Genomic DNA, 115343 nt, shown 5'->3' with positions numbered 1-115343 from the left:
TCTCTTTACAAACAACACTCATCATTTTTCTGCCAGAGTCAAAAGGAACTTCTCGTACACGTTTCCAATCGGTTAGACCGTCCATCACACTTTTTTGCTTGGCGGCTAACGTCATAACCGCCCCCTCTGTCGGGTCTCCTTTAATGTCCCAGCCGTCTTCTGTTTCGTGAAGACTTGTGTTGTTACATAGCACACCGATGGTTAAAAGTTGCTCCAAGTCATGACAGCAAGTTTCCTCACCAGCTTCATCGACGATTTGCCCCTCTGGAATGTATCCATTCCCTGTGACATCATATGCTTTAGCGACTGTCGCTATCTTTGTCACCGTCATTTCATTCTTGGTGAGTGTTCCCGTTTTATCAGAACAAATCATCGTCGCACGCCCAAGCGTTTCTAAAGCAGACAGCTTGCGAACGACGGCGTTTTTATCGGCCATTCTCATAATTCCAGCCGTTAATGCAATAGTGATCGTTACTGGTAATCCTTCTGGTATCGCGGAAGCAGCGAGAGCAACAGACGTCGTCATAATTTCTGTGAGCGCCATACCTCTAAGAAGACCAACCGCAAACACGACGCCACCTGCTAGCAGTGCCACTTTCATAAATGTTTTACTAATGGAGGTGACTTGCTGCTGTAACGGTGTGACTTCCTCTTTATCATTCGTTAACAATGTAAGCAAATGACCCATCTCGGTGTAATTACCTGTGTTGACGACCATGAGTGTCGCTTTTCCACGCGTCACATGTGTACCCATATACGCCATATTCGTACGATCAGAAAGCGGTCGATCGCCTTCAATTAGCAAGGCATTTTTTTCTACTGGCAGGGATTCACCTGTTAGCGCAGCCTCGTTAATTTCTAAATTCCAGCTTTGTAAAATACGCATATCAGCCGGGACTCTATCACCAGCTTCTAATTCCACGATATCGCCTGGAACGAGATCATCCGCTGACACTTCCTGCACGATTCCATCTCTAATAACCCGGCAATTAGGCGGCACGAATTCGCTTAATGATTCTACCGTTTGCTCGGCTTTTCTTTCTTGAACAGTTCCGATTCCTGCATTCAGCAGCAAAATCGATCCCATAATCATGCCGTCAAATAAATGACCAGTAAATAAACTAATTAAGGCGGTCGAGCCTAAAATAATTGTCGTTAATTCTTTAAATTGTCCTAAATACGCACGTAACCAATGCGGCTTTGGTTTGCCGCTCATTCGATTTCTTCCATACGCTGATTGAGCCGCTTTCACTTGTTCAGCCGTTAACCCCTTCCAGCGGTCAGTACCGTAATGATCGTACAATTCAGCCGCCTGTAAACGATACCAGGAAGCCTGTTCTTGTATGTCGTGTTTACTATTTTTCATCACTGCTTTCGGCTTGGCCATTTTTCTTTCCGTCCACGTCTTCGTCCTTGACATAAAGGTTAGACAGAGGGAATCCGCGATCAAATTAATAATCGGAGCAAACAAGAATAATCGGCTGGCCATAAATGTGCCGAGTACGTTCCACACTTTTGTCACTTTCACATTTTGATTGACTATGTTATCGAGCTGCTTGGCATGGTCATACGTCTGTGCTACTGCCTTCAATTCATTCATTTTGATCGATGGATAAAAAGAAACAATATTGTTATTTGTCGTAGAAATACGATCCGTAACAAATAGCACTTCCTCTCTTCTTTGAGGAAGCTGCCCATCGGTGATATGACATAACTCTAATCCATACGTCGCTCGTAACGCTTCTTGCCATTCCGATAATGGAAGCTGACGTCTATTATTTAAATAGCGAATCGTCGTTCCTTGAGGTAGCTTTTCAAATAAAGCCTCACATTCCGGTCGTAAACGAGACTGATCCATTAACAAAGAAGCGTCATCAAATACGACCGCTTTCATTTGCGATAATTGATACATCGATCCGTTGAACGGGATTTTTTGATTATTTTCTTTCGCGATATGATTCGCTTGTTTCCAAGCATATTCGGTCGGTTGAAGAGCGGGACGCGGATTTGCTGCCAACAAGACAGCAAGTACTGATAGTGGATTGCGAGTCAAAAAGAAACTCGTTCCAGCGGCAGCAAAGCCAAACTTACTCATTTTCCGACTGTATGTTTCAATTTCCGGTGAAATGTATGGCTGGTCAAACAGTTCTTCATCTACACTCTTTTGTCTTTTCCAATTTAAATATTGCAATAAGCTAATACCAGCTAAGACAACAAGGTTCTCACGGATCAAAGCGAGAGCTAAAGAACTCGCTCCTAGTACAAGATCCATATTGAACTTCTTCTCTTGATTCAACTGTCGTAGTCCTCTACGAATAAATGGATAACCTGAACAAACAGCAACGAACCCACTTAAATAAAATGGGACAGGATGCCTTGCAAGCCCTGAAGATCCTTTCCATGCTTGCTTCACTCCTAATATCCCTAAGCCTGCTATTGAAAGCGATAAAGAGAATGGTACCTTTTCCTCACTAGCCTTCACAGTGGATACAGTTTGTAATCTTTCCGGTATTTGGTAGCTACCTTCTTGGCTATGGCTGGAGAAATAAGTGGGTTGCGCTTCACAAGTGGCCGCTACCTCTTGATATGGAGTGCTCGCTTCCGCTATTTCTTGCTCAAGTGCATGATGATATTCTTCTTTTTCCCCTTGATGGATTTTTTTAAAGAGGGCTTCTTCAAATTTCGTTATATAGAGACTGAGAACATCTAAAGATACGTCATCCATACTGTATGTGATTAATACATTCCCTGTATGAATGTTGGCATCCACTAGATCGACCCCATCGATCGTCGAAAAGATTTTCTCAAATTTCTCTTTCACCATTTCATTATGCTTTAACCCATAAAGCTCAAATCTCAGCCTCCCGGGCAACACACGAAATGATCTTTCTTTCCATGATGAAACCTCCATTGATTAGCCCCCTCTCTATAGAAAAAATTTGATAACAGGTATTTTAAACAATGGCTGCTCCTTTTATACATTGTTCAAATTGTATGGATTTCGATTATTTTTATAATTACTGGCAATAATAAAGGGAAAATGACAAATCGAGGTGACGAATGTGTTCAAAAGATTATTTTCGGTCAGTAATCCCATTACATGGATTTCAGCCGCTGCACTTATTTTAGCGGTCTCGCCTGAAGCTAGAAGAGGAACAAGGAAGGTATTAGTGAAAGGAACGGGGGCGGTCTTATCATTAACTGATTCTGTCAAAACATTAGCTTTAGGGTCTAGAGAACAATTGGGGAAGTTTCTTGAGGAAGCGAAAGTTGAAAAAGAACAGATGAACATTCCGGAGATAATTGAAACGGGCGGAGAAAGAATGAGACAAGGCTTGCAAGAAGCAATGGAAAAGTCGAAGCAAACTTTTGAGAGAACGAAAGAAACGATGGGCAACGCCTTTGAACAAACAACGGATGCTACTAACCTTGACACGAGTGCTTATAATGTCGTCAATGATGATGTCGTCAAGGCGAAATTAGATGAAATCGAACAGCAATTTCATTAAAAAACAGCGTGCAGTTAGCCGGCACGCTGTTCTTTTTTAACCAACTCGTTCCATTCCTTCTAACAGCAAGGGGTGGTTACCTAATAAAGCGGGATTATGGAAAACTATCTGTCCCGCTTGTCTACCGACATAAGAGCCGATGCGATCGCCAATCATCCCTCCAACTACCATCCCAAAAATGCTTCCAACGCCAGGAAGCAAGGAAGACCCTACCGCACCTCCATACTCAATGCCGGCTATAATGCCAACTGTACCAGTAATGTTTTGCGTTGTACATACGGCATAGTCTTTTCTGCTTAAATGACCTTGATTAAACGCTCGTGTATCTTGTATTTGTGATAACGTTCCTGATAATACTCCACCTATAATGCTTGTACGATGAAACAATAATAGATCCCCCTTTAAATGACTTATCTAGAAATACATTGATAATAATGTGAGCATTTAAAGAGAGAAATATACATGATCTAAACCTCAATAGGTATATACTAAATTATTGATGAACGACTCGACTTCGTCCGCTCCTTTTCGCCTCGTATAATGCTTGATCAGCCTTATCCAATAAACTTTGATGACCTGAGATTGACTCGTGCATATCCTCCATAGTTGAAGCGCCAATGCTGACCGTCACATATTTACTAACATGAGAAGTAGGATGAGAGAGCTGTAAATCCTTCACTTTTTGACATAAACGTCCTGCTAGTAAAAGCGCTTCCACCTTGCTCGTATGGGGAAGAAGCACACAAAACTCCTCTCCACCTACTCTACACACGGAATCAAACTTTCTTACATTTCGACGTAAACTATTAGCAACGGCTTTTAACGCTTCATCTCCTTGCTGATGACCATATGTATCGTTATATTGTTTGAAATAATCAATATCGATCATCAATAATGACAACGGAGCATTACATGTACGTAGTTTTTCATATTCCTCACTAAATTTCTTATTAAAGAAACGACGATTAAACAGGCCTGTCAGCTCATCAACGTAAATTTTATTTGTAAGAATCTGTTTCTCTATTTCTAATTCTTTCAATTTCAGCTGATGCATCGTCACATCGCGGGAAATACAAATAATTTCTTCTACTCCGTCATCAATCGATAATAGTTTTTGGGCTTTCGTTTCAAACCAAATATACTCTCCATTCTTGCGACGGATTCGATAGGAGAAAGTTTGAATTTCATTCTTCGATTGTATCAACGAATGGCTCGATGCAATCTGTCCAATATCATCAGGGTGAAAAAAATCGTAGGCTAATTTCCCTATCATCTCCTCAGGCTGATACCCTAACATATGATAGCAAATAGGTGAAACGTACGTATATACGCCATCTAATGAATGGACAGAAATAAAATCAGTCGAGTAATCTGTAATCATTCGATAACGCTGCTCGCTTTTTCGTAATTTCAATTCCGATAATTTACTCTCTGTCATATCGACACAAGAAATGACGACGCCACTTTCCTGCTCTCCAGATAATAGGAAAGGTGTGACTCTAAGGAGAAACCATTTCATCTCATGACCTAAATGACAAGGATACTCAAAAACAAAAGCCGATTGCTCTCCCTTCATCACTTGTCTAATCCCATGTGTTACTTCCTTTGGACATACGTGAAGGTAATTGGCTCCAATCCCAATGATAGATAAGTCTCCACCATTAGCTAAACAATGATCGACCCATGAAGCATTATTAGCAATAATATACCCCTCGTGATCCAAAATGGCTGTCGCATCTAGCAGTGAATCTAATAAAGATTGAGACCAATTTCTCATATGCCCCTCCTCCACTAACGCCTATACCCTTTATATGGTTATTTATTCGTTTTTTATTACTAGTTTAATAATAAAATATTGTTTGATTTTGTCAAAAAGAAAGTGCAAGAAAAAACCAACTTATTTACTATAAAAGATGTAAATCTGTCAAAAGGGTATTGAACTCAGTAAAAAAGGGTGTGTCTAGAAAGTCTGTAAAAACTGACTTTCTAGACACACCCTTTATTTGTCAACTGTCTTGAAATAACGATAGATTCTATCTAATTTTTCCCCCTGTTTTCCTTTTGGACTTTCCATATGACCAAATTCGAAAAATTTCACCTTTTTAATTCCTACAAAATTAAATACCGCTTTTTTCATTAAGGCTTTATGAGCGTTGTTCAATAAAAGCAATGGATAATTCGTAGGTCCTTTCATGGTAGAAATACACACGACTGATTTCCCTTTTAAGAGTCCCTCTGGCAATAGTTTTCCTTCTTCTCTATAAGCAAAATTTGACGAAAATATTTGATCGATATACCCCATCAACATCGCCGGTGGCCTTCCCCACCAGATAGGATAGACAAAGACGATCTTATCGGCCCACATGATTTGTTTTCTATACTTTTCAAAGTTAGGATCACTATGCATATCGCGTCTTCGTTTATTTTCGTTGAATACAAGCAGTGGATCAAAGACCTCTTCGTATAAATCTAATAATTGTAATTCCTTTATATTCTGGTTCTCACGACTTCCTTTGATCACTTCCTGCAAAAAAGCATAACTTAAACTTTGATGATTCGGATGTGTGTAAATAACCAATACTTTCATTTATCGCACCCCTTTTATTTATCAAATGATAACTAAAAGATAACACCCTTCTATATTAGTTGTCAAATGATAATTGTTTTTCGATAACATCTTTGTTACCTTTTCAATAAGAGGTGAGCATTTTGAACAAAGAGGATTTATTTAATAAATTTGTGACCTTTTCATCTTCCTTTCATCGTGTAACGCATGAATTAACGAAAGAGGCTAGATCTAATGCCATCACGCCCGTTCAATATAGTATTTTGGAGTACATCGCTGTTAGCAAGTCCGTTACTCCTAGTGACATTAGTGATTGTCAGCATATGTCTATGCCGAATACAAGCCGAGAGCTTAAAAAATTAACTGAAAAAAATTTAATCGAAAGAATCGCCGATACTGAAGATCGCAGAAAGCACTATATTCGTCTGTCCAAAGACGGTGAACTAATGATGAAAGAAGCTTTTCAATATATAGAAGCTAAGTTCCTTAATCGAATAAAAGATGCTTCTAGAGACGATATGGAAGAAATTGAACAGGCACTCGACCTTCTGCAAAGAAAGCTATTTTATTAAGACATAACAAAACACACTTCCAGATCGCTTGATCGGAAGTGTGTTCTACTTTATTCAAATAAACTCAAAAACTCTCCATAGCCTTCTTCAATAAGCTTACCTTTTGGCACAAATCGCAAGGCTGCTGAATTGATACAATAGCGAGCACCATCTGGACCAGGGCCGTCATCGAACACATGGCCAAGATGGGCATCGGATGTTTTCGTTCGAACCTCAATTCGTCTCATGCCGTGGGAAGTGTCTAATTTCTCAGCAATTTCCATGTGGCGCAACGGCTTTGTAAAGCTCGGCCAGCCACAGCCAGCGTCGTATTTATCGAGCGAGCTAAAGAGCGGCTCGCCAGAAATGATGTCTACATAAATGCCCTCTTCTGTATGATTCCAAAATTCATTGTGAAACGGCGGTTCTGTCGCATTATTTCTTGTGACTTCATATTGAAGCGGCGTTAATTCCTTCCGTAGCTGCTCATCGCTTTTTACTTTTTTCCAATGCTCGCGAATGAACGGCGCTCGACCAGAACCTTCTTTATACATATTGTAATGGAATGCGTTCTTTTTATAGTAGCCTTGATGCTTTTCTTCAGCTTGATAAAACGGGCTTGCTGGCAAAATTTCCGTCACGATCGGTTTTTGAAAGCGACCACTAGCGGCTAGTTCCACTTTAGAGGCTTCTGCTAGCTGCTTTTGCTCCTCATTATGATAAAAAATCGCCGTTCGATACGATAATCCGCGGTCATTAAATTGACCACCTGCATCGGTTGGATCAATTTGTTGCCAAAACAGCTCCAATAATTTTTCATATGAGAATACATTCGGATCAAACGTAATTTGGACCGCTTCATAATGTCCTGTAGTATCAGAACATACCTCTTCATACGTCGGATTGACTGTGTGACCTCCTGTATATCCAGAAATCACTTCTTTAATTCCCGGCTGCTCATCAAACGGGGCAACCATACACCAAAAACAGCCCCCTGCAAATGTCGCCAATTGTAATGATTCAGACATCACGCTTCCTCCCCTTTACATCGATTATTACGAAAATCACTAGTTTTAGTATAACAATGATTGCTTCCATAATAAATTTTGAGCACTTTGACGATGTGCGAACACTAACGACCTTTCACGTTCTTCATACATATCCTTTCCGACATTGGAAAAGATATGACGGATGAGGAAAAAGAGGAAAGGACGTAATAGGTTATGGATGATTTATTTATTGCCCGTTCCTTATTTGGAACGACGATGGCCTTCCATATTATTTTTGCTACGATTGGGGTCGGATTGCCATTAATGATTTTAGTAGCGGAATTGCTATATCAAAAAACGAAGGATTTAGATTATGTTGTCATGGCGAAGCGCTGGACGAAAACATTTGCGGTGTTATTAGGGGTCGGGATTCCAACTGGAACGATTGCCGGCGTGCAATTATCGCTTTTATGGCCTGGCTTCATGGAAGTGATTGGCCGCGTTATGCCCCTTCCATTTCAAATCGAAATTTATGCTTTTTTTGTCGAAGCGTTATTTATGTCTATTTATGTGTATGCCGCTGAACGAATCGCTCCGTGGATGAGAATCGTTAGCTTAATCTTCGTCGCGTTAGGAGCATTAGCATCTGCTGTCTTGATCACAAATGTTCACGCCTTTCAAGGAACACCCGCCGGTTTCCGTTATGAAAATGGGCAGTTCGTTGACATTGATCCTTGGGCAGCGTTTTTTAACCCTAGCTTCTTTGTCACCGCAGGTCATGTAGCCTTATCCGCTTACGTCGTTGGCGCATTTGTGGTCGCTTCTGTCGCCGCTTATAAAATGATGAAAAATAAACGGGAATCGAAAGTATACCTTTTTCACCAAAAAGCCTTAATGATTAGCCTCGTTGTTGGGGGAATCTTCTCTTTTTTAACAGCAATCAATGGGCATGAATCCGCCCAATATTTACACGAATATCAGCCGGAAAAACTAGCGGCAGCGGAAGGCTTATTCGAAACACAATCTCACGCCCCTTTAGCTATTGGTGGATTCACCGATCGCGAAACCGAAACGGTTAAAGGAGCAATTGAAATTCCGTGGTTGCTTAGCTTTTTATCAGGGAACAGCTTTGATACGGTCGTCGTTGGCTTAAACGATTTCCCAGAAGAATATTGGCCGCCCCTTTTTATCCATACATTATTTAATGCAATGGTCGGTATTGGCTCCCTTCTTATTCTTGTAGCCATTGTCGGGCTCCTCTGGAAAAAAATAAGTAAAAAAGGGCAGTTCCCGAAACCGTTGCTATGGATATTCGTATCGTGTGGACCACTTGCCGTTATTGCGATCGAATGCGGCTGGATTTTCGCTTGTACGGGCAGACAACCTTGGGTGATTTATCGTGTGCTACAAACCGCCGATTCCGTCACATCGGTCCCTAATTTAATGATTCTCTTTATTTTATTCTTGATCGTATATGTCATTTTAAGCATCGCCGTCGTTTCCGTGCTTCGATACTTCTTTAGAAAAAATACGGAATTAGATGATTTGAAAAAAGCAGAAGAAAAATACATAGGAGCTCATTAAAATGGATAGGAGAGAATGTCAATGACTGATGCGTTAATTGCCATTACCGTTCTTTGGGGATTTGTGTTTATTTATTCCGTCATGGCCACGATGGATTTCGGAGCTGGCTTTTGGTCAATGATTTATATTAATCGGGAACAAACGAGGGCCACTAATGTTGCTAACCGCTATTTATCCCCTACATGGGAGGTCACAAATACGTTTATTGTCGCTTTAGTCGTGGCCGTTTATAGCCTGTTTCCTACCGCTGCTTATGTGTTAGGAACGATCCTGCTCATTCCGGGAAGTGCCATTTTGCTGTTGCTTGCACTTAGAAGTAGCTTCCTCGTATTTTCAAATATCGCTACCGAGTACAAAAAGCCACTAACCTATGTGTCAGGGATCACCGGAATCCTCATCCCTGGTTTATTAATTAGTGTGCTACCCATCACTCATGGCGCATTTATTGATTACACGAACGGACTACCTTCGTTAAATTTACAAAAATTATTTACGAGCCCGAATGAATACGCCTTTATCGGCTTTGCAATCAGCAGTACGCTCTTTCTCTCTTCTTTATTACTAGCGGACTACTCGAAAGCTTCTCAAGAGAAAGAGGCGTATGAAACGTATGTACGTGATGCCCGTATTCTTGGACCGATTTCGTTAGCAATGGCCTTTCTCATTATGTGGACGTTAAAAACCGAAGCCCCTTGGCTTTACGACCGAATGATGAATGACCTTCCCCTATTATTTCTTTCGATCGGCTTCTTTTTGATTGGGGGCCTCGGTCTTTTCGTTCCATCGCTTCAAGATAAAAGCGTTCGTGGGATGCCGAGGCTCGCCGTTGTTGCCGTCGCGATTCAATACTTGATCGCTAGCTACGTCTATGGAAAAGCCCATTTGCCTTACATCGTTTATCCGAATGTGACAATTCAATCGGCTTTTACCGATCCAAATTCATTTAGAGCCGTATTTGTCACTTATATCGTTGGATTTGCGATCCTTTTTCCCGGCTTCTTCTACTTTTGGCGTTTATTTATGAATGATAAAAAATATTTACGACAAAAGGCCAGTGAATAAACGCTGGCTTTTTTATTGCTCTTGGCATTCGATAAGATTTTCCTATACAATTTAAGAAATAATTACAAATTGTGTGGTGAATCTGTTGTTTAAATTATTGTTAATTGAAGATGATGCTTCCTTATTTCATGAAATTAAAGATCGTTTATCGCAATGGTCGTATGATGTGTATGGAATTATTGACTTCGCTCAAGTGCTTCAAGAATTTACAGCAATCAAACCGGACTTAGTCATTATCGATATCCAATTGCCGAAATTTGATGGCTTTCATTGGTGTCGACTGATTCGCTCTCATTCTAATGTACCGATTATTTTCTTATCCTCTCGTGATCACCCGACCGATATGGTGATGTCGATGCAGCTTGGGGCTGATGACTTTGTTCAAAAACCGTTTCATTTCGATGTGCTTATCGCCAAAATTCAAGCGATTCTTCGTCGTGTATATAATTACAATACCGAACCGCTTGAGTTAAAAACATGGTGCGGGGCGACCGTCGATTATGAAAAAAATACCGTCACAAATGATGCAGGTTCGATCGAGCTAACGAAAAATGAAATCTTTATTTTAAAGCAGCTCATTGAACAAAAAAACAAAATTGTCAGCCGTGAAGCGTTGATTAATAGTTTATGGGACGACCAGCGCTTTGTTAGCGATAATACATTAACAGTTAACGTCAATCGTTTGCGCAAAAAGCTCGATGAACTTGCTCTAGGAAGCCACATCGTGACAAAGGTCGGTCAAGGGTATATGGCAAAGGAAGAGGACTCATTTCATGATTAAAACATACATACTCGAACGCCTTAGCTGGATCATCCTATTTTTATGTTTACAATTATTAATCGTTCTTGTCGTTTTTATCGATCCATCTATTCCGAGTGAGGCAGGTTTTTATATTGTCTTACTATCAATGCTCATTTTTTCGACCTTTTTGGTCATTCGCTACCATAAAGAAACGAAATTTTATCAAAGCTTGCAAGAACGCAAACATGACCTTGATATCACCAACCTTGCTGTACCAGAAAGTCCTTTTGAACAAATCATCGCTACGAGCATGACGAAGCAAACTACAGCATTGAAGCAGCAAGCGACCGAAAATCGTGTGCTACTTGAGCAGGAAAAGGATGAATTATTAGCTTGGGTGCATGAAGTGAAAACCCCGCTAACAGCGCTGCATTTAATGATTGACCGCCTAGAGGATGACAAATTGAAAGCCGCTATGACGTATGAATGGCTTCGAATTCACCTGTTATTGGATCAGCAGCTCCATCAAAAAAGACTTCCTTTTATGGAAAATGATTTATACATTGAAAAAACGAGTTTAGAAGAAATTATCTTTCAAGAAATAAAGACATTGCGCTCTTGGTGTATGCAAAAGCGGATCGGCTTTGACGTTGATTTAGAAGTAGAAAACGTCTTAAGTGATACAAAATGGCTCGCCTTTATCCTCCGACAACTGCTTACAAATGCGGTCAAATATAGCGAAGCATCCGATATTATCATTAAAAGTTATATCGAGAATGAACAAACGGTCCTTCAAGTGCAAGATTTCGGACGGGGAATTGACTCAAAGGACATCCCACGCCTCTTCGACAAAGGCTTTACGTCCACAACCGAGCATCAAAATAACGCGGCAACGGGCATGGGACTGTATTTAACGAAAAAAATCGCAAAGCCATTATTGATCGACATCACGGTTCAATCCGAACTTGGAGTAGGAACAACGGTTACACTCACCTTCCCTAAACGAAATGACTTCGTTCGTACGATAAGCATGTGACAACAATGTCACATGCTTTCCTTTTTTGTTCGGTCATTCGAAGGAGAAACGTATTTCATCCTTTTATAATAAAGAAGAACATAAGCAAACAATCTTTCAAAAGGAGCGTGTTCAAATGACAATTTTAGAAGCAACGAAAATTCATAAAAGCTATGGAAATAAATTCAATAAACAAGAAGTGTTAAAAGGTATTGATTTAAACATTGAAAAAGGCGAATTTGTTAGTATCATGGGGGCGTCTGGTTCAGGAAAAACGACTTTGCTGAACGTACTATCCTCAATCGATCAAGTGAGTCTAGGTAACATTAAAATTAACGGAAAAGAAATGACCAATATGAAAGAGAAGCAACTGGCGGAATTCCGTAAACACCATTTAGGCTTTATCTTTCAAGACTATAATTTACTAGACACATTAACCGTCAAAGAAAATATTCTCTTGCCGTTATCAATTATGAAAGTATCGAAGCAAGAAGCTGATCAAAGATTTCAGGCGCTAGCGATGGAATTAGGCATTCAAGATCTAAAAGATAAATATCCAAGTGAAATTTCTGGTGGTCAAAAACAGCGAACATCCGCAGCTAGAGCGTTCATTCATCACCCTAGCATTATTTTCGCCGATGAACCGACTGGCGCCCTTGATTCAAAATCTGCTTCCGATTTATTAAATAAACTAAGCGAACTGAATCAAAAGCGACAAGCCACGATCATTATGGTCACACATGATCCGGTCGCCGCTAGCTATTGTAGCCGAGTGATTTTTATTAAAGATGGACAAATCTACACCCAGTTAAATAAAGGAAATGAAGATCGACAAGTATTCTTTCAAGACATCATGAAAACACAAGGTGTATTAGGTGGGGTGCAGCATGAGCGTTAACCAACTCATCCTCCGCAATTTGAAGAAGAATATAAAGAACTACTATCTTTACATCTTCGCTTTAGTGTTTAGTGTCGCCCTTTACTTCGCCTTTGTGACGTTGCAATATGATCCGTCCATGGATGCAGCAAAAGGATCAATTAAGGGAGCCGCTGCTATTGGAACAGCGTCCATTTTACTTGTAGCGATCGTGTCGATTTTCCTGTTATATGCGAACAAAATTTTTATGAAGCGACGCAGTAAGGAAATTGGCTTATTTCAATTAATCGGGATGACAAAAAACGAAATTTTTCGCCTGCTAAGCGTGGAGAGCTTTATTCTTTATTTCAGTTCATTAATGATCGGAACATTGGTCGGGTTCTCTATTTCAAAGCTAGTGATGATGATTTTATTTAAAATATTAGGCATTGAAGAAATAGCCAGCCTGAACTTTTCTATGCAGGCATTCATTCAAACATTGATCGTGTTTGCGGTCATCTACCTCTTCATTTTACTAACGAATTACATCTTTATTAAAAGACAAACAATTTTATCTCTGTTTAAAGTGACATCAACAACAGAGGGTAAAGTGAAAAAGATTTCAATATTTGAAATCCTGCTTGGAATCATAGGAATTATCTCTATTATCGTCGGCTACTATACTTCATCGAAATTATTTGGCGGCGATTTTACTACAATGAAAGAATTGTTCATGGCAATGACCTTTATTCTTGCCACAGTCATTATCGGTACATACCTTTTCTATAAAGGTTCGGTCCGTTTCATCGCCAACATCATTCGAAAGAAGAAAAATGGTTACTTAAATATTAATGATGTATTGTCACTATCATCGATTATGTTTCGCATGAAATCAAACGCGATGCTATTAACGATCATTACAACCGTATCGGCGCTAGCGATTGGCTTACTATCACTTAGCTATATTTCCTATTACTCTGCGGAAAAAATGGCCGAAAACTATGTACCGCATGATTTTTCCATGACAAATGAACAACAAGCAGCACAATTCACAAAAGAATTAAAGGCTCAAAACATTTCATATAGCGAACACAAAATGGAGGTCATTCAAGCCAATGCAGACATCGCCCGAATATTAGCTTCAAAAGCAGATAATGAGAATATGGACCCTGAAAACTCACAGCTTCCAGTCATCAGTGACAAAGCCATAAAAGACATCGATCTATCGGCAGATGAAGCGATGTTCACTGGCTATAACGACTTATTTAAGAAGTTCATGCCTTTAAAAGACAACGGAAAGATCGGATTAAAAGGGAAAAACAATGTCATTACTCAAAATTATATCGGGTTAAATGAAGATTTTGTGGCATCCTTTTATTTCACTGCTGGTGGTTTACCTGTTCTGATCGTTGATGACACAATTTTTGAACGCTTAAAGAAGGATCTTGATCCAACCATCCAAAAAGAATCATCTATTTACATCGGCATTGATATTAAAGATAAAGCAAACATCAAGAAAGCAAACGATCTGTTCCAGACATTCTCTTCTAGCGAACAAGGAATCAATCATTCTCAACTAGAAATGGCCTCGAGCCAGAAATCAACTATGGGACTTGTTATGTTTATCGTTGGCTTCTTAGGACTTACGTTCCTCATCACATCTGGCTGTATTTTATACTTTAAGCAAATGGATGAGAGCGAAGAAGAGAGAGACAGTTACACAATCTTAAGAAAGATCGGCTACACACAAGGCGATCTATTAAAAGGAATCCAAATTAAGCAGCTCTTTAATTTTGGTATCCCATTAGTTGTTGGCTTACTACACAGCTATTTCGCCGTCCAATCCGGGTGGTTCCTATTCGGTACCGAAGTTTGGACACCGATGATCATCGTCATGGTCATCTACACTGGCCTATACTCCATCTTCGGTCTGTTATCCGTGCTTTACTACAAAAAAGTAATTAAAGAAGCATTGTAATAACAAATGCGGAAGGCGCTGGTTAGCAGCACCTGAAGCTAGACGACATACAAAAGCTCCAGTCTAATTGGCTGGAGCTTTTATGTTCATCACACTATCTAAGTACTAAAAATGATAATTATTGGACGAATTTCTTCCTTATAAATATGGAAAACTAAACTTGTAAAATTTTTTTCACAAAATAGACTAGAAAAAAATCCGGAAATGTGGTATTTTTTATGTCGGTTTCTGAAATGTTTCACCAATCTGATTTAATTGGAGGGAATTTTCTTTGGAAATGACATTAGGAAATAAAGTGGTGTTAATTGGAACAGGTGCTGTCGGCTCAAGTTATGCATTTGCTTTAATGAATCAAGGAATTAGTAGTGAGCTCGTTCTTATTGATTTAAACGAAGGAAAGACGAAAGGCGATGTCATGGATTTGGATCACGGAGTTGTGTATGCGCCTAGTCCAATGAGTATCACTTTTGGTTCGTATGAAGATTGTAAGGATGCTGCAATCGTCGTCATTTGTGCAGGAGCAGCGCAAAAGCCCGGGGAAACTAGATTAGATCTCGTCCATAAAAATGTAAAGATTTTTGAAACAATTGTTGGCCAAGTAATGGATTCTGGATTTAACGGCATCTTTTTAGTTGCTACTAACCCAGTAGACATTTTAGCTTACGCCACATGGAAATACTCTGGTCTACCGAAAGAGAGAGTTATTGGTTCAGGAACTGTATTGGATTCAGCACGCTTCCGCTCTTTATTAGGTCAAGAGTTCAATACTGCACCTACAAGTGTGCACGCCTATATTATCGGTGAGCATGGTGATTCACAGCTACCCGTTTGGAGCTCAGCCAATATTTCGAGTATCCCGATCGCACCAAAGTTAACAGATGAACGAAAAGAAGAAATTGCGATGCAAGTACGTGATGCAGCGTATAAAATTATTGAAGCAAAAGGTGCCACTTACTATGGAATTGCGATGGGATTAGCGAAAATAACGAAAGCCATCCTTCAAGATCATCAGATCACCTTACCAATAGGTTCACTTCTAGAGGGTGAATATGGACATCATGATGTATACATCGGGGTGCCTACGGTTTTAAATAGAACCGGTGCGAAAACCGTCTTAGAACTCTCGTTAAATGAACAGGAAAAGGCTCAATTCGATGGCTCCGTGAAAACATTGAAAGAGATTCAAGCACAGATTTGGACATAATTTGATTGACGAAGAGGAGTCTTAACTATGTTAGTAGAAACATTTGATCCATTTAATCATCTTGGCATCTCAGCACTTGTTGCTGCGGTGCCTATCATCTTGTTCCTTTTATGTTTAACCGTGTTTAAAATGAAAGGACTGCATGCAGCACTACTTAATTTAGCCGTTACCTTTGCGATTACATTTTTCATATTTAAATTGCCAGCAGGTGAATCAGTTGGTAGTGTGATTCAAGGGTTGATTCAAGGTATTTTCCCGATTGGGTATATCATCGTCATGGCTGTTTGGCTATACAAAATCTCAGTAGAATCCGGGCTATTTGACACTTTGCGCGGAAGCATTACTAGTGTTACTCAAGACCAACGTCTTCAGCTTTTATTAATCGGCTTTTGCTTAAGCGCCTTTCTTGAAGGAGCTGCTGGCTTCGGTGTTCCGATTGCCATTTGTGCCGTATTATTGATTTCATTAGGCTTTCAACCGTTACAAGCCGCGATGCTGTGCTTAATTGCTAATGCCGCTGCCGGTGCATTTGGAGCGATCGGTATCCCTGTAGGTATTATCGATACATTCGGTCTAGAAGGCGTCACTGCAATGGACGTATCTAAAATCAGTGCACTAACTTTACCGATTACAAACTTCATCATTCCGTTTGTATTAATTTGGGTTCTTGACGGATTCAAAGGAGTTAAAGAAGTTTTCCCAGCTCTTTTAGTAACATCAACGATTTATTCAGCTTCCCAAGCGTTCATGACTATTTTCGTTGGTCCAGAGTTAGCTGATATTATTCCATCACTAATTACACTGGGAGCATTAACTTTATTCCTTAAAAAATGGAAACCGAAAAATATCTTCTCACTTAACGAAAAAGAAATGAAGATTGAGACCTATTCTTTTGGTGAAGTTGTTAAAGCATGGTCACCATTCTTATTGTTAACGGTTTACGTATTAATTTGGAGCTCTACAACTTTTAAAGGTCTATTTGCTGAAGGAAACGTCCTTCACAATTCTATCGTTAAATTTGTGATTCCAGGGTCCTCTATCAATATGAGTTTAGATTTCATTGGCGCAACTGGAACTGCTTTATTGCTTGCTTGTATAACAACGATTGCTATAACGAAGACAATCAATTTTGCCGAAGGATTGGCGCTTCTAAAACGTACAATTATTGAATTCTGGACACCAATTATTATGATCTGTGCCATTATCGGTATTGCGAAATTAATGACTTACGGTGGATTAACGACAGCATTAGGAGAAGGTGTAGCAACAGCCGGAAAAATATTCCCGTTATTGTCTCCTATTTTAGGATGGATTGGCGTATTTATGACAGGCTCTGTTGTTAACAACAATACCTTGTTTGCTCCAATTCAAGCAACGGCTGGTCATATCATTGGAACAAATCCAGCTTTATTAGTAGCCGCAAACACGGTTGGAGGCGTTATGGCGAAAATCGTCTCTCCACAATCTGTTGCCATCGCAACCGCAGCGGTTGGTATGACTGGACAAGAATCCACGCTAACGAAAATGGCGATCAGATACAGCTTTGCCTTCCTATTTTTTGTATGTATTTGGACCTTTGTCTTATCACTCTTTTTATAATTTTTATCCTCAAAGGTCTGATGACCATATAGTATGATAAACAGTTGTTTTATTGATCATTAGCAAAAAACCTCCAGTCTCATCGACTGGAGGTTTTTCGTATGAACTATTCATTACACGCGATACTCATCTGCACGCCAATTCTTAATCGCTTTTTTGATCTCATTAGGAGCCATCTGCTTTTGAGCGGCCTTGTCTGCCAATGCAGGATACTCTTCATCTGAAGCAAAGCGAAGAGCAATCAATTGCGGAACCGTTAAGCGAGGATCTAGTCGCTTATTTGTTAAAATATAATAGCGAAACTGCTCTTCTGTACGAATAAGCCGATCTTGCAAAGCAAGACCATACATCCGTGCTAATATTCCAGCAATAGCACTCAATATCGCTAATGCTAATATGAGAAAAGTATTTAAAGAAAACTCCTCGTTTTTAACCGATGAAAAGGTATACACGCCAGCTGAAATTAGTGTAATAATAGCTAGTGGCAACCAGATAAAATGTTGCAATGGATTATAACGCGTATGATTTTCATAAGATTGCTTTTTCATAAAACTACCCACCTCCTTCATGAACATTTCATATACCTATATGAGTATTATATATTTTCTTTGCCCATAAAGGTATTAAAACGTATCCGAAGAACGATCAATCGCTTCACCTCTAGTTAAATCCTGTTTAAAAAGTTGGATGATTTGCTTAGATAGGAGAGCAAGCTGGTCGTTTCGTTTATTTAACCACCCAAAATAAACCTCTTGTTGAGGATAAGGCATAACCTCTAACGTAACCAATTCTCCACTAATAATTAGAGGGTGATTAACAAATGAGTAATCATGTCCAATTGTTATCGCCACATCTTCCGTCAATGCTTTTTCAATCGCATAACTATTATTTGTAGTGAATAGTATTTGAGGGTGTCCAAAACTTTTCGTTAACGCTTCCATAAATTGATCGACATAATCATCTTTATATAAGATAAATGTCTCGTTTATTAACTCTTGCGGATGAATCTTTCTTCTGTTAGAAAGGGAAGATTTTTTCCCTACACAAACAACCATTTTCCCTTTAATAATTGGTTCAAAATCCACTCCAATTTTTTCTTGTAGCATCTCTTGAGTCAAAGCAACAAACCCCATATCAACCTTATTCTGTTTGAAGTTTTCGATAATCTCAAATGAACCTTTTTCTGATATTTCGATGTTCAGACTAGGGTATTTCTTTTTCAAAAATGCCACTGCCCGCACTAAAGTAGGCATCACACCTGGTATGCCTTCAAAGCTTAAGTCTCCCGTTATCGTATGTGTTTGAAAATAAGCTTCTTCCTTTAGTTCTCGAATCTTATTCAACGCTTCTACTGACTTCTTAATAATCTCTTTTCCTGAATCTGTAGGAATAGCTCCTGCTCTAGAGCGGTAAAATATTTTTAAATCTAATTCCTTTTCTAAAGCTGTAATCGATAAGCTAAGCCCTGATTGGGTAATATGGAGTATTTCAGCTGCCCTAGATATAGACTGATATTTCGCAACCTCAACAATATGCTCAAGCTGTTCAATATTCATGAACATCACCTTTCCTTAAGTGAAACTTATGTATCCATTAATACTTTTAAATTTATTAAAACATAATGTGACAATATAATGAATATGTAAAGCCTTATATCAAATGTACTAAGGAGATGTAATATATGAAAGCAGCTGTATGGTATGGAAAACATGATGTGCGAGTAGAAAGTAAAGAAGAACCTATGATTCAACCTGGAAAGGTAAAAGTAAAAGTTGCTTTTGCTGGTATCTGTGGTAGTGACTTACATGCTTATCATGGTGCAGGTGTTCAACAAGACGTTCCTCATCCTGTTTCCGGAGAAATGGCTCCGCTTACATTAGGCCATGAATTTGCTGGAACAGTCAGTGAAGTTGGTGAAGGTGTAACTGATATCTCTGTCGGTGATCGCGTGACTATTGAACCACTTATTTATTGTGGCAAATGTCAATATTGTAAACAAAATCATTATAACCAATGTGTAGATTTCGGTTTTATCGGATTAAATGCTAATGGTGGATTTGCTGAATACGCTATCGTTGAACCAAAAATGGTGCATAAACTTCCTGATTCCGTTTCACTTGAAGAGGGAGCATTAGTCGAGCCAACAGCCGTTGCCCTACATGCTGTACGACAAAGCCAACTAAAAGTAGGCGATAAAGTCGCTGTATTCGGTGTAGGACCTATCGGATTACTAACAATCATGGCCGCTCAAGCTGCTGGTGCATCAGAAATCTATGCTGTAGACGTTTCTCCAGAAAGACTAGAAAAAGCAACGACAGTAGGAGCAACGCATACAATCAATGCGATCGAAGAAAACTCTGTCGAAAAAATTCTTGCCCTATCCGCAGGCGGTGTTGATATAGCGTATGAAGTAGCTGGCGCTGAAGTAACATTAGCGAATGCCCTTTCTACTGTTAAGAAAAAAGGCGAAGTAATGGTTGTTTCTATCATCCCTGAACCTGTAAAAGTAGATATTCTTCAATTGACGATTAAAGAAGCGAATATCACTTCTGTATTAGCTTACCGCAACATCTTCCCTGAAGTCATCAATTTAATCGATTCAGGCAAGCTTGATGTTAAGCAAGTTATTACAAAGAAAATTGCTTTAGATCAAGTGGTTGAAGAAGGATTAGAGCTTCTTGGTAAAGATAAGAGCCAAGCAAAGATTTTAATCGATATCCAAAACTAATTACACGAAAAGCGTCAAAGGCACTATTGCTCTTTGACGCTTTTTTTTAGAGCTGCTTCTATCCCAATGCCTATATAAGCGAAAGCAGTGCCCCACCAATTGCACCTGTCACGACAATGATCCATGGCGATAGTTTCCAGTACGCTAACATGCTAAACAAAACCGCCGCAAAGGCAAAGTCAATTGGCGCTAAAATAGAACTCGTCCAAATAGGCTTGTAAAAAGCGGAAATTAGTATCCCAACAACGGCGGCATTTACGCCCATTAATGCCCCTTTAATCTTTGGATTGCGACGTAGACTATCCCAAAAAGGAAGAGTACCTAAAATGAGTAAGAAAGCTGGTAAAAAGATCGCAACGGTGGCTACTAGCCCACCTAACCATCCATTCATGACAGCGCCAATATAGGCGGCAAATGTAAATAACGGACCCGGAACAGCTTGTGCAGCTCCATATCCTGCAAGAAACGCTTCTTTACTGATCCAACCATTAGGTACAAATTCATTTTCAAGTAAAGGCAAGACAACATGGCCTCCACCAAATACGAGTGAACCAGAACGATAGAAACTATCAAACATAGCCACCCAATGTGATGAAGTCATTTCCCTCAAAATCGGGAGAACTAGCAGTAATCCAAAAAACAATGTTAAACAAATCATCCCGAGACGACGCGAAACGGGAAAACCGATGGTAGCTTCATCATTGTCTTGATGCTGCTGATAGATTAAGTAGCCAATAAACGCGGCCAATAAAATGACGCCGACTTGTGTAAAAGCAGTTTGCCATAGTAAAGTAACAACCAGTGCAATTAAAGCGATGGCTTTTCGCTTTAAATCCGGTGTCAACTTTTGTGCCATTCCTAAAATCGCATGAGCAACAACTGCTACTGCAACAATTTTCAAGCCATGTATCCAGCCCGAGTCACCAATGTTAAGGCCTTGTAAAATTAAAGCAAAAATAATAAGTGCAATGACAGAAGGTAACGTAAACCCTAAAAATGAAACAATACCACCGAGCACTCCTGCACGCATGACGCCAATGCCTATTCCAACTTGGCTACTCGCCGGCCCAGGAAGGAACTGGCATAGAGCGACTAAATCGGCATAACTCTTTTCATCCATCCACTTTCTTCGCCGAATGTATTCCTCATGAAAATAGCCTAAATGTGCGACTGGTCCCCCAAAAGATGTAAATCCAAGTCTTGTTGACACCAACAATATTTCCAACAAAGTTCGCAAAGACGTCCTGCCTTTTTCTTTGTTTGCTGTTTGATGACCCATACACTTTCTCCCCTCATATTTGTCTTTTCTAAAAGTTGTTATTCATCCTTTATTTCTTTAAATAATTCGTATGCTTTCATCCGCGCTTCGTTCAGCACAGCAACTCCTTTATCCGTTGCTCGATAATATTTCCGTATTTTCCCTTCTACTTTTCGCTCTTCTTTTACTAACAGTCCATCTGCTTCCATTGAATGAAGAATCGGATACAATGTTCCTGAGCTCATACTATACCCATGCTCCTTCAGCTCATCTAACATCCACATGCCAAAAATAGGATGCTCTTTCGCATGATGCAGTATATGAATATGGATAAACCCAAGAAATAATTTACGTAAAACTTTATCCTCCACAGTTGTCCCCCCATTAATGTAGAAGTACGATATCGATTTTCGATATCGTACTTCTAGTATGATCATATCATATAATTTTAACCGCTTCTTTACATTTACAAAAGCTTAACAAACATTTTTCCTTCTAAATAAGGCGTATGACTTCTAAACAGAAGCTATACGCCTTAAAGTTCTTTATATTTCAAACGGTCGATCAAGCACGTAAAGTCGCTGATAACGCTCATTTGTCTTCAATAAATGTTCATGCTCACCTTGTAAGACAATATTTCCTTGGTCAAGGAATAACACGCGATCCGCTTTATGAATAAACGCTAAATGATGTGTGATCCATAAGACAGATTTTCCTTTTAATACATCCAACATCGTCGTAAGTAGCTCTTTCTCTGTTAACGGATCAAGTCCTATTGTAGGTTCATCTAAAATGACAATCGGCACATCCTGCAATAGAATACGAGCAAGAGCGATGCGCTGACGCTCCCCTCCAGAAAATCGACTTCCCATCTCGTGCACTTGCGTTTCATAACCATTCGGCAAAGATTCAATTAAATCATGAATTTTCACTTGTTTCGCCGCTTCGTACACTTCTTCATCCGTCGCCTCTGGACGTCCAAGACGAATATTGTTTAAAATCGTCGTATCGAACAGATGAGGACTTTGATTTAATACAGCAACCCATTGAGACATACTAGCGCTGATCTCATGAGTAGCTACTCCGTTCAACGTAATAGAGCCATTAGTTGGAGGGACAACGCCTTCGATTAATTTAAGAATCGTTGATTTTCCTGCCCCACTCGGTCCGAGCAAAGCCACTTTTTCACCTTGCGTAATAGAAAAACTAACATCATCTAACACACGGCGATAATCATCATACTGGAAAGAGACGTGCTGCAATTCAAGAACAGATGGCTCATCGTTTGGCACGATTAGATTTTCACCTTGCTTATCAGCCGCTTGCTGGCCGCCTAATTCAAGCCCCGACAACCGATCAATCGAATCTTGATAAGACGGGATTTCACTAACAGCGTCTGATAGCGGTAAGAATGCTTCCGTTAGTGGAAACAACACTAGCACAAACGCCGCAATAAGCGTATAGTCAATGGCACCAATCGAGCTTTCATTCGCGGTCCACGCTAACATTGAAACAACCATAATCGCAATCACAACTTGCGCCATAGAGTTTCTCCATCTAACGAAACGGTTTCGCTTTTGTTCTAGCAATAGCAACTGATGCTCCTGACGTTCATATTCTTCAATAAATTCCATCTGACGACCACTGTACTGCCAGTCACTTACACCCATGACCGCATCTGTTAATCGTCCATAAAGAACATGACGCCCTTGTTTAATTTGTTGCACTTTCGCTTTCATCACAAGCAAAGAAACAAACGGAAACAAAAATACTAAAACACCAGCATAGATCGCCATTAACAAGGCAAACGGCCATGAAAAGAATCCAAGAGCTATAACAGCAAGTAAATAAAGAAACAAGCTGACTAAGCTAGGAAACACCGTTTTTAAATAAATATCTTGAAGCCGTTCCACATCATCTGCCAGTATCCCTAATACATCCCCTGTCTTTAATTTCGAACGCGGATGTAAAACTTGTGGTTCAACTAACTGATACACTTTTAAGCGCATTTTCGATAGGATTCTCAATACGACTCCATGGCCGACTAATCGCTCAATATAGCGCGAGACAGCTCGTCCAATTCCAAAAGTACGAACACCGACAATCGGAATGTAGACCATCAGTAAATTTTCTGGTCTTGTTGCGGACTTAGAAATTAAGTATCCAGATGTGTACATTAAAGAGGATGCCGCAAAAACAGTTAGAAACCCTAGTAAAACAACAAATATTAACAAGCGTTTGTTCTCTTTTAAATACGGGAGAACCCAACCTTTATCGTTCATGCCTCATCCCCCATTTGTATTCTCACCATCTGATAGTACTGGCCTTTCTTCTTCATAAGCTCCTCATGTGTACCCTCTTCTACTACTCTTCCTTGATGCAAGAAATAAATATAATCCATATCCAACATCCAATGAAGTCGATGCGTTGCTAATAGGACCAGCTTCTCTTCAAATAAGTTGACGAATCTTTCTTTCAAGTCATATTCTGTTTCAATATCTAAATGAGCCGTCGGTTCATCTAATAGCAATATTGGACGTTTTTCAAGAAAAGCTCTAGCAATAGCTACCCTTTGTGCTTGTCCACCACTCAATGTCCGTCCGCCTTCACCAATCTTTTCATCTAAGCCATTGGGAAACTCTTGAAGTAACTGTGATAACCCAGCTTGATCGGCCGCCCACTGCACTTCTTCTAGAGTGGCATTCGGATGATAAAACGCAATATTATTGAACAGGGTATCTTGAAATAAATAAGGATGTTGAGGAATATAGATGAGCTGTTCTTGCCATTCCTTTCTTTGCAAATGAGTAAATGATTGTCCATCGACCTTGATGCTACCCGAATTCGTCTCAATAAACCCACCAATCAAATCAATGAATGTTGACTTTCCTGCTCCACTCTCCCCAACAATACCAATTTTACGATAGCCTTTGATAGAAAGTGATACATCGGCAAGAGAAGGCTTCCCTTCGATTTCATGTTGAACAGTAACAGCAGATAGTTCGATATTCGTTTCTTCGTTGACACGACCTATCGGTTGTCTTTCCTCTGCTTTAAACTGAGGAAGAGAAGCAATTTCTTTCAATTTCTTTCCCGCTTCTTTTCCATTTAACGTCGCATGATAATCTGCGCCAATCTCCCGTATCGGCAAGAAATATTCTGGCGCTAAAATTAAGATTGTCAAAGCAGGCTGTAGCAACAATTCTCCTTCAATTAAACGTAAGCCCAAGAAAACAGCTACTGTAGCAACTGATAACGTCGTGAAAAAGTCCATTGCAAAAGAAGACAAAAAGGCAAATCTCAACGTTCCCATCGTCGTTTTTCGATAGCGGTCACTGACTAGTTCAATCTTTCGACTATGCGACCGACTTAAACCTAAATACTTCAGCGTTTCTAATCCTCTTAATGAATCCACAAAGTGATTGGAAAGGACTCGATACATGTCCCACTGCTTATCTGCTTTCTTCTGAGCGGCCCAACCAAGCAGAATCATAAAAGCGACTAAAATCGGTACAACAACAATTAAAATAATGGCTGATGTACGATCCTGAAGCAGTACATACATGACAACCATCGCCGGAATAATCATCATATTTACCATCTTAGGAGTAAACAAGACGATATATTGCTTAAACTGCGAGATTCCATCTAGCAGTAACGTAACGATATTTCCTGTTCCAATTTTCTTCGCTGCACGTGGTCCTTGGTGAAATAAGCTATCTAGCACTTCGGCACGTAATTTTGCGCCTATATCTGCTGAGTAGCGATCCATCATTTTATTCTTTAGATGCTGAATACCATAACGAGCAAGAAAGCTAAGCACAAAATAAAGCGTTTCTGTATATACCTCTTGAAAAGCGCCGGAATTAAAAAGATGAGTGACCACTTCTGCAAGCATAATTGCTTGCAGAAGAATGGACACTCCTTGTAACACCGTCAATATCGTAAGAGACGCTAATAATTTTTTCATGCCTTCATATTGAAGTAATTGTTTATCCATTAATAAACCATGTCCTTCCCATCAACACGTTTACGGAATACATAGTAATTCCAAATTTGGTAACCAAGAACAAATGGTAGAAGAGTAAGTGAAACAATCGTCATCACTTTTAATGAATAGGCACCTGATGCTGCATTATAAACCGTTAAATCATAAGCACTGCTAATCGAACTAATCATCACACGAGGGAATAGAGCAACGAAAATCGTTGAAATCGTTAAAACAATTCCCATACCGCTGAAGAAGAAGCTCCAGCCGTCTCTTTTCTTCTTTAACATAATGATCGTCGCTACGTAACAAACAACGATTAAAACAATCATTGGAATCGTTACATTGCCTCGATACGTAAATAAATCTGTATATTTATAAGAAAGCGCAACGAAAGCAACTAGCGAAATAAGAACTGGAAAGACAACTTTTTGTGCCATTTTACGAGCACGCACTTGCAAGTCTCCCACTGTACGTAACGTTAAAAATACTAATCCATGCATTAAGCATAGTAGTGTCACAACAATTCCACCAGTTACAGAATACGGGTTCACATAATCAGCGAATCCTGCGTTTAGCGTCATTGTCTCATCAATTGGCATTCCCTTTAAAAGGCTAGTAAATGCTACTCCGAATAAAAATGGAGGTAAGATACTTCCGACAAGAATAGCCAAATCCCATGTATTTGTCCACTTCTTACTATCCACTTTCCCTCTAAATTCAAACGATACACCACGAACGATTAAAGCAAGTAGAATAAAAACAAATGGAATGTAATAACCACTAAACATTGTTGCATACCAGTGAGGGAAAGCAGCAAACATCGCTCCCCCCGCAGTTAATAACCATACTTCATTGGCATCCCAGAAAGGACCAATTGTATTAATCATAATTCGACGTTCAAAATCATTTTGCCCTATAAGTCTTCCAGCCATTCCTACACCGAAGTCGAATCCTTCAAGAAAGAAGAAACCGACAAACAGAACAGCTACAAGAAGAAACCATAATTCACTTAATTCCATTATTGGTAAGCCTCCTTATCAAAAGGATCAATGGTGTCATGTACATCTTGAGAGTCTTGTCCATGATGTTCTGTTCCTTTTTTAATCTCTCTTACGAACAAGTAAACTAACACAATTCCAAGGATTAAATAAATCGTTGTAAAGGAAATGAACGAGAACAACAATTCGTTGGATGAAACGTTAGGCGAGATTGAAGCAGATGTCGTCATCAAACCAAATACAGTCCACGGCTGACGGCCGATCTCTGTCATAATCCAACCAGCTGTATTCGCAATGAATGGGAAAGAAATTAACCCCACCATCACTTTTAACAACCATTTTTGATTCATTAATGTCTTTCTATATTGGAACCATAAACCTAATGCTGCAGCGAAGATCATCACCATACCAGTAACAACCATGATTCTAAAGCTCCAGAATGTTGTTTTCACTGGTGGAATATAATCCCCAGGGCCATACTTTTCTTCATATTCTTTTTGTAACGTTAGCATTCCTGGTACAGAGCCAGAAAACTTCTCGTAAGTTAAATAACTCAATGCATATGGAATATGAATTTCAGCCGTGTTTTCTTGCTTCTCCACGTCGATATTCGCAAATAAAGTCCAAGGAGCAGGGTCTGCACTATCTTCCCATAACCCTTCACTCGCCGCCATCTTCATTGGCTGTGAAAACATTAAATGCTGTGCTTGAGAGTGACCACTGAAGGCAATTCCTAATCCAGAGATCAATGCTACAACCATCGCTAGGTTGAAAGATTTAGTAAAAAATTCAACTTCTTGTTTCTTCAATAACTTATAAGCACTTACACCACCAATGAAAAACGCTCCCGTTGCAAGTGCACCGAAAATAACGTGCGGGAATTCCACCCATAACTGAGGGTTCATCAATAATGCAAAGAAATCATTCATCTCAGCGCGACCATTGTTCATCGCAAAACCTACTGGCTCTTGCATAAAAGCGTTAGCTGCTAAGATCCAAAGAGCTGATAACATCGTTCCAATTGATACAAGCCAAATACACATTAAATGCACTTTCTTCGATAAGCGATCCCAACCGAAAATCCACAATCCAATAAATGTAGATTCCATAAAGAACGCAAGCAACGCTTCAATCGCAAGCGGTGCACCAAAAACATCTCCGACAAATCGTGAGTATTCAGACCAGTTCATTCCAAATTGGAACTCCTGAATAATCCCCGTTACAACCCCGACTACGAAGTTAAGAAGGAATAAGTGTCCCCAAAACTTTGCCATCTTCTTGTAAATTTCTTTCTTTTTCACTACATAGAATGTTTCCATTAACGCTACCATGAACACAAGTCCGATAGATAATGGCACAAACAAAAAGTGAAAAATCGTCGTAGCGCCAAACTGAAGTCTAGCTAGCAATAACTCATCCATCTGTTGTTTCCCTCCAAATTTTCTACGTTTTGTACGCTAGAGTTGATTTTGTTCACAGATTCACATTTTATCTAACATAGTTACTATTGTAGACCAGATGTATGGGGAATTTATGATACCTTTTTAAACAACTTGTGATAGATTTTCGTATAATTTGTGACAAGCTTCACATGAACTTATGACGATTTTTTGTATCTTATGGCTTACGTAGTTGACAAAATCAAGAAATAATCCTTTTCATAATGCAGAGGTAAGGAATAGGATTAAACTCTAGATTTACTATTAGATTTGTTATATAATAACCGCCTCAAAATACGAACACTTGCATCTATAAATAGAGGGATTCAAACAAAAATCGCACGAAATTAGACAAGCAAGAACACAACAGTGGACAACACAATAGATGTTATCGTCATCGCCAAAAGGGGCCGTAAAGCTCTCGTACGCAAATCTTTCAAGTTTACATTAAGTCCAAGCCCAACCATTGCTGCTGTTAGCAACCAAGTAGTTAAGGTGAACATAGCGTTCATAACTCTCTCAGATACTTCAATGGAATGTCCAAATACATAACTGCCTAAAATGCTTAAAAGAATAAAACCAACAAGGAACCATGGATATTCCATCTTCGCATCCAATTCGTCCGCTCCTTTATGTTTACGTTTCATCATATATATAAATATGAAACAAAGCGGAATAAGTAAGAACACCCGGCCTAATTTTGCTAATAACGCGATGACCAATGCCTCTTCTCCTGCCGGTTCAGCTGCTAGTGCAACATGAGCAATTTCATGCAGGCTCATGCCGGACCAAATTCCATATTGAATTGCATCCAAAGGTAAAAAAGGAAACAAAATTGTATAAGTAATAGAAAATATTGTCCCCACCAATGCGATAACACCCACACTGATCGCTGTATCCTCGTCCTTTGATTTGATAATCGGTGCAACCGCTACAATCGCTGCTGCCCCGCACACTCCTGTTCCAACGCCAAGCAATAAAGATATCATTTTATCTGCTTTAAACACCTTTGCGAGCCAAATTGTCATGAAGATGGAGAAAATAATTACTCCTGCATCACGCATGACAAGCCCTATTCCATCATGAAGAACAGTATCGATGTTTAATTTTAAACCATATAAAATAATAGCAGCCCGTAGCAATCTTTTAGATGAAAAGGTAATGCCAGATCGAAGGACCTCAGGGTAGCCAAACAGTTGCCGATACACAACCGCAATAAGAATCGCACATGCCAGTTGACCAACATAATGAAATCCTGGCACATATGCTAATAAATAGCCTAATGACGCAATAAGAAATGTGAAGGTAATCCCGCCTCCCCATGCTATTTGGGGTAAAAGTTTTCTACCTTTCTTTTCAACTATATCCACCTTTGGCAATTCCATAAAAACGACCTCCTACTGCAACTATAAAGGAAGTTTTTCTATAAGAAAAATAACTATTTATGATGATGATAATAAGCAAATTGATATAATAGATGAAAAATATTTAGAGGAAAAAGGAAGGGAAGTATGGATATCCATCTACGAGTTTTTGTGACAGTGGCAGAAAAAAAGAACTTTTCTAGGGCAGCGGAAGAATTGCATATGACCCAACCTGCTGTCAGCCAATATATTCGCAAGCTAGAGGAATACATTGGCGTCAAATTGCTTGAACGGACGAATAAATATGTGCGGTTAAATAAAGCAGGAGAAATCGTCTTTCATCATGCAAAAGAAATTATCGGGTTATATACGAAAATAGAGCACTTAGTGGATGATTTAGCAAACAAAGCAAGCGGACCTCTTTCAATTGGAGCAAGTTACACATTCGGAGAGTATATCCTCCCTCACATTGTCGCAAATATGCAAAAAAACTATCCAGACATTAAACCAATAGTGACGATTGGTAATACAGCGGACATATCTAATTTAGTGATGAGTCATCAACTCGACATCGGCATTGTCGAAGGGCATTTCAAAACAGAACAACCATTACAGACAGAAGAAATTGCAGAAGATTCCATGGTTATCATCGCCTCCCCTGCCCACCCGCTATCGAATAAAGATGGCGAAGTGACGACCAAAGATTTAGAACAACAAACGTGGGTTTTGCGCGAATCCGGTTCAGGCACAAGAGAGGCAGCGGAACATGCTTTTCAACGATTACATATTTCTCCTGCTCACATCATGAACTTCGGCAGTACTCAAGCCATTAAAGAAGCCGTTGAAGCCGGATTAGGTATTAGCTTATTGTCTCAGTGGGCCATTCAAAAAGAACTCCGTTATGAACACTTGCAAATAATTAAGGTTAACGGACTACCTTTTACAAGACAATTCTCAATCGTGACAACATCGCCATTTCAAACAAAAGCACTTCAAGTCTTTATCGATTTACTGCGCCGCGACAAACAGTTAACAACTTTTACAATTAGTAAGCAATGAAAGACCGATCGTATAATACCTGATCACTAAGAAGGGCAGCATGCTGCCCTTCTTCCCCTTTAAAACTCATAATAACGACGAAGTAAATAAGAAACCCATTTACAATGAGGATGATTTCGAATGTTTTCGAGCAACCCTTTTATAATAGCAAGGCTTAACGTCGGTTCAAGTAACTGTTGTTTCAACAGAATTAATGACTCTTTTTCAATCGACTCTTCCATTTCTTCTAATCTTCGTTCAATGATTTCAATAATTTTCTCCTCCGATACTTCTTCATCCATTGGTTGCTTCATAATTTGGAAAAGCTCTTGGGAAATAAACGGAGTGGTCGTGTGTCTCGCTAGTAAATTTGTTTTTTCTACAAGTGATTGGGACAATACATTGAGATCCAACGGTACGTTATAGAATAAAAGCAACTCTGAATAAGTCTTCATAAAGCCTTTAATACAATACATTAAATCATATTTCGTATGCTCGACTTCTTGACTGTATAAGCGTTCAATCATAGATAGGATCGTATTTTCTACTGAAGTATCATAATTGCGCATTTTTATCATAAATTCTTCATTAAAGGATTGCGTCTGCTCTTTAATGAGAATTTTGGCAAAGTCGGAATGCTTCTGAAAAGAATGAAACGTGGTGTAATAAAATTGATAGAGAAGTTCTCCATTGTCATGCACGTTTATGACCACGTAGTCAATATCAGAGGTGATTTGCATCATAAAATGGTCAATCAAAGCTAAAATCAGTTCATCCTTTGACTTGAAGGATAAGTAGAAAGCCCCTTTAGAAATACCACAGTGCTCCGTGATTTGTTGAACAGATGTCGCTTCAAAACCTTGTTTTGCAAATAATTCTAGCGCACTTTCCATAATTAATTGTTTTTTAACCATTATATCTTCTCCGCTCTATATCATTGACAATTGACCAGTTAGTCATTTAACATAAATAATTGAATGAAATCAGTCAATTCTAGGGTGGTGTTCGAGTGAAAGGATTAGTCAATTTCGTCCTTAAGAATAAACTGGCAGTATGGTTACTTACCATTATCATCACTGTATCAGGAATCTATTCCGGGACACGAATGAACAAGGAGATGATTCCGGATATTTCGATTCCATACTTAATGGTCATGGACGTATATCCTGGGGCAACTCCTGAAAAAGTAATGAACGAAGTGTCCATACCGTTAGAAAAAGCCATTGATGGGCTTAAAGATGTAAAATCTGTTTATTCAAATTCCTATTCTAACATGGCTAATATTCAAGTGGAATATGAATATGGAACCGATATGGATGAAGCCAACCGTGCCTTACAATCGGCAATCAGCAAAGTGACTTTGCCAGAAGGAGCACAAGAGCCAAATGTTACAGCTATTAGCATGAACATGATGCCAGTCGTTGCTCTAAGTGTAAGTAGTGAAAAAGAAGATATTGTTGAGCTAACGTCGACAGTAGAAGATATCATTCTTCCAAAAATCGAAAAGATCGACGGTGTCGCATCGGCCACAATGACCGGTCAACATATTGAAGAAGTACAGCTTACGTATAATGAAGAAAAGATGGCTAAACTTGGCTTAACCGAAGAGACTGTCAAACAAACGATTCAAGCAAGTGACCAAGCTATCTCATTAGGTCTTTATGAATTTAAAAAAGGTGAACAAGCAGTAGCCGTAGATGGAAAATTCATGACTGCTGAAGAATTACAGGAAATGTTAATCCCTGTCACACCATCTGCTACACAACCATCACCATTTGTGAAGCTTAGCGACATCGCTACCATCGAAACGGTGGGCAAAGTTCAATCCGTTTCACGTACAAACGGTGAAAATGCGATTGCTATTCAAATCGTGAAAGAGCAGCAAGCTAACACAGTAGAAGTCGTCAACAGCGTGAAGAAGTTAGCTGATGAAGAAGAAGAAAAAATCGACGGACTAGTGATCGATATTTCTTTAGACCAAGGGAAACCGATTGAAGAATCAGTCGCAACAATGATGGAAAAAGCCATATTTGGTGGTTTAATAGCAATATTAATCATCTTGCTATTCCTGCGTGATTTTAAATCAACCATTATTTCGATTGTCTCCATCCCAGTTTCAATCTTCATGGCCTTTCTATTGCTACATTGGATGGATATCACGCTCAATATTATGACGCTCGGTGCAATTACCGTGGCGATCGGTCGTGTCATTGATGACTCCATCGTAGTAGTAGAAAATATTTATCGACGTCTTCATTTAAAGGAAGAAAAATTAACAGGTCGTGCACTTATACGCGAAGCGACCATTGAAATGTTTAAACCAATCCTGTCATCTACATTAGTAACGGTGGCGGTATTCGCGCCATTAATTTTCGTTGGCGGGATGGTCGGTGAAATGTTCATGCCGTTCGCATTAACGATGACCTTTGCACTCGGTGGATCATTACTTGTCGCGATTACGATCGTTCCTGCGCTATCTCACTTCTTATTTAAGAAAAAGCTATACAGTGAGAAAACAGAAAGCCAACATAAAGAATCTGGTAAACTAGCTACTTGGTATAAAGGCGTTCTTCAATGGACACTAAACCATAAAGTCATTACCTCTCTCATTTCTGTTATGTTATTAGTTGGTAGCTTAGCATTAACGCCATTAATCGGCTTCAGCTTCATGGGTAGTGAAGAAGAAAAAGTCATTTATTTAACTTATACGCCAGAAACAGGCGAACTCAAGGAAGATACATTGGCAAACATTGAAGTAGTAGAAAAAGAGATGCTTAAACGGGATGATATTGATATCGTTCAATTATCTGTCACTGAGAGCGGTGATACCACATCAGCCATGATGGGTGCTGGAAATAGCGGTGCATTAATGTACCTCATCTTTGACCCAGAAATGGAAGACTTCCCAGGAGCTCGTGAAGAAATTGAAGAATATGTGTTTAACATTGGACAATCTGGCGAATGGAAAAGCCAAAATTTCCACTCTACACCGACATCGACAAATGAAGTCAGCTACACCTTCTACAGTGAAGATTTAAATAAATTAAACGAAGCTGTAAAAATGGTAGAAGATGTGATGAGTGAAAATGATCGATTAGAAGATGTCTCTTCAAGTGCAGAAGATGCCTACGTCGAACATACATTTAAAGTCGAACAAGACAAATTATTACCGTACGGTTTAACGACAGCACAAATTGCTATGATGTTAAACCCAACGACAACACAGGATGTATTAACAACAGTAGAAAAAGACGGTGATACATTAGAAGTCATCGTTCAACAAAAACAAAATAAACAACTCGAATCAATCGACGACCTTTTAGCGACAGAAGTTCCAACTGTAACAGGACAAAAAATGCCTCTTTCTGAACTCGTCACTGTTGAAGAAGGCACAACGTTAAATACACTAGCTCGCAGTAAAGGCGAGTACTATGCGACTGTATCAGGAACTGTCATTGGTGAGGATATTTCAAAAGTAACATCTGACATCGAAAAGTCTATCGATGAGTTAGACTTACCTAAAGGGGTTAACGTCGGCGTTGCTGGTGTAGCCGCCGATATGAACGAAACGTTCACGCAGCTCGGTATCGCTATGCTTGCCGCAATTGCGATTGTATATTTCATTCTTGTTGTGACCTTCCGTGAAGGTGTCGCTCCATTTGCGATTCTCTTCTCGTTACCATTCGCCGTCATCGGTTCATTCGTTGGTCTACTAATTGTAGATGAAACGATCTCAGTCTCTGTCATGATGGGTCTATTAATGTTAATCGGTATCGTTGTCACGAACGCCATCGTTCTTGTCGACCGTATTATTCATATGGAACGCGATGGTTTAAGTATGCGTGAAGCGATTTTAGAAGCTGGGGCCACGCGCCTTCGTCCAATCTTAATGACAGCCATTGCGACAATCGGTGCATTGATCCCATTAGCTATGGGTTCTGGCGGTGGCGGGTTAATTTCGAAGGGCCTTGCCGTAACCGTTATCGGTGGTTTAACAAGCTCGACGTTATTAACATTAATTGTCGTACCAATCGTGTATGAAGTACTATCAAAGCTCTTCAAGAAAAACCGTAAAGAAGTAGAAGAAAACTAATAATAATGAAGTAACCCGACAAGGTGAATCATCACCTTGTCGGGTTTTTATAATGACCTTTTATCTTTTGTTTTAACAATCGTTTTGTGGTTAAACTTTAATATGGAAGATAAAATGATTCAAATTGAACAGATTATCTTTTACTATTTACTTCATAACTGATCAAGGTGGTGAACAATGGAACAACATTGGAGTCATTTATTAGAGCATTATGGATATTTCGGATTAATCTTTGCTTTAATCTTGGGAATTATTGGGCTACCTATACCTGATGAAGTTTTACTCACATACATTGGATACCAAGTGTTTCAAGGGAAAATGTCCTATGTTTTAGCCTTAATTAGTGCCTTTATAGGAGCCAGCTTAGGGATATCTATTAGTTATCTATTAGGAATTAAATTAGGACTACCTTTTATACGCAAGTTTGGTCCAAAATTACATTTGACAGAAAAAAGGATGGATACAACGAAGAAGCTATTCGATCAGTTTGGTCCTTATTTGTTGTTTATTGGCTATTTCATTCCGGGTGTGCGTCATTTTTGCGCTTATTTAGCAGGAATTAACGAACTACCATATAAAACATTCGCCTTGCTTGCCTACTCAGGTGCCTTTTTATGGGGATTTACTTTTATCACGTTAGGTCGTGAATTAGGACCAAGTTGGCATAAAGTTGAATTGTATATGACTCACTACAGTGTTTATCTCGTTCCTTTGATCATGCTTACTTTATTCATCGGTATTTATTTTTATTGGAGAACAAGAAGAACAGAGAAGGTGTAGAATGAAAAAAGAATTATATGCCTATATAGCGCGACTATACAGGCATATAATCCCGACAACTTGACTGCAATAAAAAAACGACTCTTCACTCAGCAAAGTGAAAAGAGTCGTCACTCTCTCTTATAGATCAAGTACCACAAAACGTCCGATAAGGCTTCCCAGATGGAGCTGGCAATGTACAATATTCAGCTTGCTCCGAAGAATACGCATACGGATTAGAAAGAACAGCTACAAGCCGCTCCATCACACTATAATCCCCTTGCGCCACCGCTGCTTCAAGTGCTTCTTCCACTCGGTGGTTGCGTGGAATAATAGCAGGATTGCTACTACGCATCAATTCATTGGAAGCGGCTTTCGATTCTTGCTGTCTGCCTAGTCTCTCCTGCCATTGCTGATACCACTCAGTAAATTCCGCAGTTCCAAATAAGACTGTATCTTCTAGCTGATTTAAAGTGAATGCACGGAATGTATTCGTATAGTCCGCTCGATGCTCCTGCATCATCTTGAGGAGGTTGTCAATCAGAGCCTTATCTTCTGTTTCTTCATTAAATAGCCCTAATTTTGCTCTCATGCCGGCAAGCCAATGAGTATGAAACAACTTCGGAAAATCGGACAGCTTTTCTTCCGCTAGTTCAATCGCCTGCTCTTGGTCTTCGTGTAGCAGTGGCAATAACGCTTCAGCAAATCGCGTTAGGTTCCATCCAGCCATACTCGGTTGATTGCCATACGCATAGCGCCCTTGCCTATCAATGGAACTAAACACCGTCGCCAAATCATACATATCGATAAAAGCACAAGGTCCATAGTCAATCGTTTCGCCACTAATCGTCATATTATCTGTGTTCATCACCCCATGAACAAAGCCAACGAGTTGCCATTTAGCAACCAGCTCTGCTTGACGCTTAATCACTTCTTGAAGTAGGGCAAGAGCGTTATCCTCCTGCTCTTCCACCTCAGGAAAATGGCGCTTTAATGTATAATCAACTAACGTCTGAAGCTGTTCCACCGTACCCCAGTTCGCTACGTATTGAAACGTGCCGACACGCAAATGACTAGCCGCTACACGAGTTAACACCGCACCAGGCAATTCAGTTTCACGGAATACCGGCTCCCCCGTTGCCACTACAGCTAAACTGCGAGTCGTTGGAACGCCAAGCGCATGCATCGCTTCACTAATAATATATTCCCGCAGCATCGGCCCAAGTGCCGCTCGACCGTCACCCCCACGAGAATAGGGTGTTCGACCAGGCCCCTTCAGCTGAATATCCACTCTCTCATCCTGAGGCGTGATCTGCTCACCTAATAACACTGCTCGGCCATCCCCTAACATCGTAAAATGCCCAAACTGATGTCCTGCATACGCTTGAGCAAGCGGCGACGCTCCTTCAGGAATCTCATTCCCGGCAAACACTGCTACACCCTCTTCACTTTGCAATACCTGAACATCTAGTCCAAGTGAAGTAGCTAGCGGCTCATTGAAAATGACCAATTTCGGTGCACGTACCGAGTCTGGATTCGTACGAGAAAAAAATGATTTCGGCAACTGGGCATAGCTATTATCAAAGTTCCATCCTATTTCTTTATTATTTGTCATAAATGCTCCTTTTTTGTTTACTCTAATCATGATAGCCATGATCAGCATATTATCCAAACATCATATAATCCTTTTTTAATGTATACTTCTGCCAATTTATTATACACTGAATGTATGGTCTTAAGTATAGTAGGAACTGTTCAATGGCGGAGATGTTTGGTGAAGAATATGCTCTTTTATTGAAAGGAGTGATCGCCGAAAACATCACTTGCATAAACGATCCTAAATGATGATTGATTGAGAAATTACAATTGTAATTGAAAATTAATGTTTTACCCTTCAAACCCATTTGTCACCCTTTCCTAACGACAGCAACAAGCTTGAATTCGCAACAACTATTAAATTCAAGATAAAATCGCTTGTTTTTCCTTGACAAACAATGCAGGATATATAATAATAAATTTGTAATTAGAATTATTATTAATAACTAATAAAAATTAAAAACTCATTAGGAGGAACATTCATTATGTCTCTAATCGGAAAAGAAGTACAACCATTCAAAGCATCAGCTTTTCAAAAAGGTCAATTTATCGATGTAACAGAAGAAAACTTTAAAGGAAAATGGAGCGTAGTTTGCTTCTACCCAGCAGATTTCACATTCGTTTGTCCTACAGAGCTTGAAGATCTTCAAAACCAATATGCAACTCTAAAAGAACTTGGCGTTGAAGTATACTCTGTTTCAACAGACACTCATTTCACACATAAAGCATGGCATGATCATTCAGAAGCCATCGGCAAAATCGAATACATTATGATTGGTGACCCATCACAAAAAATCTCTCGCAACTTCGATGTACTAGACGAAGAATCAGGTCTTGCTGATCGCGGTACTTTCATCATCGATCCAGATGGTATCGTACAAGCTGTTGAAATTAACGCAGGTGGCATCGGTCGTGATGCAAGCACACTTGTTGGCAAAATTAAAGCAGCACAATACGTTCGCAACAATCCAGGTGAAGTTTGCCCTGCTAAATGGCAAGAAGGCGGCGCAACACTTAAACCAAGCCTTGATCTTGTAGGTAAAATTTAAGGAGTAGAAATCGATGATACTAGAAGCAGATATTAAAGCACAGTTAGAACAATATCTTCAACTGATGGAGGGGGATGTACTACTCAAAGTCAGCGCAGGAACGGATGACGTTTCTCGCGACATGGTGGCTCTAGTAGATGAATTAGCCGCCATGTCCCCCAACATCAAAGTTGAAAAAACAACTTTAGAGAGAACACCGAGCTTTAGTGTAAACCGTATCGGAGAAGATACTGGTGTCACTTTCGCTGGTATCCCTCTTGGACATGAATTCACATCATTAGTATTGGCTTTGCTACAAGTAAGTGGTAGAGCGCCAAAAGTTGAACAAAGTGTCATTGATCAAGTGAAAAAGATCGAAGGCAACTATCATTTCGAATCTTACATTAGCTTGAGCTGTCACAACTGTCCTGACGTTGTACAAGCACTCAACTTAATGACCGTTCTCAACCCTGGCATTACCCATACAATGATTGACGGTGCGGCATTTAAAGAAGAAGTCGAAAGCAAAGACATCTTAGCTGTACCATCCGTTTACTTAAATGGTGAAGCTTTCAGTAGCGGCCGTATGACGCTTGAAGAAATTCTAGCGAAGATGGGCGAAGGTCCAGATGCATCAGCATTCGCTGACAAAGAGCCATTTGATGTACTCGTTGTTGGTGGCGGACCAGCCGGTGCAAGTGCCGCTGTATACGCAGCACGTAAAGGCATTCGTACAGGCATTGTCGCTGAACGCTTTGGCGGTCAAATTATGGACACGATGGGTATTGAAAACTTCATTAGTGTGAAATACACAGAAGGTCCAAAGCTTGCCGCAAGCCTTGAAGAACACGTCAAAGAATATGACGTAGATATCATGAACTTACAGCGTGCCAAACGCTTAGAAAAGAAAGACCTAATCGAAATCGAACTAGAAAACGGTGCCGTACTAAAAAGTAAAGCCGTTATCCTTTCAACAGGTGCTCGTTGGCGTAACGTCGGCGTACCTGGCGAACAAGAGTTCAAAAACAAAGGTGTCGCTTACTGCCCACACTGTGATGGTCCGTTATTCGAAGGAAAACACGTAGCTGTCATTGGCGGCGGTAACTCCGGTATCGAAGCGGCGATCGACCTTGCAGGTATCGTTAAGCATGTAACCGTTCTTGAATTCATGCCGGAATTAAAAGCCGACACAGTATTACAAGAGCGCCTTTACAGCCTACCGAACGTAACAGTTCTAAAGAACGTTCAAACGAAAGAAATTACCGGTACTGACAAAGTAAACGGCATTTCTTACATCGACCGTGAAACAGAAGAAGTTCACCACGTTGAACTAGAAGGTGTCTTCGTTCAAATCGGTCTTGTTCCTAACACAGACTGGTTAGGTGATGACATGGAACGTACGCGCATGGGTGAACTCATCATCGACAAACGCGGCGCAACAAACATCCCTGGCGTATTCGCTGCCGGTGACTGTACAGATAGTGCATACAAACAAATCATTATCTCTATGGGATCTGGAGCAACTGCCGCTTTAGGAGCGTTTGATTATTTAATTCGAAATTAATAAGTAAGAGAAAGAAGCCACTGTGTGATCTAGTGATCTGCAGTGGCTTCTTTATGTTTCAAAGCAAAGGAATGATTTAGTTGTTCATGACGATAGCTCTAAGTGAGGTTTAAGAAGGTAATATACCTTCTAAACACTCATCACAAATTTTATATGCTTTTGGTTTTTTACTTACTATCTCGACATATCCCTCTTGAATTAAATAGTCCATTACTTTATTAACCATATGTCTAGATTTATGCGACAAATCCATCAATTCTTGTACAGATAAAATCACATGATCATCTACAAATACATTTATACTAATTATTAAATATAATAATTCACGTTCATTTTTATAGTTTTTCCATTTATCCATTTTAAAATAATCTTTAATTCGTTCAAGCTTCATTAAATTGAGTTCAAGATCTTCAACAATTCCTTTTTGTCCAGTCGAAAGCAATTCTAGCATGTTAATTAAGTAGAAAGTCATATCTCCTTGATTCAAAGGTGATGGTATTTCTTCTAATGACTTATAATACTTGGGTTTATTTTTATTCACTGCATAAGAAAAAGTTATAGCTGAATATTTCTCTAAGTACCTCGATAAATAACTCCCTACAATCAAACGCCCTGTTCGACCATTCCCATCATAGAATGGATGTATATACTCATAATAATAATGAGCAACCATGTAGCGATACAATTGAGGATGAGATTCATTTTGTAAGTAATTCACTAATGCTCCTAATGCTTCAATGATTTTCTTTTCAGATGTTACGCCAATATGAGTAGTAACATTACCATCATTTACTTCAACATATCCTTTTCTAAACATTTCACCGTCTGGAATATCTTCTGTTTTAATTTCATCTGCTACTAATTTATCATATAGGACTCTGAAATCTTGAACATTTTCAAATGGCTCGATTTGATCTATGTAACGATACATTTTCATCAAACCTATAAAGCGCTTATTTCTAGGTTCGGACCGTTCTAATTCATTAAGAGCTTCCTTTAATTCTTTTTTTGTACTACGAATTCCCTCAATTTCATTATTACTTTGTGCCTCATTAATAATTAACTTATTGAAATAAGGTTGTACTACAAAATCAGGAAGTTCACTAATGAGTGAAGAGATTTTAGAACTATTTAATAGCACTTCGTTATTTAAGTTCATTAAATCCTGGGTATTTACATAAAATAATTCAAATGAATCATTTGTAAGGTGCCCTTTTCGGAAACCACGAATCATTAATGATGTTAAATAGCTACCGTAACTACTTTTCCTTTTAATCAACTCATTATTATAAGAAATAGCATCCAATTTATAATAAAGCTTAGATAACTTTTGATAGTTCATAAAATCACCTCTCTATTTTTAAAAAACAGGCATTTTTTAAATTATAAAATGATTATATCCTTTTTTCAAATTAAATATTCTAAATTTATATAAGACATCAAGGAATTTCTTCCAATCTCATTAATAGCTTTAGATACGTACGATTTTTAGGTATACAAAAACTTAGCTTGAATGCAAACTTTGTATCATATACTATGAAACATACACTATATTTAACAAAAACATCATGGGAGTTCTCAAAAATGAAAAAGTTACTAAAAGCATTCCTTATTTTAACAGGAATTGTTCTAGGAGGATTAGGTGGATTTTTAGCCTATATGACTATTACAAATAAAAAGCATGAAAACGTTGAAAAAGTGCAAATAACAGCCAATACAGAAAAAGTATTACAGGTGGGAGAACCGTTTAAAACAACAACCTTCAATATTGGCTACGCTGGCTTAGATAAAGATCAAGATTTCTTTATGGACGGAGGCAAAGGCTCGCGTTCCAGCAGCAAAGAGCAAACGGAAGAAAATTTAAAGCATATGCTTCAATTCATGCAGACAGAGAAATCAGATTTTCTGTTGCTTCAAGAAGTAGATACAAAGGCTCTACGCTCTTATCATATTAATCAACGAGATTATATGGAAAAGGGCTTAAAAGGATATGCATCGGCATTTGCATTCAATTACAATTCTCAATGGGTACCCGTCCCGATTCAACAGCCAATGGGATCTGTGGAAGCTGGTTTAAGCTCTTTTTCCACTTATAAAGTAGAGGAAGCAACGAGATTTCAGCTACCAGGCAAAGAACCTTGGCCAAAGCGATTATTTGACTTAGACCGCTGTATCGTTGAGCTTAAAATCCCTGTAGAAAACGGCAAATTTTTAAGATTAGTCAACATTCATTTATCTGCTTACGATAAAGGCGGAAAAATTAGAGGCCAGCAAGTCGAGTTTTTGAAGTCTTATATGAATGAGCATTATAAAAATGGTGATTATGTCGTTCTTGGCGGAGATTGGAACCAACTTTTATCCGATGTACAATTAAAGGACCCAGAATTTAAAAAGAACTGGCCCGAGTGGTTAGTGCAGCTGCCAAAGAATTTCAATGAAGGCGGATTCCAATGGGCTGTCGATCCAACTGTATGGACCGTTCGCGACGACGTGAAGAAATATGTAGAGGGAGAAAACTTTGTCACCATTATCGACGGATTTATCGTTTCCCCTAACGTAGAAATCGTGAATGTTCAAGGTCATGATTTGAAATTCGAACATAGCGATCATAACCCTGTAAGTGCAACACTGCGATTAAAAGAGTAAAACTGGATAAAAAAATCATAAGGGCTATTTAACATCTGAACTCCACAGACGTTAAACAGCCCTATGTTTCATGAGCTTGCATGTTTGTTATGCTAACATTGATACAGCGACTTTTCTTTGTTCATTATTTATAATGATAAAATTCATCCAAAACATCATCAAATTCTTTCCAAGTTAATAAAGTATACGGCTCTTCCAGATCTAATATAAGATGGACACCCTCTGCTACTATTCTCATTCTTGTAGTCGGATCATCCCTTTTACCTGCTGGGAAGATAGCTAGTCTTTTCAACTCCTGCTTTCCGTTTTCCCAAGTCCATTTCTTTAATTCTAGCTGATTTATTCGTTCTTTTGATGGAATATCTTTCCCCTTCCAATCACACATTTCAAAAAGAGGATACTTATCTCCAGTCCATTGTTCAATGACCCCTATGACTAAAACCTCTTATCTACAGAGTATCACTTATGGAGTAATCTTTAATGTAGAAAATTGATCTATGTCAATACCGGCGTAAAATTCCCCAAAAATGCCGGAATAAAAATCCTCACTTTTCCGATTCTATTGCTGAAGGAGTTGGGAAGATCCCAGCTTTTTTCTTCTCCTCCATGCGATATGAATCGCCTTTAATATTAAACGTAACGGAATGATGGAATATTATTGATAATCAACACGCGTGATTTTTTGCTTGTTGGAAAAATATTAAAAAATAAATAGAATGTGATAAGACTAATTTAACAGATGGATAAAACACTACCCAGTTAGAGCTCAACTGTGACGTTTACTTTGTTAGGTTCATATAAAAATAGTGTGTTCAAAAAGTAACCAACCAACTTTTTATAATTGTTTTTAGCACTCTGTCAATTTTATGTTATCTTTATACTAAGTCTAAAATATTGGACTACAAACATGGAGGGTGGACGAAAACAATTAAGATGAAAAATAGAATAGTAAGAAACGTGACGTTATTTTATTTTTTTATTGCGATCGTTTTTACATTAGTGATACATCTACTTGTACCTTTAGTAGGTCATGCAGCCGAGCTTTCAAAACCTATTGTATTAGGACCACATTATGATGTTTTTCGTGATCCTTCCAATGATGTCGAAATTGATGATATCTTATCCGGTGAATATGACAAGTCCTTTGTTGCGAGTACTCAAGAGTATTTGAACTTTTGGCATACGGATGATACGATTTGGCTTAGGTTAGATACTGATGAAATAATAAAGAATAAGGAAGAATCCTACTGGCTAGAACTAATAGATAAACTAGAAAATATTGAGGTATTTTTGCTCAAAGAAGACGGTACATATGATATACAAAAAGGTGGATTCTCAAATTTGGATAGTCGAAAAATTAAATTTCGCTCTATTCTGTTTACAATAAATGATCCATCTATACAAGAAATTTACATTAAATTAGAGGGAGCACTTCCACTAACAGTGATTTCTTCTCTCTATACAACAGATGGGTTTATCGAAAAAATTATCTCGTATAAATTTTTGACAGGTGCTTTTTACGGATTTTTGACTGCATTATCCATTTATAATCTATTTTTGTTTTTTTCATTAAAAGAAAGATCTTATTTATACTATGTTTTTTATATGTGGAGCTTTATGGTCTTTCAAGCAACTATGAATACTTTTGATATTGAATTAATGGGGCACTTATTACCTGAATGGTTTTTCACAAGATCTTTAGTGTTAAGCTGCAATTTGTTACTTTTATGTATGATTTTATTTGGAAGAGAATTTCTTGAGCTAAAAAAATATTTACCCCTACATAATCGAGTGTTAACGGTGTCATTATGGATAACCATCTTCTCCTTTGTAGCAGTGTTTATCATTCCTGACGTATACATTGTTAATGATTTCACAATAGCATTTACGATGCTCGTCCTTTTGTTTCTTTGGATTTCAGGATTACGCTTATTGCTAAGAGGGTATAAAATCGCTCGGTTTTATATGGTCGGATGGACAGTTTTACTTGGTTCCATAATTATTCAAGGGTTAGGATTTATAGGTATTATTCCATTTCATCCACGAATATATGAAGATGTTCCTGCGACCGCTGCCATTTTTGAAGCCATATTCTTGTCATTAGCGTTAGGGGATAAAATCAATATTATTAAAAAAGAACATCAAGATATGCAACAAGAGTTAAACGAAACCCTTGAGTACAAAGTAAAAGAACGAACGCAGCAATTAGAAAAGGCCACACTAGAGCTTGAACGTTTAGCGAATACGGATAGACTAACTCAAATACCTAATCGTGTCCGATTAGATTATGTATTGGAAACTGAATTGAAACGTGCTCAAAATGAGTTGATACCATTTTCCGTCATATTGTTGGATGTCGATCATTTTAAGGAAGTAAACGATCAATTTGGTCATCAAGTAGGAGATATTGTGTTAATAGAAGCAGCGAAACTATTAAAAGATAATATTAGGGATATGGATACGATTGGAAGATGGGGAGGCGAGGAATTTTTAGTTATTTGTCCACAAACCACACTAGAAGATGCTTTACAGCTTTCAAAGAAACTTCGTAAACAATTAGAAAATCATAGTTTCCCAATAGTAGAACGAAAAACAAGTAGCTTTGGAGTCACTTGTTATGTTCAAGGTGATACATTAAATACTTTGATAGCAAGATGTGATAAAGCTTTATACCATGCTAAAGATAGAGGAAGAAACTGTGTTGAATATTTGATAAGATAACGTCATGTCTGTCACTCCCCGAAAAATTTTGTTTCACGAGTTTTGAATAAGTACGGTATTTTTGTATAAGCTTTATAATGTAGTAAAGGATGGTGATAAGCATGCTAACAGACGAAACGCAAAAAAAATTATTGGATAAAATCATTCAAGAGACAAATCCAGCTTTCATCATACTATTTGGTTCATTTGCTAAAGGTATGACACATGATGAAAGTGATATTGACCTTGCTTATTTCAGTGACACGCGGCTATCATCTTATGAACGTTTTATACTCGCTTCCGAGCTTGCAGAAATTGCAAATCGAGAAGTCGATTTAGTCGATATTAAACAAATCGATACCGTATTTACAATGCAAATCTTTGAACAAGGTAAACCAATTTATATTCAAGATGAAAACGAATTTACACGCCAAAAAATGCGTGCTTATAGTATGTATGCGACATTAAGTGAGCAGCGAGCCCCCATTATTAAGGCAATTAAAGAAAGAGGAAGTGTATTCGGCAATGAATGATGTCATTTTGAATAAAGCAACGACAATTGAACGCTGCGTTCAACGGATTCACGAAGTATACGAGGGTAACCCTGCAAACTTAACCGACTTCACAAAACAGGACAGCATCATTTTAAATATTCAACGTAGCTTGTGAGGCAAGTATCGATTTAGCCATGCATATCGTCAGCGAACGCAATCTGGGTGTGCCAAAAGCAAGTCGTGAAGCATTTAAACTATTACAAGAGGCTGGATTAATCGAAGCCAATTTAGCAAAGACGTTGATGAATATGGTCGGATTCCGAAATATTGCTGTACACGATTACCAAGCATTAAAACTTGATATTTTAGAGGCAATTTTAGAAAAGCATATTGATGATTTTAAGGATTTTACAAAGATGATTTTGCAATTGGAGAAATGATAGAAGCCTTTAGTACATGAGTTTGGCATTATTGATGATATTAATCTATATAGCGACTACTCTTCTGAACTAAATAATTGCATTTAAGTATATGATTCATTACGGTATATAAAATAAACCACCTAGAACGCTGTCTATTCAATGTTCTAGGTAGTTCTTTTAAAAAGCTCATTTACTTAGGATACAGTTCTCTGTAACTAGTGTAAGTGCGGTTTTCTCTACATTAACCTATTTATAAAATTATATTTACTACAAACACTTACACATTTATAACAACTCTTTTTTTAATTCCTTAAAAAAATGAACGTCATAGTTATCAAATATATTAGTAAATCTCTTCCCTAATATTATATCAATATTTAAACCCAATTGAGGATAAAAATCATAATTTGTGGATATCCAATAACCAAATTGCGCTAGTTCATCTGAATGTAACGATTCTATAGATAAATAATTTTGCGTTCTATATTTTAAATACTCAAAAAAGGTATTTATTCCACTAATTCTATTTGCAGTCCATAATATTTTTTGTAATGCAAAAATATTAACTACCCAGGTATCTTTATACTCCTCATCTAAATATCCATTAGATAATTCTGCCAAATCTAAGTATTCGTCTAGTACAACTACAATTTTATAGATTTTTTTATCTTTGGTTTTATTAATCTTAACTACTTCTTTTCTTTCTCTCTTATTATTGGAATTATAATAAATAACACTATTATTATTTAGCAAATACTCTTTGCCTCTTTGGCATTGCTTACAGGCCTTTACAATAACTTCTTCAAAATGTTTTTCAATTATTGATTGCGCATCTTCTCCATTTATAAAAATACTTTTGAAATTTTGAGACTTACACTCAATAAATAAAATCGTATCTTTAAATTTTATAATTAAATCTTGTTCATTACCTTTATTATCATATGACGTATGATATATATCTTGAAAATAAGTCTCAATGATATCTTTTGAATATGTCTCTAAAATATCACCTTTTATATCCTTAGATTTCTTATTTTCCAAAATTCCCCTTAAAATATTTTCGAATATATGATGTGTTCGTGGTACATACAAACCATCAGAAAATTTTATTCCTAATTTCCCTTTAAAATTGGTTCTTAAATTATCTTCAATAAACATTTTTTCATTTATATCATTACCATCTATAAATAAATTAGCAAAATTTTTGTGATTTCTAATTTCTTCAGTTCTAATTTTAATATATAGATTTTCTGTTGAAGCTAGGAAGATTAAAAAAGTATAAAAATTTTCCTTTATTGATAATCCATATATCTCATCACTTAATTCTTCAAAATACTGAAACAACTTAAAGTACTCATAGACATGAATAGAAGGATAGTCATATTTATAATTCAAATATCTCCCTAAATAATTTCTTCCAAGTTTATTATTAAATACTTGCTTTGAGCTATCCAGTTCAAATATTTTTTTTATTATAAGTATAAATATCTCTTTCTCCTTATCTAAATCAAATTGACACTTAACAAAAATCCTCATAACATTAGTCTTATAAACAATAAATATAGAACTTAGCTCTACAGCTAATCTTAAAGAAAAATCAAATTCTTCTACTTTCACTTGTCTATCTTGTATAACTTGATTAAAAATTTGAGCTTTTTCCTCCCTATTAAATTTTCTATAATGTAGCTTAGCAAATTTAATTACCTCAGCTACATCCTCATAGTTGTTTATTTTTTTCCGAGCTCTTTTATAATTAATCATATTGAAAACCTCGTTTCTTTTATTTTGTCAATAACGGCGTAAAATTGGTTCTTACGCAATTTTGGTGAACAAACACGAGTATATGTATAGTTACTTTCCGTTGTTATTTCGATATATCATTAGGGCTAATACAGCACATGCTTTTCCAGTAAATCAGGGTTCGCCCGTCCATACATCATACGTTTAAGAAGTTTAAGTCGATTGATGTGTCCTTCTAATAGGCTGTTGTGAAATGACATAGTCAACGCATTCTTTACAGCGCTTAAGTCTTTACGAATCCCTTTGCTGTGGGAATGGGAGCGGTGAATGCTTATTGGACAATTGAGCGGTCATCCAATCAAGGAACGCCGAAAGGTCACGCCTTTTAAAGAAGGTTCGATATTGTTGAATGATGTCTTCTGCTTGGACTAAACAAGGAAAATTTGTTTGACAGTGTTTCAAAATGGCTCTCTTTTCTTCAATCAATGCATCAGAACCAACCCACAGATAGTTAGTTATTTGCTTTCTTGTGACACATTGTTTTATTTTTGTTGGGGACCGTTGCTTTTTATTTGCTCTGTAAGGTTCTAGAAAATGAATCACTGCTGAGCCCCTTCCCTTATATCCTTGTGAATGTAGCTTTTGAATAATTTGATTGGTCGTAAAATGTTGTTCATCATAAGCTATAATTACTTCATATAATTTACATTTTTTATCCATCAACTGGTTGAGGAGATGGTTCACTATTCTTCTGATTTTTGATGCCTGCATGCCATTCAATGGTCGATGGAATATATCGCTCCAACCACTTTTCTAAACCCTCTCGTGCATTTTTCATCAAATGCCAACGGTCGCTTACCTGTTTAATCTTTGGGTTTGCCTTTTCAATAGCTTCTCGGTACGTAGTCGAACCATCTCGACTGACCACTCGAATTTGTGAATGTTGTTTGAGCCACTTTGTCACCGTTTCACCTGTACGATCAGACAAAATCGCAAGAGGCTGATGTGTGAGGTCAATGTGCCATAGGCATGACCTTTTCGAAACGAAAAGTCGTCGATACCCACCGTAGAAGGAATAGAGACATGAGTCGGGGTAGCTCGAATCAGTCGCAGAAATGTATCATGGCTCATCTTAGGCAGAAAAGAGCTAGCGAGTTTTTCCGCTTGTAGACAGCTCATGGAAAAAGCGAGCCTTCTGAGAAGTTGTTGAAGCCGCTCTGTCCGTCTAGCATAAGACTTCAGCCAAGAAAAACGCTCTGTAAAAATACGCTGCGTATAATCGTTTTCATCACAGAACCATTTGCGTGAAACAAAATGAATAGCTGTGTGTTGGGAACCGAAAGGTAAATCATAGAAAAAACGCATATACCGACTATGCAAGCGTAGGCTTTTCGTTCCGCATGATGGACAATACGCATGGTTCGTCGTCATTTGAAGGAGGAGAATCGTCTCTTTTTCTTTCTTTAGAAGCAAGTGAGCTTGTAACTGTTTTTCAGGAGTTAGCCAAGGTATCATCATAAAAATTCACCCTTTTCTTTTTCTATACCCGAAAAAAAATCAGTTAAAGACTTCACCAAAATTGCGTAAGAACCATTTCATCTTGACGGCGACAAAACTGGGATCTTCCCAACTCCTCCAGCAATAGAATCAGAAAAGTGAGGATTTTTATTCCGGCATTTTTGGGGAATTTTACGTCGGTATTGACACCACTTCTCCTTTATATCATATGAATGTAAAATTACGTAAAATTTGTATCATTACAAAAAATAATAAACAACTTATATAAAAATTTTCATGCACTAAATTATAAATATTTTGGTTATAATGAAAGTGTAAGCATAGAAGGAGGGAAATTTTTATGCAATCAATTAAAGTTTCAATTGACCAATTACTTTTAGATCCAAATAACTATAGAATACATAGTCATAAAAGATATACCCCTGTAAAGGAGATCAGCATTTCCAATCCCCTTGTACAAAAAAGAGTCAGAGATATGTTGGAAGGTGATAATAGAGAGGATATTAAAGATTTAATTGATAGTTTCAAAACAAATGGGTACTTAAGAATTGATAACATACTTATTAGAGACTATGAAAAAGAAAATGATAAGTTTGTTGTAATAGAAGGTAATAGAAGGGTTGCAGCACTTAAAGCTTTAAAAGACGATTTTGATAGAGGATTCGATATAGGAAATCTATCATCAGAAATATTCCAAAATTTAGAGGTTGTATTCTATGACCTAGATGAAGAAGCATACCTATTGTTAATGGGACTACGTCATGTAAGTGGTGTAAAAGAATGGGGAGATTATGAACAATCAGAGCTCATAATGAACCTAAGTAAAAACTTTAGAATGGACATTACTGAAATTTCCAATAGACTTGGTATGAAAAAACAAGAAGTTAAAAGAAGAATTAATTCATTTATTGCTATGGAAATATTTAAAGAAGATGAAGAGTACGGAGAGTTTTTCAGATCCAGTATGGCTGGTGTTTTTTATGAGTTAATGAGTAAACCAAATTTTAGAGATTGGCTTGAATGGGATGAATCAGTAAATAGTTTTAAAAATAAAAAGAACTTAAAAAGATTTTTCAGTTGGCTTTCTCCAACTGAAGATAGATCAGCCCCTATAATACAAAAAAGGGATGATATAAGAGAAGTTAATAAATTTATTAAAGATGAAGAAGCATTAGATACTATGGAGGAGAAAAATAGTATTAGCGAGGCATTAGAACAAAGTTCTTATTTCACTGAACAAGGTTTCAAAAGTAATATCAAATCTATAAAGAAAAGTTTGGATAGAATCCCTTTCAACGCCCTTCTCAATATGGATAAGGACACAAGAAAGGAATTAAAAGAAATTGTCAAATCAATCGAAGCTTTTAAAAAGATTTTAGATATTGGGGATAAAAATGAATGAACTACAAAAAGAAGAAAAATTTAAAATCTTACTAGAAACATTATTCGATGAATATCAAGATTATAATAATTTAATAAATTTCATTGAAGACAATGGATACGATTTTGATTTTGCAAAAGACTTCGTTGAAGAATTAACAAAATATGAAAAGGATATTGAAAATATTTTCAAGTTAAATATCTTTGATGTTGATATTGATTCATTTAATATAAAATTTAATACAAAAGTATTGAACAATGTTAAAGAAGCCATACAAACAATAAAGGAACTAGAAGCCTTTGATTTTGAAAAACTTTGTGCTCTATATATTGAATTTTTAGGTACTACTGGAAAGCCAAATGTTACTAGAAGATCTCATGATCAAGGTATAGATTTTGTAGGTGTAATAGAAAAGGAAGTATTAACCAGGCTTTTTGTCAAAAATATGAGTATTAATCGTTTATATTTAATTGGTCAAGCAAAACACTACAAAAATGATAAAGTAACTTCAAAGGAAATAAGAGAACTTGCTGGTTCGTTATATTTATTAAAAAATCAAAATTTTGCTCTTTTAGAGAATCCATATAAAAATTTAGATATAAAAGCTTTTACTCCTATTTATTCGTATTTCATTACATCATACTATTTTTCAGAAAGTGCCAAAAGACTATGTGATAATGCAGATATTATGCCTATTGATAGAATATTATTAGGTTTTACTTTCGGGTTAAATAATTCATACCATGATTCACTAGGTAATTTTTCAAAAGATCTTCTATTACAGGAATTGCATAAAATAGATTATTTCTCCTGATATTCGTATTTCTCTGTCTGATTCTTTTAGGCGTTATAATAACTTTATTTGTAAGATAAGAGGTAAAAACTATATTTATCTCTTATCCATATTTGTATTATAAATCTTTAATCTCTAAATACTAAGTAAAAAGTTTACCGTTACTTATGATAAGGTTCCCCCCTATTAATCCGAAAACTCCGATAAACCTGCTCCACCAAGATTAATCGCATTAACTGATGAGGAAACGTCATCTTAGAAAACGACAGTGTATCATTCGCCCGCTGCATAACATCCTTTCCTAATCCTAGCGATCCACCAATTACAAAAGCAATTTTACTCTTGCCGTAGGTTGCAAGTTGATCGAGTTGTTTGGCTAGTTCTTCGGATGTTTTCATTTTGCCTTCGATGGCGAGGGCGATGACGTGGGCGTCTGGGCTGATTTTGGCGAGGATGCGTTCGCCTTCTTTGTTTTTGACTTGTTCCATTTCGGTTGGGCTTAGTTCTTCTGGAGCTTTTTCGTCGGCGACTTCGATGATTTCGATTTTGGCGTAGGCAGAAAGGCGCTTCGTGTATTCGTCGATTCCTTGCTTTAAATATTTTTCTTTTAATTTTCCAACTGTAATAATTGAGATATTCACAGGTTTCCCTCTCTTTACAAACAATTTACAAACAGGATATCCACAGAAGTTATCCACATATCAACAGAAGTTATCTGTTTTTTCTTTATTTATCCACTGTTAGTTATTTTAGATTATCATAACATACTGTTACAACTGGCTTCTATTTTTTCCATCTGCTTTCTTTTTTCCGCAACGATCTGCCTGATGTCTGTGGGTAAAAAGAAGTTAATTCGCTTCCTCCTCTTAAAATTAAAATGTGGTTAATATCCTCTTTACATTCCCTTGAAAAAATAAAGAAGAAGAACTCACACTTTGAGGAGGAATGAATACATGAAAAAGATTAAAACGAAAACTCTGCCATTCATGTTAGCCGCAGGGATGGTATTTAGTTCTGCCCCTATTTTCCCGGAAGCTGCACTAAGTACTATGTTAGAAGAGAACTTTGATGCCTTATCATCACTTCCGGCAGGTTGGAAAGTTGTTCAAGGACAAGCTTCTGTACAGAACGGCAAATTGACGTTAACGTCCCCCTCTACCTCTCAACCAGCACGCGTAGTTGTACCGCTCGCTGAAGAAACAGGTGATTATGTTATTGAAGCGGATATGACGTTTTTATCTGCTGTTGAAGACACACGTTGGGCTTCTGTCATGTACCGTATCCAATCCGAAGACTATCCCTATTATCAAATGGCAATTCGTCGTGGAACAACCGCATTAAATGGTGTTGAGTTTGCTTTGCGTAACGATCGCAATCAATGGGAAGTCCATGACAAAACGTTTTACTCGGAGCCATTTGCGTTTAATCAAACCTATCGCTTGAAAATTATCGCTAAAGGCAATCGTGTACAGCAATACATCAACGATCAGCTTGTGATTGATACGGATGCTGCTTCAGCACTTATGAATGGTGATATCGGCTTTCAAGCAGCTGGCACAACGGTGCAATTTGACAATATAAGAGTGTCTTCTCAGGAGGCAGAATTACCGCCGCTATCACAGTCTGGTGCCTTTTTACCGAAAGAAGCGGAAACAAATATTTTGAACGCGCCGACGATTTTATCCTCTAATGCCACGCCACAAGCGGTTGATTCACTTGCTGGTACAGGCATTTCTTCAATGGTACTGAACACTGATCAGCAGTTAATGGTGAACGGCACGCCGCTTCAAACGATGCTTGAGAACATGCAAGGGAAAATGATCCCTGTCATTCAATTGGAGGATGAGAGAACAGTTGAGCCACTAGTTGCTTTACTAAAAGAGCGAGCGATTCAAGACGTGCAGATCGCTTCAGCTAATCCAGCAATTGTGAAGCAGGTGAAAGCAGAGATCCCGACGGCTAGGGGAGCCATCGTTTACGATCAACAGTCGATGAACAAGCATGATATCAATCATTTGATCCAACAAATTCACGAAAACGATGCGAAAGTAGCGATCATTCCACAAAAATTACTGACGGCAGATCTTGTGCATACATTGCACAGCCGAACGGTTTCTGTATGGGGGATTGGTGGTGCTCAAGAGGCAGATGCTCACGCCCTTATTCATACAGGTGTCGATGGGATTATCGCTCAAGATACGGCACCTGTTTTAACAGCGTTTAGCCAATATCCTGAAAATACGCTCGTTCAACGCCCAATTGTTGCTGCTCATCGTGGTATTCCTTCTCTCGCTCCTGAAAATACGATGGCTGGTTACGAAAAAGCGTACGAGCTAGGCGCAGACTTAATTGAAACAGATCTTCACCGTACAAAAGATGGTCATTTAGTGATTATGCATGATTACACAGTCGATCGCACGACGAATGGCAAAGGAAAAGTAGCAGAAATGACTTTTGAAGAAATTCGTCAGCTTGATGCCGGTGTGAAATTTAGTCCGGAGTTCGCAGGAGAAAAAGTACCTTCCTTCCGTGAGTATTTACAAGCGTTTAAAGGGAAAGATGTCGTTCTTTTAGTTGAATTAAAGGCAGGCGGTATAGAGGAACAAGTGCTTCAAGAAATTGAAGAGGAAGGAATGGCTGACCAAGTACTGATTCAAAGTTTCAGTCTAGATAGCGTGAAAAAATCACATGAGCTACAACCAGCGATCGGCACGGGCTTTTTATATTCAGCGGCTGTTCCAGGAACAACAGAAGGTCGCGTGAAAGATGCTCGCAAAATGTTAAATTACGCGTCTACTATGAACGCGACGTTAAACTCAAGCTATGGCAGCTTATCTCCAGAATTTATTACGTATATGCGTCAGCGCGGCATGACGAATCTGCATTGGACGTTCCGCAATGAGCAAGCTTTAGAAGAGCAACTAATGAACGGCATGATCGGTCCGATTACCGATTATACGCAATGGCTCAGCGCCGCACCCGTTCGTCTAGAGACACCGATTAAGAAACGCAATTTAAAGGTGGGAGCGACGGCAACGATTCAAGCAAAAGCTTTCGTTAACTATCGCACCGAGAAAAAAGAAAATATTGAAACAAGTTTATTTGTCGCTGACAACCAGCAAATTGTTGCCATCGAAGGTAACACCATTAAAGCATTGACACCAGGGAAAACGAATGTATTCGTACAGCACACTTTCACAATGCTCGGAAAAGAATGGAACTTAGTCGCAGAGCCAATTGAAGTGACAGTGAGATAAAGTGAACTTACGCCTTCCTCGAAAGATGAGGAAGGCTGTTTTTTATGGGACATGATCCTCTCAATTAAAAAAATCCGATCCCCACTGGAAATCGGATTTTTTTAATTATTCACAATGTTAACAACTAATTCACACGATGTTATCCACATATCCACAATAACTATCCACATATAGTGGGGCGAATATTAGTTTGCTACTACATATTCCGCGTTGTTTTGACAATATTCACAAGTTGTGGACAGCTTTTTGTCGTCGTCTAGTTTTTCGATTGTTGGTGATGTTTCGTATTCATCGACAATGACGTCTAATGCGAGTTCAGCATGTTCTTTGCAGCAATAAATCATGGTGTTCAGCTCCTTTTTGTTTTCGAAAAGAAACGCAGAACAGCTTTTCGCGATTCTGCGTGCTCTTATTTACATGATTCCTTCTGTCGTCAGTACAACGGTAATGGTTTTCTCTTCACCATTTCGATAGAAGGTTACTTCCATCTTATCGCCCACTTGTTTATTCGTATACATATATTTGCGAAGTTCTAAAATATCATTGATTTCTTCGTTATCTAGTTTCACAATTACGTCTAGCTCTTGCAAGCCTGCTTTCGATGCTGGTGTGTTTGGCTGAACTTGTTCAATCATTGCACCATCTGTGACACCTTCAGGCAATTTTAATGTTTGTTGTTGATGATAAGCTGGAATTTCGTTGACGTTTCGCAGTTGCACACCCATTGATGGACGTTTCACTTTTCCGTATTTCTCTAAGCTATCAATGATTGGCATTGCGTAATTGATTGGGATCGATAATCCGATACCTTCAACTGCTTGCTGAGCAATTTTCATCGAGTTGATGCCGACAACTTGACCAGAAATATTGACGAGTGCGCCACCACTATTTCCTGGGTTGATCGCTGCATCGGTTTGTAGCACCTCTGCTTGCCAGTCGATCATGCCATCTCCGTTAATATCGACCGGAATCGCGCGTTCTAGTCCGGAGACAATTCCTTGTGTCACTGAACCAGAAAACTCTAGACCAAGTGGGTTTCCAATCGCCATGACAGGTTCACCAATTTTTAAGGCATCGGAATCGCCAAATTCAGCTACGTCTTTCACTTGTTTGCCGTCGATTTCGATGACGGCCAAATCAGTCCAAATGTCACTTCCGCTAAGTGTTGCAGGTACTTTAGTTCCGTCAGCTAGAGACACTTCTAACTTTTCGGCCCCTTCCACAACGTGATTATTTGTCACAATGAAAGCTTTGCCTCCCGCTTTTTTATAGATAACGCCAGAGCCTGTTCCTGCGGGTTGAGCTGTTCCGCCTTCCCAAAAGTTCCCAGATTGAATGTTCGTGATCCCGACAACGGCGTTCTTCACTTCATCCACCGCTTTTGTCACATCCGTCGTGACATCCAATGAAACATTTTTCGTTTTCGCTGATGGTTGTGTCGTTTGTTGATTGTTTTCATTTAGCCCAAAAGTATCGCTCATGTTTGAAAAAGCGAAGGTAACTAGTAAGGCACCTACAATCAAGCCGGCCAAGCTGGCTAGAAAGTAACCACTTTTTTTAGGGCCGTTTTGATTTCTTCCTGTTCTTCCTTGATCATCGTAATAACCCAAATATCTCACCCTTTACTATTGATGTTGTGATTATTTTCCCCATTTAAAAAAATTATAACGCTTCCCATCAAAAATTCAATTAATATGCAAGGCGAGGAAAAGAGACCGCCTTCAATGATGAAAAGCGGTCTCTCTGCTTATAATTCAGTTAAAATCGTTGGCGTTTTTGGATCGGTATCGAGCAATTCAAATTGCTCACCGACCGGCATATCTTTCATTTCGAGTGTTTGCGTCACACTCATTTTCGCCAAATCCTTCATGTTATTGTCTTGACTTAAGTGAGCAAGGTAAATACGTTTCGTTCGGTCACCGATGACATCACACATCGCCAGTGCCGCATCCTCGTTAGAGACGTGGCCGAAATCGCCTAATATCCGGCGTTTAATACTCCATGGATAGCGACCCATTCGCAGCATTTGGACATCGTGATTGCTTTCAAATACGTAGGCATCCGCATCTTTAATAATGCCTTTCATCCGATCGCTGACGTAGCCTGTGTCTGTGATCAACACAATTTTTTTTCCTTGATAATGAAACACATAAAACATCGGCTCGGCGGCATCGTGAGAAACGCCGAAGGATTCAATGCTTAAGCCGTTAAAGCTTTTGACTGTTTCCATTTCAAAAATGAACTTTTGCTCCGTATCCACTTTGCCGATAAGCCCGTCCATTGCTTGCCACGTTTTTTCATTCGCGTAGATCGGTAGCTGATATTTTCTCGCTAATACTCCGATTCCTTTAATGTGATCACTATGTTCATGGGTAACTAATATCCCTGATAAATTTTTAATATCCCGGTCAATAGAGGAGAATAAAGATTCCATTTGTTTGCCGCTTAAACCCGCGTCTACTAAAAAGGAATGTCCATCTGCCTCTACGTAAAACGCATTTCCTGTGCTTCCACTCGCTAGCACACTAAAATGCAACATCCTGTTCACTCCACTTATTTTTAACTATCTGTTTCATTTGTATAAATAGTTCCATCTAACGCATTGACGTAAATTTTTTCGACTTTGTCGTTATTTTTTATTTTAAAATACCAAGTAGGGGAGAGTACTTGCGCCTCGGTTACTTTAACGACCGTATAGTAACCGAGCTCGGCATTGGAGATTTGGCTGTTTGGCTTAATGAAACCATTTTTATAGAGGCTCTGAACCGCTTGAAAAGCTGGAATAATCGTTTCCTTCTGGTCATTCTCCTCTACTTGTCCTAAAAGCCTTTGCTCATACTTGATAATCTCTCCGTTATCATTCAGTTGAATTTCAAGCCTTCCATTGATATTTTCAAACAGCTTTTTATTATTAACATGCTGATAGAAAACCGCTTTTTTCTTCTTTTCATCCATGCCCCAATAACGATATTCTTTTCCATAAACGACATGATCGTTCACAAAAGAACGGATGTCTTGTACTTTATTCTCTCCTAGCTTTACTGACTTTTGCAATTTACTATAAACAATCATTTGACTATCAGAAAGCTGGATTTGCTGATTTTTTAGCTTGGCCAATTCCTTTTTATCAAAGCTTTTCGACTTTGCCGTAATAATGGCTGCTTCGGTAATATCATTAGGTAAGTCTTCATATTTAATGTTGTATTCTTTTAGCTTTTCTTCAACGGGCTCTTCTTTCATCGTTGCGTATTGATTCGCACGATCTTTGTTAAAAAACATGATAAGTAGGAAGATATTCAAAATGAGAAAAACAGCAATAAAGATTGTTTTCGTTTTACTCCAATCCATGACTACTGTCCTCCATTTCTTCATTCCATAGCAGTTCTTTCCAACGACCATCGTATTTATAAAACCAAGCTGGTTCAAGAACAAGAATTTTATCTGTTTGCAAATCAGGACGCATATGATAGCCAACTGTCATATCTTCTAATTGGGCAATATCAAAATTGGGCTGTTGTTTCACTTGATTGAATGCTGTCAAACTATCTTGCAATTTCACCTCATCCGCTTCAGAGGGAATCGAAATATTTAAGGTAAAGTACGGGCGAACATATTTATAAATTTGTTCTTTTCCCCAAATTTGCATGATTTCTGCCATGCCCTGATCATTAAAAACGGGCTGACCGTCAATAAATAACCGATAACTAATTTGCGGAGAACCTGGGATTGCCTCAAACAGTCGATATTGGTCCGTCCAACCGCTGTGCTCATTAACGAAATTAACGCTTTTATCAATTAATCCATGCAGCGCTCCACTGCGGACCGCTTCCTGAGCTGGATTGACATATTCTATCTTCTTGTTCTTATGAAGCACTTTCATTAAACTTGAGCCGTCTGTATACTCTTCTCCGTTCGTTTTTGTTCCTTTTTTCACAATGCTTGGATCTGTAAATAAAGCATCTTTAAATTTCAATGTATCAATATCGTCTGGATAATACTTATATCTCATTAAAGAAGGGAGACCTTCTGGTAAAAATAGCCGACGGTTATCTCCTAGTTGCTTGGACAAATAAACATCCCATTCAAGAGCTTGATTGGAATAATTTCTTTTAAATGCACCTAAAGTAGCTGACGAAACTTGACTTTCAAACACGAGACGTTCATTCGTTGAGACAAAATAAACGATCGTTTTTTTGTCTCTTGTATTCATCCGACTAATCACTATCCGATCGAAAACAGCATTGGGCACTTGCTGATCATTAAATGCCCATAATGTATTGATTGTATAGAATGGAATGAACGTTGGAAATACCAATGCCATTCTATTATCTCCATACATTAAACGGTCAAATTCTTTATCAGTGGTCGTATTTGAAATGTTTTTCGGTTCGTTAAAGGTCCATCCTTGCAGTTCATTCAATATATTATTTATCTCATTTTCATTCGTTGTACCAAAATGACGATCACCATTATGGAATAATACTTTAGATGGCTTAATAAGATCGGCAACTTCCCTCGTTTCACCGATAGATACTTCATGAACATAATCATCTTCAATCGTTTCTAAGTTCGGCTGATAGTTCCAGATGCTTAACGTCAAAAGAATGCTAGTAAAGACAAGCACGACTAAAACAATACTTTTGATGTGTTCATAGTTCATAGCCAATCATCCTCTTGAGATAACTCATATGGTAGCGTAAAGAAAATAGTTGTGCCTTTCCCTTCCGCGCTAGTCGCCCAAATATCGCCACCATGTGCCGTAACAATTTCTTTGGCAATCGCAAGCCCTAAGCCAGTACCACCCATTTTGCGCGTTCTTGCACGATCTACTCGATAAAAACGTTCAAAAATCCGCTCAAGATTTTTCTTCGGAATCCCCATGCCTTGGTCACGAACGCTGACGACAATGGCATTGGATTGTTCCTCTACCTTAAATGTAAGTCGGCCTCCTTGTGGAGAATACTTCAAGGCGTTAGAAATAATATTATCTAGCACCTGCGTCAATTTATCGGTATCGATCTCAACATAAATCGGATAATTAGGTAGCTGTCTTTTAAACGTGACATCTTGAGATTTTGTCATTTCAAATCGATCAATAATTCGATTGTAAAACTTTGTGAAGTTGACTTCTTTTTTCGTAAGCTGAAAATCACGGCTATCAAATTTAGATAACTGCAATAAATCATTCACTAGTCGGATCATTCGCTCCGTTTCTGTCTGTGTCACTTCTAAGAAATGAGGCGCAATATCAGCATCTTGCCAAGCTCCATCTGCTAATGCCTCTAAATAACTTCTCATCGTCGTCAATGGTGTTCTCAATTCATGAGAAACATTCGCCACAAACTCACGACGATCCGCTTCAATTTTCTCTTGTTCAGTAATGTCATGAAGCACGGTAATTAATCCATTCACAAAACCCGTGTCTTTTTGAATGACAGAAAAGTTGGCACGTAAAATATATGGCCCTTCTTCATTGCTATAATCCAATATGACCGAATCTTGTTCATTCAGCAAATCTTCAAATGAGTACTCTTCCTCGAGACCAAGCACGGACGTAATCGGCTTCGAAATCAATGTTTCACGTGAAACATTTAACAGCTTAGCTCCTGGTTCATTAATGAGAATAACACGGCCTCTACGGTCGGTTGCAATCACCCCATCTGTCATATAAGACAAAACCGATGATAACTTTCTTCGTTCTCCCTCCGTCGTGGCTTGAGCTTCCTGAAGTCGCTTCGTTAAATTATTAAATGTGACTGCTAGCTCACCAATCTCATCCTGCCCATATACTTTCACCTTTCGCGAAAAGTTTCCTTTTCCAAGTGCGACAGCTTGACGACGCATATCTGTGATCGGGCGAGTAATGGTACGAGCTAACACCACACCTAAAATAGCTGTGATCCCTAGAGCCAGGGCCGTGGCTGAAAATAGGATTTCATTAATCTGATCCATTTGTCCGAACACATTTTCAATCTTTCCAACTAAATAAACCGCACCGATCACTTCTCGATTCGAAATGATGGGAGATGTTAACACCCAAAAACGTTTATTCGTTTGCTTATCGACATACATCTTGTCTTCGTCGGCTCCAACAGACAACGTCCTCTTCACTGAAATTTCCGTTGTTCTTTGACCAAGCGTTCCTTGTTTCGTCGGATCAGATGTACCAATAATTCGGCTACGTGCGTCAATGACCCGCACTTCTGAAATATCAGAACCCGAAAAATCCTCTAATATTTTTTGAATATCCTGCTCCAGCGTCGGCGTATCCTCGGTTCGCTCTTTCAACATCTCTTCCCTTAAATTATATTCGAGCAAATTCACTCGCTGCTGCAAAGATTGTTTGAAATTTGTGACGAGCTTCTTTTCTAATTCATTAACAAAATAAACGCCAATAATTTGCATAGCGAATAAAATGAGCAGTACATAAATTAATACAAACTTTAATTGTATCGAACGGAAAAAACTCACTTTTTTCATTTATTATTACTCCTGTTCAGGATTGCGCAAGTAGTAGCCTACCCCTCTTCTCGTTACAATCCAGGATGGGTGACTCGGATTATCCTCGATTTTTTCACGTAAGCGGCGAACAGTTACGTCCACCGTGCGAACATCTCCATAATAATCATAGCCCCAAACCGTTTGCAACAAGTGCTCCCTCGTCATCACTTGACCAATATGTTTCGCTAAATAATGAAGCAATTCAAATTCACGGTGAGTCAGTTCAATCGTTTCTCCACGTTTAGATACCATGTAAGCATCGGGAAGAATCGTCAATGTACCTACCGTAATTTCATTTGAATCGTCTTCTTCCTCCACTGGCGCAGGGGCAGCTTGATGGCGACGTAAATTCGCCTTCACCCGAGCAATCAACTCCCTTGTACTAAATGGCTTTGTCACATAATCATCTGCGCCAAGTTCAAGCCCAAGCACTTTATCAATCTCCGAATCTTTAGCTGTTAGCATCACAATAGGCATTTCATATTTCTTCCTTACTTCACGACACACTTCCATTCCATCCCGTCCTGGAAGCATAATATCCAATAAAATTAAGTCAGGCTGTACTTCTTCTACCATTTCAACAGCCTGATCCCCATCGTACGCACAATGAACTTCATAACCTTCTTTTTTTAAGTTAAATTGTAGAATATCTGCAATTGGTCTTTCGTCATCTACAACTAATATCTTTTTTTGCATTTTGCTCTCCTCTTTTCTTCAAAAGTCAAAAAATATTTACAATCAAATGATTTAGTGAAGAGGTTATTCCTTTATTTTATCATAAGAAAACACCGATTTCTTCCACCTTTTATTTACTCTTAACAAAGTAAAAGAGACTGACCCCAAACAATAATATCTACTATTTAAAAGGAGAAAGCCCTCTTCATTGAGATATTTTTATGGATGTCAGCCTCCTTAAGACCGTCTTTTCAACATCAATACCACATCTATTAACTGTACCATGAACAGCAACCTTTTTCACCCTTTAGCAGTCGATAGGAATATATATCCAAAGTTTATTCTATGCAATCTTTTTCTTTCAAAAAAAACACCGCGAGAGTTATAATCATCGCGATGCTTCTTTGATGGCTCAGGACGGAATCGAACCGCCGACACATGGATTTTCAGTCCATTGCTCTACCAACTGAGCTACTGAGCCAAACTAGTATGTATTTAACAAAAAACTGAGCGGCCAACAAAGAAGTTACTCTTAGAAGTCATGGCCGACTAATAAAAAAAATAGGATTCATTAAGTAAACGATAAAAGTAAATGATTCATTTATGGCGGTCCGGACGGGACTCGAACCCGCGACCTCCTGCGTGACAGGCAGGCATTCTAACCAACTGAACTACCGGACCATAAATATTGATTACTTTTTAAAACTAGAACTTGGTGACCCGTACGGGATTCGAACCCGTGTTACCGCCGTGAAAGGGCGGTGTCTTAACCGCTTGACCAACGGGCCATTCAATAAGAATGGTGAGCCATGAAGGACTCGAACCTTCGACCCTCTGATTAAAAGTCAGATGCTCTACCAACTGAGCTAATGGCTCGAAACATTGTTGCTATCAGCAACTTTGTTAATACTATCACAAGGTGTTTAAGCTGACAATAGGTTTTTTAAAAAAAATGTCGAAAAAAGTTTTTAGCGGGAGTAGAATTGAAAAATTGAAAAAACCAACACACAAAAAACCGGCTTCTCAAAAAGGAGAAGCCGGTGCTTTTTATATTAACCTTGCGCCCAAACGCTGCGAACAACGTTTGTTTGGTTGCGGTCTGGCCCTACTGAGAATGTAGATAACGGAATGCCCGTTAATTGAGAAACACGCTCTACGTAGTGACGAGCATTAACCGGAAGATCATTTAATGTTTTACAGCCAGTGACATCTTCTGTCCAGCCTGGAAGCTCTTCATAAATTGGTGTACATTCAGCTAAAATGTTTAAGTTTGCTGGATACTCTTCAATCACTTGATCTTTGTAACGGTAAGCGACACAGATTTTCACTGTTTCAATACCTGTAAGTACATCAATCGAGTTAAGAGAAAGATCCGTTAAACCGCTGACACGACGAGCGTGGCGAACAACAACGCTATCAAACCAACCAACACGACGTGGACGACCAGTTGTCGTACCGTACTCACGGCCTACTTCACGAATTTGATGACCAATTTCATCATGAAGCTCTGTCGGGAACGGGCCATCTCCTACACGGCTAGTGTATGCTTTTGCTACACCAACAACGTGATTGATTTTTGTTGGACCTACACCAGAGCCGATCGTTACTCCACCTGCTACTGGGTTAGAAGATGTTACGAATGGATATGTACCTTGGTCGATATCCAACATAACGCCTTGAGCGCCTTCAAATAATACGCGACGACCTTCGTCTAATGCGTCATTTAAAACAACAGATGTGTCACAAACGTAGTGTTTAATTTGTTGACCGTACTCATAGTACTCATCAAGAATATCTTCAATCTTGAAGCCTTCTGTTTCATAGAAGCGCTCAAGTAAACGATTTTTCTCTTCTAAGTTGCGAGTTAATTTCTCTTCAAACGCTTTGCGATCTAAAAGGTCGGCCATACGGATACCGATACGTGCTGCTTTATCCATGTAAGCTGGACCGATTCCTTTTTTCGTTGTACCGATTTTATTGTCGCCTTTACGTGCTTCTTCTACTTCATCAATTTTCAAATGATAAGGAAGAATTACGTGAGCGCGGTTACTAATGCGCAAGTTATCTGTTGACACATTTTGGTCATGTAAATATTTTAATTCTTGAATTAATGCTTTAGGATCTACTACCATCCCATTGCCGATCACACAAGTTTTCTCTTTATAAAAGATACCTGATGGAATTAAATGCAATTTGTATGTCACGCCGTTAAATTTAATCGTGTGTCCCGCATTGTTACCACCTTGGTAACGAGCTACTACTTCTGCGTTTTCTGAAAGGAAGTCAGTGATTTTACCTTTTCCTTCATCGCCCCATTGTGTTCCTACTACTACTACTGACGACATGTATAAGCACCTCCGAAGGGTCCGTAAATTTCTTTGTTATATTAAGCACCTTTTATTTTAACAGGTTAAAGCAAGAGAAGTCAAACTGAAAACACGAACATTTCGTGATTTTTTTTAAAATTTGTTCGTAAAATAACAAATACCAGCAGTTTTTACCTTTCACTGCTGGTATATCATGTATGTTATCCTGTTTCATCAAACCGCCGCTCTAAGTTAACAAACTTATTATACTCTTTCACAAAAGCGAGTGAAACCGTACCTACAGGACCATTCCGTTGCTTCGCGATGATAATTTCGATAATGTTTTTATTCTCGGATTCTTTATCATAATAATCGTCTCGATACAAAAAGGCAACAATATCTGCATCCTGCTCAATCGATCCAGATTCCCGAATATCAGACATCATCGGACGCTTATCCTGCCGTTGCTCTACGCCACGAGATAACTGCGACAGGGCAATCACAGGTACTTCAAGTTCACGGGCGAGCGCTTTTAATGAACGAGAAATTTCTGATACTTCCTGTTGGCGGTTCTCACCCGAGCGACCGCTACCTTGGATGAGCTGCAAGTAATCAATTAAAATCATGCCAAGTCCTTGCTCTTGCTTTAAGCGGCGGCACTTGGAGCGAATTTCACCAATACGTACACCTGGTGTATCATCAATATAAATCCCTGAATTAGACAAGCTCCCCATCGCCATCGTCAGCTTGCGCCAATCTTCATCGGTAAGGGAACCCGTCCGCAAGTTTTGAGCGTTAATGTTCCCCTCGGCACAAAGCATACGCATCACGAGCTGTTCAGCTCCCATCTCCAAGCTGAAGATCGCAACATTTTCATCCGTTTTCGTGGCTACGTTTTGCGCAATATTTAAGGCAAAGGCTGTTTTACCGACAGAGGGACGAGCAGCTACAATGATTAAATCATTTCGCTGAAAACCAGCTGTCATGCTATCAAGCTCGGCAAACCCAGTTGGAATCCCTGTTACATCACCTTTACGGTTATGAAGCATTTCAATATTGTCATACGTACGCACGAGCACATCTTTAATATTGTGAAAAGCACTCGTATTTTTTCGTTGCGCCACTTCCATAATGCTTTTTTCGGCTTCACTTAGTAATGCTTCTACTTCATCTTCCCGACTATAGCCTTCTTGGGCAATATGAGTTGCTGTGCGAATTAATCGACGTAAAAGTGATTTTTCCTCAACAATTCGAGCATAATATTCGATATTGGCCGCTGTCGGGACTGATTCAGCCAATTCAGTTAAATAGACGACGCCGCCGACATCTTCTAAATCTTTAATAGCTGCTAGCTCTTCTGTCACGGTCACGACGTCAACCGCTTTACCGTGATCGTTCAGCTTCAGCATATGATTATATATCTTTTGATGGGCGGTACGGTAGAAATCTTCTGGTATCAAAATCTCAGAAGCAACCGTTAAAGCGGATGGCTCTAAGAAAATGGCTCCAAGAACAGCTTGTTCCGCTTCAATGCTCTGCGGCGGAATTCGATCTGTCATAACATCGCTCATCGCTTACCTCTCCCTTAAAAACAATCTCGTTGATAAAAAAATGTGACCAGAAACATCCGATCACATTTTTTCAACCTTATTATTTTAGCATGAAACGAATTATTTTTCTTCCGTTACATGAACTTTTAATGTGGCAAATACTTCATTGTGAAGTTTCACTGGAACATTTGTGTAACCTAGAGCACGAATGCCATCCGGTAGATCCATTTTGCGCTTATCAATGGCAATATTATGTGTTTTCTTCAATTCGTCTGCAATTTGTTTCGTTGTGACAGAACCGAATAAACGACCGCCTTCTCCTGTTTTTGTAGAAATTTCTACTGTTAAGGCTTCTACAACTTCTTTTAACTTTTTCGCTTCTTCTAATTCTTGCTCAGCAAGCTCAGCTTGTTTTCTTTTTTGCGCATCTAATGTTTTTTTGTTGCCAGCTGTCGCTTCCACAGCTAATCCGTTTTTGATCAGAAAGTTATGAGCATAACCATCTGCTACATTTTTAACTTCCCCTTTTTTTCCTTTTCCTTTTACGTCTTGTAAGAAAATAACTTTCATTCTTCATGACCTCCTTCAAAAAATTCATCGATTGCTTTTTGCAGCTGAATTTCTGCATCAGCAATGGTAGTGTCTTGCATCTGTGTAGCAGCATTCGATAAATGACCTCCGCCGTTCAATTGCTCCATGATCACTTGAACATTGACATCACCGAGGGAACGCGCGCTAATTCCGATCGTATTTTGCTCACGATAGGCAATCACGAATGACGCCTGCACTCCATCCATTGTAAGAAGAGTATCAGCCGCTTGTGCAATCATAACGGCATCATACACAGAGTAGTTGTTTCCTTTTGCAATAGCAATACCATCCCGGTAAAAATAAACCGTTTCAATAATTTGTGACCGTTGAATATAAGTATCAATATCCTCTTTCAAAAACTTTTGAACGAGGACCGTATCCGCTCCATGAGCCCGTAAATAGGAGGCTGCATCAAACGTTCTTGAACCCGTTCGAAGTGAGAAGCTTTTCGTATCGACCACAATTCCCGCCAATAAAGCCGTTGCTTCGAGTCTATTAATTTTATGCACTTTTGGTTGATATTCAAGCAACTCCGTAATTAATTCGGCCGTCGATGAAGCGTAAGGCTCCATATAAACGAGCAGTGGATTTTTAATAAATTCTTCCCCGCGACGATGATGATCAATCACCACGACCTTCTCAACCTTATTCAGAAGCTTTTCTTCAATTACTAGTGAAGGCTTATGAGTATCAACAATGACCAGTAACGTATCATCCGTTGCAATATCCAAAGCTTCTTCTGGCGTAATTACACGAGAATATAAATCTGAACTATTCTTGACCTCCGTCATTAAACGCTTAACGGATGTATCAATTTCTGAATCATTCAGAACGATATACCCTTCACGGTCATTCATTTCAGCGACGCGCCGAATCCCCATAGACGCTCCAATGGCGTCCATGTCAGGATATTTATGACCCATAACAATCACTTTATCGCTTTCAATCACCAATTCTTTCAAAGCATGAGAAATCACACGAGCTCTGACGCGTGTTCTCTTTTCCATAGGGTTTGTCTTTCCACCATAAAACTTTACTTTCCCATTCAATTGCTTGATGGCTACTTGATCGCCGCCTCGACCAAGGGCTAAGTCTAAGCTTGATTGCGCTAGATCCCCAAGTTCCGGCAACGATATGTCTCCTTGGCCTACACCGATACTTAACGTTAAGGAAGCTGCTTGTTTCGATGTACTTTCTCGCACCTCATCTAAAATAGAGAATTTCGCGTCTTCTAACTTGTGTAATGTTTTTTGATTAAGTACAGCAAAGAAACGCTCAGAAGAAATCCGCTTTAAAAAGATGCCATACTCTTTCGCCCAATTATTTAATATAGAAGTCACCATACTATTTAAATGACTACGGGTCTGGTCATCCATCCCCTGCGTTAAATCGTCATAGTTATCTAAGTAAATAATTAACAACACCGTTTGTTCTTCCTCTTGTTTCCTAGCAACCTTCATTTGCTCTGAAATATCGATAAAGTAAAGCATCTTTTCTTTCGGCTTGATCACTACATTAAATTCCTGTTCATTTAATTGAATGATATCGCCTTTTTCATTTTTAATAATGGGAATGACCGCTTCTGCAAGCTCATATAAAGAATTTCCTGCCAACGTCTCCTTTTGAAAATAGGACAAAAGAAAAGAATTTGCCCATTCTATGTAGTAGTCTTCGTTATACAAAAGGATTCCTATCGGCAGCTCCATTACGGCCTCTTCTCCAACTAGCTTCACCCTTTTGGAAAGTGTTGTTACATACAATTCAATTTCTTCATGAACCTTTCTTTCCGCCCGAAGCAAGAGAAAAAAGACAATGGTACCTACTGCTAAACCAACTAATGCTATGAACCAGTTGTAAAAAGCAAGCATAGCTAATGAGAGAAATAAAACCAACATGATTCCATATAGCAGAAGTTGAATCTTCTGCCGACTGTAGTAAGAAAGCATCATTTCAGCTCCTAAAATTAAAAGTAAAGCCACAAGTTATGGTTTTTGTTGAAGGCGCTGTCGTAAATCAAAACCTAAGTCAATTATACCTAATAATCTTACAAGATAAAGAAGAGGAAGGAAGACAATTGATAAAACAGTTAAAATGATGGGCACAATTTTTGGCCATTTCTTTATATCAGCAAAGAAATAGAAGAAAGATAAACCTTGTATAATTAAACAAAATTGTAGCATAAACATCAAATTAACATAAGTGGAGTACCACGAACTTCCTACTTCCGGGATTGCAACAAAGCTCAACAGCAACAAAATTAAATAATACCATAAGATGCTTTTAGGCATTCTCCACATCCGAAATGGTTGAAAATGAGGGACATTAATCTTTAACTTTTTTAATATAGGAAAATTCACAAGCATAAATAAAAATACTGCTGTCAAAGCAAATAAAACAAATAAGCTAGGCGTTAAAGCATAAAAAAAGGAAAACCCTTCTTGAAATTGTTTCACTGCTTCTTCTGGCAACGGTTGACCCAGCTCTTCCATTAAGTCCATCGACTCTTGAAAAGAACGCTTAAACGCTTCGTTCATTTCTGTTGCCACATTGACCCCAGTAAGCAAAATCGTCGACACGTATAACAGGACAATATTCAACAAAAATGTCAGACTTCCTGCTATAAATATAGACAGTTTATCAAGTTTTTTGTACACCATACTCCCCATTACAATACCAGTAGAACAAAAAACGAACGCTAACGGCACCGCACCTAACCCTCCGGCTACACTAGCTACTAATAAACTAATCAATCCAAACATCACCGATGATTTTAGCGAATATTTAGCACTAAACACTAAAAAAGGAAGGACAAGAAATAAACTAGATAACACGGATACTCCCGGAACATAAATCGCTACCAACAAAAGCACAACAAAAAGCGCTAGCATCCATATTCCTTCATTTAACACTTTTTTCTTTTCCACTCAAACACCTCATTAAATAATAGCTGACACACTTTCCAAACCAGAAAGTGACCATCATCCTACTATTTTATCCTCCTTTCCCCCTTCCTTCAACTAAAGAAAAGCGGAAGGCGCTGGTCAGCGACGTATGGACTGGAACATTCCGCACGAGATAAAGGAAACACGATGAACGTCAGTGAATCGATGTTGACTTATCGCAAGGAGGAATGTGGAAGTCCACTAGTCGCTAGCGCCTGGAGCTGGACAATTGGAAGAGCGGAAGCAGCCGTTTAGACTCGGCAGACATAAGATGGACCGCCGTAGTGGCGTTCTTTGCCACATAGGCGTGACAGCTTATGTCCGAGAGTCTGGCTGCTGCAGCTGGACAATAGAAAAGCGGAAGGCGCTGGTCAGCGACGTATGGACTGGAACATTCCGCACGAGATAAAGGAAACACGATGAACGCTAGTGAATCGATGTTGACTTATCGCAAGGAGGAATGTGGAAGTCCACTAGTCGCTAGCGCCTGGAGCTGGACAATTGGAAAAGCGGAAGGCGCTGGTCAGCGACGTATAGACAACAAACTCGCCAACCTATAGAAACAGGCGGCGAGTTTGAAAAATAATGTCCATACCGTTCTAATCCGCTAATCGATCCGCTTCATCTTGAAAATGAAAGCGCTGAATCGATTGTTGTAGCTCTTGATTCAACCCGTTCAACTGCTCGGTCGCAATCGTTACGGATTGAACAGCGCTTAATTGCTCATCTGTATGGTTATTTACTTTTTCACAAGCTACTGCTGTCTGCTGAGAAAGTGCAGCCATGTAGCTAGATAAATCAAGCAATTCATCTTTTCTAACCGCCACTTGTTGCATATCAAGATGTAGCGAGTCAATCAACTCTTTCATATTATTCATCAGCGTCGAGTTGCTTTCAAAAATTTGATTGGCTTGCTTTACCGCTTTTGTTTGTTCAGTAAAGTTCTCTTTCGTCTGAACAATTTGATTCACTGCCTTATGTGATCCTTGCAAAATCGTTTCGATCATCTCTTGAATTTCCTGTGCTGCTTGATTCGATTGTTCCGCAAGCTTGCGAACTTCGTGAGCAACAACGGAAAAACCCTTTCCATAAGTGCCTGCTCGAGCGGCTTCAATACTCGCATTTAACGCTAATAAATTCGTTTGTGCTGAAATATCTGTAATCGTATGAATGATCTTTTCGATTTGTTGAATTTCAGTTCCTAGCTCGGTGATTACTTCCTCGGTTGAATCGATAAATTGCTTTGAGGTTTCATTAGACTGCTGTAAAGAGTGAATGTGATGTGCACCTTGCTGATTCGCATGATCGGCATCTAATGCAAAAGTAGACATCTTCTCCGTTTTAGCAGAAACCGCATTAATAATCTCACTTAAACCTTCAGATTGTTCTTTCGCTGATTTGGCTTTGTTAGCAGAACTAGCCGATTCAACGGCAATTTCGTTAATTTCAACGACCGTACGTTCACTCGAAGTAGCTGATACTTGTGCCATTGTGTTTAATTCAGTGATCGATTCTCTTACATTTTGAGCTGATTGCGAAACCACTGCAATAATATTTTTCATATTATCAATCATATGGTTGAAGCTATGGCCAAGCTGAGCCACTTCATCCCGCCCTTTGATCGTTACTTTCGTATGTAAATTACCTTTTGCCACTTCACTCACCGACTGATTTAGCTGCTCAATCGGTTTCGAGATTTTCGCTGATAAATAATAAATAACGACAATCATAATCATCAAAATGGACAGAGCTGTAATCAACAATATGTTTCTAATCTCTTGTGATACACTGATTAACTCTGCTTCATTAAACACCGCTCCTACTGTCCAATTCGTATCATTTACCCTCTCGTAAATAAATAATTGTTCTGCCCCTTGATCGAATGCTATTCCGCTATCTTTCTCGCTAGATACTGCCCCTTTAAATAAAGGTTGCTCTGTTAAATTATTTCCTTTTTCTTTCGGATGAACAATTGCATCTCCATTTTCCGCCATAATGACAGGGTATCCTTTATATCCAATATCTAAATCATTAATATGATTCGTCAAGCTTGTTAAATTAATATCTGCTCCTACGACCCCGATTAAATTCTTTCCACTATATAATGCTTTCGACACAGTAATCACATATGTCCCTGACGCATTTTCATAAGGTTCACTCCATACAGCTGATTTCTTATTATCAACCGCTAATTTAAACCAACTTTGACTAGTCGGGTCATAATTATTGGATAAATTCGTAGCAGGGACCATTTTAAATTGCTTATTCGGTGCAGCAAAATACACATTTAATACATCTTTATATAAACGAGTATATTGATTAAAAATCTCCTGAAGATCTCTTTCGGCCAAGCTTTTTGCTTCTGCAGAGGCGTTTATCGATTGACCATATACTTTGACTTGTTGGCTTTCTGATAATAGTTGAATACTCTCATCATATTTTTGCAAAAATTGTTGAGAGGAGTGCTCCAATTCCTTCACTATTCCTTTTGTCTGCTCTAACACATCTGCTTTTGTTTTCTCTTCTACTTTCCATCCTGTAAAAACGATGATAAAAGCAAAGGAAACCAACAGTAAGATTGCAATAGGTACTATGAACTTTAATCGAATAGATTTCAGTTTATTCACGCCCTTCTATAGCATCACTGTTGTTTATTATAGTCTCTTTTGCCTAGTGATTGTATAGAATTATTGTAAAGATTTTGTTTATTTTACTTTTCCAACAAAAACAGCACATCAGCTAGTGACCGATGTGCCGTTTAGATCATTTCAATTTAAAGCGACCTACAGCATGTTTCAATTCCACACTTAATTCCATTAAGCTTTCTGATGACTTTGTTACTGATTCAATCGCTCGAAGCTGTTCATCAGCAGAAGCGCTAATTTCTTCACTTGCAGCGGCGGATTGTTCAGCTGCTGCTGCAATACCTTCCATCACTTGCAGTACTTCATTTTTTGACTCGCCTGCTTCAAAAATTTCGCTATTAATTGTTGTAATAGCGCTTTCCATCTCCTCTACTAAAGAAGATAAGCGAGTAAAGATTTGCTCTGTTGCTTCTACAACAGCAGTCTGTTGATCAAAATTTTCTTTCGTTTTTATCATTTGGTTGACTACTCGATGTGACCCACCTTGTATGTCGGTGATGATTTCTTTCACTTGATCGGTTGCTTGTCCTGATTGCTCAGCTAGCTTTCGAACCTCATCTGCTACTACCGCAAAGCCTTTTCCATGTTCTCCGGCACGCGCCGCTTCAATCGAAGCATTTAACGCTAATAAATTAGTTTGAGCAGAAATATCAGTGATCGTTTGAATAACAAGCTCAATCGACTTAATTTTTGTCTCTAAAGCTATAATCACTTCCTCCATCTCATCAATATACCGCTTCGACTCCACACTTGATTGAGCTAGCTCCTGGATTTGGTGAAGACCTGCTTTATTCGCTTCCTCCGCTTTGTGCGCGGCATTTGCCATATCTGACGCTTGATTTGTAACAATGTTCATCTGATCACCGAGATGATGCGATCTCTCTGTTGCTTCAGCAGACTCTTCTGCCGATTTGGCTGCACCTTTGGCGATTTCATTAATAGCGGCTGCGATTTGTTCACTTGATGCATTCGTTTCTTCTGATACTGCACTTAAATTCTCTGCTGCTTCTGTCACACTTGATGCTGAATGATTCACCGTCGAAATGATTTCTTTCATACTGCTAGTCATTTCATTAAAAGAAGAAGCAAGCTGTCCTACCTCATCCCGAGTAGTGACCGCTACTTGTATACTTAAATCACCAGTTGCTACTTTCCTAGCAGATTGTTGAAGTTCATTAATTGGCTGCGTAATTTTAACTGAAATCCCCCAAATTGCTGCGATCATTAGCACTAAAACAAAGAGTCCAGTAAAGATTAATATCTTTTGAATCGTTTTTGATAAGCTAAGCATATCCTGTTGTTTATAGGATGCACCAATTTTCCATCCGGTATTTTCAACCGTATTATAAACAAATACTCGATCGTCACCTTTAAATGGATAAGTAATAACACCATCTGATGAAGAAGCATTTAATATTTGCTGAACAAAATCATATTTATTTAAATCTTTCCCTTTTTCCGTAGGATGAACGATGCCCAACCCTTGCTCTGAAAAAATAACAGGATATCCTTTATAACTGATATTCATATCGTTAATTTTTTCTGTTAATGTCGTTAAGTTAATATCTGCTCCAAGTACCCCAATGGCTTTGTTTTGATACTTCACTAATCTAGAAATAGTGACCACATATTCACCGGTTGCTAAATCAATATATGGTTCACTCCAGATCATTTCTCCACCTGCTGCCGAAGCCTGCTTATACCAATCGCGCGTCAACGGAGTATAGTCTGCCGGAAGTGAATTGGGATAAAGATCAATCGTTCCTTTTGGCGTAGCAAAAAAAACATTTTCCACATCGCCGTATGAATCCAAATAATCTCTTAGTGTTTTTTCTAAAGCTGTTTTTTGTTTACTGTTGCCTGAATGAACAATCTCATTTCCATAATTTAATACGACAGGGTGATCTGATAACAGATCAATACTTTTTTCATGTTGCTCTAAAAATAATAGAGTCGCCTGGTTCATTTCCTCAACCATTGTTTTTGTCTGATTGATGATTTCCTTCGTCATTCTTTTTTCTGTTTGACTATTAGTAAAAATAATAATAATAGAAAAAGATAAGACAAGTAATATAATCAAAGGAATCATTAACTTAGTTTTAATTGACTTCAAAGCTCCCACCACCTGATGTTTATATAATCTTCCCTTTATGTCTTTATCGGCGTTTTCTAAAGAAAATATATATATCTATTAAATTTTTATATATTAAACAAAGTGCACATCTATCAACATAAAAAAAGCCCACTAACATGGTAAATACAGGTTAATTTTTTACAATTACATCCTGTTCTTACAAGTTAATAACTCCCTAAAATAGAAAAAGCAACAAGGATTGTCTCCTTGTTGCTTGAATGGTCTTTTTATTATTCTCCAGATACGAATGGAAGAAGAGCCATCATACGAGCGCGTTTAATTGCGATTGTTAAACGACGTTGGTATTTAGCACTTGTTCCAGTTACGCGACGTGGAAGAATCTTTCCACGCTCAGAGATAAACTTTTTCAAAAGATCAATATCTTTGTAATCGATGTGTGTGATATTGTTTGAAGTGAAGAAACACACTTTTCTACGTTTACGTCCGCCTCTGCGTCCACCTGCCATGTTCATTTCCCTCCTTTAATTAATGTTCTTTTTCTTATAGCAAATTACACACTAATTTTCGAAATTCAGTGAATAGTTCAATGATATCAACACATTACACACTTGAATAGAAAAGTGTAAATAACCCGTTAAAATCATTGGAAATGCTAATTAAGATTACACACTGTTCAAAGAACATAAATCCTTATATACCAAAGATTTATAGTATCTTTTACAGATTATACAGTATTATACCCGTCAAAATGGAAGATCGTCGTCTGAAATATCGATCGGCTGACCATCATTTGCAAACGGATCTTCATTCGTACGTGTATAACCTGAGTTGTTATTATTGCTTCGTTGTTGATTCTGTTGCTCAAATGGGAAGTCTTGTTTCTTTTGTCCACCGCCGTACATCCCATTGTCACCGCCGCGCTGCTCATAATTAGAAGAAGCGCTTTTCGGCTCAAGAAATTGTACACTTTCGGCAAGAACTTCAGTTACATATACTCGACGACCATCTTGTCCCTCGTAGTTACGAGTTTGAAGGCGACCATCTACTCCTGCTAAACTACCCTTTTTCAAAAAGTTTGCTACGTTCTCTGCTGGACGACGCCAAACAACACAATTAATGAAGTCGGTTTCACGTTCGCCCTGCTGATTCGTAAACGCACGATTAACAGCTAATGTAAATGTAGCAACAGCGACTCCATTCGGCGTGTAACGAAGGTCCGGATCTTTAGTTAAACGACCAACTAAAACGACTCGGTTCATCATCAGAATCAACTCCTTTTTCTCTAAATGTTTCACGTGAAACATTTAGAAAGTGTAGTTTATTTAAACGGATTATTTTTCTTCTTCACGAACAACGATATGGCGGATAATGTCGTCGCTGATTTTTGCTAAACGGTCAAATTCTTCAACCGCAGCAGCTTCTGCGTTAGCGTGTACCAATTGGTAGAAACCTTCACGGAAATCGTTGATTTCATACGCTAAACGACGCTTACCCCAATCTTTAGATTCGATGATCTCCGCACCGTTAGAAGTTAAAATGCCGTCAAAACGCTCAACAACAGCTTTCTTCGCTTCCTCATCAACGTTTGGGCGGATAATGTACATGAATTCGTACTTTTTCATCTTTCTGTCACCTCCTCATGGACTATACGGCTCTTTTCCTTTCGAAAAGAGCAAGGAGTAAGTATTTCATTACTCACAATATAGGATTATAACATAATAATTTTCAAAATGCAACGTTATACATTAAATCTAAAATGAACAACGTCTCCATCTTTCATAATGTATTCTTTACCTTCTAAACGAACTTTCCCAGCTTCTTTCGCCGCCGTCATCGAGCCAGTTTCTACAAGATCATCGTAAGAAACAGTTTCTGCACGAATGAAACCACGTTCAAAGTCGGTATGAATGACACCAGCACATTGAGGCGCTTTCATTCCTTTACGGAACGTCCAGGCGCGAACCTCTTGAACACCTGCTGTGAAGTAAGTTGCTAGTCCTAATAAAGAGTAAGCAGCACGAATCAATTGATCTAAACCAGACTCTTCAATTCCTAGTTCTTGTAAAAACATCGCTTTTTCTTCTTCATCAAGCTCAGCAATTTCCTCTTCAATTTTGGCACAAACAACGATCACTTCTGCATTGTCTTCCGTAGCAAATTCACGTACTTTTTGTAAATATTCATTTCCCGATGGGTCCGCAATTTCCTCTTCACCAACATTCGCTACATACAGCATCGGCTTTCTTGTTAATAAATGAAGTTGCTTCACAAGCTTTTCTTGTTCTTCCGAAAATTCCACTGTACGAGCTGGCTTGTTTTGTTCTAACGCTTCTTTTAGTTTAACTAAAATCTCGTTTTCGATCACAGCTTCTTTATCTTTTTGCTTCGCTAACTTAGCTACACGCACTAAACGCTTTTCTACCGATTCAAGGTCAGCTAAAATTAACTCCAAGTTAATGACTTCAATATCATCAATGGGGTCCACTTTTCCAGATACGTGAGTGATGTTATCATCCGCAAAGCAACGAACCACTTGGCAAATCGCATCGACTTCACGAATGTGAGCCAAAAACTTATTACCAAGTCCTTCTCCTTTACTTGCTCCCTTTACAATCCCTGCAATATCTGTAAACTCAAACGCTGTCGGTACCGTTTTTTTCGGCTCCACCATTTCCGTTAACTTATTCAAACGCTCATCAGGTACCTCAACGATCCCCACGTTCGGATCAATCGTACAGAACGGATAATTCGCCGATTCTGCTCCCGCTTTTGTAATCGCATTAAATAATGTTGATTTACCTACGTTCGGCAATCCAACAATCCCTGCCGTTAATGCCATTTCATTCACTCCTCTATTTAAAATCAAAAGATAGATTTCCCTACCCTAAAACCTTTCCCAATTATAGCAGAAGGCTTTAAACAAGAAAACAGCAGCGTTAATCATTCGCTACTGTTTTCAATCGGTCCTAACACTTTCTTCATTTTTTTCGCAAACTCTCTCCGCGGAAGAATAACACTATGACCACAGCCTTCACATTTAATGCGGATGTCCATCCCAAGACGGATAATTTTCCAACGGTTTGTGCCGCACGGATGTGGTTTTTTCATTTCTACAATATCATTTAACTCGAAAACCTTTTCCATTTGATCACCCTTCTTTTCCTTGCTTCGCTACAGCTTCTGCCTGTTCATCCCGAGAATACATGACAAGACGCGGGAACGGAATCTCTATTCCATTTTGATCTAAGCATTCTTTTACTTCTTTGCGAATATGCCTTGCAACAATAAAATGATTCATCGGAGTTGTTTCTGCAATAATTCTCATCACAACATCGGAAGCTGCTAACATTTGCACACCTAACAATTGAGGAGGCGCGACAATTTGTTCATACTTATCAGGTAATGTTTCTAGTAATTCATTTAACACTTTTTCCGCCTTATTAATATCTTCTTCATAGGCGATACTTACGTCAACGACAGCCACACTATTATGGACCGAAAAATTGGTCACCTCTGTAATCGAACCATTTGGTAGAATATGTAACTCTCCTGTCCAGTTTTTTATTTTCGTCGTACGAAGACCAATTTCTTCTACTGTTCCTTCAAATTGACCAATGCGGACGAAATCACCGACTGAAAATTGATCCTCAAATATAATGAAAAATCCGGTAATCACATCTCTTACAAGGTTTTGTGCACCAAAACCAATCGCTAAACCAACAACCCCGGCACCGGCAATTAAACCTTTAATATCGAATGTCAAAATAGACAAAATATTAATTAATGCAACGAAATAGACCACATAAGAGATAATATTCTCTATTAACTTTAAAAGTGTATTTTCTCGACGCTCAGAAAAGCCAATCGGCGTTTTCGAACGAATTAAGAAGAAATTGCGCACAGCTGCCTTTGCTACTTTAATTAATACAGCTGATAGAATGAGAATTAAAATAATTTTCAATGCTCCTTGACCAAGCGCAAACCATAAATCTTCTGCTGTATATTGATCCCACTTTTTTTCTATCATTCGCTGAAATGTATCCATCATATCTCCTCCTCTTCACCAACTGAAGAATCTTTTTTCATTTTAACAAGAACGATCATGAATTTGTAGTCATGTCTATTTTAGATAAAATTCTGACTTTTTGTACAGATCGATGTATAGAAAATAGTGGATTTCCGTATACTCTTACTATAATCTGCAGGAGGTGTGATATGAATCTAAAAAAAATGTTTGATCGAAAACCTGACTCGTTAACTATTCATTATAAAGAACAGCAAGCTTCATCGATCGTTGCTGAGCATTTACTTTCTTTATTACCACCACCCGGCACTCGTCCCATCGTTTTTGCCTTTATCGGAACGGATCGATCAACCGGTGATTCGCTCGGTCCATTAATTGGCACACTACTTTCGGAAAAACTATTGCCTGGCTTCCATGTGTACGGAACACTTGAGCACCCTGTTCATGCGGTAAATCTTTCTGACAAACTATCTCTTATTCAAAAACAACATCAGCAGCCTTTTGTGATCGGAACAGACGCTTGCTTAGGTACATTGAAAAACATCGGAAATATTCAATTAGGAAATGGACCAGTCAAACCAGGAGCAGGCGTTAAGAAAGAACTGCCTGCAGTCGGCGATGTTCACATTACGGGAACAGTCAATGTGAGCGGATTTATGGAGTTTTTCGTTTTACAAAATACTCGGCTACATTTAGTGATGAGCATGGCTAAAATCATCGCAAATGGCATCGCCAAGGCGGGAATTCATTATCAGCTGTCAACTGATAACCAATTGGTTGAGCATAACTACTATCAGCCTTCCTTGTTAAAAGCTGAAGACTCATGAAAAGATAAAAAATAGCTGCCGGCTATTGGCAGCTCATTCATTAAGCAAATCAAGGATTCGATTTAAATCATCTACAGATAAAAATTCAATTTCAATCTTTCCTTTTTGCTTATCTTTCATTTGTTTAATATGAACAGCGGTACCAAATCGTTCTCGCAACACTTCTTCTCTTTCTTTCAATACAGGATGCTTTTCTTGTTTCGGGGACGATGTTTCACGTGGAACATTTTCATTCATTCGTTGAATAAGTTTTTCTAATTGCCGAACGTTTAGATGCTCTTTCACGGTTTGGTCAGCCACTTGACTTATTTTTTCTTTGTTTTTTAATCCGACGAGTGCTCGCCCATGTCCCATTGATAGTTTTCCATCCATAATGTATTGCTGAACTTGTTCTGGTAACGTTAATAAGCGAACATAGTTGGCGATATGTGAGCGACTTTTTCCCATTCGTTTCGCTAATTGTTCTTGGGTAAAGTCCAATCTTTCCATTAATGTTTGATAGGCGGTTGCTTCCTCTATTGTTGTTAAATCTTCACGTTGGAGATTTTCTAACAGAGCCATCTCCATCATTTGTTGATCTGATAGTTTGCGAACAACAACAGGAACTTTGTCTAGTTCAGCCGCCTTTGCTGCCCGAAAGCGTCTTTCTCCAACGACGATCTCATAGCCTTTAATACTTTGCCGAACGATAATAGGCTGCAAAATTCCGTGCTCAATAATCGATGCCTTTAATTCTTCAATCGCTTCTTCATTAAATACTTTTCGCGGTTGATAAGGATTGGGACGCAACTCTTTTAGTCTTACTTCCTTCACGGCTTCTTCTCTCTCAGGCTCTAAGTCTTTGAAGATAGCATTGATTCCTTTTCCTAACCCTTTAGCCACTAGCAGCTACCTCCTTTGCAAAATCTGTATACATTTCTGCTCCTCTTGAACGTGCATCGTATAAAATGACTGGTTGGCCATGACTAGGTGCTTCACTGAGACGAATATTACGAGGAATAACCGTCCGATACACTCGATCTTGAAAGTATTTTTTCACTTCTTCAATCACTTGAATCCCTAAGTTTGTACGAGCATCTAACATCGTCAAGAGTACACCTTCAATATATAGTTCTTGATTCAAGTGCTTTTGAACGAGTCGTACTGTGTTCAATAGCTGACTTAAACCTTCAAGTGCATAGTATTCACATTGCACAGGAATAATAACTGAGTCCGCTGCTGTTAATGCATTAATCGTCAGCAATCCGAGCGAGGGAGGACAATCAATAATGATGTAATCGTACTCATCACGAATTTCTTCTAATGCACGTTTTAAACGAACCTCTCTCGAAATGGTTGGTACAAGTTCAATTTCTGCGCCAGCAAGTGCAATGGTGGCTGGCACAACAAAAAAATGCTCAATTTCCGTTGGCTTAATCGTATCGGCTAATTCTACATCATCGACTAATACATCATAAATACAATGCTCGACTTCCCCTTTTTCAATGCCAGAACCGCTTGTCGCATTTCCTTGGGGATCAATATCAATTAACAACACTTTCTTGTTTAAAAAGGCTAAACAAGCTCCTAAGTTCACACATGTTGTTGTTTTACCTACTCCGCCTTTTTGATTAGCAATAGCAATGACTTTTCCCATTTGAACCACCTACCTTCTCTTATCCCTTGAAACTATGTTTTCTCTATTTTAACAAATATCACCTCTTTCGTTATCATTCCACGAGTAAATTCTTTTGATTTGAATAAATAAAAAGGGTGAATTCCATCTCTGGCCATTCACCCTTGCGATTTTTTCTTTGGTATTTTAATAGTAATTTGATAAAAGTCCTCAAATTCCTCTTCTTGTGATTTCAAATCAATGCCGCTGTCTGACACCATCGATAGTGACTGCCGAATCGTGTTCACTGCAATTCGAACATCTTTACTAAAGGATTTTCGCCGTGGCTTCGGCGCTTCATTCGATGCTGTGAGCCATTGAACGACTCGATCCTCTACTTGCTTGACATTTAAATGCTTTTCAATGATCTCATTCATTAACTGAAGTTGTTTTTCTTCATCCTTCAGCGGAATGAGCGCTCTAGCATGGCGTTCGGTTATTTGCTTTTTCATGATCGCCTCTTGAATTAGTTGAGGGAGCTTTAATAGACGCAACTTGTTCGCTACCGTTGATTGTCCTTTTCCAAGACGCTGAGCCAAAGCTTCTTGTGTTAATTGATGAAGCTCTAGTAATTTTGCATAAGCTAGTGCTTCTTCAATCGCTGAAAGCTCTTCTCTTTGCAAATTCTCTATTAAGGCAACAGATGCGGTTTCTTTATCGTCCATATTATTAATAATTGCAGGGACTTCTTCCCAATTCAATGTTTGGACTGCTCGCCACCGACGCTCACCAGCAATTAACTCATAGCGACCATCTTCCATTTCACGAACGACGATCGGTTGAATAATCCCGTGTATATGAATGGTTCGAGCCAATTCTTCTATTTTCTGATCGTCAAATATTGTTCTTGGCTGAAAACGATTGGGAACTATTTCGGAAACCGGAATCTTTTTTATATTTTCTCCCTTTGCTACTGTTTCTTCAGCTGTTTTTTCTCCTATGTTAAAAAAACGAGAGAAAGGATGCTTCATGATCCCCTACACCACCTTTAACAAACTCCCTGTATACGTATTCTCTCTATACGCATCATGTTCCTTCTTCATTTTACACCATGCTTATGTCGAGTAAAGTTGTCCACATGTGGACAACTTTACTCGATCGGTGATTTGTTTGGTGTACCTGGTTTTCGCGGATATTTTTTTGGTGTTTCTTTTGTTTTTTTGATCACCATAATTGTGCGGTCACTTTCCTCCATTGGCAGCGTAAATGAATGCGTTTCTTGTACCTTACCGCCAAGAGTAGTAATCGCTTTCTTTCCATTTTGTAATTCTTCTTCCGCACTCGCTGCTTTCATCGCCAGAAAAACACCGTCTTTTTTCACAAGCGGCAAGCATAATTCACTTAATACAGACATTCTTGCTACTGCTCGCGCCATAACAATGTCATATTGCTCACGGTGTTCTGAAAGCCGACCAAATGTTTCAGCACGATCATGGAAAAAATGAACATTTTCTAATTTTAATTCATTCGCTAAATGATTCAAAAATGTAATTCGTTTGTTTAAAGAATCAACAATCGTTACACGTAAGTTTGGAAATGCAATCTTTAATGGAATGCTCGGAAATCCCGCTCCTGCTCCCACATCACAAACCGTTAATTCACCAGAAAAATCATAGTAAAAAGCGGCGGATAACGAATCATAAAAATGTTTTAAATACACTTCTTCTTTTTCTGTGATCGCCGTTAAATTCATTTTTTCATTCCATTCAACGAGCAGCTCATAATATAAGTCAAATTGTTCAAGCTGGGAAGGAGAAAAGTGAACGCCCTTCTCCTCAAGTAGCTTTAGGAATTGTTCCTTGTTCATGCTTCATTCATCCCTTCACTAAAGTTAACTTCCTATACGAGCAATCCGGCCTTGTTCAATATATACAAGAAGAATCGAAATATCGGCTGGATTGACTCCTGAGATCCGGGAAGCTTGAGCAATTGATAGCGGTCGAACTTCAATTAATTTTTGGCGAGCTTCTGTCGCTAATCCACTAATCGCTTCGTAATCAATATCTTCAGGAATTTTCTTGTTTTCCATTTTCTTCAATTTATCTACTTGCTGAAGTGATTTTTCAATGTAGCCTTCATATTTAATTTGAATTTCTACTTGTTCTTCTATTTCTGCATCTATTTCCGCATCAGCAGGAACAAGCTGCTTAATATGTCCATAAGTCATTTCTGGGCGCTTCAGTAAATCAGAGGCACGAATACCATCCTTTAATTCACTTCCGCCAGCTTCGCGAATTAATGCTTGTGTAGTTTCATTTGGTTTAATAATAATCGATTTCAACCGCTCTATTTCCCCGGCAATATCCGCTTTCTTCTTCGTGAAACGCTCATAACGATCCTGTGAAATCAGACCAATTTGATGGCCAATTTCTGTTAAACGAAGATCCGCATTATCGTGACGAAGAAGGAGACGATATTCTGCACGTGATGTCAGCAAACGATACGGCTCATTTGTTCCCTTCGTAATTAAATCGTCAATTAAAACACCGATATAAGCATCCGAACGGCTTAAAATCACTTCTTCCTTCTCAAGCACGCGGCATGCCGCATTAATTCCGGCCATTAAACCTTGACCAGCTGCTTCTTCATAACCAGATGTCCCGTTAATTTGACCAGCTGTATAAAGGTTTTTCATTTTTTTCGTTTCTAATGTCGGCCAAAGTTGCGTTGGAACCATCGCATCGTATTCAATCGCATAGCCCGCACGCATTAATTGTGCTTTTTCTAAACCTGGAATGGTTTTTAACATGCGATATTGCACATCTTCCGGCAAACTTGAAGAAAGCCCTTGAACATAAACTTCCTCTGTATTTCGGCCTTCTGGTTCGAGGAAAATTTGATGACGTGGTTTATCGTTAAAACGAACGACTTTATCTTCAATCGATGGACAATAACGTGGTCCTCTTCCTTTAATCATTCCGGAAAACATCGGGGAACGATGAAGATTTTCACCAATAATCGCATGTGTTTCCTCATTCGTGTAAGTTAACCAGCATGGGAGCTGATCCGTAATGAACTTGGTTGTTTCATAACTAAATGCCCTCGGCTCATCATCACCAGGTTGAATTTCTGTTTTACTATAATCAATTGTTCGGCTATTAACGCGCGGTGGTGTTCCTGTTTTAAAGCGAACAAGATCAAATCCAAGCTCTTTTAAATGATCCGATAATTGAATCGATGGTTGCTGATTATTCGGTCCACTAGAATATTTTAAATCGCCGATGATGATTTCTCCGCGTAAAAATGTACCTGTTGTAATGATTACAGCTTTTGAATAATACATCGCACCTGTTTGCGTCACAACTCCACGACATTCTCCATCTTCCACAATCAGACGTTCAACCATGCCTTGAATTAATGTTAAATTCTCTTCATTTTCGATCGTTTTTTTCATTTCTTGTTGGTACAGGATTTTATCCGCTTGTGCTCTTAATGCACGTACAGCTGGTCCTTTTGCCGTATTCAGCATTCGCATTTGAATATGGGTTTTATCAATATTTTTCCCCATCTCTCCGCCTAATGCATCAATTTCACGAACGACGATTCCTTTTGCTGGTCCACCAATGGATGGATTACATGGCATATAAGCAATCATATCAAGGTTGATCGTGACCATTAATGTTTTCGCGCCCATGCGAGCAGCAGCCAAACCTGCTTCGACTCCAGCGTGACCCGCTCCAACAACGATCACGTCATATTGGCCGGCTTCATATTGTGCCATAACTGTTTCCTCCTTTATTTATTTTCCTAAGCAAAATTGTGAGAATAACTGATCAATTAAGCTTTCATGAACGCTTTCACCAATAATTTCGCCTAACAATTCCCACGTTCTCGTTAAATCGATTTGAACAATATCAATCGGTGTACCCATTTCTGTATTTTCAATTGCATCAGTAATCGCTGTAAGCGCCTGATGTAATAAAGCAATATGACGAGAATTAGATACATAAGTCATGTCGCTTGATTCAATCGAGCCTGAAAAGAACAGGGAGGAGATGGCTTCTTCTAATTCATCAATTCCTTGTTCTTCTAATAAAGACGTTGTTACAAGCTGCTTCTCACGCGCTAACTCTCTTACTCGGTCCATGTCAATTTTTTGTTCTAAGTCCGTTTTGTTGACGATGACAATAACATCCATACCGGATACTGCTTCAAACAAATTCTCATCTTCCATTGTTAACAGATCAGAGTAATTTAACACGAGTAAAATCAAGTCTGCTTCTTTTAAGACTTGACGAGAACGCTCGACTCCAATTCGTTCAACGATATCTTCCGTTTCGCGAATCCCTGCTGTATCGACTAGTCGAAGAGGTACCCCACGAACATTCACGTACTCTTCAATGACATCTCGAGTCGTGCCTGGAATATCGGTGACAATCGCTTTATTTTCATGCACAAGCGCATTTAGCAGTGATGACTTCCCGACATTCGGACGTCCGATAATGACCGTAGACAATCCTTCACGCAAAATTTTCCCTTGTTCAGATGTACGTAGCAATTTATCAATTTCACTTTTTACATGTGTTGATTTTTCAAGTAATACGCGATGCGTCATTTCCTCGACATCATCATATTCCGGATAATCAATATTCACCTCTACATGGGCGAGAATTTCTAGAATCTCTTGACGAAGCTTGCGTATCAGCTTAGAAAGGCGTCCTTCCATTTGATTCAAAGCCACATTCATCGCTCGATCCGTTTTCGCTCGAATTAAGTCCATCACCGCTTCCGCCTGTGATAAATCAATTCGCCCATTTAAAAAAGCCCGTTTTGTAAATTCTCCAGGCTCTGCTAGACGTGCTCCTTGATTGAGAACCAGCTGCAGCACGCGATTGACCGACACTAAACCACCGTGACAATTAATCTCTACCACATCTTCACGCGTAAATGTTTTCGGGCCTTTCATTAAAGATAACATCACTTCTTCAACGACCTGGCCTGTTTTAGGGTCGATTAAATGTCCATAATGAATCGTATGGCTATCGACTTCCTTTAAACATTTTCCACTTGGACTTTTAAACACTTGATCGGCAATAGCTATTGCTTCCTCTCCGCTCAAACGTACAATCGCAATCGCACCTTCACCCATCGGAGTGGAAATAGCCGCTATCGTATCAAATTCCATGTTCTTCACCTCTTTCTTATATGTTCATCTATATAAACCGTAAACTTTTATCTTGAAATCATTAGAATAACATAGGAAAACCATTTTAAAAAGAAGGTTATTTATCCACAACCTTCTTTTTAACCGTTACCATTTTAACTTATTCACGTGTGGATAACAATAAAATATGCGAGCTGCACATTTGGGTATGTTTGTATTTTTTTATGTTTTTCATCTTTTAATTAAAAATTGGATAAATAGACCATTTTTATTACTACAAAAAAAGAGGTATCCCAATGATTACACATCAGGGTACCTCTTTCATTTTTTCCACAATTATCAATATTCCCTTTAACTACACACCATTCTTTATTTATTAACTGAAGTGGATGTGCTTTTACCAGGTTTATTGATAATTAACGTTTGAATAATCATAAAGATGTTACCTACTACCCAGTATAGGGATAAAGCCGCTGGTAAATTGACAGCAAAGACGATAATCATAATCGGCATGAGCCAAAGCATCATCGCCATTTGTGGATTTTGGTTCGTCATTCCGGCCATCATTAACTTCTGCTGAAGGAATGTCGTTGCTCCTGCAAGAAGTGGAAGGATAAACAACGGATCTGGAGCACCAAGATTGAACCATAGGAAACTATCATGTTTAATCGCTTCTGTTCTCATAATCGCTTGGTAGAAACCGAAAATGATTGGCATTTGAACAAGCAATGGAAAACACCCAGCAAGCGGATTGACACCATGCTTTTGAAACAGCGCCATCGTTTCCTGTTGCATTTTCTGCTGAGACACTGCATCTTTTGATTTATATTTCTCTTTAATCTTTTGCATCTCTGGTTGAAGTTCTTGCATAGCTTTGGTGTTTTTCGTCTGTTTAATCATTAATGGTAAAATCACCAAGCGAATAATGATCGTAACAATGACAATCGCCCATCCAAAACTGTTTACCGCCTCTGCTGTCTTTACGATGACTTGAGAAAGCGGATAAACGACAAATTCATTCCAGAAGCCTTCACTTTCTGGTGTAATTTCTTTATTTACTTCTGTACAACCAGATAACAACATCATAGTTGCCACTAAGAAGGCTAGGGTGAAAATCTTCCGTTTCAAACTATTATTCCCCCTGTCAACTTTCTTTACGATTCTTCATTTTTAGGTTTATGATGATTCATCTTTAATGCTTTAGCTCTTTTTAACACGTGGATCATACTTTGTTTGACTTCAGGACAAGTCATGTCAGCTGCTGGCTTTCTAGCAATAACGACATAATCAAAGCCCGGTTGAATTTGTTCTTTTAATTCTGTAAAGCTCTGTCTAATATAGCGTTTAATTCGATTGCGTGTGACCGCATTACCGATCTTTTTACTTACAGATAATCCAATCCGAAAAGGAACCTTTTGATCGGATTTATACATATATACAACAAATTGTCGATTGGCAAATGACTTCCCGCCATTAAATACGGATTGAAATTCATTGTTCTTCTTAATCCGAAATGTCTTTTTCATCAGTCTCGCCACCCGCTCAAACATATATTAAGTGAATTGATTTATTAGAAAAAAAGACCACTGAGATTTTTCAGTGGCCTATGCAGATAATACTTTTCTTCCTTTAGCACGACGACGAGCTAGCACACGACGGCCGTTTTTAGAACTCATGCGGTTACGGAAACCGTGAACTTTACTTCTTTTACGCTTATTTGGTTGGTAAGTTCTTTTCATTATAAAACACCTCCCTAAAGGATCGGTAAAATTTAATCGTTTAAGACAGTCTTTTTGATTATAAAGACGAAGTTTTATTCTGTCAACCTCTTATCTAAATTTTTCAGTCCTAGTAAAGTGAAACTTCAATCAGTGAGAGATTTCTTCATCTTCTACCATACAGGATCCATACTCAACATATCTTCAAAAAATTTTTCTTTTCGCCTATCTTTTGTATGCTTTGTATAGCTGTGGATAGTTTTCAACATGCCTTTCCATTATCCACACCCCTTACATACAGCTTTTTCACAAATACACCCCTGTGGAAAACTTTTTTTCACAACTGGATATAACTGTGGATAAATTTCGAAACTCGTTGCAACTGCTTTAATTATCTGCTATTATTATTTTGTTTTCACTCTGAATGAGTTATTATTGTTTTATAGTTATCCACAATGTGTGAATAGTTTGTGGAAAAGATATTCACGACCTATGTAAAAGATTATCCACAACCTGTGAACTCTGTCGAAAAACTATTTCTTTCTTTATTATATATTTACCCACAACCAAAGGGTTGCATAAATATGAATTCACACTTAAGGTACTTAAACAAAGGTTGTACAATCCAGCAGAAGGAGGGGGACAATGGAAAACATCGACGATCTTTGGAACAAAGTTTTACAAAGTATAGAGAAAAAGATTAGCAAGCCTAGCTTTGACACTTGGCTAAAATCAACAAAAGCCTATTCATTACAAGGAGATTCAATTACCATTACTGCTCCAAATGACTTCGCCCGCGATTGGCTAGAAGGTCATTATTCGCAGTTGATTTCCGGGGTAATTGGAGAAATTACTGGGGAACAGTTAGCCGTGCGATTCATTATTCCAGAAAATCAGCAGTCGGAAGAATTTGATGTGTCTAAAGCTAAAAAGCGACAAAATAAAAAAGAAGATGCACATGAATTTCCACAAAGCATGCTGAATCCCAAATATACATTCGATACGTTCGTAATTGGTTCAGGAAACCGATTTGCCCACGCCGCCTCTTTAGCGGTTGCTGAAGCACCAGCAAAAGCTTACAATCCACTCTTCATTTATGGGGGAGTCGGACTAGGCAAAACCCATTTGATGCATGCAATCGGCCATTATGTACTTGAGCATAACCCAGAAGCAAAAGTTGTTTATTTGTCATCTGAAAAATTCACAAATGAGTTTATTAACTCGATTCGAGACAATAAGGCCGTTGATTTTCGCAATCGGTACCGTAATGTCGATGTTCTTTTAATTGATGATATTCAATTTCTTGCTGGTAAAGAACAAACGCAGGAGGAATTCTTCCATACTTTCAACACTTTGCATGAAGAAAGTAAGCAAATTATTATTTCTAGCGATCGTCCTCCTAAAGAAATTCCAACGCTAGAGGACCGTCTTCGATCTCGATTTGAATGGGGATTAATCACTGACATTACCCCTCCAGATCTAGAGACTCGAATCGCTATTTTACGCAAAAAAGCGAAAGCAGATAATCTAGATATCCCAAATGAAGTCATGCTTTATATTGCTAATCAAATAGATACGAATATTCGTGAGCTTGAGGGAGCACTTATTCGAGTCGTAGCCTACTCTTCATTGATCAATAAAGACGTGAATGCTGATCTTGCAGCAGAAGCGTTAAAAGATATTATTCCAAGTTCTAAACCAAAGACGATCACGATTCAAAACATTCAAAAGGTCGTTGGAGAACAATACAATGTGAAACTTGAAGATTTCAAGGCAAAGAAACGCACCAAATCTGTTGCTTTTCCTAGACAAATTGCCATGTATTTATCTAGAGAGCTAACTGATTTTTCATTGCCGAAGATTGGTGAGGAATTCGGAGGGCGTGATCACACGACGGTAATCCATGCTCATGAAAAAATTTCAAGATTATTAGAAACCGATAGCCAACTACAACACAATGTGAAAGAAATCCAAAACCTTTTGAAATCTTAATAATGTGAATAACTTAGCTTACTTTACGAACAGTCTGTCCACATGTGGATAGACTGTATTTACTTTCGTTCTGTAGACTTATCCACATATTCACACCCCCTACTAGTACTACTATTATTTTTTAATATAAAATAATTAATATATGCAGCAAGGGAAATGATTATTCTTAAAAAAATGGAGGAAGAAAAATGAAATTTTCAATTCAAAAAGATCGGTTTGCTCAAAGCGTTCAAGATGTTTTGAAAGCGATCAGTTCACGAACAACCATTCCGATTTTAACAGGGATAAAAATAGATGCAGGTACAGAAGGTATTAAACTAACAGGTAGCGATTCTGATATTTCGATTGAATCTTTTATTCCAAAAGAGGAAGAGGAAATTCTTCTTGCTGATATTCAACAAACAGGATCTGTTGTATTAAATGCTCGTTTTTTTAATGAAATTGTTAAGAAGCTACCGTCAGATACCATTGAAATCGAAGTTCTTTCATCTTTTCAAACGGTCATTCGTTCTGGTCAAGCTGAATTCAATTTAAATGGTTTAGACCCAGAAGAATATCCTCACTTGCCACAAATTGAAGAAGAAGAAGTGTTCAAATTACCTACTGACTTATTAAAAGCAATGGTAAGACAAACAGTATTTGCAGTGTCCACCTCAGAAACACGCCCCATCTTGACAGGTGTCAACTGGCGAGTTGAAGAGGGAATGCTAAGCTGTATTGCAACAGATAGTCACCGATTAGCATTAAGACAAGCGGCTGTGGAAACAGCATCGGATGCGGAATACAATGTGGTCATTCCAGGGAAGAGCCTAAGTGAGCTAAGTAAGATTTTAGATGATAGCCAAGAAGCGGTGGAAATCGTCATTACTGAGAATCAAGTGTTGTTCCGTGCAAAACATTTATTATTTTTCTCAAGACTTTTAGAGGGGAATTATCCTGACACAAGCCGCTTAATTCCTACAGATAGTAAAACAAGGTTAGAATTAAACACGAAAGAATTTTTACAGGCCATTGATCGAGCTTCGTTATTAGCAAGAGAAGGTCGGAACAATGTCGTGAAGCTATCGATGATTGGAGACGAAATGATTGAAGTTTCCTCGAACTCTCCTGAGATCGGTAAAGTGACGGAGCAAGTTAAGAGTCAGGCAGTAGAAGGAGAAGAACTAAAAATCTCTTTCAGCGCTAAATATATGATGGATGCTCTAAAAGCACTTGAAGGAACGGAAATTAATATTCAATTCGCAGGTGCAATGAGACCTTTTGTCATTCGTCCACAACATGATGACTCGACGCTACAATTAATCTTGCCTGTTAGAACGTATTAATTTCTTTAAACATATAAACAATGGAAAAGAGGCTGTTCCTTGAGCTGGGCAGCCTTCTTTTTTTCGTGAAGGGCTAAACAGCGCCTTCCGCTTTTCTATCTTTGTGTTAATGTGAAAAGTTTAGTAAAATAAAGTATTAGAGAATTCAATCGAAGGCAGTGAGAGAAAATGGAAAATAGGATAGTAATTGAAACGGAATATATTGTTCTTGGACAGTTTTTGAAACTGGCTGAGGTGATTCAAACGGGTGGAATGGCCAAGTGGTTTTTGAGTGAGCATGAAGTGTATGTGAATGGTGAAATAGATCAACGTAGAGGTAGAAAATTACGGGTAGGCGATAAAATAGAAATACCTGGATTTGGTGTTTTTGTTATAGCGGATTCATAAAACAAAAGGGTGTTTTGCTCATGCACATTAAAGAACTGTACTTAGAAAATTATAGGAATTATTTGCACTTAGATGTGGAATTTGAAAATAAAGTAAATGTGTTTCTTGGGGAAAATGCTCAAGGAAAGACAAATGTAATGGAATCTATTTATGTGCTTGCTATGGCAAAATCTCATCGAACCTCCAATGATAAAGATTTAATTCGCTGGGAAGCGGATTATGCTAAAATAAAAGGTAGAGTAGAAAAATCTCGAAATTCTGTCCCGTTAGAGTTAATTATTTCTAAAAAGGGTAAGAAGGCGAAATGCAATCATTTAGAGCAGCAACGCCTTAGTCAGTATATTGGGAATATGAACGTTGTCATGTTTGCGCCAGAGGATCTTCATCTTGTGAAAGGGAATCCTCAAGTGAGAAGGCGTTTTATAGATATGGAAATTGGACAAGTATCGCCAGTGTATCTTCATGATATTAGTCAATACCATAAAGTGCTACAACAGCGAAATCATTATTTAAAACAATTACAAATCAAAAAAACAACTGATTATACGATGCTGGACGTACTAACGGAGCAATTAATTGATCTAGCTGTCAAAATTGTGAGAAAGCGTTTTGACTTTATTCACTTACTTCAAGATTGGGCAAGTGCCATTCATTCTGGTATTTCGCGAGGAGTAGAAAAGTTAAATATTATATATGAGCCGTCTGTTGGGGTATCAGAAGAGAATGATTGGTCAAAAATGGTAAGTGTATTTGAAGAAAAATATCATTCGCAAAGACAAAAAGAAATCGAACGAGGTGTTACTCTTAGTGGACCACATCGAGATGATCTCATATTTCATGTGAATGAAAAGAATGTACAAACATTTGGTTCTCAAGGACAGCAAAGAACGACAGCACTATCTGTGAAATTAGCGGAGATTGAATTGATTCATTCTGAAATCAAGGAGTACCCCATTCTTTTATTGGATGATGTATTGTCAGAGCTTGACGATTACAGACAGTCTCATTTACTAAATACGATCCAAGGGAAGGTTCAAACATTCGTTACGACAACAAGCACAGAAGGAATCAATCACCAAACTTTGCAAGAAGCGTCCACCTTTACAGTTGAAGCTGGTACGATGACACAAATAAAGTGAGGATTTAGCCATGTATGTTCACATTGGAGATGACATCATCCTTCAAATAGACAATATTATTGCCATCGTAGATCAGCAGACGGTCGATGTAACTTCTAAACAAACAATCGGTATTATTTATGATGATACGCTATTAAAAAGCGGGAATTTTAAATCAATTGTTGTTACAGACAACCAATTATATCTTTCATCGTTTTCATCAAACACATTAAAAAAGCGGATATTCGATAATTATTTGCAAAAGCCTGGAAGATAAACAGTTTTACAGGAGGCTTTTGGAGAAAGAGCAGGTGAATGAATTTGACTATGGAACAACAAAATACAACGAACCAGCCTTCCTATGATGAAAATCAAATACAAGTTTTAGAAGGTCTTGAAGCAGTTCGAAAACGGCCAGGGATGTATATTGGCTCAACAAGTGGAAGAGGTTTACACCATCTTGTATGGGAGATTGTAGATAATAGTATTGATGAAGCATTAGCAGGCTATTGTGATGAAATTCAGGTAATCATCGAAGAAGATAACAGTATTACGGTCAAAGATAATGGTCGTGGGATTCCAGTTGGTATTCACGAAAAAATGGGTCGTCCAGCTGTAGAAGTCATTTTAACCGTACTTCACGCCGGTGGGAAGTTTGGCGGCGGTGGCTATAAAGTATCGGGAGGTCTTCACGGAGTGGGAGCGTCTGTCGTTAACGCGCTATCGACTCAACTAGAGGTATACGTTCATCTCAATGGTCAAATCTATTATCAATCTTATCGACGCGGAGTCCCTGAAGCAGATCTGAAAGTAGTTGGGGAAACAGATCGTACAGGAACAACCATTCAATTCCGTCCAGACCCGGAGATTTTTACGGAAACATTAGTCTATGAGTATGATACGTTAGCGAATCGTCTTCGCGAATTAGCTTTTTTAAATCGTGGCATTAAGATCATCATTGAGGATAAGCGCGAAGAAGGAAAAATAAATGAGTACCATTATGAAGGCGGAATTAAATCGTATGTTGAACATTTAAACCGCACGAAAGAAGTTATCCATAGCGAACCGATTTACATGGAAGGGACAAAAGAAGGCATATCTGTAGAAATCTCTTTGCAGTATAACGAAGGATTTACTAGCAATATTTATTCTTTTGCCAATAATATTAATACCCATGAAGGCGGAACACATGAGTCTGGGTTTAAAACAGCATTAACTCGTGTCATTAATGATTATGCTCGTAAACATGGTTTGCTTAAAGAAGCCGATCAAAATTTGTCTGGAGAAGACGTGCGTGAAGGATTAACAGCGATTGTATCTGTAAAACATCCAGATCCTCAATTTGAGGGACAAACGAAAACGAAACTAGGCAATTCTGAAGCGAGAACTGTCACGGATTCTGTTTTTTCTGCTCGTTTTGAGTCCTTCTTATTAGAAAATCCAGCTGTTGCTCGCAAAATCGTTGATAAAGGACAAATGGCCGCGCGTGCGCGAATGGCGGCGAAAAAAGCGAGAGAGTTAACTCGCCGAAAGAGTGCGTTGGAAGTTTCAAGTCTTCCAGGAAAACTGGCAGATTGTTCTTCACGTGACCCAGAAATTAGCGAAATTTATGTCGTAGAGGGTGACTCGGCAGGTGGATCAGCGAAACAAGGGCGCGATCGTCATTTCCAAGCGATTTTACCGTTGCGAGGAAAGATTATTAACGTAGAAAAAGCACGATTAGATAAAATTTTATCCAATAATGAGATTCGCACCATTATTACGGCTTTAGGCACTGGAATTGGGGAAGAATTCGATATTTCGAAAGCTCGTTACCACAAATTAGTCATCATGACAGATGCCGATGTAGATGGCGCGCACATTCGTACATTGTTGCTTACATTCTTCTTCCGCTATATGAGACAACTGATTGAAGCTGGTTATGTCTATATTGCCCAGCCACCTTTATATAAAGTGACGGTTGGGAAAAAGATAGACTATGCCTACAAGGAGCATCAATTAGAAGAAATTCTTGCCGGATTACCGGAGAATACAAAACCAGGAATTCAACGTTATAAAGGTCTTGGAGAAATGAATCCGGAACAGCTGTGGGAAACAACGATGAATCCAGAGACAAGAACGTTGCTTCAAGTGAGTTTGAAGGATGCTATTGAAGCAGATGAAACGTTTGAAATTCTTATGGGTGATCGCGTGGAGCCTCGTCGTCAATTCATTGAAGAAAATGCCCTTAATGTGAAAAATTTAGATATATAATGCCCGTAAAGGCTGCTTAATAAGCAGGATAGATCGAATCTATCCTGTCTCTCTTTCTATAAGTGTTTGTTAAAGGAGGTCTTTGAAAATGGCTGAAACACCTAATTCTCAAGTAGTAGAGATTAATATTAGTAAAGAAATGCGCTCATCCTTTTTAGATTATGCGATGAGTGTCATTGTTGCTCGTGCTTTACCGGATGTGCGAGATGGGTTGAAACCTGTTCACCGCCGAATTTTATACGCGATGAATGATCTTGGCATGACGGCTGATAAAGCATATAAAAAGTCTGCTCGTATCGTTGGTGAAGTAATCGGTAAGTATCATCCGCATGGTGATACAGCGGTATATGACACAATGGTCCGTATGGCGCAAGATTTTAGCTACCGTTATATGCTTGTTGATGGACACGGAAACTTCGGATCAGTTGATGGTGATGCAGCAGCGGCGATGCGTTACACCGAAGCTCGTATGTCCAAGATTTCAATGGAATTATTACGCGATATCAACAAAGATACCATCGATTATAAACCCAACTATGACGGATCTGAGAAAGAGCCTGCCGTACTTCCAGCTAGATTTCCTAATCTATTAGTAAACGGAACGTCTGGTATCGCTGTTGGGATGGCAACAAACATTCCTCCACATCAATTAGGAGAAGTTATTGATGGCATTGTTGCATTAAGTCACAATCCAGATTTGAACATCCTTGAATTAATGGAATACATTCCAGGACCAGATTTTCCTACATCCGGTATGATTATGGGACGAAGTGGTATTCGTCGTGCGTATGAAACGGGGAAAGGCTCCATTGTGATTAGAGCGAAAGTGGACATCGAACAAAAGGCGAGCGGCAAAGAAACGATCATCGTCAAAGAGCTTCCTTACCAAGTAAATAAAGCAAAATTAATTGAAAAAATTGCGGAACTTGTACGTGACAAGAAAATTGATGGGATTACTGATTTGCGTGATGAATCCGATCGCAAAGGAATGCGTATTGTCATGGAGGTCCGCAAAGATACGAATGCTAGTGTACTTTTAAATAATTTATATAAATATACAACGATGCAAACGAGCTTTGGGATTAACTTATTAGCACTTGTCGATGGACAGCCGAAAGTGTTAAATCTGAAAGAATGCCTATATCATTATCTTGAACATCAAAAAGTGATCATTCGTCGCCGAACAGAGTTTGAGTTAAGAAAAGCGGAAGCAAGAGCGCATATTTTAGAAGGATTACGTATTGCTCTTGACCATATCGATGAAATTATCGCCTTAATTCGTGGTTCGCAAACAACGGATATCGCAAGACAAGGCTTAATGGACAATTTCTCTTTATCTGAAAAACAGGCACAAGCGATCCTTGATATGCGACTGCAGCGTTTGACAGGACTTGAACGAGAAAAAATCGAAGAAGAATATCAAAATCTTTTAACGTTAATCGCTGAATTAAAAGCGATTTTAGCAGATGAAGAAAAAATCTTAGAAATTATCCGTGAAGAGTTATTAGAAATTAAGCAACGCTTTAATGATGAACGTCGCACAGAAATCATGGATGCTGGCGTAGAAGGAATCATGGATGAAGATCTTATTCCGCGTGAGCAAGTCGTTGTGACATTAACACATAACGGCTATGTGAAACGTCTACCAGCCTCTACTTATCGCAGCCAAAAGCGTGGAGGTCGTGGAATCCAAGGGATGGGCACGAATGAGAATGACTTTGTTGAGCATCTATTAACGACATCGACTCATGACACGATCTTATTCTTCACTAACAAAGGGAAAGTATACCGATTAAAAGGATATCAAATTCCTGAATATAGCCGAACAGCTAAAGGAATCCCACTCATTAATTTGTTAGAGGTCGAGAAGGGTGAGTGGGTAAACACGATGATTCGTGTCGAAGAATTCACAGCTGATTCTTACCTGTTCTTTGCCACTAAATCAGGTATAGTGAAACGAACATTGCTCGCTGATTATGCAAATATCCGCACTAATGGTCTACGTGCCTTGAATTTACGAGAAGATGACGAGTTGATTTCCGTTCGTTTGACAGATGGGAAGCAACAAATTGTTATGGGAACAAAAGATGGATTGATGATTCGTTTTGCAGAAGAAGATGTTCGGGAAATGGGACGTGTATCGACCGGTGTGAAAGGAGTAAGACTTTCAGCAGACGATGCGGTTGTTGGCATGGAGCTTTTACATGAAAACGACTATGTCCTCATCGTTACAGAAAATGGTTATGGAAAGCGCACCCCAGAAAGTGAATATCGTATTCAAACAAGAGGCGGTAAAGGGTTGAAAACTTGTAACGTTACCGAAAAGAATGGTTCTCTTATAGCTGTAAAAACGGTTACTGGTGAAGAGGACTTAATGTTAATTACTCTCGGCGGTGTCCTGATCCGAATGGATGTAAATGATATTTCAATTACAGGACGAAATACACAAGGTGTGAAACTGATCCGACTAGATGACAATGAAACAGTCGCAACTGTTACAAAAATCGCCAAAGAAGAAATGCAAGAGGATTTACCTGAAGAGGAGAATATATCCGTTGAATAATAGTAAAAAAAGCCTGATTTCCATTTTTGGTCCTCAGGCTTTTTTACTATAAATAGCCAAACTTGAAAATTATAGTCCTTATTCCTTCAATGATTTGGTAAGATATAAATAAAAACTTGGAGATTTGACCTATGTATATAAAAGTAGAGGAGTTGCAAGCGGGGAATATATTGCAAGAGGATGTCATGGGAAAAACATCTTGCCCCCTAATTGCTAAACATACAATCTTAACGGACCGTCACATCGAATTGTTAAAAGCTTTTTTGATCCAGGAAGTAGATATTCAAACAGCTGATTCTACTGTGTTAGAAACAACAGGAATTTCAGATGAAACTGATTCTGTTGAAAACACGATGAATTCTATAGAAGAAGAATTTTCAAAACGATACATTGAAGGTGAGCGACAGTACAATAAAGAATTTCTTAAATGGCAAGCTGGAATGAGTATTGATATCGTAAAGATTCGAGAAATTATTCTTCCTTTGCTTGAATATGCTCGATTGCATTCAGATATTTACCTACATCTGCATACATGGACGGATGGGCATTATCGTTTTCATCACCCGCTTGCGGTAGGGCTAATTAGCGGTATCATCGCTGAAAAGTTGAATTTTGAAAATGGAATGATTATTCAAGCAGCCCTCGCCGGCATATTAGCTGATTGTGGTTTAGCTAAAATCCCGATGAGTATTTTGAAAAATAGTAATTTCTCCACTAATGAAAACGAAAAGGAATTAAGAAAGCATCCTTTGCATAGTTACAATATGGTGAAAGATTTGAAATTATTGAAGCAAGAGACGAAAATAGCTATCTTCCAGCATCACGAACGACTAGATGGTACAGGGTATTCTATGGGAGACAAAGGCAAAAAAATTCATCCGCTGTCAAGAATCGTTGCAGTAGCTGATACCTTTCATTCGATGACTGCTCAAAAGGATGATCAGAGTCACATACCACCTTTTAAAGCACTTGAAGTACTAAAGGAAGACTATTTTGGAAAATTTGATATAGAAGCTGTGAAAGCTTTAATTGCAACTTTCACTAAAATGGGCCCGGGAACGGAAGTACGATTATCCAACGGTCAACGAGGCAGTATAATATTTATGAAACAACAGTACCCGACAAGACCATTAGTTCAACTGGCTGGAAATAGTAATATTGTAGATTTAGAAAAAATGAGAGAGCTTTATATAGAAGAAATTTTATAAAGCATATCAGTTTTGAGAATGTATTACCTTTAAGAAATAGTAAAGAGAGTGATTCTAGTAAAAGGATCACTCTCTTTACTATTTCTAGTGAAGTATTTGGTTGAAGTAATTTTTTAAAAAAAGTTATAGAATCTATTGACGATGTAGAAATAAGGTGGTATATTATAAAAGTCGCTTGAGAGTGACAGAAATTGAACATTGAAAACTGAACAAAATAAACGTCAACGTTAATTCTAAAAAACTTAGTTTATCTAAGTGAAGCAATTTATGAGCAATCAAACACTTTATCGGAGAGTTTGATCCTGGCTCAGGACGAACGCTGGCGGCGTGCCTAATACATGCAAGTCGAGCGGACTTGATAGGAGCTTGCTTCTATTCAAGTTAGCGGCGGACGGGTGAGTAACACGTGGGTAACCTGCCTGTAAGACTGGGATAACTCCGGGAAACCGGGGCTAATACCGGATAACTTCTTTCTCCGCATGGAGAAGGATTGAAAGATGGTTTCGGCTATCACTTACAGATGGACCCGCGGCGCATTAGCTAGTTGGTGAGGTAACGGCTCACCAAGGCAACGATGCGTAGCCGACCTGAGAGGGTGATCGGCCACACTGGGACTGAGACACGGCCCAGACTCCTACGGGAGGCAGCAGTAGGGAATCTTCCGCAATGGACGAAAGTCTGACGGAGCAACGCCGCGTGAGTGAAGAAGGTTTTCGGATCGTAAAGCTCTGTTGTTAGGGAAGAACAAGTATCGGAGTAACTGCCGGTACCTTGACGGTACCTAACCAGAAAGCCACGGCTAACTACGTGCCAGCAGCCGCGGTAATACGTAGGTGGCAAGCGTTGTCCGGAATTATTGGGCGTAAAGCGCGCGCAGGCGGTCTTTTAAGTCTGATGTGAAAGCCCACGGCTCAACCGTGGAGGGTCATTGGAAACTGGAAGACTTGAGTGCAGAAGAGAAGAGCGGAATTCCACGTGTAGCGGTGAAATGCGTAGAGATGTGGAGGAACACCAGTGGCGAAGGCGGCTCTTTGGTCTGTAACTGACGCTGAGGCGCGAAAGCGTGGGGAGCAAACAGGATTAGATACCCTGGTAGTCCACGCCGTAAACGATGAGTGCTAAGTGTTGGAGGGTTTCCGCCCTTCAGTGCTGCAGCTAACGCATTAAGCACTCCGCCTGGGGAGTACGGTCGCAAGACTGAAACTCAAAGGAATTGACGGGGGCCCGCACAAGCGGTGGAGCATGTGGTTTAATTCGAAGCAACGCGAAGAACCTTACCAGGTCTTGACATCCTCTGACAACTCTGGAGACAGAGCGTTCCCCTTCGGGGGACAGAGTGACAGGTGGTGCATGGTTGTCGTCAGCTCGTGTCGTGAGATGTTGGGTTAAGTCCCGCAACGAGCGCAACCCTTGATCTTAGTTGCCAGCATTTAGTTGGGCACTCTAAGGTGACTGCCGGTGACAAACCGGAGGAAGGTGGGGATGACGTCAAATCATCATGCCCCTTATGACCTGGGCTACACACGTGCTACAATGGATGGTACAAAGGGCTGCAAGACCGCGAGGTTTAGCCAATCCCATAAAACCATTCTCAGTTCGGATTGTAGGCTGCAACTCGCCTACATGAAGCCGGAATCGCTAGTAATCGCGGATCAGCATGCCGCGGTGAATACGTTCCCGGGCCTTGTACACACCGCCCGTCACACCACGAGAGTTTGTAACACCCGAAGTCGGTGGGGTAACCCTTACGGGAGCCAGCCGCCTAAGGTGGGACAGATGATTGGGGTGAAGTCGTAACAAGGTAGCCGTATCGGAAGGTGCGGCTGGATCACCTCCTTTCTAAGGATAGAACGGAAAGTAAGAACGTTGTTCTTACTCAAATTAACGATGCGTTTTATTTTGTTCAGTTTTGAAGGATGAATTCCTTCTATAACTATTACTTGTTCTTTGAAAACTGGATAATATTGTATAAAGTAACCAAGCAATAACCGAGTAATCGCCATTTTAGGTTAAGTTAGAAAGGGCGCACGGTGGATGCCTTGGCACTAGGAGCCGATGAAGGACGGGACTAACTCCGATATGCTCCGGGGAGCTGTAAGTAAGCTTTGATCCGGAGATTTCCGAATGGGGAAACCCACTGTTCGTAATGGAACAGTATCTCTATCTGAATACATAGGATAGTTGAAGGCACACCCGGGGAACTGAAACATCTAAGTACCTGGAGGAAGAGAAAGCAAATGCGATTCCCTGAGTAGCGGCGAGCGAAACGGGAACAGCCCAAACCAGAAGGCTTGCCTTCTGGGGTTGTAGGACACTCTACACGGAGTTACAAAAGAACGGGATAGGCGAAGAGGTCTGGAAAGGCCCATCAGAGAAGGTAACAATCCTGTAACCGAAATTTCGTTCTCTCCAGAGTGGATCCTGAGTACGGCGGAACACGTGAAATTCCGTCGGAATCCGGGAGGACCATCTCCCAAGGCTAAATACTCCCTAGTGACCGATAGTGAACCAGTACCGTGAGGGAAAGGTGAAAAGCACCCCGGAAGGGGAGTGAAATAGATCCTGAAACCGTGTGCCTACAAGTAGTTAGAGCCCGTTAATGGGTGATAGCGTGCCTTTTGTAGAATGAACCGGCGAGTTACGATTTCATGCAAGGTTAAGTCAGAAAGACGGAGCCGCAGCGAAAGCGAGTCTGAATAGGGCGAATGAGTATGAGGTCGTAGACCCGAAACCAGGTGATCTACCCATGTCCAGGGTGAAGGTAAGGTAACACTTACTGGAGGCCCGAACCCACGCACGTTGAAAAGTGCGGGGATGAGGTGTGGGTAGCGGTGAAATTCCAATCGAACCTGGAGATAGCTGGTTCTCTCCGAAATAGCTTTAGGGCTAGCCTCAAGGGAAGAGTTTTGGAGGTAGAGCACTGTTTGGACTAGGGGCCCCCATCGGGTTACCGAATTCAGACAAACTCCGAATGCCAAAAACTTATCCTTGGGAGTCAGACTGCGAGTGATAAGATCCGTAGTCAAGAGGGAAACAGCCCAGACCACCAGCTAAGGTCCCAAAGTATACGTTAAGTGGAAAAGGATGTGGAGTTGCTTAGACAACCAGGATGTTGGCTTAGAAGCAGCCACCATTTAAAGAGTGCGTAATAGCTCACTGGTCGAGTGACTCTGCGCCGAAAATGTACCGGGGCTAAACGTATCACCGAAGCTGTGGATTGACATCTTAGATGTCAGTGGTAGGAGAGCGTTCTAAGGGCTGTGAAGCTAGACCGTAAGGACTGGTGGAGCGCTTAGAAGTGAGAATGCCGGTATGAGTAGCGAAAGAAGGGTGAGAATCCCTTCCACCGAATGCCTAAGGTTTCCTGAGGAAGGCTCGTCCTCTCAGGGTTAGTCGGGACCTAAGCCGAGGCCGATAGGCGTAGGCGATGGACAACAGGTTGATATTCCTGTACCACCTATTTACCATTTGAGCAATGGGGGGACGCAGGAGGATAGGGTAAGCGCGCGAATGGAAATGCGCGTCCAAGCAGTTAGGCCGATGACGAGGCAAATCCCGTCATCATCAAGGCGGAGCTGTGACGGCGAGGGAAATATAGTACCGAAGTTCCTGATTCCACACTGCCAAGAAAAGCCTCTAGCGAGGTAAAAGGTGCCCGTACCGCAAACCGACACAGGTAGGCGAGGAGAGAATCCTAAGGTGAGCGAGTGAACTCTCGTTAAGGAACTCGGCAAAATGACCCCGTAACTTCGGGAGAAGGGGTGCTCTTTGGGGTGAATAGCCCCGAGGAGCCGCAGTGAATAGGCCCAGGCGACTGTTTAGCAAAAACACAGGTCTCTGCGAAGCCGCAAGGCGAAGTATAGGGGCTGACGCCTGCCCGGTGCTGGAAGGTTAAGGGGAGCGCTTAGCGTAAGCGAAGGTGTGAACCGAAGCCCCAGTAAACGGCGGCCGTAACTATAACGGTCCTAAGGTAGCGAAATTCCTTGTCGGGTAAGTTCCGACCCGCACGAAAGGCGTAACGATCTGGGCACTGTCTCAACGAGAGACTCGGTGAAATTATAGTACCTGTGAAGATGCAGGTTACCCGCGACAGGACGGAAAGACCCCGTGGAGCTTTACTGTAGCCTGATATTGAATTTTGGCACAGCTTGTACAGGATAGGTAGGAGCCTTTGAAGCGTGAGCGCCAGCTTACGTGGAGGCGTTGGTGGGATACTACCCTGGCTGTGTTGAACTTCTAACCCGCACCCCTGATCGGGGTGGGAGACAGTGTCAGGCGGGCAGTTTGACTGGGGCGGTCGCCTCCTAAAAAGTAACGGAGGCGCCCAAAGGTTCCCTCAGAATGGTTGGAAATCATTCGCAGAGTGTAAAGGCACAAGGGAGCTTGACTGCGAGACCTACAAGTCGAGCAGGGACGAAAGTCGGGCTTAGTGATCCGGTGGTTCCGCATGGAAGGGCCATCGCTCAACGGATAAAAGCTACCCCGGGGATAACAGGCTTATCTCCCCCAAGAGTCCACATCGACGGGGAGGTTTGGCACCTCGATGTCGGCTCATCGCATCCTGGGGCTGTAGTCGGTCCCAAGGGTTGGGCTGTTCGCCCATTAAAGCGGTACGCGAGCTGGGTTCAGAACGTCGTGAGACAGTTCGGTCCCTATCCGTCGCGGGCGCAGGAAATTTGAGAGGAGCTGTCCTTAGTACGAGAGGACCGGGATGGACGCACCGCTGGTGTACCAGTTGTCTTGCCAAAGGCATCGCTGGGTAGCTATGTGCGGACGGGATAAGTGCTGAAAGCATCTAAGCATGAAGCCCCCCTCAAGATGAGATTTCCCATAGCGCAAGCTAGTAAGATCCCTGAAAGATGATCAGGTAGATAGGTTCGAGGTGGAAGCGTGGCGACACGTGGAGCTGACGAATACTAATCGATCGAGGACTTAACCAATAAAGCAGAGGCAACTGTTCAGACATGACAAGCAAATGTTCTGGCGCTGCAAAGACGTTAGTCTTGTAAGCGACAGGTTATTTGACTCGAATGTCTAGGAGCCGGAGCTAGAAATAGATACACCAATAGGCGATTTGCAAGGTTACAATACTTATTATCCAGTTTTGAAAGAACAATTCTTTCAAACTTCATAGTCTGGTGGCGATAGCGAAGAGGTCACACCCGTTCCCATACCGAACACGGAAGTTAAGCTCTTCAGCGCCGATGGTAGTTGGGGGTTTCCCCCTGTGAGAGTAGGACGTTGCCAGGCACTAACAAAAAGAACAGCTCAGGCTGTTCTTTTTTTGTATGTATAGAGTTTCTGACCGTCTAATTCAAGTATAGTAGGCAAGCAACTAGCTAAAATGTCACCGCCATTCATTTAACGCTTTCTTTTTGCCATTTGTGTGAGTAACAAGATACAATGAAAAAAAGAACCTAAATACAAGAGGAGGAGCGTACGATGGAATCTATTTATGATATTCAAGTAACAAAACCAAGTGGTGAATCGGTTTATCTGTCTGATTATAAAGGCCAGGTATTATTAATTGTAAACACTGCTAGTAAGTGCGGCTTTACCCCTCAATTTACAGAGCTACAAGCACTTTATGAAAAGTATAAAGAGCAAGGGTTCACTGTGCTGGGTTTTCCGAGTGATCAGTTTATGAATCAAGAGTTTGCTGAAAATGATCAAATTATGGAGTTTTGCAAAGTAAACTATGGAGTATCTTTCCCGATGTTTGCGAAAACGGAAGTGAAGGGTGCTAATGTTACCCCTTTATTTCAATTTTTGACGAAAGAGCAGTCGGGATTATTGACTGGGAGTATTAAATGGAATTTCACTAAGTTTTTAGTGAATAGAGAAGGGGAAGTAGTTGATCGTTATGCTCCGCAAACAAGCCCTTCTAAAGTGGAAGGCGACATTCAGAAGCTATTATAAACATTGAGGTTGATTCAATGGCAGCCACTAATTTATGGCTCATGAATCAACCTAATTTTCGTTTGTTCGTAAATAGTCTGCGATTAATAAAGGCATTTTATGAATAGAAATAGTTAAAAATTGTTTGATAAATGGATATTCTTCACCAGGCATAAGCTTAAGTAATTCGTACCACCACTCTATTTCGTAACGAGCAATCATGCTTAAGTTATAGAGTAGAGCATAATAAATGATTAATTCTGAATAAAGAGGGCTCTCTTCTTTTTTTTCTCGTGTTGGTGTAAGTCCATCATGTTGAAAAAAAAGGAAAGATAGCTCAGGAATTTGCTTTAACAAGGTTTTCATCTTTAATTTCGTTCCCTCTACATGTGTTACATGGAACATTTTTTCGCTAAAATGAATGAAGAGACCATGTCGTTGCACTTTGACTTCATCTTGAAAGAAATGATAATTTTGTTTTTTCTTTTTTCGAGAAGACAGTCCGTGAGCAAGAACCTGAACGGAAGCTGGATAAAAGGGGTCTGTGGTCATCACACAAGCTTTTAATAAGTGGCTTAGTCCGTAAAACGCCAGCACAGGTTGAATGGCAACAGGAGAGTGTTGGGCCTGTTTTAAAAATAGCTCTCCATGTTCCAAACAGTAAATAAAACGGTCACAGTTATCATAAGCATATTGTTCTGCCTGCTTAATATCAGCTGTTTTATATCTGGTTTGCAAGAAAGATTTAGCTCTTGGTACACTGTAATAAGAGAGTAAAGGGTCTTTTTGAAAATGAAACATGATAACCTCCGAATTTTCTAAAAAGTCTAACATCTACTACATGTCTTGACAGTATATTACCCAATTGATAACCTACTAATAATATTTTCGACTAGGAGGCTTAAAAAATGTGGGAAAATAAGTTTTCAAAGGAAGGCTTAACTTTTGATGATGTACTATTAGTACCTGCTAAATCTGATGTTCTTCCAAAAGATGTAAGCTTACAAACGACGCTTACTGAGACATTGAAATTAAATATTCCTATGATCAGTGCTGGAATGGATACTGTAACGGAAGCAGATATGGCGATTGGAATGGCGCGTCAAGGTGGTCTTGGGATTATTCATAAAAATATGAGCGTTGAGCAGCAAGCAGAGCAAGTGGATAAAGTAAAGCGCTCAGAAAGTGGCGTTATTACAGATCCTTTCTTTTTAACGCCAGATCATCAAGTATTTGATGCTGAGCATTTAATGGGCAAATATCGTATCTCTGGTGTTCCAATTGTAAATAACGAAGACGAACAAAAGCTTGTCGGTATTTTAACAAACCGCGATCTTCGTTTTATTCAAGATTATTCAATTTCAATTAATGATGTAATGACGAAAGAGAATCTTGTGACTGCGCCAGTTGGAACAACATTAGAAGAGGCAGAAAATATTCTTCAAAAGTATAAAATTGAAAAGCTTCCACTAGTCGATAGTCAAGGTGTGTTACAAGGCTTGATTACGATTAAAGACATTGAAAAAGTGATCGAGTTCCCTAACTCAGCAAAAGATAGCCAAGGACGTCTTTTAGTTGGTGCTGCAGTTGGTGTAACAACTGACACGATGAAACGTATTGAAATGCTTGTAAAAGCGCATGTCGATGTTATTGTCGTAGATACAGCTCATGGACATTCTAGAGGTGTTATTGAGACGGTAAAGGAAATTCGCGCGGCTTATCCTGAATTAAATATTATTGCCGGTAATGTGGCGACAGCAGAAGCAACGAGAGCATTAATCGAAGCTGGAGCAGATGTAGTGAAAGTAGGGATTGGGCCTGGTTCTATTTGTACGACTCGTGTAGTTGCAGGTGTAGGTGTACCTCAAATTACAGCAGTTTACGATTGTGCCACAGAAGCTCGTAAACACGGCAAAGCGATCATTGCCGATGGTGGGATTAAATATTCAGGAGACATCGTTAAGGCGCTTGCAGCGGGTGGACATGCCGTTATGCTTGGAAGCTTGCTAGCAGGTACATCAGAAAGTCCTGGAGCAACGGAAATTTACCAAGGCAGACGTTTTAAAGTATATCGTGGTATGGGTTCTGTTGGAGCAATGGAAAAAGGATCAAAAGATCGTTATTTCCAAGAAGATGCGAAGAAATTCGTTCCTGAAGGGATTGAAGGCCGCATTCCTTATAAAGGACCAATTTCAGATACGTTATATCAATTAGTCGGTGGATTACGTGCGGGTATGGGCTACTGTGGAACGAAAGATATTACAGATCTTCGTGAAAACGCTCAGTTCATTCGTATGACAGGTGCAGGCTTAAGAGAAAGCCATCCTCATGATGTACAAATTACGAAAGAAGCACCAAACTATTCTTTATAATAAAAAGCAAACAGACTGTATGAAGAGAGCCTCTCTTTATACAGTCTGTTTTTTCATTTTAATGGAAATATATACGAAGATTCTCGTCTATATTTATAAAAGTTATTTATGTTACAATAACGAAAGTGAAATAAAAGATGGAGGGCTTATCAGTGAGGAGTAAAAAGTTTAATCAGTATGTGGCAATGCTACTAAGTTTTCTGTTAGTGGCGAGTCTATGGCTACCGACACAAACCGTTCAAGCAGAAGAAACAATGAAAGTGAATGCTAGTGCTGCTATTTTAATAGATGGGGAGACTGGTCAAATACTATTTGAACAAAATCCGGATCAATTATTAGGAATTGCTAGTATGACGAAAATGATGACGGAATATTTATTGCTTGAAGCAATAAATGAAAAAAAAGTCACTTGGGACCAAACATATACAGTTAGTGAATATGCGTATAAAGTTTCGCAAGATCGTAGTTTATCCAATGTGCCTCTTCGTTTAGGCGAAACATACAATGTTCGGGAATTGTATGAGGCGATGACTATTTATTCAGCGAATGGAGCAGCGATTGCTATTGCAGAAGTGATTGCTGGTTCTGAAACTGAATTCGTTAAATTAATGAATAACAAAGCAAAGAAACTTGGTTTAAAAGAGTATAAATTTGTCAATTCATCTGGTCTTTCGAACAGCGATTTAAAAGGCATGCATCCAAAGTCAGGTACTCCTAAAGATGAAAATTTACTGTCAGCAAGAGCGACAGCTAAACTAGCTTATGAATTACTGCAAGACTATCCAGAAGTATTAGAAACGGCTAGCATTCCGAAGAAGAGCTTCCGTGAAGGGACAACTGATGAAATCAAAATGTCCAATTGGAATTGGATGCTACCTTCTTTATTGTTCGGTTATGAGGGTATGAAAGGATTAAAAACAGGTACAACAGACTTTGCGGGATATTGCTTCACTGGAACAGCAGAACGTGGTGAACGAAAATTGATCTCGGTTGTTATGAATGCGACAGATGCATCAGGAAAAGGAAGTCCTAATGCACGCTTTGCTGAAACGAAGAAACTACTTGATTATGGGTTTGATCAATTTGAGCAAAAAGAGGTCGTTAAGAAGGGATATCAAGTAAAAGGGCAAGAAACGGTAGAGGTTCCTAAAGGAAAATCTAAACAAGTAGCGATTCAAACAGAAACTCCGTTAGTCCTTAATGTGAAAAAAGTAGAAAACACGAAATATAAATATGATGTAGAGTATAATCGTTCGGTTTTGAATGAAGAAAATCAACTCGAAGCACCTGTGAAAAAAGGTGAAGTGGTTGGGTTTTTATCTGTTATCCCTGAGAACGGAGAACAGGTAAAATACTTAACTCCACAAGAGGAAAAACAAGCAAAAGCACCGGTTGTAGCTAAAGAAACAGTGGAAAAAGCAAATTGGTTTGTTTTATCGGTGAGAGCGATCGGAAGCTTTTTCTCCGGGGCTTGGAGCGGATTGGTTGATACGATAACTGGTTGGTTTTAATAAAAAATCACCTTCTGATCTTGACAGAAGGTGATTTTTCGTGTTTATTAATATTCAAGGAAAAAATAAAATGTTTAGATTAATTTTAATAATTTGTTTTTTAATCAAATTTTATTTTTAACGAAAAATACATATAACCAAAAGGTATGGGAGGAAAATCAAATGAATACAGGTACAGATCGTGTAAAGCGTGGAATGGCAGAAATGCAAAAGGGCGGCGTCATTATGGACGTTATCAATGCAGAGCAAGCGAAAATTGCAGAGGAAGCTGGCGCGGTAGCTGTTATGGCTCTTGAGCGTGTTCCGTCTGATATTCGTGCAGCAGGTGGCGTATCACGTATGGCTGATCCTCGTATCGTTGAGGAAGTTATGAATGCTGTGTCTATTCCGGTAATGGCAAAAGCTCGTATTGGTCATATTGTTGAAGCGCGTGTATTAGAAGCAATGGGCGTTGATTACATCGATGAGAGTGAAGTGTTAACTCCAGCGGATGAAGAGTACCATTTACTAAAAAGCGATTTCACAGTTCCGTTCGTTTGTGGATGTCGTGATCTTGGGGAAGCAGCTCGTCGTATCGGTGAAGGCGCTTCAATGTTAAGAACGAAAGGTGAACCAGGAACAGGAAATATCGTTGAAGCGGTTCGTCATATTCGTCAAGTAAATGCACAAGTACGTAAAGTTGTGAATATGAACGAAGATGAGTTGATGACGGAAGCGAAATTGCTTGGTGCGCCATTTGAACTGCTTATGCAAATTAAACGTGAAGGTCGTTTGCCGGTTGTTAACTTTGCAGCAGGTGGCGTAGCGACACCAGCGGATGCTGCTCTAATGATGCAACTTGGTGCAGACGGTGTATTCGTAGGTTCTGGAATTTTTAAATCGGACAACCCAGCTAAATTTGCTCGTGCAATTGTAGAAGCAACGACACATTACCAAGACTACAAATTAATTGCGGAGCTTTCTAAAGATCTTGGTACAGCGATGAAAGGCATCGAAATTTCTACCCTTTCTCCTGACCAACGTATGCAAGAACGCGGCTGGTAATTAAAGGAGCGAGACATCATGGTGAAAATCGGAGTATTAGGTTTGCAAGGAGCAGTTCGCGAACATGTTCGTTCAATTGAAGCATCAGGTGCTGAAGCAGTTGTTGTGAAAAAAGTAGAGCAACTAGAAGAATTGGATGGATTGATTCTTCCGGGCGGCGAAAGCACAACGATGCGCCGGCTAGTAGATTTATATGGATTTATGGAGCCACTTAGAGAATTTGGTCGCCAAGGAAAACCGATGTTTGGTACTTGTGCTGGTTTGATTATGTTAGCGAAAGAAATTATTGGCTACGACGAACCGCATATCGGCTTAATGGATATTACGGTGGAGCGAAACTCTTTTGGTCGTCAAAAAGAAAGCTTTGAAGCAGACCTAGAAATTAAAGGTGTGACGGATTCATACACAGCGGTCTTTATTCGGGCACCACATATCGTATCGGTTGGAGCGGAAACGGAAATCTTAGCCCAATGTGATGGTCGTATCGTAGCGGCTAAAGATCGTAACTTCTTAGGTTGCTCATTCCATCCAGAATTAACAGATGATCATAGCATCACTCGTTATTTTGTCGATATGGTCGAGCAAGCGAAGAAAGTACAAATATAGAAAATAAGTGCGGGAGAGAGGTTCTCTTCCGTGTTTTTTTTCTTTCGGAAGAACACTTGCACTGTAATCTTGAATATAGTACATTGTAAGTGTAAATCATATAGTAAATCGATGAGAGGAAGCAGTAACAAGCTGTTCGTTCTTCAGAGAGCCGGTGGTTGGTGAGAATCGGTGAAAGGCACTTGTGAATCCGTCCTCGAGTGAAATGCTGAACGTTTAAAGTAGGCATTTACGGTAGAAACCGTTATTTTTTCGAGTGGAAAGCATTTGCTTTCAACTAGGGTGGCAACGCGGGTTAAACTCGTCCCTTTTTCAGGGACGAGTTTTTTGTGTTCAAAAAATAAGGAGGAATCATTATGTTAGACATTAAATATTTACGTACTCATTTTGAAGAAGTGAAAAATCGTTTGCAACATCGTGGTGAAGATTTATCTGCTTTTGATAATTTTGAGCAGTTAGATCAAAAGCGTCGTGAATTGCTTGTGGAGACAGAAGAATTGAAAAGCAAGCGTAACAGCGTGTCTCAACAAGTGGCGCAGTTAAAGCGTGAAAAGCAAGATGCAGATGCGCTCATTAAAGAAATGCGTGAAGTGGGCGATCGCATTAAAGAACTAGATGAGAGCTTAAAGCAAGTGGAAGATGAGTTAAACGGTCTTCTATTAACGATCCCGAACATCCCTCATGAAAGCGTGCCGGTTGGGGAAACAGAAGATGATAATGTCGAAGCGCGTCAATGGGGAGAAATCCCGCAATTTGATTTTGAAGCGAAGCCGCACTGGGATGTAGCAGGGGACTTAGGAATTCTCGATTTTGAGCGTGCGGGTAAAGTAACGGGTAGCCGCTTTGTATTTTATAAAGGAATGGGAGCTAAGCTTGAGCGTGCTTTAATTAGCTTTATGTTAGATCTTCATTCAGAAGAGCATGGCTATGAAGAGATGCTACCACCTTACATGGTGAATCGTACGAGCATGACAGGAACAGGACAATTACCGAAGTTTGAAGAAGATGCGTTTTTAATTAAAGAAGAAGATTACTTCCTTATTCCAACAGCGGAAGTACCGGTAACAAACTATCATCGCGATGAGATTTTGGATGCTGAGCAGTTGCCTGTTGCTTATGCGGCATATAGTGCTTGCTTCCGCTCTGAAGCAGGCTCTGCTGGTCGCGACACACGCGGTCTTATTCGTCAGCATCAATTTAATAAAGTCGAATTAGTTCGCTTCGTGAAGCCGGAAGATTCTTATCAAGAGCTAGAAAAATTAACAGGCCACGCGGAGAAAGTATTGCAATTGTTGGGATTGCCATATCGCGTAATGAGCATGTGTACGGCTGATCTAGGATTCACAGCGGCGAAAAAATATGATATCGAAGTGTGGATTCCAAGCTACGACACATACCGTGAAATTTCTTCTTGCAGTAACTTTGAAGCGTTCCAAGCACGCCGAGCGAATATTCGTTTCCGTCGTGAGAAAAATGGCAAGCCAGAGCATGTTCATACATTGAATGGATCTGGTTTGGCGATCGGTCGAACAGTGGCTGCTATTTTGGAGAATTATCAGCAGGAAGATGGCAGTGTGATGATTCCGGAAGTGTTAAGACCTTATATAGGTGGAAAAGAAAAGATTTCAAATTAATAAGTGAAACGACAGGAGGGAGGGTCTCTCCTGTCGTTTTTTTAAAAATAATATTGACATACTAAATAGCAGTGTGATAAATTAAATCTTGTCGATACGGAGGAATACCCAAGTCCGGCTGAAGGGATCGGTCTTGAAAACCGACAGGCGGGTTAAACCGCGCGGGGGTTCGAATCCCTCTTCCTCCGCCATTATTGATTAACAAACGCATATAAATTGGAGATTTTAAAATCCGCTGCTTACAGGCAGCGGATTTTTTTATTTGCTCCTAATAATAAAAAAATCTTGTACTATGTAGTTACAGTGTTCTTGTATAATGAAGGAACTCTAGGAGATGATGGAGATCATACTTAGTCAGCCACTAATGTTATTTTTTCAAGAAGGAGCATTTAAAATGGAATATAATGATACACACTATATGCAACTAGCTCTTGAAGAAGCGAAAAAAGCGGGGGAACTGGGAGAGGTACCGATTGGAGCGGTCGTTGTGTATGAAGGGGAAGTGATCGCGTCTGCTTATAATTTACGAGAAACGACTCAAAATGCGGTCACTCATGCGGAATTGTTGGCCATTGAGAAAGCGTGTGAAAAGTTGGGGACTTGGAGGCTTGAAGGAGCAGAGCTTTATGTCACTTTAGAGCCGTGTCCAATGTGCAGTGGCGCGATTATTTTATCCCGGATTAAACGTGTCGTTTACGGAGCGAAGGATCCAAAAGCAGGCTGTGCAGGAACATTGATGAACTTGCTTGAAGACACTCGTTTTAACCACCAAAGTGAAGTGGTCTCAGGTGTTCTTGAAGAAGAGTGTGGCCAAATACTAACTACTTTTTTTAAAGAGCTACGCGAGCGGAAGAAAGCAGAGAAACAGAAGAGTAAGGTAGAAAAAGGAAGTTCCCTTTCTTAGACTATTTATTGCTTTTTTATCTTCAACGCTGTATACTGTTATTTGTGTCAGATAATTTAAGATCAGACACCTTAACATTGGTATCAATTTTGCCGTGCTAGGTGGGGAGGTAGCGGTGCCCTGTACTCGCAATCCGCTCTAGCGAGACTGAATCCCTTCCCGAGGCTGTCATACTGTAGGGTCTGCCTTAAGTAAGTGGTGTTGACGTCCGGGTCCTGCGCAATGGGAACCCATGAACCATGTCAGGTCCGGAAGGAAGCAGCATTAAGTGGACTCTCTCATGTGCCGCGGGGCAACCTGGATCGAGCTAACTGCTTAAGTAACGCTTATGGTTGGCTGTCGAAGGAAGGTGCACGGCAGTTATATACAATAAAGAACACTCATCCTTTTAGGGTGAGTTTTTTTGTTTGTTTTGTAAAAATAAATTTTTATCAGTTATAATAGAAGAAGATAAAGACTGGAGAAAAAGGGGGGAGAATATGAGCTATCAGGCGTTATATCGCGTGTGGAGGCCGCAAAATTTTATCGATGTTGTCGGTCAAGAGCATGTGACCAAAACATTGCAAAATGCCCTCCTTCAACAAAAGATCTCGCATGCTTATTTATTTTCCGGTCCGCGGGGGACGGGAAAGACGAGTGCTGCGAAAATTTTGGCGAAAGCGGTTAACTGTGAACAGGCCCCAACGGATGAACCTTGTAATCAATGTGCATCTTGCCGAGGAATTACTGATGGGTCTATTCAAGATGTGATTGAAATTGATGCGGCCTCGAACAATGGAGTAGATGAAATTAGAGATATTCGCGACAAAGTGAAATATGCGCCAAGCGTCGCTGAATATAAAGTCTATATCATTGATGAGGTTCATATGCTGTCTATTGGAGCATTTAACGCTTTGTTAAAGACGTTAGAGGAACCGCCAAAGCACGTCATTTTTATTTTAGCGACAACGGAACCTCATAAGATCCCATTGACGATTATTTCTAGGTGTCAACGTTTTGATTTCAAGCGAATCACCTCACAGGCGATTGTTGGTCGGATGGAACTGATTATGAAAGAAAGTGATCTTGAATATGAGGAGAAAGTTCTTCCGATTATCGCTCGAGCGGCTGAAGGAGGTATGCGTGATGCCCTTAGCTTGCTTGATCAAGCAGTCTCTTACAGTGGAAATGTGTTAACGGAAGAGGACGCATTAACTGTAACTGGTGCTGTCGGACAGGAAATGTTAAATCATTTAGCTGAGGCCGTATATGAAAAAAATGCGCCTGAAGCACTGGTTGTTTTGGAAAAGCTGTTACTGCAAGGGAAAGATCCGTCCCGGTTTGCGGAAGATTTTGTTTTATATTTTCGGGATATGCTACTTTACAAAACTGCGCCTACCCTTGAGGAATCACTAGAAAGAGTGTTAATTGATGCTGTTTTTATTTCCATTTCTGAAAAAATGGAGTTAGAGAAAATTTATGAATACATTCATGTGTTAAATCAAACTCAGCAGGAAATGAAATTTAGCAATCATGCTCGAATTTATTTAGAAGTGGCTTTAGTGAAAATGTGTCAAGCAGAAGCAACAGTGAAAGCAACAAGTTTACCGGAAATGAATACATTGCTTGAAAGGATCGCAACGCTTGAAAGAGAATTGCAACAGCTTCGGAGCCAACCAGTACAAGCGGCAACTCAAGCCGAGACGCAGTCTCCTTCTAAGCGAGCGAACCGTTCTTCTAAAGCCTTTAAAGCACCGGTGGCTAAAATTGAAAAAGTGTTAGCGGAAGCAACAAAGCAAGATGTTCAATTAATTAAAAGTCGTTGGGGAGATATGTTAAACTATCTTCATCAGCGTCAAATGAGATCGCAAGCTGCGTTACTTAATGATGCAGAGCCTGTAGCTGCCTCTCCGGGTGCATTCGTGTTAAAATTCAAATATGAAATTCATTGTCAGATGGCCACTGAAAACAACGTGTTTATGGATTCCATCTCTTCTATTTTACAAGAGTTAACAGGGAACCTTTATCAGCCGATTGGTGTTCCTGAGGATACATGGTTATCCATTAGACAAAATTTCATTAAGACGCAAAAGGAAGACGGTCACGAACAGGCAGAGCAACCTGAAGGAGATCTTCTCATTTCGGAAGCACTTAAGCTTGTGGGAGAAGAACTGCTCGAAATTAAAGACTAATTACTAGGAGGATGAAAAGTATGCGTGGTATGGGAAATATGCAAAACATGATGAAGCAAATGCAAAAAATGCAAAAGAAGATGGCGGAAGCGCAAGAGGAGCTTTCAACAAAACAATTTGAAGGAACAGCTGGTGGCGGTATGGTAACGGTTGTTATGTCCGGTCAAAAGCAAGTGCTTGACGTGCAAATTAAAGAAGAAGTGGTTGACCCTGAAGATGTGGAAATGCTACAAGATTTAGTGCTTGCGGCGACAAATGATGCTCTGAAAAAAGTAGATGATGAAACAAACTCTACAATGGGCCAGTTCACAAAAGGGATGAACCTTCCGTTCTAGGAGGCGTATGATCATATGTATTATCCGGAACCGATAACAAAGCTGATCGACAGCTTTATGAAATTGCCAGGCATCGGGCCAAAAACTGCCGCTCGTCTGGCATTTTTTGTTCTCGATATGAAAGAAGAAGATGTGCTCGATTTTGCCAAATCACTCGTCAATGCTAAACGAGATCTTGGTTATTGCTCTGTTTGTGGACATATTACCGACCAAGATCCTTGTGCCATTTGTGCGGACGAACGCCGCGACCGCAGCGTAGTTTGTGTCGTTCAAGATCCGAAAGATGTCATTGCTATGGAGAAAATGAAAGAGTTTAATGGTTTGTATCATGTGCTTCAAGGAGCCATCTCTCCTATGGAAGGAATCGGACCTGAGGATATTAACATACCCGATTTATTAAAGCGGCTACAGGACGAAACGATTCGTGAAGTGATTCTTGCTACTAACCCTAATATTGAGGGAGAAGCGACAGCGATGTATATTTCACGCTTATTAAAACCGTCAGGCATTCGAGTCACTCGCATAGCTCATGGCTTGCCAGTCGGTGGAGATCTTGAATATGCGGATGAAGTGACGCTTTCAAAAGCACTAGAAGGTAGAAGAGAAGTATAGGAAGGGGATCTTCATGTTTTTTAGAAAAAAAAATAAGCTGAAGAACTCACACGACGAGAATTTAATGCAACTATTAGAGCAATCTAAGCAGGAATGGTTTAAGCATCGAGAATTATTAAGACTTAGCTTTGAACATAATGAAGAACTAGTTGCTCAAACGAAGACTCACGAAGCAAAGTATTTCTTTTTATTTCGTGAAGTCAGAAAAAGAAATATTCGCATAAACAACTAACAGGTCTCATATTCTTTATTTAAGGGACAACCTTATTTAAAGAATAGGAGAGGATTTATGTGTATATAGCTGGGGGCATTATTG

The 115343-nt window shown here is 39.3% G+C and carries 97 protein-coding genes, 5 tRNA genes, 3 rRNA genes, 1 other RNA gene, 3 pseudogenes and 1 other annotated feature (2 of these 110 running past the window's edge); of the genes and pseudogenes, 50 read left to right on the top strand and 59 right to left on the bottom strand.

Annotation, left to right across the window (positions count from 1 at the left end; all coding sequences use genetic code 11):
• Nucleotides 1-2911, bottom strand: the 5' portion of a protein-coding gene (locus CEF22_RS00850) for a cation-translocating P-type ATPase (protein ID WP_100401349.1). 1358 nt of this gene lie to the left of the window's left edge; the window shows 2911 of its 4269 coding nt (coding positions 1-2911); its start codon is at nucleotides 2909-2911; its stop codon lies off the left edge, out of view.
• A 151-nt stretch (nucleotides 2912-3062) separates the two neighbouring features.
• On the opposite strand from CEF22_RS00850, the gene CEF22_RS00845 reads away from it, so the two are divergent.
• Nucleotides 3063-3509, top strand: coding sequence for a hypothetical protein (locus tag CEF22_RS00845; RefSeq protein WP_100401348.1), 447 nt, complete (start codon nucleotides 3063-3065; stop codon nucleotides 3507-3509).
• A gap of 36 nt (nucleotides 3510-3545) precedes the next feature.
• Here CEF22_RS00845 and CEF22_RS00840 read toward each other — a convergent pair whose 3' ends face one another.
• From CEF22_RS00840 to CEF22_RS00830, 3 genes are all read right to left on the bottom strand, one after another.
• The gene (locus CEF22_RS00840; protein ID WP_100401347.1) at nucleotides 3546-3896 is read right to left on the bottom strand and encodes a hypothetical protein; all 351 of its coding nucleotides are present in this window, start codon (nucleotides 3894-3896) and stop codon (nucleotides 3546-3548) included.
• 106 nt (nucleotides 3897-4002) lie between these two features.
• A complete protein-coding gene (locus tag CEF22_RS00835) occupies nucleotides 4003-5286 on the bottom strand; it encodes a sensor domain-containing diguanylate cyclase (protein ID WP_100401346.1) in 1284 nt (427 codons plus the stop codon).
• A 222-nt stretch (nucleotides 5287-5508) separates the two neighbouring features.
• Nucleotides 5509-6096 (bottom strand): NAD(P)H-dependent oxidoreductase, encoded by a 588-nt coding sequence (locus tag CEF22_RS00830; protein ID WP_100401345.1) that lies wholly within the window; start codon nucleotides 6094-6096, stop codon nucleotides 5509-5511.
• Nucleotides 6097-6218: 122 nt separating this feature from the next.
• Between CEF22_RS00830 and CEF22_RS00825 the strand changes: the two genes are divergently transcribed.
• A complete protein-coding gene (locus CEF22_RS00825; protein WP_100401344.1) occupies nucleotides 6219-6647 on the top strand; it encodes a MarR family winged helix-turn-helix transcriptional regulator in 429 nt (142 codons plus the stop codon).
• A gap of 50 nt (nucleotides 6648-6697) precedes the next feature.
• Here the strand turns inward: CEF22_RS00825 and msrB are convergent, their stop codons facing one another.
• Together msrB and msrA are read right to left on the bottom strand one after the other, a co-directional pair.
• A complete protein-coding gene (gene msrB, locus CEF22_RS18775; protein WP_232726160.1) occupies nucleotides 6698-7147 on the bottom strand; it encodes a peptide-methionine (R)-S-oxide reductase MsrB in 450 nt (149 codons plus the stop codon).
• Nucleotides 7133-7654 (bottom strand): annotated as a pseudogene (gene msrA / locus CEF22_RS18770) (peptide-methionine (S)-S-oxide reductase MsrA); the annotation flags it as partial. The pseudogene msrA and the gene msrB, both read right to left, overlap by 15 nt.
• A gap of 195 nt (nucleotides 7655-7849) precedes the next feature.
• Between msrA and CEF22_RS00815 the strand changes: the two are divergent.
• From CEF22_RS00815 to CEF22_RS00780, 8 genes are all read left to right on the top strand, one after another.
• On the top strand, nucleotides 7850-9199 hold the full coding sequence (locus CEF22_RS00815; protein WP_100401342.1) for a cytochrome ubiquinol oxidase subunit I: 1350 nt from the start codon (nucleotides 7850-7852) through the stop codon (nucleotides 9197-9199).
• A 21-nt stretch (nucleotides 9200-9220) separates the two neighbouring features.
• Nucleotides 9221-10261 (top strand): cytochrome d ubiquinol oxidase subunit II, encoded by a 1041-nt coding sequence (locus CEF22_RS00810; protein ID WP_100401341.1) that lies wholly within the window; start codon nucleotides 9221-9223, stop codon nucleotides 10259-10261.
• Nucleotides 10262-10346: 85 nt separating this feature from the next.
• The gene (locus CEF22_RS00805) at nucleotides 10347-11042 is read left to right on the top strand and encodes a response regulator transcription factor (protein WP_100401340.1); all 696 of its coding nucleotides are present in this window, start codon (nucleotides 10347-10349) and stop codon (nucleotides 11040-11042) included.
• Nucleotides 11035-12039 (top strand): sensor histidine kinase, encoded by a 1005-nt coding sequence (locus CEF22_RS00800; protein ID WP_100401339.1) that lies wholly within the window; start codon nucleotides 11035-11037, stop codon nucleotides 12037-12039. The genes CEF22_RS00805 and CEF22_RS00800 overlap by 8 nt, the downstream gene beginning before the upstream one ends.
• A gap of 115 nt (nucleotides 12040-12154) precedes the next feature.
• Nucleotides 12155-12916 carry an ABC transporter ATP-binding protein gene (locus CEF22_RS00795; RefSeq protein ID WP_100401338.1) on the top strand — a complete coding sequence of 254 codons (762 nt, stop codon included), beginning with the start codon at nucleotides 12155-12157 and terminating at the stop codon, nucleotides 12914-12916.
• Nucleotides 12906-14852: an FtsX-like permease family protein gene (locus tag CEF22_RS00790; protein WP_100401337.1), complete on the top strand. Its 1947-nt coding sequence runs from the start codon at nucleotides 12906-12908 to the stop codon at nucleotides 14850-14852. The genes CEF22_RS00795 and CEF22_RS00790 overlap by 11 nt, the downstream gene beginning before the upstream one ends.
• Nucleotides 14853-15123: 271 nt before the next feature.
• Nucleotides 15124-16056 carry an L-lactate dehydrogenase gene (locus CEF22_RS00785; RefSeq protein ID WP_100401336.1) on the top strand — a complete coding sequence of 311 codons (933 nt, stop codon included), beginning with the start codon at nucleotides 15124-15126 and terminating at the stop codon, nucleotides 16054-16056.
• Between the two features lie 27 nt (nucleotides 16057-16083).
• Nucleotides 16084-17655 (top strand): L-lactate permease, encoded by a 1572-nt coding sequence (locus CEF22_RS00780; protein WP_100401335.1) that lies wholly within the window; start codon nucleotides 16084-16086, stop codon nucleotides 17653-17655.
• 113 nt (nucleotides 17656-17768) lie between these two features.
• Here CEF22_RS00780 and CEF22_RS00775 read toward each other — a convergent pair whose 3' ends face one another.
• Both CEF22_RS00775 and CEF22_RS00770 read right to left on the bottom strand, forming a co-directional pair.
• A complete protein-coding gene (locus CEF22_RS00775) occupies nucleotides 17769-18203 on the bottom strand; it encodes a DUF6526 family protein (RefSeq protein WP_100401334.1) in 435 nt (144 codons plus the stop codon).
• 75 nt (nucleotides 18204-18278) lie between these two features.
• Nucleotides 18279-19211, bottom strand: a complete 933-nt coding sequence (locus CEF22_RS00770) for a LysR family transcriptional regulator (protein ID WP_198507995.1) — start codon at nucleotides 19209-19211, stop codon at nucleotides 18279-18281.
• 125 nt (nucleotides 19212-19336) lie between these two features.
• Here CEF22_RS00770 and CEF22_RS00765 point away from each other — a divergent pair, with 125 nt between their 5' ends.
• On the top strand, nucleotides 19337-20383 hold the full coding sequence (locus tag CEF22_RS00765) for a 2,3-butanediol dehydrogenase (protein WP_100401332.1): 1047 nt from the start codon (nucleotides 19337-19339) through the stop codon (nucleotides 20381-20383).
• A gap of 70 nt (nucleotides 20384-20453) precedes the next feature.
• On the opposite strand, the gene CEF22_RS00760 is transcribed toward CEF22_RS00765, so the two are convergent.
• The 7 genes from CEF22_RS00760 to CEF22_RS00730 all read right to left on the bottom strand — a co-directional run bounded on the left by CEF22_RS00760 (nucleotide 20454) and on the right by CEF22_RS00730 (nucleotide 29454).
• Nucleotides 20454-21662, bottom strand: a complete 1209-nt coding sequence (locus CEF22_RS00760) for a chromate transporter (RefSeq protein ID WP_100401331.1) — start codon at nucleotides 21660-21662, stop codon at nucleotides 20454-20456.
• A 38-nt stretch (nucleotides 21663-21700) separates the two neighbouring features.
• A complete protein-coding gene (locus CEF22_RS00755; protein WP_100401330.1) occupies nucleotides 21701-22012 on the bottom strand; it encodes a PadR family transcriptional regulator in 312 nt (103 codons plus the stop codon).
• A gap of 174 nt (nucleotides 22013-22186) precedes the next feature.
• The gene (gene cydC, locus CEF22_RS00750; RefSeq protein WP_100401329.1) at nucleotides 22187-23923 is read right to left on the bottom strand and encodes a thiol reductant ABC exporter subunit CydC; all 1737 of its coding nucleotides are present in this window, start codon (nucleotides 23921-23923) and stop codon (nucleotides 22187-22189) included.
• Nucleotides 23920-25641, bottom strand: coding sequence for a thiol reductant ABC exporter subunit CydD (cydD, locus tag CEF22_RS00745; RefSeq protein ID WP_100401328.1), 1722 nt, complete (start codon nucleotides 25639-25641; stop codon nucleotides 23920-23922). Before cydD ends, cydC begins: the two co-directional genes overlap by 4 nt.
• The gene (cydB, locus tag CEF22_RS00740; protein WP_100401327.1) at nucleotides 25641-26654 is read right to left on the bottom strand and encodes a cytochrome d ubiquinol oxidase subunit II; all 1014 of its coding nucleotides are present in this window, start codon (nucleotides 26652-26654) and stop codon (nucleotides 25641-25643) included. Before cydB ends, cydD begins: the two co-directional genes overlap by 1 nt.
• Entirely contained in the window at nucleotides 26651-28051 is a 1401-nt protein-coding gene (locus tag CEF22_RS00735) for a cytochrome ubiquinol oxidase subunit I (RefSeq protein ID WP_100401326.1), read from the bottom strand. The genes cydB and CEF22_RS00735 overlap by 4 nt, the downstream gene beginning before the upstream one ends.
• A 365-nt stretch (nucleotides 28052-28416) precedes the next feature.
• The gene (locus CEF22_RS00730; RefSeq protein WP_100401325.1) at nucleotides 28417-29454 is read right to left on the bottom strand and encodes a YeiH family protein; all 1038 of its coding nucleotides are present in this window, start codon (nucleotides 29452-29454) and stop codon (nucleotides 28417-28419) included.
• A 126-nt stretch (nucleotides 29455-29580) separates the two neighbouring features.
• Between CEF22_RS00730 and CEF22_RS00725 the strand changes: the two genes are divergently transcribed.
• On the top strand, nucleotides 29581-30492 hold the full coding sequence (locus tag CEF22_RS00725; protein WP_095480093.1) for a LysR family transcriptional regulator: 912 nt from the start codon (nucleotides 29581-29583) through the stop codon (nucleotides 30490-30492).
• 59 nt (nucleotides 30493-30551) lie between these two features.
• Here the strand turns inward: CEF22_RS00725 and CEF22_RS00720 are convergent, their stop codons facing one another.
• Nucleotides 30552-31385, bottom strand: coding sequence for a TetR/AcrR family transcriptional regulator (locus CEF22_RS00720; protein ID WP_100401324.1), 834 nt, complete (start codon nucleotides 31383-31385; stop codon nucleotides 30552-30554).
• A 95-nt stretch (nucleotides 31386-31480) separates the two neighbouring features.
• On the opposite strand from CEF22_RS00720, the gene CEF22_RS00715 reads away from it, so the two are divergent.
• Complete coding sequence (locus CEF22_RS00715) at nucleotides 31481-34564, top strand: efflux RND transporter permease subunit (RefSeq protein WP_100401323.1); 3084 nt, start codon at nucleotides 31481-31483, stop codon at nucleotides 34562-34564.
• Between the two features lie 177 nt (nucleotides 34565-34741).
• On the top strand, nucleotides 34742-35344 hold the full coding sequence (locus CEF22_RS00710; RefSeq protein ID WP_100401322.1) for a DedA family protein: 603 nt from the start codon (nucleotides 34742-34744) through the stop codon (nucleotides 35342-35344).
• Nucleotides 35345-35471: 127 nt separating this feature from the next.
• Here the strand turns inward: CEF22_RS00710 and CEF22_RS00705 are convergent, their stop codons facing one another.
• The gene (locus tag CEF22_RS00705) at nucleotides 35472-36938 is read right to left on the bottom strand and encodes a protein adenylyltransferase SelO (RefSeq protein ID WP_100403863.1); all 1467 of its coding nucleotides are present in this window, start codon (nucleotides 36936-36938) and stop codon (nucleotides 35472-35474) included.
• A gap of 466 nt (nucleotides 36939-37404) precedes the next feature.
• On the opposite strand from CEF22_RS00705, the gene ahpC reads away from it, so the two are divergent.
• Together ahpC and ahpF are read left to right on the top strand one after the other, a co-directional pair.
• The gene (gene ahpC / locus CEF22_RS00695) at nucleotides 37405-37968 is read left to right on the top strand and encodes an alkyl hydroperoxide reductase subunit C (protein ID WP_100401320.1); all 564 of its coding nucleotides are present in this window, start codon (nucleotides 37405-37407) and stop codon (nucleotides 37966-37968) included.
• 13 nt (nucleotides 37969-37981) lie between these two features.
• Nucleotides 37982-39511: an alkyl hydroperoxide reductase subunit F gene (gene ahpF, locus CEF22_RS00690; protein ID WP_100401319.1), complete on the top strand. Its 1530-nt coding sequence runs from the start codon at nucleotides 37982-37984 to the stop codon at nucleotides 39509-39511.
• A 109-nt stretch (nucleotides 39512-39620) separates the two neighbouring features.
• On the opposite strand, the gene CEF22_RS00685 is transcribed toward ahpF, so the two are convergent.
• Nucleotides 39621-40853 carry a Fic family protein gene (locus CEF22_RS00685; protein ID WP_100401318.1) on the bottom strand — a complete coding sequence of 411 codons (1233 nt, stop codon included), beginning with the start codon at nucleotides 40851-40853 and terminating at the stop codon, nucleotides 39621-39623.
• 242 nt (nucleotides 40854-41095) lie between these two features.
• Here CEF22_RS00685 and CEF22_RS00680 point away from each other — a divergent pair, with 242 nt between their 5' ends.
• Nucleotides 41096-42157 carry an endonuclease/exonuclease/phosphatase family protein gene (locus CEF22_RS00680; protein ID WP_100401317.1) on the top strand — a complete coding sequence of 354 codons (1062 nt, stop codon included), beginning with the start codon at nucleotides 41096-41098 and terminating at the stop codon, nucleotides 42155-42157.
• 124 nt (nucleotides 42158-42281) lie between these two features.
• Here CEF22_RS00680 and CEF22_RS00675 read toward each other — a convergent pair whose 3' ends face one another.
• Nucleotides 42282-42542: a hypothetical protein gene (locus CEF22_RS00675; protein WP_100401316.1), complete on the bottom strand. Its 261-nt coding sequence runs from the start codon at nucleotides 42540-42542 to the stop codon at nucleotides 42282-42284.
• Between the two features lie 548 nt (nucleotides 42543-43090).
• Between CEF22_RS00675 and CEF22_RS00670 the strand changes: the two genes are divergently transcribed.
• The 3 genes and pseudogenes from CEF22_RS00670 (at nucleotide 43091) to hepT (ending at nucleotide 45791) form a co-directional block, all read left to right on the top strand.
• Nucleotides 43091-44878 (top strand): sensor domain-containing diguanylate cyclase, encoded by a 1788-nt coding sequence (locus CEF22_RS00670; RefSeq protein WP_100401315.1) that lies wholly within the window; start codon nucleotides 43091-43093, stop codon nucleotides 44876-44878.
• Nucleotides 44879-44979: 101 nt separating this feature from the next.
• Nucleotides 44980-45390, top strand: a complete 411-nt coding sequence (mntA, locus tag CEF22_RS00665; RefSeq protein WP_100401314.1) for a type VII toxin-antitoxin system MntA family adenylyltransferase antitoxin — start codon at nucleotides 44980-44982, stop codon at nucleotides 45388-45390.
• A pseudogene (hepT, locus tag CEF22_RS00660) lies at nucleotides 45383-45791 on the top strand (type VII toxin-antitoxin system HepT family RNase toxin). The gene mntA and the pseudogene hepT overlap by 8 nt, the downstream one beginning before the upstream one ends.
• Before the next feature lie 267 nt (nucleotides 45792-46058).
• Here the strand turns inward: hepT and CEF22_RS00655 are convergent.
• The 4 genes from CEF22_RS00655 to CEF22_RS00640 all read right to left on the bottom strand — a co-directional run bounded on the left by CEF22_RS00655 (nucleotide 46059) and on the right by CEF22_RS00640 (nucleotide 49031).
• Nucleotides 46059-47534, bottom strand: a complete 1476-nt coding sequence (locus CEF22_RS00655) for a hypothetical protein (protein WP_100401313.1) — start codon at nucleotides 47532-47534, stop codon at nucleotides 46059-46061.
• Between the two features lie 270 nt (nucleotides 47535-47804).
• On the bottom strand, nucleotides 47805-48116 hold the full coding sequence (locus CEF22_RS00650) for a hypothetical protein (RefSeq protein WP_157843121.1): 312 nt from the start codon (nucleotides 48114-48116) through the stop codon (nucleotides 47805-47807).
• A 109-nt stretch (nucleotides 48117-48225) separates the two neighbouring features.
• The gene (locus CEF22_RS00645; RefSeq protein ID WP_232726033.1) at nucleotides 48226-48477 is read right to left on the bottom strand and encodes a transposase; all 252 of its coding nucleotides are present in this window, start codon (nucleotides 48475-48477) and stop codon (nucleotides 48226-48228) included.
• Nucleotides 48474-49031: a transposase family protein gene (locus CEF22_RS00640; protein WP_100401310.1), complete on the bottom strand. Its 558-nt coding sequence runs from the start codon at nucleotides 49029-49031 to the stop codon at nucleotides 48474-48476. Before CEF22_RS00640 ends, CEF22_RS00645 begins: the two co-directional genes overlap by 4 nt.
• A 340-nt stretch (nucleotides 49032-49371) precedes the next feature.
• On the opposite strand from CEF22_RS00640, the gene CEF22_RS00635 reads away from it, so the two are divergent.
• Nucleotides 49372-50433: a ParB N-terminal domain-containing protein gene (locus tag CEF22_RS00635; RefSeq protein ID WP_100401309.1), complete on the top strand. Its 1062-nt coding sequence runs from the start codon at nucleotides 49372-49374 to the stop codon at nucleotides 50431-50433.
• The gene (locus CEF22_RS00630; RefSeq protein ID WP_100401308.1) at nucleotides 50426-51226 is read left to right on the top strand and encodes a restriction endonuclease; all 801 of its coding nucleotides are present in this window, start codon (nucleotides 50426-50428) and stop codon (nucleotides 51224-51226) included. Before CEF22_RS00635 ends, CEF22_RS00630 begins: the two co-directional genes overlap by 8 nt.
• Nucleotides 51227-51366: 140 nt before the next feature.
• Here CEF22_RS00630 and rlmH read toward each other — a convergent pair whose 3' ends face one another.
• The gene (rlmH, locus tag CEF22_RS00625) at nucleotides 51367-51846 is read right to left on the bottom strand and encodes a 23S rRNA (pseudouridine(1915)-N(3))-methyltransferase RlmH (RefSeq protein ID WP_100401307.1); all 480 of its coding nucleotides are present in this window, start codon (nucleotides 51844-51846) and stop codon (nucleotides 51367-51369) included.
• A gap of 312 nt (nucleotides 51847-52158) precedes the next feature.
• On the opposite strand from rlmH, the gene CEF22_RS00620 reads away from it, so the two are divergent.
• The gene (locus CEF22_RS00620) at nucleotides 52159-54462 is read left to right on the top strand and encodes a glycerophosphodiester phosphodiesterase family protein (protein WP_100401306.1); all 2304 of its coding nucleotides are present in this window, start codon (nucleotides 52159-52161) and stop codon (nucleotides 54460-54462) included.
• Nucleotides 54463-54647: 185 nt separating this feature from the next.
• On the opposite strand, the gene CEF22_RS00615 is transcribed toward CEF22_RS00620, so the two are convergent.
• From CEF22_RS00615 to CEF22_RS00540, 16 genes are all read right to left on the bottom strand, one after another.
• Nucleotides 54648-54806: a CxxH/CxxC protein gene (locus CEF22_RS00615; RefSeq protein WP_094834694.1), complete on the bottom strand. Its 159-nt coding sequence runs from the start codon at nucleotides 54804-54806 to the stop codon at nucleotides 54648-54650.
• A gap of 69 nt (nucleotides 54807-54875) precedes the next feature.
• Complete coding sequence (locus CEF22_RS00610) at nucleotides 54876-56072, bottom strand: S1C family serine protease (RefSeq protein ID WP_232726032.1); 1197 nt, start codon at nucleotides 56070-56072, stop codon at nucleotides 54876-54878.
• Nucleotides 56073-56209: 137 nt separating this feature from the next.
• Entirely contained in the window at nucleotides 56210-57001 is a 792-nt protein-coding gene (locus CEF22_RS00605; RefSeq protein ID WP_100401305.1) for an MBL fold metallo-hydrolase, read from the bottom strand.
• 20 nt (nucleotides 57002-57021) lie between these two features.
• Nucleotides 57022-57810 carry a two-component system regulatory protein YycI gene (locus CEF22_RS00600; RefSeq protein WP_157843119.1) on the bottom strand — a complete coding sequence of 263 codons (789 nt, stop codon included), beginning with the start codon at nucleotides 57808-57810 and terminating at the stop codon, nucleotides 57022-57024.
• Nucleotides 57797-59122: a YycH family regulatory protein gene (locus tag CEF22_RS00595; protein WP_100401303.1), complete on the bottom strand. Its 1326-nt coding sequence runs from the start codon at nucleotides 59120-59122 to the stop codon at nucleotides 57797-57799. Before CEF22_RS00595 ends, CEF22_RS00600 begins: the two co-directional genes overlap by 14 nt.
• Nucleotides 59119-60942 carry a cell wall metabolism sensor histidine kinase WalK gene (walK, locus tag CEF22_RS00590; protein WP_095480124.1) on the bottom strand — a complete coding sequence of 608 codons (1824 nt, stop codon included), beginning with the start codon at nucleotides 60940-60942 and terminating at the stop codon, nucleotides 59119-59121. The genes CEF22_RS00595 and walK overlap by 4 nt, the downstream gene beginning before the upstream one ends.
• A gap of 6 nt (nucleotides 60943-60948) precedes the next feature.
• The gene (gene yycF, locus CEF22_RS00585; protein WP_094834688.1) at nucleotides 60949-61659 is read right to left on the bottom strand and encodes a response regulator YycF; all 711 of its coding nucleotides are present in this window, start codon (nucleotides 61657-61659) and stop codon (nucleotides 60949-60951) included.
• A 387-nt stretch (nucleotides 61660-62046) separates the two neighbouring features.
• Nucleotides 62047-62119, bottom strand: a tRNA-Phe gene (locus CEF22_RS00580).
• A 123-nt stretch (nucleotides 62120-62242) separates the two neighbouring features.
• A tRNA-Asp gene (locus tag CEF22_RS00575) sits at nucleotides 62243-62319 on the bottom strand.
• Between the two features lie 32 nt (nucleotides 62320-62351).
• Nucleotides 62352-62426 (bottom strand) — tRNA-Glu (locus CEF22_RS00570).
• Between the two features lie 12 nt (nucleotides 62427-62438).
• A tRNA-Lys gene (locus CEF22_RS00565) sits at nucleotides 62439-62514 on the bottom strand.
• Nucleotides 62515-62690: 176 nt separating this feature from the next.
• Nucleotides 62691-63983, bottom strand: coding sequence for an adenylosuccinate synthase (locus tag CEF22_RS00560; protein ID WP_095480125.1), 1293 nt, complete (start codon nucleotides 63981-63983; stop codon nucleotides 62691-62693).
• A gap of 182 nt (nucleotides 63984-64165) precedes the next feature.
• Nucleotides 64166-65515 carry a replicative DNA helicase gene (gene dnaB, locus CEF22_RS00555; protein ID WP_095480126.1) on the bottom strand — a complete coding sequence of 450 codons (1350 nt, stop codon included), beginning with the start codon at nucleotides 65513-65515 and terminating at the stop codon, nucleotides 64166-64168.
• Nucleotides 65516-65614: 99 nt separating this feature from the next.
• On the bottom strand, nucleotides 65615-66064 hold the full coding sequence (gene rplI, locus CEF22_RS00550) for a 50S ribosomal protein L9 (protein WP_100401302.1): 450 nt from the start codon (nucleotides 66062-66064) through the stop codon (nucleotides 65615-65617).
• Nucleotides 66061-68031, bottom strand: a complete 1971-nt coding sequence (locus CEF22_RS00545; RefSeq protein WP_100401301.1) for a DHH family phosphoesterase — start codon at nucleotides 68029-68031, stop codon at nucleotides 66061-66063. Before CEF22_RS00545 ends, rplI begins: the two co-directional genes overlap by 4 nt.
• A 36-nt stretch (nucleotides 68032-68067) precedes the next feature.
• A complete protein-coding gene (locus CEF22_RS00540) occupies nucleotides 68068-69009 on the bottom strand; it encodes a YybS family protein (RefSeq protein WP_100401300.1) in 942 nt (313 codons plus the stop codon).
• A 437-nt stretch (nucleotides 69010-69446) separates the two neighbouring features.
• Here CEF22_RS00540 and CEF22_RS18345 point away from each other — a divergent pair, with 437 nt between their 5' ends.
• Complete coding sequence (locus CEF22_RS18345) at nucleotides 69447-69587, top strand: hypothetical protein (protein WP_157843118.1); 141 nt, start codon at nucleotides 69447-69449, stop codon at nucleotides 69585-69587.
• Between the two features lie 39 nt (nucleotides 69588-69626).
• On the opposite strand, the gene CEF22_RS00535 is transcribed toward CEF22_RS18345, so the two are convergent.
• The 9 genes and pseudogenes from CEF22_RS00535 to CEF22_RS00500 all read right to left on the bottom strand — a co-directional run bounded on the left by CEF22_RS00535 (nucleotide 69627) and on the right by CEF22_RS00500 (nucleotide 77812).
• Nucleotides 69627-71654 carry a methyl-accepting chemotaxis protein gene (locus CEF22_RS00535; protein ID WP_100401299.1) on the bottom strand — a complete coding sequence of 676 codons (2028 nt, stop codon included), beginning with the start codon at nucleotides 71652-71654 and terminating at the stop codon, nucleotides 69627-69629.
• 136 nt (nucleotides 71655-71790) lie between these two features.
• On the bottom strand, nucleotides 71791-72729 hold the full coding sequence (locus tag CEF22_RS18985) for a methyl-accepting chemotaxis protein (RefSeq protein WP_442857379.1): 939 nt from the start codon (nucleotides 72727-72729) through the stop codon (nucleotides 71791-71793).
• A 9-nt stretch (nucleotides 72730-72738) separates the two neighbouring features.
• Nucleotides 72739-73683: pseudogene (locus tag CEF22_RS18980) on the bottom strand (cache domain-containing protein); the annotation flags it as partial.
• Nucleotides 73684-74036: 353 nt separating this feature from the next.
• Nucleotides 74037-74273 (bottom strand): 30S ribosomal protein S18, encoded by a 237-nt coding sequence (rpsR, locus tag CEF22_RS00525; protein ID WP_095480132.1) that lies wholly within the window; start codon nucleotides 74271-74273, stop codon nucleotides 74037-74039.
• Between the two features lie 237 nt (nucleotides 74274-74510).
• Nucleotides 74511-75029, bottom strand: a complete 519-nt coding sequence (gene ssb, locus CEF22_RS00520) for a single-stranded DNA-binding protein (protein ID WP_095480133.1) — start codon at nucleotides 75027-75029, stop codon at nucleotides 74511-74513.
• A gap of 69 nt (nucleotides 75030-75098) precedes the next feature.
• On the bottom strand, nucleotides 75099-75389 hold the full coding sequence (rpsF, locus tag CEF22_RS00515; protein ID WP_094834678.1) for a 30S ribosomal protein S6: 291 nt from the start codon (nucleotides 75387-75389) through the stop codon (nucleotides 75099-75101).
• A 116-nt stretch (nucleotides 75390-75505) separates the two neighbouring features.
• Nucleotides 75506-76606 (bottom strand): redox-regulated ATPase YchF, encoded by a 1101-nt coding sequence (gene ychF / locus CEF22_RS00510; RefSeq protein WP_100401297.1) that lies wholly within the window; start codon nucleotides 76604-76606, stop codon nucleotides 75506-75508.
• A 101-nt stretch (nucleotides 76607-76707) separates the two neighbouring features.
• Nucleotides 76708-76911, bottom strand: a complete 204-nt coding sequence (locus tag CEF22_RS00505; RefSeq protein WP_100401296.1) for a DUF951 domain-containing protein — start codon at nucleotides 76909-76911, stop codon at nucleotides 76708-76710.
• A gap of 4 nt (nucleotides 76912-76915) precedes the next feature.
• Entirely contained in the window at nucleotides 76916-77812 is an 897-nt protein-coding gene (locus CEF22_RS00500; protein ID WP_100401295.1) for a mechanosensitive ion channel family protein, read from the bottom strand.
• A gap of 170 nt (nucleotides 77813-77982) precedes the next feature.
• On the opposite strand from CEF22_RS00500, the gene yyaC reads away from it, so the two are divergent.
• Nucleotides 77983-78618 carry a spore protease YyaC gene (gene yyaC, locus CEF22_RS00495; RefSeq protein ID WP_100401294.1) on the top strand — a complete coding sequence of 212 codons (636 nt, stop codon included), beginning with the start codon at nucleotides 77983-77985 and terminating at the stop codon, nucleotides 78616-78618.
• Between the two features lie 33 nt (nucleotides 78619-78651).
• Here yyaC and CEF22_RS00490 read toward each other — a convergent pair whose 3' ends face one another.
• The 9 genes from CEF22_RS00490 to rpmH all read right to left on the bottom strand — a co-directional run bounded on the left by CEF22_RS00490 (nucleotide 78652) and on the right by rpmH (nucleotide 87115).
• Entirely contained in the window at nucleotides 78652-79500 is an 849-nt protein-coding gene (locus tag CEF22_RS00490; protein WP_100401293.1) for a ParB/RepB/Spo0J family partition protein, read from the bottom strand.
• Complete coding sequence (locus CEF22_RS00485) at nucleotides 79493-80254, bottom strand: ParA family protein (protein WP_094834672.1); 762 nt, start codon at nucleotides 80252-80254, stop codon at nucleotides 79493-79495. Before CEF22_RS00485 ends, CEF22_RS00490 begins: the two co-directional genes overlap by 8 nt.
• Before the next feature lie 137 nt (nucleotides 80255-80391).
• Nucleotides 80392-81243, bottom strand: coding sequence for a nucleoid occlusion protein (gene noc, locus CEF22_RS00480; protein WP_100401292.1), 852 nt, complete (start codon nucleotides 81241-81243; stop codon nucleotides 80392-80394).
• 119 nt (nucleotides 81244-81362) lie between these two features.
• Complete coding sequence (rsmG, locus tag CEF22_RS00475; protein ID WP_100401291.1) at nucleotides 81363-82079, bottom strand: 16S rRNA (guanine(527)-N(7))-methyltransferase RsmG; 717 nt, start codon at nucleotides 82077-82079, stop codon at nucleotides 81363-81365.
• A gap of 24 nt (nucleotides 82080-82103) precedes the next feature.
• Nucleotides 82104-83993, bottom strand: a complete 1890-nt coding sequence (gene mnmG, locus CEF22_RS00470) for a tRNA uridine-5-carboxymethylaminomethyl(34) synthesis enzyme MnmG (protein WP_100401290.1) — start codon at nucleotides 83991-83993, stop codon at nucleotides 82104-82106.
• 18 nt (nucleotides 83994-84011) lie between these two features.
• A complete protein-coding gene (gene mnmE / locus CEF22_RS00465; protein WP_100401289.1) occupies nucleotides 84012-85397 on the bottom strand; it encodes a tRNA uridine-5-carboxymethylaminomethyl(34) synthesis GTPase MnmE in 1386 nt (461 codons plus the stop codon).
• A 348-nt stretch (nucleotides 85398-85745) separates the two neighbouring features.
• Nucleotides 85746-86504, bottom strand: a complete 759-nt coding sequence (spoIIIJ, locus tag CEF22_RS00460) for a YidC family membrane integrase SpoIIIJ (RefSeq protein WP_100401288.1) — start codon at nucleotides 86502-86504, stop codon at nucleotides 85746-85748.
• A gap of 26 nt (nucleotides 86505-86530) precedes the next feature.
• The gene (gene rnpA, locus CEF22_RS00455; protein ID WP_100401287.1) at nucleotides 86531-86902 is read right to left on the bottom strand and encodes a ribonuclease P protein component; all 372 of its coding nucleotides are present in this window, start codon (nucleotides 86900-86902) and stop codon (nucleotides 86531-86533) included.
• A gap of 78 nt (nucleotides 86903-86980) precedes the next feature.
• Nucleotides 86981-87115: a 50S ribosomal protein L34 gene (rpmH, locus tag CEF22_RS00450; protein ID WP_100401286.1), complete on the bottom strand. Its 135-nt coding sequence runs from the start codon at nucleotides 87113-87115 to the stop codon at nucleotides 86981-86983.
• Nucleotides 87116-87739: 624 nt separating this feature from the next.
• Here rpmH and dnaA point away from each other — a divergent pair.
• The 12 genes from dnaA to CEF22_RS00390 all read left to right on the top strand — a co-directional run bounded on the left by dnaA (nucleotide 87740) and on the right by CEF22_RS00390 (nucleotide 103859).
• Nucleotides 87740-89086 (top strand): chromosomal replication initiator protein DnaA, encoded by a 1347-nt coding sequence (dnaA, locus tag CEF22_RS00445; RefSeq protein WP_100401285.1) that lies wholly within the window; start codon nucleotides 87740-87742, stop codon nucleotides 89084-89086.
• Nucleotides 89087-89274: 188 nt separating this feature from the next.
• Nucleotides 89275-90411 carry a DNA polymerase III subunit beta gene (gene dnaN, locus CEF22_RS00440; protein WP_100401284.1) on the top strand — a complete coding sequence of 379 codons (1137 nt, stop codon included), beginning with the start codon at nucleotides 89275-89277 and terminating at the stop codon, nucleotides 90409-90411.
• 168 nt (nucleotides 90412-90579) lie between these two features.
• Entirely contained in the window at nucleotides 90580-90798 is a 219-nt protein-coding gene (gene yaaA / locus CEF22_RS00435; RefSeq protein WP_094834663.1) for a S4 domain-containing protein YaaA, read from the top strand.
• A 20-nt stretch (nucleotides 90799-90818) separates the two neighbouring features.
• The gene (recF, locus tag CEF22_RS00430) at nucleotides 90819-91937 is read left to right on the top strand and encodes a DNA replication/repair protein RecF (protein WP_094834662.1); all 1119 of its coding nucleotides are present in this window, start codon (nucleotides 90819-90821) and stop codon (nucleotides 91935-91937) included.
• Between the two features lie 10 nt (nucleotides 91938-91947).
• Nucleotides 91948-92193: an extracellular matrix regulator RemB gene (gene remB, locus CEF22_RS00425; RefSeq protein ID WP_094834661.1), complete on the top strand. Its 246-nt coding sequence runs from the start codon at nucleotides 91948-91950 to the stop codon at nucleotides 92191-92193.
• Nucleotides 92194-92243: 50 nt separating this feature from the next.
• The gene (gyrB, locus tag CEF22_RS00420; RefSeq protein WP_100401283.1) at nucleotides 92244-94169 is read left to right on the top strand and encodes a DNA topoisomerase (ATP-hydrolyzing) subunit B; all 1926 of its coding nucleotides are present in this window, start codon (nucleotides 92244-92246) and stop codon (nucleotides 94167-94169) included.
• Nucleotides 94170-94257: 88 nt separating this feature from the next.
• Nucleotides 94258-96732, top strand: a complete 2475-nt coding sequence (gyrA, locus tag CEF22_RS00415) for a DNA gyrase subunit A (RefSeq protein ID WP_100401282.1) — start codon at nucleotides 94258-94260, stop codon at nucleotides 96730-96732.
• A 131-nt stretch (nucleotides 96733-96863) separates the two neighbouring features.
• The gene (locus CEF22_RS00410) at nucleotides 96864-97940 is read left to right on the top strand and encodes an HD-GYP domain-containing protein (protein ID WP_100401281.1); all 1077 of its coding nucleotides are present in this window, start codon (nucleotides 96864-96866) and stop codon (nucleotides 97938-97940) included.
• 284 nt (nucleotides 97941-98224) lie between these two features.
• Nucleotides 98225-99779: ribosomal RNA gene (locus CEF22_RS00405) — 16S ribosomal RNA — on the top strand.
• Between the two features lie 168 nt (nucleotides 99780-99947).
• Nucleotides 99948-102880: ribosomal RNA gene (locus CEF22_RS00400) — 23S ribosomal RNA — on the top strand.
• Between the two features lie 194 nt (nucleotides 102881-103074).
• Nucleotides 103075-103190, top strand: a 5S ribosomal RNA gene (rrf, locus tag CEF22_RS00395).
• The 16S, 23S and 5S rRNA genes sit together here, the layout of an rRNA operon.
• Nucleotides 103191-103382: 192 nt before the next feature.
• Nucleotides 103383-103859 carry a glutathione peroxidase gene (locus CEF22_RS00390; protein WP_100401280.1) on the top strand — a complete coding sequence of 159 codons (477 nt, stop codon included), beginning with the start codon at nucleotides 103383-103385 and terminating at the stop codon, nucleotides 103857-103859.
• A gap of 51 nt (nucleotides 103860-103910) precedes the next feature.
• Here CEF22_RS00390 and CEF22_RS00385 read toward each other — a convergent pair whose 3' ends face one another.
• On the bottom strand, nucleotides 103911-104639 hold the full coding sequence (locus CEF22_RS00385; RefSeq protein WP_100401279.1) for a YaaC family protein: 729 nt from the start codon (nucleotides 104637-104639) through the stop codon (nucleotides 103911-103913).
• A gap of 107 nt (nucleotides 104640-104746) precedes the next feature.
• On the opposite strand from CEF22_RS00385, the gene guaB reads away from it, so the two are divergent.
• The 13 genes from guaB to CEF22_RS00320 form a co-directional block, all read left to right on the top strand.
• Nucleotides 104747-106210 (top strand): IMP dehydrogenase, encoded by a 1464-nt coding sequence (gene guaB, locus CEF22_RS00380; RefSeq protein ID WP_100401278.1) that lies wholly within the window; start codon nucleotides 104747-104749, stop codon nucleotides 106208-106210.
• 152 nt (nucleotides 106211-106362) lie between these two features.
• Nucleotides 106363-107721, top strand: a complete 1359-nt coding sequence (locus CEF22_RS00375; RefSeq protein WP_232726031.1) for a D-alanyl-D-alanine carboxypeptidase family protein — start codon at nucleotides 106363-106365, stop codon at nucleotides 107719-107721.
• Nucleotides 107722-107883: 162 nt separating this feature from the next.
• A complete protein-coding gene (pdxS, locus tag CEF22_RS00370; RefSeq protein WP_094836671.1) occupies nucleotides 107884-108765 on the top strand; it encodes a pyridoxal 5'-phosphate synthase lyase subunit PdxS in 882 nt (293 codons plus the stop codon).
• Between the two features lie 18 nt (nucleotides 108766-108783).
• Nucleotides 108784-109371: a pyridoxal 5'-phosphate synthase glutaminase subunit PdxT gene (gene pdxT, locus CEF22_RS00365; protein WP_100401276.1), complete on the top strand. Its 588-nt coding sequence runs from the start codon at nucleotides 108784-108786 to the stop codon at nucleotides 109369-109371.
• 102 nt (nucleotides 109372-109473) lie between these two features.
• Nucleotides 109474-109683, top strand: a binding site (T-box leader).
• 44 nt (nucleotides 109684-109727) lie between these two features.
• Entirely contained in the window at nucleotides 109728-111005 is a 1278-nt protein-coding gene (gene serS, locus CEF22_RS00360; protein WP_100401275.1) for a serine--tRNA ligase, read from the top strand.
• A 98-nt stretch (nucleotides 111006-111103) separates the two neighbouring features.
• Nucleotides 111104-111196: transfer RNA gene (locus tag CEF22_RS00355), tRNA-Ser, on the top strand.
• A gap of 203 nt (nucleotides 111197-111399) precedes the next feature.
• Nucleotides 111400-111909, top strand: coding sequence for a tRNA adenosine(34) deaminase TadA (gene tadA / locus CEF22_RS00350; RefSeq protein WP_100403862.1), 510 nt, complete (start codon nucleotides 111400-111402; stop codon nucleotides 111907-111909).
• A 92-nt stretch (nucleotides 111910-112001) separates the two neighbouring features.
• An RNA gene (ffs, locus tag CEF22_RS00345) (signal recognition particle sRNA large type) lies at nucleotides 112002-112266 on the top strand.
• 122 nt (nucleotides 112267-112388) lie between these two features.
• Nucleotides 112389-114080, top strand: a complete 1692-nt coding sequence (dnaX, locus tag CEF22_RS00340) for a DNA polymerase III subunit gamma/tau (protein WP_100401274.1) — start codon at nucleotides 112389-112391, stop codon at nucleotides 114078-114080.
• Between the two features lie 20 nt (nucleotides 114081-114100).
• On the top strand, nucleotides 114101-114415 hold the full coding sequence (locus CEF22_RS00335; protein WP_094836667.1) for a YbaB/EbfC family nucleoid-associated protein: 315 nt from the start codon (nucleotides 114101-114103) through the stop codon (nucleotides 114413-114415).
• 15 nt (nucleotides 114416-114430) lie between these two features.
• Nucleotides 114431-115027, top strand: coding sequence for a recombination mediator RecR (recR, locus tag CEF22_RS00330; protein ID WP_094836668.1), 597 nt, complete (start codon nucleotides 114431-114433; stop codon nucleotides 115025-115027).
• A 13-nt stretch (nucleotides 115028-115040) separates the two neighbouring features.
• Nucleotides 115041-115259: a YaaL family protein gene (locus CEF22_RS00325; protein ID WP_100401273.1), complete on the top strand. Its 219-nt coding sequence runs from the start codon at nucleotides 115041-115043 to the stop codon at nucleotides 115257-115259.
• 59 nt (nucleotides 115260-115318) lie between these two features.
• Nucleotides 115319-115343: the 5' end (the start) of a pro-sigmaK processing inhibitor BofA family protein gene (locus CEF22_RS00320; protein WP_232726030.1), read on the top strand. It continues 239 nt past the right edge of the window; 25 of the gene's 264 nt are visible here — the first part of the coding sequence; the start codon lies at nucleotides 115319-115321; its stop codon lies off the right edge, out of view.

It is taken from the genome of Bacillus sp. FJAT-42315 (assembly GCF_002797375.1).
In the GTDB taxonomy this organism is placed as follows: Bacteria; Bacillota; Bacilli; order Bacillales; family Domibacillaceae; genus Bacillus_CE.
Note: the sequence above shows the minus strand (reverse complement) of the source record. Positions and strands in the feature narration are given on the sequence as shown.

Bases quoted from the DNA above. Each gene is read 5' to 3' on its own strand.
- CEF22_RS00730 (WP_100401325.1), bottom strand. From the start codon at position 29,454: ATGGAATTGCCAAAGGTGGATATAGTTGAAAAGAAAGGTAGAAAACTT.
- CEF22_RS00325 (WP_100401273.1), top strand. From the start codon at position 115,041: ATGTTTTTTAGAAAAAAAAATAAGCTGAAGAACTCACACGACGAGAAT.
- CEF22_RS00770 (WP_198507995.1), bottom strand. From the start codon at position 19,211: ATGAATATTGAACAGCTTGAGCATATTGTTGAGGTTGCGAAATATCAG.
- mntA (WP_100401314.1), top strand. From the start codon at position 44,980: ATGCTAACAGACGAAACGCAAAAAAAATTATTGGATAAAATCATTCAA.
- CEF22_RS00775 (WP_100401334.1), bottom strand. From the start codon at position 18,203: ATGAAAAAGCAATCTTATGAAAATCATACGCGTTATAATCCATTGCAA.
- remB (WP_094834661.1), top strand. From the start codon at position 91,948: ATGTATGTTCACATTGGAGATGACATCATCCTTCAAATAGACAATATT.
- dnaN (WP_100401284.1), top strand. From the start codon at position 89,275: ATGAAATTTTCAATTCAAAAAGATCGGTTTGCTCAAAGCGTTCAAGAT.
- CEF22_RS00410 (WP_100401281.1), top strand. From the start codon at position 96,864: ATGTATATAAAAGTAGAGGAGTTGCAAGCGGGGAATATATTGCAAGAG.
- CEF22_RS00795 (WP_100401338.1), top strand. From the start codon at position 12,155: ATGACAATTTTAGAAGCAACGAAAATTCATAAAAGCTATGGAAATAAA.
- pdxS (WP_094836671.1), top strand. From the start codon at position 107,884: ATGAATACAGGTACAGATCGTGTAAAGCGTGGAATGGCAGAAATGCAA.
- CEF22_RS00810 (WP_100401341.1), top strand. From the start codon at position 9,221: ATGACTGATGCGTTAATTGCCATTACCGTTCTTTGGGGATTTGTGTTT.
- CEF22_RS00605 (WP_100401305.1), bottom strand. From the start codon at position 57,001: ATGTTGCATTTTAGTGTGCTAGCGAGTGGAAGCACAGGAAATGCGTTT.
- pdxT (WP_100401276.1), top strand. From the start codon at position 108,784: ATGGTGAAAATCGGAGTATTAGGTTTGCAAGGAGCAGTTCGCGAACAT.
- CEF22_RS18345 (WP_157843118.1), top strand. From the start codon at position 69,447: ATGAACGCTAGTGAATCGATGTTGACTTATCGCAAGGAGGAATGTGGA.
- mnmG (WP_100401290.1), bottom strand. From the start codon at position 83,993: ATGGCACAATATGAAGCCGGCCAATATGACGTGATCGTTGTTGGAGCG.
- guaB (WP_100401278.1), top strand. From the start codon at position 104,747: ATGTGGGAAAATAAGTTTTCAAAGGAAGGCTTAACTTTTGATGATGTA.
- CEF22_RS00720 (WP_100401324.1), bottom strand. From the start codon at position 31,385: ATGGTTAAAAAACAATTAATTATGGAAAGTGCGCTAGAATTATTTGCA.
- CEF22_RS00545 (WP_100401301.1), bottom strand. From the start codon at position 68,031: ATGCTTTCTTACTACAGTCGGCAGAAGATTCAACTTCTGCTATATGGA.
- CEF22_RS00390 (WP_100401280.1), top strand. From the start codon at position 103,383: ATGGAATCTATTTATGATATTCAAGTAACAAAACCAAGTGGTGAATCG.
- rsmG (WP_100401291.1), bottom strand. From the start codon at position 82,079: ATGAACAAGGAACAATTCCTAAAGCTACTTGAGGAGAAGGGCGTTCAC.
- recF (WP_094834662.1), top strand. From the start codon at position 90,819: ATGCACATTAAAGAACTGTACTTAGAAAATTATAGGAATTATTTGCAC.
- ahpC (WP_100401320.1), top strand. From the start codon at position 37,405: ATGTCTCTAATCGGAAAAGAAGTACAACCATTCAAAGCATCAGCTTTT.
- CEF22_RS00710 (WP_100401322.1), top strand. From the start codon at position 34,742: ATGGAACAACATTGGAGTCATTTATTAGAGCATTATGGATATTTCGGA.
- CEF22_RS00735 (WP_100401326.1), bottom strand. From the start codon at position 28,051: ATGGATGAGTTATTGCTAGCTAGACTTCAGTTTGGCGCTACGACGATT.
- CEF22_RS00595 (WP_100401303.1), bottom strand. From the start codon at position 59,122: ATGAACTATGAACACATCAAAAGTATTGTTTTAGTCGTGCTTGTCTTT.
- CEF22_RS00705 (WP_100403863.1), bottom strand. From the start codon at position 36,938: ATGACAAATAATAAAGAAATAGGATGGAACTTTGATAATAGCTATGCC.
- dnaA (WP_100401285.1), top strand. From the start codon at position 87,740: ATGGAAAACATCGACGATCTTTGGAACAAAGTTTTACAAAGTATAGAG.
- CEF22_RS00635 (WP_100401309.1), top strand. From the start codon at position 49,372: ATGCAATCAATTAAAGTTTCAATTGACCAATTACTTTTAGATCCAAAT.
- CEF22_RS00725 (WP_095480093.1), top strand. From the start codon at position 29,581: ATGGATATCCATCTACGAGTTTTTGTGACAGTGGCAGAAAAAAAGAAC.
- CEF22_RS00485 (WP_094834672.1), bottom strand. From the start codon at position 80,254: ATGGGAAAAGTCATTGCTATTGCTAATCAAAAAGGCGGAGTAGGTAAA.
- CEF22_RS00670 (WP_100401315.1), top strand. From the start codon at position 43,091: ATGAAAAATAGAATAGTAAGAAACGTGACGTTATTTTATTTTTTTATT.
- CEF22_RS00335 (WP_094836667.1), top strand. From the start codon at position 114,101: ATGCGTGGTATGGGAAATATGCAAAACATGATGAAGCAAATGCAAAAA.
- CEF22_RS00790 (WP_100401337.1), top strand. From the start codon at position 12,906: ATGAGCGTTAACCAACTCATCCTCCGCAATTTGAAGAAGAATATAAAG.
- gyrA (WP_100401282.1), top strand. From the start codon at position 94,258: ATGGCTGAAACACCTAATTCTCAAGTAGTAGAGATTAATATTAGTAAA.
- walK (WP_095480124.1), bottom strand. From the start codon at position 60,942: ATGAAAAAAGTGAGTTTTTTCCGTTCGATACAATTAAAGTTTGTATTA.
- CEF22_RS00620 (WP_100401306.1), top strand. From the start codon at position 52,159: ATGAAAAAGATTAAAACGAAAACTCTGCCATTCATGTTAGCCGCAGGG.
- CEF22_RS00765 (WP_100401332.1), top strand. From the start codon at position 19,337: ATGAAAGCAGCTGTATGGTATGGAAAACATGATGTGCGAGTAGAAAGT.
- rnpA (WP_100401287.1), bottom strand. From the start codon at position 86,902: ATGAAAAAGACATTTCGGATTAAGAAGAACAATGAATTTCAATCCGTA.
- CEF22_RS00505 (WP_100401296.1), bottom strand. From the start codon at position 76,911: ATGGAAAAGGTTTTCGAGTTAAATGATATTGTAGAAATGAAAAAACCA.
- rplI (WP_100401302.1), bottom strand. From the start codon at position 66,064: ATGAAAGTTATTTTCTTACAAGACGTAAAAGGAAAAGGAAAAAAAGGG.
- yycF (WP_094834688.1), bottom strand. From the start codon at position 61,659: ATGCAAAAAAAGATATTAGTTGTAGATGACGAAAGACCAATTGCAGAT.
- CEF22_RS00835 (WP_100401346.1), bottom strand. From the start codon at position 5,286: ATGAGAAATTGGTCTCAATCTTTATTAGATTCACTGCTAGATGCGACA.
- CEF22_RS00560 (WP_095480125.1), bottom strand. From the start codon at position 63,983: ATGTCGTCAGTAGTAGTAGTAGGAACACAATGGGGCGATGAAGGAAAA.
- gyrB (WP_100401283.1), top strand. From the start codon at position 92,244: ATGGAACAACAAAATACAACGAACCAGCCTTCCTATGATGAAAATCAA.
- ychF (WP_100401297.1), bottom strand. From the start codon at position 76,606: ATGGCATTAACGGCAGGGATTGTTGGATTGCCGAACGTAGGTAAATCA.
- CEF22_RS00640 (WP_100401310.1), bottom strand. From the start codon at position 49,031: ATGATGATACCTTGGCTAACTCCTGAAAAACAGTTACAAGCTCACTTG.
- CEF22_RS00800 (WP_100401339.1), top strand. From the start codon at position 11,035: ATGATTAAAACATACATACTCGAACGCCTTAGCTGGATCATCCTATTT.
- CEF22_RS00500 (WP_100401295.1), bottom strand. From the start codon at position 77,812: ATGGATACATTTCAGCGAATGATAGAAAAAAAGTGGGATCAATATACA.
- ssb (WP_095480133.1), bottom strand. From the start codon at position 75,029: ATGATGAACCGAGTCGTTTTAGTTGGTCGTTTAACTAAAGATCCGGAC.
- recR (WP_094836668.1), top strand. From the start codon at position 114,431: ATGTATTATCCGGAACCGATAACAAAGCTGATCGACAGCTTTATGAAA.
- CEF22_RS00655 (WP_100401313.1), bottom strand. From the start codon at position 47,534: ATGATTAATTATAAAAGAGCTCGGAAAAAAATAAACAACTATGAGGAT.
- CEF22_RS00830 (WP_100401345.1), bottom strand. From the start codon at position 6,096: ATGAAAGTATTGGTTATTTACACACATCCGAATCATCAAAGTTTAAGT.
- yyaC (WP_100401294.1), top strand. From the start codon at position 77,983: ATGAATCTAAAAAAAATGTTTGATCGAAAACCTGACTCGTTAACTATT.
- tadA (WP_100403862.1), top strand. From the start codon at position 111,400: ATGGAATATAATGATACACACTATATGCAACTAGCTCTTGAAGAAGCG.
- yaaA (WP_094834663.1), top strand. From the start codon at position 90,580: ATGGAAAATAGGATAGTAATTGAAACGGAATATATTGTTCTTGGACAG.
- CEF22_RS00685 (WP_100401318.1), bottom strand. From the start codon at position 40,853: ATGAACTATCAAAAGTTATCTAAGCTTTATTATAAATTGGATGCTATT.
- dnaB (WP_095480126.1), bottom strand. From the start codon at position 65,515: ATGAGCGATGTTATGACAGATCGAATTCCGCCGCAGAGCATTGAAGCG.
- CEF22_RS00760 (WP_100401331.1), bottom strand. From the start codon at position 21,662: ATGGGTCATCAAACAGCAAACAAAGAAAAAGGCAGGACGTCTTTGCGA.
- CEF22_RS00780 (WP_100401335.1), top strand. From the start codon at position 16,084: ATGTTAGTAGAAACATTTGATCCATTTAATCATCTTGGCATCTCAGCA.
- rpsR (WP_095480132.1), bottom strand. From the start codon at position 74,273: ATGGCAGGTGGACGCAGAGGCGGACGTAAACGTAGAAAAGTGTGTTTC.
- rpmH (WP_100401286.1), bottom strand. From the start codon at position 87,115: ATGAAAAGAACTTACCAACCAAATAAGCGTAAAAGAAGTAAAGTTCAC.
- dnaX (WP_100401274.1), top strand. From the start codon at position 112,389: ATGAGCTATCAGGCGTTATATCGCGTGTGGAGGCCGCAAAATTTTATC.
- cydD (WP_100401328.1), bottom strand. From the start codon at position 25,641: ATGGATAAACAATTACTTCAATATGAAGGCATGAAAAAATTATTAGCG.
- ahpF (WP_100401319.1), top strand. From the start codon at position 37,982: ATGATACTAGAAGCAGATATTAAAGCACAGTTAGAACAATATCTTCAA.
- rpsF (WP_094834678.1), bottom strand. From the start codon at position 75,389: ATGAAAAAGTACGAATTCATGTACATTATCCGCCCAAACGTTGATGAG.
- CEF22_RS00385 (WP_100401279.1), bottom strand. From the start codon at position 104,639: ATGTTTCATTTTCAAAAAGACCCTTTACTCTCTTATTACAGTGTACCA.
- mnmE (WP_100401289.1), bottom strand. From the start codon at position 85,397: ATGGAATTTGATACGATAGCGGCTATTTCCACTCCGATGGGTGAAGGT.
- cydC (WP_100401329.1), bottom strand. From the start codon at position 23,923: ATGAACGATAAAGGTTGGGTTCTCCCGTATTTAAAAGAGAACAAACGC.
- noc (WP_100401292.1), bottom strand. From the start codon at position 81,243: ATGAAGCATCCTTTCTCTCGTTTTTTTAACATAGGAGAAAAAACAGCT.
- CEF22_RS18985 (WP_442857379.1), bottom strand. From the start codon at position 72,729: ATGAAAGAAATCATTTCGACGGTGAATCATTCAGCATCAAGTGTGACA.
- CEF22_RS00675 (WP_100401316.1), bottom strand. From the start codon at position 42,542: ATGTGTGATTGGAAGGGGAAAGATATTCCATCAAAAGAACGAATAAAT.
- serS (WP_100401275.1), top strand. From the start codon at position 109,728: ATGTTAGACATTAAATATTTACGTACTCATTTTGAAGAAGTGAAAAAT.
- CEF22_RS00815 (WP_100401342.1), top strand. From the start codon at position 7,850: ATGGATGATTTATTTATTGCCCGTTCCTTATTTGGAACGACGATGGCC.
- CEF22_RS00615 (WP_094834694.1), bottom strand. From the start codon at position 54,806: ATGATTTATTGCTGCAAAGAACATGCTGAACTCGCATTAGACGTCATT.
- CEF22_RS00600 (WP_157843119.1), bottom strand. From the start codon at position 57,810: ATGGATTGGAGTAAAACGAAAACAATCTTTATTGCTGTTTTTCTCATT.
- CEF22_RS00630 (WP_100401308.1), top strand. From the start codon at position 50,426: ATGAATGAACTACAAAAAGAAGAAAAATTTAAAATCTTACTAGAAACA.
- CEF22_RS00680 (WP_100401317.1), top strand. From the start codon at position 41,096: ATGAAAAAGTTACTAAAAGCATTCCTTATTTTAACAGGAATTGTTCTA.